Source organism: Pseudomonas triticifolii, from assembly GCF_014358015.1.
GTDB classification, from domain to species: domain Bacteria; phylum Pseudomonadota; class Gammaproteobacteria; order Pseudomonadales; family Pseudomonadaceae; genus Aquipseudomonas; species Aquipseudomonas triticifolii.
Genome location: NZ_JACONV010000001.1, coordinates 917,803 through 1,033,145, shown reverse-complemented (window position 1 = coordinate 1,033,145; position 115,343 = coordinate 917,803). Strand labels below are relative to the sequence as shown.

90 protein-coding genes and 2 pseudogenes (2 of these 92 only partly in view) are annotated in these 115,343 nt (G+C 59.2%); 60 read left to right on the top strand and 32 right to left on the bottom strand.

The features are described 5' to 3' along the window. From sucC to brnQ, 3 genes are all read left to right on the top strand, one after another. Positions 1–443: the 3' portion of an ADP-forming succinate--CoA ligase subunit beta gene (gene sucC / locus H8S56_RS04430; RefSeq protein WP_002552981.1), read on the top strand. Its footprint begins 724 nt before the window's first position; only the last 443 of its 1,167 coding nucleotides appear in the window; its start codon lies beyond the left edge, outside the window; the stop codon is at positions 441–443. Continuing rightward, positions 443–1,324, top strand: a complete 882-nt coding sequence (sucD, locus tag H8S56_RS04425; RefSeq protein ID WP_024688213.1) for a succinate--CoA ligase subunit alpha — start codon at positions 443–445, stop codon at positions 1,322–1,324. The genes sucC and sucD overlap by 1 nt, the downstream gene beginning before the upstream one ends. A gap of 528 nt (positions 1,325–1,852) precedes the next feature. Beyond that, positions 1,853–3,166 carry a branched-chain amino acid transport system II carrier protein gene (gene brnQ, locus H8S56_RS04420; RefSeq protein ID WP_187517967.1) on the top strand — a complete coding sequence of 438 codons (1,314 nt, stop codon included), beginning with the start codon at positions 1,853–1,855 and terminating at the stop codon, positions 3,164–3,166. A gap of 80 nt (positions 3,167–3,246) precedes the next feature. Here the strand turns inward: brnQ and H8S56_RS04415 are convergent, their stop codons facing one another. Then, on the bottom strand, positions 3,247–3,519 hold the full coding sequence (locus H8S56_RS04415; protein ID WP_024686109.1) for a hypothetical protein: 273 nt from the start codon (positions 3,517–3,519) through the stop codon (positions 3,247–3,249). 348 nt (positions 3,520–3,867) lie between these two features. On the opposite strand from H8S56_RS04415, the gene htpG reads away from it, so the two are divergent. Both htpG and H8S56_RS04405 read left to right on the top strand, forming a co-directional pair. Beyond that, positions 3,868–5,775, top strand: coding sequence for a molecular chaperone HtpG (gene htpG / locus H8S56_RS04410; protein ID WP_024694131.1), 1,908 nt, complete (start codon positions 3,868–3,870; stop codon positions 5,773–5,775). A 91-nt stretch (positions 5,776–5,866) separates the two neighbouring features. Then, positions 5,867–6,595, top strand: coding sequence for a dienelactone hydrolase family protein (locus H8S56_RS04405; protein WP_024686111.1), 729 nt, complete (start codon positions 5,867–5,869; stop codon positions 6,593–6,595). A gap of 13 nt (positions 6,596–6,608) precedes the next feature. Here the strand turns inward: H8S56_RS04405 and H8S56_RS04400 are convergent, their stop codons facing one another. The 4 genes from H8S56_RS04400 to H8S56_RS04385 form a co-directional block, all read right to left on the bottom strand. Continuing rightward, positions 6,609–7,460: a pirin family protein gene (locus H8S56_RS04400; RefSeq protein WP_187517966.1), complete on the bottom strand. Its 852-nt coding sequence runs from the start codon at positions 7,458–7,460 to the stop codon at positions 6,609–6,611. Positions 7,461–7,703: 243 nt separating this feature from the next. After that, on the bottom strand, positions 7,704–8,921 hold the full coding sequence (gene fabB, locus H8S56_RS04395) for a beta-ketoacyl-ACP synthase I (protein WP_187517965.1): 1,218 nt from the start codon (positions 8,919–8,921) through the stop codon (positions 7,704–7,706). A gap of 10 nt (positions 8,922–8,931) precedes the next feature. After that, entirely contained in the window at positions 8,932–9,447 is a 516-nt protein-coding gene (fabA, locus tag H8S56_RS04390; RefSeq protein WP_024686114.1) for a 3-hydroxyacyl-[acyl-carrier-protein] dehydratase FabA, read from the bottom strand. Between the two features lie 220 nt (positions 9,448–9,667). Beyond that, positions 9,668–11,593: a response regulator gene (locus H8S56_RS04385; protein ID WP_024686115.1), complete on the bottom strand. Its 1,926-nt coding sequence runs from the start codon at positions 11,591–11,593 to the stop codon at positions 9,668–9,670. 310 nt (positions 11,594–11,903) lie between these two features. On the opposite strand from H8S56_RS04385, the gene H8S56_RS04380 reads away from it, so the two are divergent. The 8 genes from H8S56_RS04380 to H8S56_RS04345 all read left to right on the top strand — a co-directional run bounded on the left by H8S56_RS04380 (position 11,904) and on the right by H8S56_RS04345 (position 18,158). Next, complete coding sequence (locus tag H8S56_RS04380; protein WP_024686117.1) at positions 11,904–12,929, top strand: NAD(P)H-dependent glycerol-3-phosphate dehydrogenase; 1,026 nt, start codon at positions 11,904–11,906, stop codon at positions 12,927–12,929. A gap of 25 nt (positions 12,930–12,954) precedes the next feature. Continuing rightward, complete coding sequence (locus H8S56_RS04375; protein ID WP_073169452.1) at positions 12,955–13,299, top strand: DUF4389 domain-containing protein; 345 nt, start codon at positions 12,955–12,957, stop codon at positions 13,297–13,299. Next, the gene (gene sixA / locus H8S56_RS04370; RefSeq protein WP_187517964.1) at positions 13,296–13,751 is read left to right on the top strand and encodes a phosphohistidine phosphatase SixA; all 456 of its coding nucleotides are present in this window, start codon (positions 13,296–13,298) and stop codon (positions 13,749–13,751) included. Before H8S56_RS04375 ends, sixA begins: the two co-directional genes overlap by 4 nt. A 70-nt stretch (positions 13,752–13,821) precedes the next feature. Further along, positions 13,822–14,265, top strand: coding sequence for a hotdog fold thioesterase (locus tag H8S56_RS04365; protein ID WP_187517963.1), 444 nt, complete (start codon positions 13,822–13,824; stop codon positions 14,263–14,265). 125 nt (positions 14,266–14,390) lie between these two features. Beyond that, entirely contained in the window at positions 14,391–15,212 is an 822-nt protein-coding gene (locus tag H8S56_RS04360) for an alpha/beta fold hydrolase (protein WP_024686121.1), read from the top strand. Then, complete coding sequence (locus H8S56_RS04355; RefSeq protein ID WP_187517962.1) at positions 15,209–16,063, top strand: alpha/beta hydrolase; 855 nt, start codon at positions 15,209–15,211, stop codon at positions 16,061–16,063. Before H8S56_RS04360 ends, H8S56_RS04355 begins: the two co-directional genes overlap by 4 nt. Positions 16,064–16,190: 127 nt before the next feature. Next, entirely contained in the window at positions 16,191–17,021 is an 831-nt protein-coding gene (locus H8S56_RS04350; protein ID WP_408003764.1) for a DUF4892 domain-containing protein, read from the top strand. A gap of 90 nt (positions 17,022–17,111) precedes the next feature. Next, positions 17,112–18,158 (top strand): AI-2E family transporter, encoded by a 1,047-nt coding sequence (locus H8S56_RS04345; RefSeq protein WP_187517960.1) that lies wholly within the window; start codon positions 17,112–17,114, stop codon positions 18,156–18,158. Between the two features lie 672 nt (positions 18,159–18,830). On the opposite strand, the gene xopAW is transcribed toward H8S56_RS04345, so the two are convergent. From xopAW to H8S56_RS04330, 3 genes are all read right to left on the bottom strand, one after another. After that, positions 18,831–19,592 carry a XopAW family type III secretion system calcium-binding effector gene (xopAW, locus tag H8S56_RS04340; protein ID WP_187517959.1) on the bottom strand — a complete coding sequence of 254 codons (762 nt, stop codon included), beginning with the start codon at positions 19,590–19,592 and terminating at the stop codon, positions 18,831–18,833. A 115-nt stretch (positions 19,593–19,707) separates the two neighbouring features. Then, on the bottom strand, positions 19,708–20,769 hold the full coding sequence (locus H8S56_RS04335; RefSeq protein ID WP_024686126.1) for a sensor histidine kinase: 1,062 nt from the start codon (positions 20,767–20,769) through the stop codon (positions 19,708–19,710). Beyond that, the gene (locus H8S56_RS04330; RefSeq protein ID WP_024686127.1) at positions 20,766–21,515 is read right to left on the bottom strand and encodes a response regulator; all 750 of its coding nucleotides are present in this window, start codon (positions 21,513–21,515) and stop codon (positions 20,766–20,768) included. The genes H8S56_RS04335 and H8S56_RS04330 overlap by 4 nt, the downstream gene beginning before the upstream one ends. 344 nt (positions 21,516–21,859) lie before the next feature. Here H8S56_RS04330 and H8S56_RS04325 point away from each other — a divergent pair, with 344 nt between their 5' ends. The 3 genes from H8S56_RS04325 (at position 21,860) to H8S56_RS04315 (ending at position 28,146) form a co-directional block, all read left to right on the top strand. Then, positions 21,860–23,842 carry a hypothetical protein gene (locus H8S56_RS04325; protein ID WP_187517958.1) on the top strand — a complete coding sequence of 661 codons (1,983 nt, stop codon included), beginning with the start codon at positions 21,860–21,862 and terminating at the stop codon, positions 23,840–23,842. Positions 23,843–24,206: 364 nt separating this feature from the next. Beyond that, positions 24,207–26,528 carry an autotransporter outer membrane beta-barrel domain-containing protein gene (locus H8S56_RS04320; protein ID WP_187517957.1) on the top strand — a complete coding sequence of 774 codons (2,322 nt, stop codon included), beginning with the start codon at positions 24,207–24,209 and terminating at the stop codon, positions 26,526–26,528. 178 nt (positions 26,529–26,706) lie between these two features. Next, entirely contained in the window at positions 26,707–28,146 is a 1,440-nt protein-coding gene (locus H8S56_RS04315) for a hypothetical protein (RefSeq protein WP_187517956.1), read from the top strand. A gap of 42 nt (positions 28,147–28,188) precedes the next feature. Here H8S56_RS04315 and H8S56_RS04310 read toward each other — a convergent pair whose 3' ends face one another. The 5 genes from H8S56_RS04310 to H8S56_RS04290 all read right to left on the bottom strand — a co-directional run bounded on the left by H8S56_RS04310 (position 28,189) and on the right by H8S56_RS04290 (position 38,910). Continuing rightward, a complete protein-coding gene (locus tag H8S56_RS04310) occupies positions 28,189–29,274 on the bottom strand; it encodes a fimbrial protein (RefSeq protein WP_408003773.1) in 1,086 nt (361 codons plus the stop codon). Between the two features lie 80 nt (positions 29,275–29,354). Next, positions 29,355–31,874 (bottom strand): fimbria/pilus outer membrane usher protein, encoded by a 2,520-nt coding sequence (locus tag H8S56_RS04305; protein WP_187517954.1) that lies wholly within the window; start codon positions 31,872–31,874, stop codon positions 29,355–29,357. A gap of 37 nt (positions 31,875–31,911) precedes the next feature. Further along, positions 31,912–32,667 (bottom strand): fimbrial biogenesis chaperone, encoded by a 756-nt coding sequence (locus H8S56_RS04300; RefSeq protein WP_235986733.1) that lies wholly within the window; start codon positions 32,665–32,667, stop codon positions 31,912–31,914. Between the two features lie 108 nt (positions 32,668–32,775). Next, positions 32,776–33,327, bottom strand: coding sequence for a fimbrial protein (locus H8S56_RS04295; protein WP_187517952.1), 552 nt, complete (start codon positions 33,325–33,327; stop codon positions 32,776–32,778). 414 nt (positions 33,328–33,741) lie between these two features. Then, complete coding sequence (locus tag H8S56_RS04290) at positions 33,742–38,910, bottom strand: RHS repeat domain-containing protein (protein ID WP_187517951.1); 5,169 nt, start codon at positions 38,908–38,910, stop codon at positions 33,742–33,744. 278 nt (positions 38,911–39,188) lie between these two features. Here H8S56_RS04290 and H8S56_RS04285 point away from each other — a divergent pair, with 278 nt between their 5' ends. From H8S56_RS04285 to H8S56_RS04260, 6 genes are all read left to right on the top strand, one after another. Continuing rightward, positions 39,189–40,988, top strand: coding sequence for a hypothetical protein (locus H8S56_RS04285; RefSeq protein WP_187517950.1), 1,800 nt, complete (start codon positions 39,189–39,191; stop codon positions 40,986–40,988). Between the two features lie 41 nt (positions 40,989–41,029). Continuing rightward, positions 41,030–43,900, top strand: a complete 2,871-nt coding sequence (locus H8S56_RS04280) for a hypothetical protein (RefSeq protein WP_187517949.1) — start codon at positions 41,030–41,032, stop codon at positions 43,898–43,900. Between the two features lie 210 nt (positions 43,901–44,110). Further along, positions 44,111–45,790 (top strand): hypothetical protein, encoded by a 1,680-nt coding sequence (locus H8S56_RS04275; RefSeq protein ID WP_187517948.1) that lies wholly within the window; start codon positions 44,111–44,113, stop codon positions 45,788–45,790. 88 nt (positions 45,791–45,878) lie between these two features. Then, positions 45,879–51,047, top strand: coding sequence for a hypothetical protein (locus H8S56_RS04270; protein ID WP_187517947.1), 5,169 nt, complete (start codon positions 45,879–45,881; stop codon positions 51,045–51,047). A 50-nt stretch (positions 51,048–51,097) separates the two neighbouring features. Then, positions 51,098–51,637 (top strand): hypothetical protein, encoded by a 540-nt coding sequence (locus tag H8S56_RS04265; RefSeq protein ID WP_235986732.1) that lies wholly within the window; start codon positions 51,098–51,100, stop codon positions 51,635–51,637. 39 nt (positions 51,638–51,676) lie between these two features. Continuing rightward, positions 51,677–55,690 carry an RHS repeat domain-containing protein gene (locus H8S56_RS04260; RefSeq protein WP_235986731.1) on the top strand — a complete coding sequence of 1,338 codons (4,014 nt, stop codon included), beginning with the start codon at positions 51,677–51,679 and terminating at the stop codon, positions 55,688–55,690. A 105-nt stretch (positions 55,691–55,795) separates the two neighbouring features. Here H8S56_RS04260 and H8S56_RS04255 read toward each other — a convergent pair whose 3' ends face one another. Continuing rightward, complete coding sequence (locus tag H8S56_RS04255) at positions 55,796–56,074, bottom strand: response regulator transcription factor (RefSeq protein WP_024686141.1); 279 nt, start codon at positions 56,072–56,074, stop codon at positions 55,796–55,798. Between the two features lie 225 nt (positions 56,075–56,299). On the opposite strand from H8S56_RS04255, the gene kdpF reads away from it, so the two are divergent. The 6 genes from kdpF (at position 56,300) to H8S56_RS04225 (ending at position 64,439) form a co-directional block, all read left to right on the top strand. Beyond that, entirely contained in the window at positions 56,300–56,389 is a 90-nt protein-coding gene (gene kdpF / locus H8S56_RS04250; RefSeq protein WP_004882540.1) for a K(+)-transporting ATPase subunit F, read from the top strand. An 8-nt stretch (positions 56,390–56,397) separates the two neighbouring features. Continuing rightward, positions 56,398–58,092 (top strand): potassium-transporting ATPase subunit KdpA, encoded by a 1,695-nt coding sequence (gene kdpA / locus H8S56_RS04245; RefSeq protein WP_187517946.1) that lies wholly within the window; start codon positions 56,398–56,400, stop codon positions 58,090–58,092. Between the two features lie 10 nt (positions 58,093–58,102). Further along, a complete protein-coding gene (gene kdpB / locus H8S56_RS04240) occupies positions 58,103–60,169 on the top strand; it encodes a potassium-transporting ATPase subunit KdpB (protein WP_024686143.1) in 2,067 nt (688 codons plus the stop codon). A 60-nt stretch (positions 60,170–60,229) separates the two neighbouring features. Continuing rightward, positions 60,230–60,802, top strand: coding sequence for a potassium-transporting ATPase subunit KdpC (gene kdpC / locus H8S56_RS04235; RefSeq protein WP_187517945.1), 573 nt, complete (start codon positions 60,230–60,232; stop codon positions 60,800–60,802). Between the two features lie 225 nt (positions 60,803–61,027). Then, on the top strand, positions 61,028–63,691 hold the full coding sequence (locus H8S56_RS04230) for a sensor histidine kinase (RefSeq protein WP_024686145.1): 2,664 nt from the start codon (positions 61,028–61,030) through the stop codon (positions 63,689–63,691). A 55-nt stretch (positions 63,692–63,746) separates the two neighbouring features. Then, on the top strand, positions 63,747–64,439 hold the full coding sequence (locus tag H8S56_RS04225; RefSeq protein ID WP_187517944.1) for a response regulator: 693 nt from the start codon (positions 63,747–63,749) through the stop codon (positions 64,437–64,439). A 457-nt stretch (positions 64,440–64,896) separates the two neighbouring features. Here the strand turns inward: H8S56_RS04225 and H8S56_RS04220 are convergent, their stop codons facing one another. From H8S56_RS04220 to H8S56_RS04210, 3 genes are all read right to left on the bottom strand, one after another. Further along, positions 64,897–66,516, bottom strand: a complete 1,620-nt coding sequence (locus tag H8S56_RS04220) for a methyl-accepting chemotaxis protein (RefSeq protein WP_187517943.1) — start codon at positions 66,514–66,516, stop codon at positions 64,897–64,899. Between the two features lie 248 nt (positions 66,517–66,764). Beyond that, positions 66,765–66,923 carry a hypothetical protein gene (locus tag H8S56_RS04215; RefSeq protein ID WP_187518014.1) on the bottom strand — a complete coding sequence of 53 codons (159 nt, stop codon included), beginning with the start codon at positions 66,921–66,923 and terminating at the stop codon, positions 66,765–66,767. A 102-nt stretch (positions 66,924–67,025) separates the two neighbouring features. Further along, positions 67,026–68,081 carry a patatin-like phospholipase family protein gene (locus tag H8S56_RS04210; protein WP_024687856.1) on the bottom strand — a complete coding sequence of 352 codons (1,056 nt, stop codon included), beginning with the start codon at positions 68,079–68,081 and terminating at the stop codon, positions 67,026–67,028. Between the two features lie 170 nt (positions 68,082–68,251). Here H8S56_RS04210 and H8S56_RS04205 point away from each other — a divergent pair, with 170 nt between their 5' ends. From H8S56_RS04205 to H8S56_RS04180, 6 genes are all read left to right on the top strand, one after another. Next, positions 68,252–68,530 (top strand): hypothetical protein, encoded by a 279-nt coding sequence (locus H8S56_RS04205; RefSeq protein ID WP_024687857.1) that lies wholly within the window; start codon positions 68,252–68,254, stop codon positions 68,528–68,530. Positions 68,531–68,704: 174 nt separating this feature from the next. Further along, on the top strand, positions 68,705–69,622 hold the full coding sequence (locus H8S56_RS04200; protein WP_024687858.1) for an AAA family ATPase: 918 nt from the start codon (positions 68,705–68,707) through the stop codon (positions 69,620–69,622). Next, positions 69,619–70,575, top strand: a complete 957-nt coding sequence (locus H8S56_RS04195; RefSeq protein WP_187517942.1) for a DUF58 domain-containing protein — start codon at positions 69,619–69,621, stop codon at positions 70,573–70,575. The genes H8S56_RS04200 and H8S56_RS04195 overlap by 4 nt, the downstream gene beginning before the upstream one ends. Beyond that, positions 70,572–72,575 carry a transglutaminase TgpA family protein gene (locus H8S56_RS04190; RefSeq protein ID WP_187517941.1) on the top strand — a complete coding sequence of 668 codons (2,004 nt, stop codon included), beginning with the start codon at positions 70,572–70,574 and terminating at the stop codon, positions 72,573–72,575. Before H8S56_RS04195 ends, H8S56_RS04190 begins: the two co-directional genes overlap by 4 nt. A gap of 30 nt (positions 72,576–72,605) precedes the next feature. Further along, the gene (locus H8S56_RS04185; RefSeq protein WP_032610719.1) at positions 72,606–73,358 is read left to right on the top strand and encodes a CHAD domain-containing protein; all 753 of its coding nucleotides are present in this window, start codon (positions 72,606–72,608) and stop codon (positions 73,356–73,358) included. Between the two features lie 136 nt (positions 73,359–73,494). Next, positions 73,495–74,292, top strand: coding sequence for an acyl-CoA thioesterase (locus tag H8S56_RS04180; protein ID WP_024687862.1), 798 nt, complete (start codon positions 73,495–73,497; stop codon positions 74,290–74,292). Here H8S56_RS04180 and H8S56_RS04175 read toward each other — a convergent pair. The 3 genes and pseudogenes from H8S56_RS04175 to H8S56_RS04165 all read right to left on the bottom strand — a co-directional run bounded on the left by H8S56_RS04175 (position 74,276) and on the right by H8S56_RS04165 (position 76,943). Continuing rightward, positions 74,276–74,608: pseudogene (locus H8S56_RS04175) on the bottom strand (terminase). The gene H8S56_RS04180 and the pseudogene H8S56_RS04175 overlap by 17 nt on opposite strands. A 109-nt stretch (positions 74,609–74,717) precedes the next feature. Then, complete coding sequence (locus H8S56_RS04170; RefSeq protein WP_187517940.1) at positions 74,718–76,022, bottom strand: methyl-accepting chemotaxis protein; 1,305 nt, start codon at positions 76,020–76,022, stop codon at positions 74,718–74,720. 84 nt (positions 76,023–76,106) lie between these two features. Next, on the bottom strand, positions 76,107–76,943 hold the full coding sequence (locus tag H8S56_RS04165) for a TatD family hydrolase (protein WP_187517939.1): 837 nt from the start codon (positions 76,941–76,943) through the stop codon (positions 76,107–76,109). Between the two features lie 175 nt (positions 76,944–77,118). Here H8S56_RS04165 and H8S56_RS04160 point away from each other — a divergent pair, with 175 nt between their 5' ends. From H8S56_RS04160 to greB, 8 genes are all read left to right on the top strand, one after another. Further along, a complete protein-coding gene (locus H8S56_RS04160) occupies positions 77,119–78,564 on the top strand; it encodes an MltF family protein (protein WP_024687866.1) in 1,446 nt (481 codons plus the stop codon). Between the two features lie 103 nt (positions 78,565–78,667). Further along, on the top strand, positions 78,668–79,102 hold the full coding sequence (locus H8S56_RS04155; RefSeq protein WP_187517938.1) for a DoxX family protein: 435 nt from the start codon (positions 78,668–78,670) through the stop codon (positions 79,100–79,102). Between the two features lie 242 nt (positions 79,103–79,344). Continuing rightward, on the top strand, positions 79,345–79,653 hold the full coding sequence (locus tag H8S56_RS04150; protein WP_024687868.1) for a hypothetical protein: 309 nt from the start codon (positions 79,345–79,347) through the stop codon (positions 79,651–79,653). A gap of 263 nt (positions 79,654–79,916) precedes the next feature. Continuing rightward, positions 79,917–82,208: a sigma 54-interacting transcriptional regulator gene (locus tag H8S56_RS04145; protein ID WP_187517937.1), complete on the top strand. Its 2,292-nt coding sequence runs from the start codon at positions 79,917–79,919 to the stop codon at positions 82,206–82,208. Positions 82,209–82,229: 21 nt separating this feature from the next. After that, positions 82,230–83,459, top strand: coding sequence for a DUF917 domain-containing protein (locus H8S56_RS04140; RefSeq protein WP_187517936.1), 1,230 nt, complete (start codon positions 82,230–82,232; stop codon positions 83,457–83,459). After that, positions 83,456–84,172 carry an aspartate/glutamate racemase family protein gene (locus H8S56_RS04135; RefSeq protein WP_187517935.1) on the top strand — a complete coding sequence of 239 codons (717 nt, stop codon included), beginning with the start codon at positions 83,456–83,458 and terminating at the stop codon, positions 84,170–84,172. Before H8S56_RS04140 ends, H8S56_RS04135 begins: the two co-directional genes overlap by 4 nt. Before the next feature lie 155 nt (positions 84,173–84,327). Next, on the top strand, positions 84,328–84,657 hold the full coding sequence (locus H8S56_RS04130) for a hypothetical protein (protein WP_024687872.1): 330 nt from the start codon (positions 84,328–84,330) through the stop codon (positions 84,655–84,657). 48 nt (positions 84,658–84,705) lie between these two features. Then, positions 84,706–85,179, top strand: a complete 474-nt coding sequence (gene greB, locus H8S56_RS04125; protein ID WP_024687873.1) for a transcription elongation factor GreB — start codon at positions 84,706–84,708, stop codon at positions 85,177–85,179. 132 nt (positions 85,180–85,311) lie between these two features. On the opposite strand, the gene H8S56_RS04120 is transcribed toward greB, so the two are convergent. Together H8S56_RS04120 and H8S56_RS04115 are read right to left on the bottom strand one after the other, a co-directional pair. Next, positions 85,312–87,828, bottom strand: coding sequence for an ABC transporter permease (locus H8S56_RS04120; protein ID WP_187517934.1), 2,517 nt, complete (start codon positions 87,826–87,828; stop codon positions 85,312–85,314). Further along, complete coding sequence (locus tag H8S56_RS04115) at positions 87,828–88,511, bottom strand: ABC transporter ATP-binding protein (RefSeq protein WP_024687875.1); 684 nt, start codon at positions 88,509–88,511, stop codon at positions 87,828–87,830. Before H8S56_RS04115 ends, H8S56_RS04120 begins: the two co-directional genes overlap by 1 nt. 10 nt (positions 88,512–88,521) lie before the next feature. Here H8S56_RS04115 and H8S56_RS04110 point away from each other — a divergent pair, with 10 nt between their 5' ends. Continuing rightward, on the top strand, positions 88,522–89,127 hold the full coding sequence (locus tag H8S56_RS04110; protein WP_187517933.1) for an arylesterase: 606 nt from the start codon (positions 88,522–88,524) through the stop codon (positions 89,125–89,127). Between the two features lie 217 nt (positions 89,128–89,344). Here the strand turns inward: H8S56_RS04110 and H8S56_RS04105 are convergent, their stop codons facing one another. Next, on the bottom strand, positions 89,345–89,563 hold the full coding sequence (locus H8S56_RS04105) for a hypothetical protein (protein WP_024695845.1): 219 nt from the start codon (positions 89,561–89,563) through the stop codon (positions 89,345–89,347). Between the two features lie 229 nt (positions 89,564–89,792). On the opposite strand from H8S56_RS04105, the pseudogene H8S56_RS04100 reads away from it, so the two are divergent. The 3 genes and pseudogenes from H8S56_RS04100 to H8S56_RS04090 form a co-directional block, all read left to right on the top strand. Further along, positions 89,793–89,927: pseudogene (locus H8S56_RS04100) on the top strand (arylesterase); the annotation flags it as partial. Positions 89,928–89,984: 57 nt separating this feature from the next. Further along, on the top strand, positions 89,985–90,266 hold the full coding sequence (locus H8S56_RS04095) for a hypothetical protein (protein ID WP_024687877.1): 282 nt from the start codon (positions 89,985–89,987) through the stop codon (positions 90,264–90,266). 103 nt (positions 90,267–90,369) lie between these two features. Next, positions 90,370–91,338 carry a L,D-transpeptidase family protein gene (locus H8S56_RS04090; RefSeq protein WP_024687878.1) on the top strand — a complete coding sequence of 323 codons (969 nt, stop codon included), beginning with the start codon at positions 90,370–90,372 and terminating at the stop codon, positions 91,336–91,338. Positions 91,339–91,483: 145 nt separating this feature from the next. On the opposite strand, the gene oprI is transcribed toward H8S56_RS04090, so the two are convergent. Continuing rightward, positions 91,484–91,735, bottom strand: coding sequence for an outer membrane lipoprotei OprI (gene oprI, locus H8S56_RS04085; protein WP_002553018.1), 252 nt, complete (start codon positions 91,733–91,735; stop codon positions 91,484–91,486). Between the two features lie 29 nt (positions 91,736–91,764). Next, positions 91,765–92,187, bottom strand: a complete 423-nt coding sequence (locus tag H8S56_RS04080; protein WP_187517932.1) for a hypothetical protein — start codon at positions 92,185–92,187, stop codon at positions 91,765–91,767. Positions 92,188–92,343: 156 nt separating this feature from the next. Here H8S56_RS04080 and H8S56_RS04075 point away from each other — a divergent pair, with 156 nt between their 5' ends. Then, positions 92,344–92,625 carry a GNAT family N-acetyltransferase gene (locus tag H8S56_RS04075; protein ID WP_024687879.1) on the top strand — a complete coding sequence of 94 codons (282 nt, stop codon included), beginning with the start codon at positions 92,344–92,346 and terminating at the stop codon, positions 92,623–92,625. A gap of 84 nt (positions 92,626–92,709) precedes the next feature. On the opposite strand, the gene H8S56_RS04070 is transcribed toward H8S56_RS04075, so the two are convergent. Then, positions 92,710–93,786: a 3-deoxy-7-phosphoheptulonate synthase gene (locus H8S56_RS04070; protein WP_024687880.1), complete on the bottom strand. Its 1,077-nt coding sequence runs from the start codon at positions 93,784–93,786 to the stop codon at positions 92,710–92,712. A gap of 234 nt (positions 93,787–94,020) precedes the next feature. Here H8S56_RS04070 and H8S56_RS04065 point away from each other — a divergent pair, with 234 nt between their 5' ends. The 4 genes from H8S56_RS04065 to cysB all read left to right on the top strand — a co-directional run bounded on the left by H8S56_RS04065 (position 94,021) and on the right by cysB (position 97,077). Then, the gene (locus tag H8S56_RS04065) at positions 94,021–94,356 is read left to right on the top strand and encodes a YbbN family protein (RefSeq protein WP_187517931.1); all 336 of its coding nucleotides are present in this window, start codon (positions 94,021–94,023) and stop codon (positions 94,354–94,356) included. A 27-nt stretch (positions 94,357–94,383) separates the two neighbouring features. Next, the gene (locus H8S56_RS04060; RefSeq protein ID WP_187517930.1) at positions 94,384–95,349 is read left to right on the top strand and encodes a putative 2-dehydropantoate 2-reductase; all 966 of its coding nucleotides are present in this window, start codon (positions 94,384–94,386) and stop codon (positions 95,347–95,349) included. A gap of 98 nt (positions 95,350–95,447) precedes the next feature. Then, the gene (locus H8S56_RS04055; RefSeq protein WP_187517929.1) at positions 95,448–95,942 is read left to right on the top strand and encodes a universal stress protein; all 495 of its coding nucleotides are present in this window, start codon (positions 95,448–95,450) and stop codon (positions 95,940–95,942) included. A gap of 160 nt (positions 95,943–96,102) precedes the next feature. After that, on the top strand, positions 96,103–97,077 hold the full coding sequence (gene cysB, locus H8S56_RS04050; RefSeq protein ID WP_187517928.1) for an HTH-type transcriptional regulator CysB: 975 nt from the start codon (positions 96,103–96,105) through the stop codon (positions 97,075–97,077). Between the two features lie 64 nt (positions 97,078–97,141). Here cysB and H8S56_RS04045 read toward each other — a convergent pair whose 3' ends face one another. Then, positions 97,142–97,876 (bottom strand): phosphoadenylyl-sulfate reductase, encoded by a 735-nt coding sequence (locus H8S56_RS04045; protein ID WP_187517927.1) that lies wholly within the window; start codon positions 97,874–97,876, stop codon positions 97,142–97,144. 173 nt (positions 97,877–98,049) lie between these two features. Here H8S56_RS04045 and thrH point away from each other — a divergent pair, with 173 nt between their 5' ends. After that, positions 98,050–98,667 (top strand): bifunctional phosphoserine phosphatase/homoserine phosphotransferase ThrH, encoded by a 618-nt coding sequence (gene thrH, locus H8S56_RS04040; protein ID WP_187517926.1) that lies wholly within the window; start codon positions 98,050–98,052, stop codon positions 98,665–98,667. A gap of 127 nt (positions 98,668–98,794) precedes the next feature. Here thrH and pabB read toward each other — a convergent pair whose 3' ends face one another. The 4 genes from pabB to rloA all read right to left on the bottom strand — a co-directional run bounded on the left by pabB (position 98,795) and on the right by rloA (position 103,293). Continuing rightward, positions 98,795–100,141 carry an aminodeoxychorismate synthase component I gene (gene pabB, locus H8S56_RS04035; protein WP_187517925.1) on the bottom strand — a complete coding sequence of 449 codons (1,347 nt, stop codon included), beginning with the start codon at positions 100,139–100,141 and terminating at the stop codon, positions 98,795–98,797. A gap of 95 nt (positions 100,142–100,236) precedes the next feature. Continuing rightward, positions 100,237–101,214 carry an alpha-L-glutamate ligase-like protein gene (locus H8S56_RS04030; protein WP_187518009.1) on the bottom strand — a complete coding sequence of 326 codons (978 nt, stop codon included), beginning with the start codon at positions 101,212–101,214 and terminating at the stop codon, positions 100,237–100,239. Then, positions 101,214–102,752 carry an osmotic stress tolerance membrane protein RloB gene (rloB, locus tag H8S56_RS04025; RefSeq protein WP_024685465.1) on the bottom strand — a complete coding sequence of 513 codons (1,539 nt, stop codon included), beginning with the start codon at positions 102,750–102,752 and terminating at the stop codon, positions 101,214–101,216. The genes H8S56_RS04030 and rloB overlap by 1 nt, the downstream gene beginning before the upstream one ends. Positions 102,753–102,756: 4 nt before the next feature. Further along, positions 102,757–103,293: a retropepsin-like aspartic peptidase RloA gene (rloA, locus tag H8S56_RS04020; protein ID WP_024685464.1), complete on the bottom strand. Its 537-nt coding sequence runs from the start codon at positions 103,291–103,293 to the stop codon at positions 102,757–102,759. A 296-nt stretch (positions 103,294–103,589) separates the two neighbouring features. Here rloA and H8S56_RS04015 point away from each other — a divergent pair, with 296 nt between their 5' ends. The 5 genes from H8S56_RS04015 to prpF all read left to right on the top strand — a co-directional run bounded on the left by H8S56_RS04015 (position 103,590) and on the right by prpF (position 110,480). Next, positions 103,590–104,297, top strand: coding sequence for a GntR family transcriptional regulator (locus H8S56_RS04015; protein ID WP_024685463.1), 708 nt, complete (start codon positions 103,590–103,592; stop codon positions 104,295–104,297). Further along, entirely contained in the window at positions 104,294–105,187 is an 894-nt protein-coding gene (gene prpB / locus H8S56_RS04010) for a methylisocitrate lyase (protein ID WP_024685462.1), read from the top strand. Before H8S56_RS04015 ends, prpB begins: the two co-directional genes overlap by 4 nt. Positions 105,188–105,243: 56 nt before the next feature. Continuing rightward, a complete protein-coding gene (gene prpC, locus H8S56_RS04005; RefSeq protein ID WP_187517924.1) occupies positions 105,244–106,371 on the top strand; it encodes a bifunctional 2-methylcitrate synthase/citrate synthase in 1,128 nt (375 codons plus the stop codon). 86 nt (positions 106,372–106,457) lie between these two features. Next, positions 106,458–109,046, top strand: a complete 2,589-nt coding sequence (gene acnD / locus H8S56_RS04000) for a Fe/S-dependent 2-methylisocitrate dehydratase AcnD (protein WP_187517923.1) — start codon at positions 106,458–106,460, stop codon at positions 109,044–109,046. A 243-nt stretch (positions 109,047–109,289) separates the two neighbouring features. Further along, positions 109,290–110,480 carry a 2-methylaconitate cis-trans isomerase PrpF gene (gene prpF / locus H8S56_RS03995; RefSeq protein ID WP_187517922.1) on the top strand — a complete coding sequence of 397 codons (1,191 nt, stop codon included), beginning with the start codon at positions 109,290–109,292 and terminating at the stop codon, positions 110,478–110,480. A 234-nt stretch (positions 110,481–110,714) separates the two neighbouring features. On the opposite strand, the gene ppsR is transcribed toward prpF, so the two are convergent. After that, the gene (gene ppsR, locus H8S56_RS03990) at positions 110,715–111,533 is read right to left on the bottom strand and encodes a posphoenolpyruvate synthetase regulatory kinase/phosphorylase PpsR (RefSeq protein ID WP_024688571.1); all 819 of its coding nucleotides are present in this window, start codon (positions 111,531–111,533) and stop codon (positions 110,715–110,717) included. A 192-nt stretch (positions 111,534–111,725) separates the two neighbouring features. Here ppsR and ppsA point away from each other — a divergent pair, with 192 nt between their 5' ends. From ppsA to rraA, 3 genes are all read left to right on the top strand, one after another. After that, a complete protein-coding gene (gene ppsA, locus H8S56_RS03985) occupies positions 111,726–114,101 on the top strand; it encodes a phosphoenolpyruvate synthase (protein WP_024688570.1) in 2,376 nt (791 codons plus the stop codon). Between the two features lie 170 nt (positions 114,102–114,271). Next, on the top strand, positions 114,272–115,261 hold the full coding sequence (locus H8S56_RS03980; protein ID WP_187517921.1) for an alpha/beta fold hydrolase: 990 nt from the start codon (positions 114,272–114,274) through the stop codon (positions 115,259–115,261). A gap of 80 nt (positions 115,262–115,341) precedes the next feature. Then, a protein-coding gene (rraA, locus tag H8S56_RS03975; protein WP_024695352.1) for a ribonuclease E activity regulator RraA crosses the window boundary here: on the top strand, positions 115,342–115,343 show a 2-nt sliver of it. Its footprint extends 487 nt past the window's final position; a 2-nt sliver of its 489-nt coding sequence is all that appears in the window; the start codon is cut by the window's right edge — 2 of its three bases fall inside, at positions 115,342–115,343; its stop codon lies off the right edge, out of view.

Below are 115,343 nucleotides of genomic sequence, written 5' to 3'. Positions count from 1 at the left end.
AAGCCCACGCTGCCAAGTTCGAACTGAACTACGTTGCGCTGGAAGGCAACATCGGCTGCATGGTCAACGGTGCTGGCCTGGCCATGGGTACCATGGACATCGTCAACCTGCATGGCGGCAAGCCTGCAAACTTCCTTGACGTGGGCGGTGGTGCTACCAAGGAACGTGTAACCGAAGCATTCAAGATCATCCTGTCCGACACCAATGTCGCTGCAGTACTGGTCAACATCTTCGGCGGTATCGTTCGTTGCGACATGATTGCCGAAGGCATCATCGGTGCAGTGAAAGAAGTCGGCGTGAAAATCCCGGTTGTTGTTCGTCTTGAAGGCAACAACGCTGAACTGGGCGCTAAAGTACTGGCAGAAAGCGGTTTGAACATCATCGCGGCAACAAGCCTGACCGACGCTGCTCAACAAGTCGTCAAAGCTGCGGAGGGCAAATAATGAGCGTCCTGATCAATAAAGACACCAAGGTTATCTGCCAGGGTTTCACTGGTTCGCAAGGTACCTTCCACTCCGAACAAGCCATTGCCTACGGCACTAAAATGGTTGGCGGCGTGACCCCAGGCAAGGGTGGCACTACGCACCTGAACCTGCCGGTGTTCAACACGGTTGCAGAAGCTGTCGCCACCACTGGCGCCGATGCTTCGGTTATCTACGTTCCGGCTCCTTTCTGCAAAGATTCGATCCTGGAAGCTGCATTCGCCGGCATCAAGCTGATCGTCTGCATCACCGAAGGTATCCCGACCATCGATATGCTGGAAGCCAAGGTCAAGTGTGACGAGCTGGGTGTGGTCCTGATCGGTCCTAACTGCCCAGGCGTCATCACTCCGGGCGAGTGCAAGATCGGCATCATGCCAGGTCACATTCACTTGCCAGGCAAGGTCGGTATCGTGTCGCGTTCCGGCACCCTGACCTACGAAGCGGTCAAGCAGACCACTGACGCCGGTTTCGGTCAGTCCACCTGCGTTGGTATCGGTGGTGACCCGATCCCGGGCTCCAACTTCATCGACATCCTGAAGCTGTTCCAGGAAGACCCGAAGACCGAAGCGATCGTCATGATCGGCGAGATCGGCGGTTCGGCTGAAGAAGAAGCGGCTGCCTACATCAAGGCACACGTGACCAAGCCGGTTGTTTCCTACATCGCAGGTGTGACTGCTCCTCCGGGCAAGCGCATGGGCCATGCGGGCGCAATCATCTCCGGCGGTAAAGGTACTGCAGACGAGAAATTCGCTGCACTGCAGGATGCGGGCGTGAAAACCGTTCGTTCCCTGGCAGACATCGGCAAGGCCCTGGCCGAGCTGACCGGTTGGCCGACCAAGTAAGCTTCGCTTACTTTTTCGAGCAATCAGCAAAGGCCACCTTCGGGTGGCCTTTGTGCATTCTGGTGATTGAGAAAAGCGCCCTCGAGCAAGCCATCTGTAAGCCACTGAAGAAGCGTGAATGTGTGGGAGCGGACGTGTCCGCGAAAAGGCCGGTAAATCCGATGAAGATGCAGTAGCAGAACTACTGCATTCGCGGACAAGTCCGCTCCCACGCAATGATTTTCTTCAGCGGGTTACAGGTGTTTGATAGGGGCGGACCGAGAGGTGCTGTTCCCAAGGCGCGGGGGTATATCTCGCGGACCTGTATTCGCTGTGATGCATGGATGCGCTTATTAAGGGCGTATATCGGAAGTTCGCCCTCCAACAGTGCATTTATTGCCTGAGTTCGCTACCCTGTGCCCCGTTTTTGCGTCGCCCTCACGAGGGGCACGTCGCAAGGTACTGCCACGTCTTACGCTGACGGGCTGCGTTCACCTCATTCATGGGTGGCGTCAATTCCCTTATCTCGATTTTGTGTGGTCCTTCGCAATGAAAGTGTTGAAAGGTCAGGACATCCTGGCACTTGGCTTTATGACGTTCGCTCTGTTTGTCGGGGCAGGCAATATTATCTTCCCGCCGATTGTCGGCCTTCAGGCCGGGCCGCATGTGTGGATCGCCGCGCTGGGCTTTCTGGTCACCGCGGTGGGCCTGCCAGTGGTGACAGTGATTGCCCTGGCCAGGGTCGGCGGCGCGATGGATGCGCTGAGCAGCCCGATCGGCAAAGTGGCGGGCGGCATTCTGGCCGCGGTGTGTTACCTGGCGGTCGGTCCATTGTTCGCCACCCCGCGTACGGCCACGGTGTCCTTCGAGGTTGGACTGGCCCCGCTGACAGGTGACAGCCCGATGGCGCTGGCACTGTATAGCCTGGTCTATTTTCTGGTGGTGTTCTGGGTATCGTTGTACCCGGGCCGTCTGCTCGACACGGTAGGGCGCTTTCTCGCACCGCTGAAGATCCTCGCGCTGGCGATCCTTGGCATCGCCGCCTTTGCCCTGCCAGCGGGCGATATCGGAACGGCTGAGCCTGCCTACGCGGCTGCACCGTTTTCCCAAGGCTTCATCAATGGTTACCTGACCATGGACACGCTGGGTGCGCTGGTTTTCGGCATCGTTATCGTCAACGCCATTCGGTCACGTGGTGTCGAGTCGCCACGGCTGATCACGCGCTACGCGATCATCGCCGGGCTGATTGCAGGCGTCGGATTGGCGCTGGTCTACATCAGCCTGTTCCGCCTCGGCTCCGGCAGCCATGCCGTGGCGGCTGGCGCGACCAATGGCGCGGCAGTGCTGCATGCTTATGTACAGCACACCTTTGGTTCGCTGGGCAGCGGTTTTCTTGCTGTCCTGATCTCGCTGGCGTGTCTCGTCACGGCAGTCGGTCTGACCTGCGCGTGTGCCGAGTATTTTGCCAAAGTGTTGCCGCTTTCCTACAAAACACTGGTCGTGCTTCTGGCCGCGTTCTCGCTGCTGGTCTCGAACCTGGGTCTGACCAATCTGATCCTGTTTTCGATTCCGGTCCTGACCGCGATCTACCCGCCTTGCATCGTTCTGGTCGCGCTGAGTTTCTGCAAAGGTTTCTGGCAGCGTCAGGGGCGGGTTGTGGCACCCGTCATGCTGGTCTCGTTGATCTTTGGCCTGATCGACGCAATCAAGGGTGCAGGCTTCACTCATTACTTGCCAGGTGCGCTGGCTAACTTGCCGCTGAGTGAACAAGGTCTGGCATGGTTAGTTCCGTCGGTTATAACGTTGGCAGGCGCTGTTGTTGTCGACAGAATTAAAGGCAAGCCCAGCGAAGCCCTGGCGTGATGTTGAAAATCTTTTAAAGCGCACACAATAAAGCCCGCCAAAGAGCGGGCTTTATTTATAGTTCTGCAAGCCGTGGGGCTTTACTTGGTCGCTGGCGCGGCTTCAGTCGCCGGGGCAGGTGCCTTGTTGGCGTTTTCTGTTGCGCGCTGCTGAGCCGCTTCTGCGTTTTTCTGAGCGGCTTCCTGGCTTTCCTTGGCAGCATCGTTCACTTTTTCCTGAGCCTTCTCCATCGACTCCTGGGATTGTTGAGCTGCTTTGTTGGCATCTTGCTGAGTGTTTTCAGACTTTTTATCACAGGCGGCAAGACCCAGAGTGGCAGAAAGCATCAAGGCATAGGCTAAAGATTTACGCATGGGGTATTTCTCCTTATTGATTATCTACGTGGCTAAGAGCACCCCCTCGGATATTAAGTTCCAACGCGTTGATAGATTGTTTCAGGCACCTGTTTTAGCGGCGTTACATTTTACTGATGCAACCCCGATGGGGCCGCCTGTTCCCGCTTTGATCGCCGCCCGGTAAACAGTCTTGCGAATGGAGCGCATCGCCCATCTCGCGGACGAGATGAGGGTGGGTCGTCGGTGATTGATCTTTTCTGCCCTTGAAATCCTCTGCCCAGCCCCCACTTTGATGACTACCCGCTGCCGCACAGGCTCATGCCTCACTGTGGCGGCTTATACCATCCAGATCGGAGTTTGATGACCATGAGTGTGGAAACTCAAAAGGAAACCCTGGGCTTCCAGACCGAGGTAAAGCAGCTGCTGCACCTCATGATCCATTCGCTGTATTCCAACAAGGAAATTTTCCTTCGCGAATTGATCTCGAACGCGTCTGACGCGGTCGACAAATTGCGTTTCGAAGCGCTGTCCAGGCCAGAGCTGCTCGAAGGTGGCGCTGACCTGAAGATTCGCGTGAGCTTTGACAAGGAAGCCAAGACCGTCACGCTCGAAGACAACGGCATTGGTATGAGCCGTGAAGATGTGATCACCCACCTGGGTACCATCGCCAAATCCGGCACTGCAGATTTCATGAAAAACCTGTCGGGCGACCAGAAGAAGGACTCGCACCTGATCGGTCAGTTCGGCGTCGGTTTCTACTCGGCGTTCATCGTCGCCAATCAGGTTGAAGTGTTCAGCCGTCGCGCTGGCGTGCCTGCAAGCGAAGGCGTGCACTGGTCGTCCAAAGGCGAAGGCGAGTTCGAAGTCGCGACCCTGGACAAAGCCGAGCGCGGTACGCGCATTGTCCTGCACCTCAAGGACGGCGAAGACGAGTTTGCCGACGGCTATCGTCTGCGCAACATTATCAAGAAATACTCCGACCACATCGCGCTGCCTATCGAGCTGCCTAAAGAGCAGGCTCCTGCGGCCGAAGGCGAAGAGGCTCCGGCGCTTGAGTGGGAAACCGTCAACCGCGCCAGCGCCCTGTGGACGCGTTCCCGTTCCGACGTGAAGGACGAGGAATATCAGGAGTTCTACAAGCACGTCGCCCACGACTACGAGAACCCGCTGAGCTGGAGCCACAACAAGGTTGAAGGCAAGCTGGAGTACACCTCGCTGTTGTACGTGCCAGCCCGTGCGCCGTTCGACCTGTATCAGCGCGAAGCCCCGCGTGGTCTGAAGCTGTACGTGCAGCGCGTGTTCGTCATGGATCAGGCCGAGTCGTTCCTGCCGCTGTACATGCGCTTCATCAAAGGCGTGGTCGATTCCAATGACCTGTCGTTGAACGTGTCTCGCGAAATCCTGCAGAAAGACCCGATCATCGACTCGATGAAGTCGGCGCTGACCAAGCGTGTGCTGGACATGCTGGAGAAACTGGCGAAGAACGAGCCCGAGCAGTACAAGGGCTTCTGGAAAAACTTCGGTCAGGTTCTCAAGGAAGGACCGGCTGAAGATTTCGCCAACAAAGAGAAGATCGCAGGCCTTCTGCGCTTCGCTTCAACGTCCGACGAAAGCGGCGAGCAGAGTGTATCGCTGGCCGAGTACCTGGCGCGCGCCAAGGAAGGTCAGGACAAGATCTACTACCTGACCGGCGAATCCTGGGCGCAGGTCAAAAACAGCCCGCACCTTGAAGTCTTCCGCAAGAAAGGCATCGAAGTGCTGCTGCTGACCGACCGCATCGACGAGTGGCTGATGAGCTACCTGAGCGACTTCGACGGCAAGGGCTTTGTCGACGTGGCGCGTGGTGATCTGGATCTGGGCAAGCTTGATTCCGAAGAGGACAAGAAGGCGCAGGAAGAGATTGCCAAGGACAAGGAAGGCCTGATCGAGCGTATCAAGGCCGCCTTGGGCGAGTCGGTAAGTGAAGTGCGTGTTTCGCACCGTCTTACTGATTCTCCAGCGATTCTGGCCATTGGCGAGCAGGACATGGGTCTGCAGATGCGTCAGATTCTGGAAGCCAGCGGTCAGAAGGTTCCGGATTCCAAGCCGATCTTCGAATTCAACCCGGCTCACCCGCTGATCGGCAAGCTGGACACCGAGCAGAGCGAAGAGCGCTTTGGTGACCTGTCGCACATCCTGTTCGATCAGGCCGCGCTGGCCGCTGGCGACAGCCTTAAGGATCCAGCCGCTTACGTTCGCCGTTTGAACAAGTTGCTGGTTGAACTGTCGGTTTGATGACCGAGTGACAGAAAACCCGCTTCGGCGGGTTTTTTGTTTGATCTTTCACGGCTGTATTTCTCACCTTTCAAATCATCAGGAGTCAGCGATGAGCAGCAAGATTACTGTACGTTCCGTAGCGCACCAGATTGATGGTCAGCCTTATGAGAGTCGTCTTGTGTATGACGCAAACGTGACCTCTTCCCGGCCGGGCCTGTTGATGGCTCCCAACTGGATGGGCGTCAGCGACGACGCTGAGAACATCGCCAAGGCTGTGGCCGAGCAGGGTTACGTAGTGCTGCTGGTCGACCTTTACGGCCAGAACATTCGCCCGGGCAACGGTGATGAGGCAGGCGAGGCGATGATGCCTCTGAAGAACGATCGTGCGTTGCTGCGCAAGCGCATGCAGGCAGGGCTGGATCTGTTGCTGAGTCAGGCGGGCGTCTCGCTGGATGCCAACCGCATCGCCACTTTTGGTTTCTGCTTCGGCGGTTGCTGCTCGCTGGAACTGGCGCGCAGCGGCGCTGACCTCAAGGCGGCCATTTCCTTCCACGGCACGCTGGATACGCCTAACCCTGCCGATGCCGGCAACATCAAAGGCTCGGTGCTGATTCTGAACGGTGCATCCGACCCTATGGTGCCTCAGGAGCAGTTGTCGGCGTTCGAGGCCGAGATGAATGCAGCGGGCGTCGATTGGCAATTGCATAACCACGGCGGTGCATTTCACTCGTTCACTGACCCGCATGCCAATGTGCCGGGCAAGATGATGTACGACGCGAAGGTAGCGAATCGTGCATTCAAGTCCATGCACGATCTGTTGAGCGAAGTGTTCAACTAAGCCGTTCTGACGTTCAAGGTAACTCGATCCGGCCGGGCTCTCCCGCAACGGTCGGCCAGTCGCCTGAGGCCCAGCGATTTCGCGCGTTTTCTATCAGCGCCGGGTCGCTGGCCACGAAGTTCCAGTTCATGCGGCGCGGCCCGTCCAGAGGGGCACCGCCTATGAGCACGGCGTGACATTCGCTCTCCGCGCACAGATTCACGATGACGCCCGGTTCCAGCACCACCAGTGTGCAGGGGGCAATCGGTATGCCGTCCAGTGACGCATCGCCCTTGAGAACGTAGACCGCGCGTTCCTGATGTTCTGTCGGAATCACCAGCGTTGTGGCGGTCTGCAGGCGTATTTCGGCGTACAGCGTGCCTGAGAGCACTTTTACGGGCGATTGCAGGCCAAAGCCTTCACCTGCAAGCATGCGGATGAAAATGCCCATGCTGTCGCTCTGCGGGAGGCTGTGTGCAGGGTGATGACTGTAATGGCCGGGGCCTTGTTCATGTGCTCGGGGTGACGCCAGCCAGACCTGCAGGCCGTGCAGGCGTGAGCCGCTGATTTTCAGGGGCTCGGGCGTACGCTCGATATGAGCTATGGCTGCGCCTGACGTCATCCAGCTCACGTCTCCTGCCTGAACGCGCTGATCACTGCCCAGGCTGTCCTTGTGCTGCAGTTCGCCTTCCAGCAGGTAGGTCAGCGTCGACAGGCCGATGTGCGGATGCTGGCGGATGTCCATGCCTGTGCCTGGCAAGTACTGCGTCTCAAGCATATGGTCGAAAAACACGAACGGCCCGACGCTGCGGCAGCGTGCCGAGGGCAGGGGGCGCAGGATTGGCTGGCCTTCCACCGTTTCAGCGCGTGGGACGATGGTCAGCATGATTCGGGTCTCCACGGTGGGTCAGGGAATGACTGGAATCATAGCGCGGGGAGGGCGAGGGATAAATGTCAGCAAACGAACGTAGGTGTGTCTTACGAAGGCAATGGTGCGCGTCATATAGGCGATGGCGTCAGCGCTTGCTCGTTCGCGAGCAAGCTCGCTCCCGCGACGCCCGGGTGTTTGAGGTTTAAAACAGAAAAGGCGCCTCGAAAGGCGCCTTTTCAGTCTTGCACACGCTTGTCGTTACGCCTGATAGCGCTTCAGAACCAGCGTCGCGTTGGTGCCGCCGAAGCCAAAGCTGTTACTCATGACCTGGTCGATCTTCGCGTTTTCCCGTGTCTCGAGCAGGATAGGCATGTCAGCGACTTTCGGGTCCAGCTCGTCGATATTGGCCGAGCCTGCGATGAAGTTGTTTTCCATCATCAGCAGGCAGTAGATCGCTTCATGCACGCCAGCGGCGCCCAGGGAGTGACCCGACAGACTCTTGGTGGAGCTGATCGCCGGTGCGTTGTCGCCGAAGACTGCACGCACGCCGTTCATTTCCATCTCATCGCCGACCGGGGTCGAGGTGCCGTGGGTGTTGAGGTAGTCGATAGGGCCTTCAACAGTGGACAAGGCCATCTGCATGCAGCGGATGGCGCCTTCGCCACTTGGCGCGACCATGTCGTAACCATCGGACGTCGCGCCGTAGCCGACGATTTCGGCGTAGATTTTGGCGCCACGGGCCAGAGCGTGTTCCAGCTCCTCGACCACTACCATGCCGCCGCCACCGGCGATGACGAAACCGTCACGCTTGGCATCGTAGGCACGGGAAGCCTTTTCAGGGGTATCGTTGTACTGGGTGGACAGCGCACCCATGGCGTCGAACAGGAACGACTGGCTCCAGTGCTCTTCTTCACCACCACCGGCGAACACGATGTCCTGCTTGCCCAGCTGGATCTGCTCGACAGCGTTGCCGATGCAGTGAGCGCTGGTGGCGCAGGCGGACGAGATGGAGTAGTTCACGCCCTTGATCTTGAACGGTGTGGCCAGGCATGCGGAAACGGTGCTGCCCATGGTCCGCGTAACGCGGTAAGGGCCTACGCGCTTGACGCCTTTTTCGCGCAGGATATCGAGCGCTTCCATCTGGTTCAGCGTCGAAGCGCCGCCGCTGCCAGCGATCAGGCCGGTACGCACGTTGGAAACCTGCTCGTCGGTCAGGCCGGCGTCTGCGATGGCGTCTTTCATGGCCAGATAGGCATAGGCTGCCGCATGGCCGACGAAGCGATAAATCTTGCGATCGATCAGTTCTTCCAGGTTGAGGTCGATGGAGCCGGCAACATGGCTGCGTAGACCCATTTCGGCATATTCGGGCTGGAAACGGATGCCAGGGCGGTTGGCACGCAGGTTAGCGGTGACGGTGTCTTTGTCATTGCCCAAGCAGGAAACAATACCCAGACCAGTGATAACGACGCGGCGCATGCGATTACCCTTAGAAATTTTCAGTGGAAGTGAACAGGCCGACGCGAAGACCTTCGGCACTGTAGATTTCGCGACCATCAACGCTCACGGTGCCGTCGGCGATTGCCAGGACCAGTTTGCCGCGCATGGTGCGTTTGATATGAATGTTATAGGTGACTTTCTTGGCGGTCGGGAGGACCTGGCCGAAAAACTTCACTTCGCCCGAACCCAATGCGCGTCCACGACCAGGGTTACCTTGCCAGCCTAGGTAAAACCCGACCAGTTGCCACATGGCATCAAGGCCCAGGCAGCCAGGCATCACCGGATCGCCTTCGAAATGGCAGGCAAAGAACCACAGGTCCGGGTTGATATCCAGTTCGGCGACCAACTCACCCTTGCCGAACTTGCCGCCTTCTTCGCTGATGTGCGTAATGCGATCAACCATCAGCATGTTGGGGGCGGGCAGTTGCGCGTTACCTGGGCCGAACAGCTCGCCACGACTGCAGCGCAGCAGGTCTTCCCGGGTAAAGGCGTGTTGTTTGGTCATGCGAGCTCCTCAATGATCTTGTGCGGCAGGTTGGGGCGCCACTGGCCCAAACGCCAGTCCTGGCGGACTAATTCGCCAGGACTCTGTCCGGCAGCCTACTCATAGACTGTTGCGTTGTGGTGAAAGTCACAGCACGGGCGAAATCAAAGTACACCTGTGCACTGAATTTTGCAGTTCGACCGGCTTTTCAGGTCGATCACGGCGTCAAGACTGCCGCAATTTAGCATTTATCGCCAGTCGCGGGTGCCCGAAAGAATAGCCAGCGTCGCAAAATCTGCTGTAAATCAGCATGTTTGAAGGGTTTGGCAAGGTAGTCATCCATGCCCGCCTGTAAACAGGCGTCTCGATCACCCTGCAAGGCATTGGCCGTCAGGGCGATGATGGGCACGCTGTCCAGTCCCGACAGTGCGCGAATCCGGCGAGTGGCTTCATAGCCGTCCATCACCGGCAGTCGGCAGTCCATGAGGATCAGCGCATAGCGCCTGATGCTGGCCATCGCCACCGCCTGGGCACCGTCAACCGCCACTTCCACCTCACAGCCCATGTTATGCAGCATGGCCTGGACCACCGTGCGGTTCACCGGATTATCTTCGACCAGCAATACGTTCAGTTCTTTGTCGGGGGCATCGACGGCGTATAGCGGTTGTCGAATATCGGCAGGCTGTTGCGGGGCGACGGGCAGCGGAATTTGCAATGTAAACAGCGAGCCCGTGCCTTCTTCACTCTGCGCCTGCAACGTTCCGCCCATGCGTTCGGCCAGCGTACGGGCAATGGGCAGACCCAGGCCGGTGCCGCCGTAGCGCCTGGAAATGGAGCTGTCGGCTTGATGGAAGGCGTCGAACATCGACTCCAGTTGGTCGGCATGAATGCCGATACCGCTGTCCTGAACTGTGCAGGTGAGCCGCAGGTGATCGGCGTCGAGCAGGACCCAGCCAGCCTCCACGCAGACACTGCCTTGTTCGGTGAATTTGAGGGCATTGCCGATCAGGTTCACCAGAATCTGGCGAATCCGGGTCGGGTCGCCCATTACGTTGAGCGACTCAAGGCCCGGCTGAATATAGAGATTGAGCGCCAGATTGCGTTGCTGCGCGTTGTGATTGAACGCGTGGGTGGATGCGTTGATCAGTTCTGCCAGATTGAAGGCAATGCCCTCCATCTGCAGTGCATCGCGCTCGATGCGAGAGAAATCCAGAATATCGTTAATGACCCGCAGCAAGTGCTCCGTGGACTCGGTGGCGAGCGCGGCATATTCGCTTTGCTCGTCGGTCATACGCGTGGTTTCCAGCAGTTGCAGCATGCCCAGTACGCCGTTCATGGGCGTGCGCAGTTCATGGCTCATCATCGCCAGAAAGTCGGACTTGGCGCGGTTGGCCTGCTCTGCCTCCTCGCGGGTCTGGATGAGCTGCGCCATGGATCGTTGCTGCTCCAGGCTGGCCTTGTCCAGGTTCTGGGCCAGGTTATTGATGTGCCTTGCGAGTGCGCCGAGTTCGGCGTCGTCACTGACCGGGAGCGGCGTCCTGTAGTCGCCTTTCTGGATCGCCTTGAGGGCTTCGCCCATGTCACTGATGGGGCGGGACAGGCTCAGGGCCAGGCGTCTGGCCAGCAGAAAGGTGAACAGCAGCGCACACAAGGCCAGGATTGCGGCCTTGAGCAGGATTTCCTGCTGACGACGGCTGAACGCCTCGCTGGACATGCCCACCAGCACTCGGCCCAGATAACGTGGCGATGCATCGTGCGGCGATGGTGTGGCGTCTGGCTGCGTGCTTCGGGTGATCATGTGCTGGGCGCGGACAGGCGCCTGGAACATTTCCATCTGCCGCGCGGTGTGCTCGTTTTCTCGAGGTTGATCGATGTAGACCAGCACAGTGTTCGAACTGTCCTGAATTTCGACATAGCGCACACCGGGCATCGACAGTGTGGCCCGAATGAGGCTTTTCAGGCCTTCGGTGTCGCCAATCGAAAGACCAGGCTCGGCAGCGGGCGCCAACTGGTTGGCGATCAGTTGCCCCGTGTGATTGAGCTCCTGACGCAGGTCCTGGATACGCACGAAGGTAAAGAAACCGATCAGCAGTACCGTCAGCAACAGGGCGGGGCCGAGACTGATGGCCTGGGTGCGGGTATTGATGTCCCAGTGACGAAACTTCATTGGCAGCCACTGGCAGCAGGGGCATGCCCCTGGCACTCGATCGATGCGTCCATGCCTGTACGTCCCTGATCCTTTTCAAAGCATCTGTGTGCGCCTGCGCCAAGGCGTCGGCCATCACGATAATGCATGCTGTGTACGTGTATGTTAACCGACATGGGCCGGGTTTCCAGACAACTTATTTGTGTGGGCAGGCTCTGGCGTGGGGCCTGGCCACGATGAAGGCAGGTCTGACGTGTTTGGCGCTGGCTGATGCCGTGGCGCTCCGTATAATGCCGACATCGCCAATCAGTGGCCCAGGATGGATTGATTTATGACCACGCAGCAGCCTGTAGCGGTTCTTGGAGGCGGCAGCTTTGGCACTGCCATCGCAAATCTTCTGGCCGAAAACGGCCATCAGGTTCGCCAATGGATGCGTGATCCCGAGCAGGCAGAGGCGATCCGCGTCAATCGTGAAAACCCGCGCTACCTCAAGGGCATCAAGGTCCGGCCGGAAGTCCAGCCGGTGACTGACCTTGCCGCAACACTGGAAGGCAGTGAGCTGATTTTTGTCGCCTTGCCGTCCAGTGCGTTGCGCAGCGTGCTGTCGCCGCATGTCGAATGCCTGAGCGGCAAGATGCTGGTGAGCCTGACCAAAGGCATCGAGGCGCAGACGTTCAAGCTGATGAGCCAGATCCTTGAGGAAATCGTGCCTCAGGCGCGCATCGGCGTGCTGTCCGGACCCAACCTGGCGCGGGAAATTGCCGAGCACGCACTGACTGCCACGGTGGTCGCCAGCGAAGACGAGGCATTGTGTCAGCAGGTGCAGGCGGTTTTGCATGGCCGCACCTTTCGCGTGTATGCCAGCGCCGACCGGTTTGGTGTCGAGCTGGGGGGCGCCTTGAAAAACGTCTACGCAATCATTGCCGGCATGGCGGTGGCGCTGGACATGGGCGAGAACACCAAAAGCATGCTGATCACACGTGCGCTGGCCGAGATGACCCGCTTCGCAGTGGCTCAGGGCGCCAACCCGATGACCTTCCTCGGGCTAGCAGGCGTGGGCGACCTGATCGTGACGTGTTCGTCCCCCAAAAGCCGCAACTATCAGGTCGGCTTTGCGCTGGGGCAGGGCCTGAGCCTGGACGAGGCGGTGACGCGCCTGGGCGAGGTCGCAGAAGGGGTGAACACCCTCAAGGTGCTGAAGGTCAAAGCGCAGGAAGCTCAGGTTTACATGCCATTGGTCGCGGGTCTGCATGCCATTCTTTTCGAAGGTCGTACGCTCAACCAGGTGATCGAAGCGCTGATGCGCGCCGAACCCAAGACGGACGTCGATTTCATCTCAATCACAGGCTTCAATTGAAACCACCTCATCCGGGAGAAGGGTCTTGAACGAGTCGAACACCCAGAAGAACGAATCCATCCTGCTGCGCATCCTCTGGATGCTGCTGTTCGTCATTGTCTGGCAGGTCGCTGAAGTGGTGCTGGCAGGCGTGGTGCTGGTGCAATTGGGCTACCGCCTGATCTACGGCGCGCCGAGTGGCACCCTGATGAACTTCGGTGACAGCCTGAGCCAGTTTCTGGCACAGATTGGTCGCTTCGGCACCTTCCACACGGACCAAAAGCCCTGGCCGTTCGCCGACTGGCCAACGCCACGTGCGCCGGACGGCGAAGCGGCGCATTACGTCGCGCCTGCACCGCATCCGGTGCGTGATGAGGAGCCGAAGCTATGAAGATCTGGGTGCTGCGTCATGGCGAAGCCCAATCCCGGGCGCGCAGCGATGCCGAACGCGAGCTGACTGCCCACGGCCGGGAGGAAGTGCTCAAGAGCGCTGTCCACCTGAGCGACAAGCCGCTGCAGAAACTGCTCGCCAGCCCTTACGTCCGTGCTCAGCAGACCGCCGAGCTGGTGCACAGATCGCTTGGCTTCGAGGAACCGACCGTGACCGTGCCCTGGCTGACGCCCGACAGCGACCCGCGCCAGGTATTGGCCCATCTGGAGGCGCTGGCCGTGGACGGAGTCCTGCTGGTCAGCCATCAACCGCTGGTCGGTGCGCTGATCGGGCTATTGGTTCACGGCAGCTATCAGCAGGCCGAACCGATGAGCACTGCCAGTCTTGCCGAGCTTGAAGGTGAGCACCTGGTCGCGGGCGGCATGCACCTCAACAGTATTCGCCACGTCTGAGCGGGCCCGCCCTGGCGGGCGCTTGACGTGTGAGCCACCAGCGTCACCCCACCATAAAAAAGGATTGAGCATGAGTGTATGGCGTGTAACACCTGATATAGACGCCCTGATGAAGGCGCAGAAGAACACCATCGGCGAAGTGCTGGATATCCGCTTCGAATCGTTCACCGAAGACTCCCTGACCGCCAGCATGGTGGTCGATCCGCGCACCCATCAACCGTTCGGGCTGCTGCACGGCGGGGCGTCGGTGGTGCTCGCCGAGTCGCTGGGTTCAATGGCCAGCTACCTGTTGATCGATTCAAGCAAATTCTTCTGCGTAGGGCTTGAGGTCAACGCTAACCACCTGCGTGGCGTGCGTTCAGGGCGTGTCACCGGAGTCGTGCGCCCTGTGCATATCGGTCGTACCACTCACGTCTGGGATATTCGGATCACGACTGATGAAGGCAAATTGAGTTGTATCTCGCGACTGACCGTCGCGGTGGTGCCGCATGGCCAGGAGCCGCCTGCTCGCTGAGTGAGGCCATGGCATTGTCGCTACGCGATGGCCGGAGTGACACCTTCGATGGCAGTTCCAATCATTGCCGTGGGTCTGGACCGGTGCGCACAATCGTTACTCGTCCAGCCTTTGAGTGTACCGGCATGCCCCAGCCCGTGTTCTTCGCCCACGCCAACGGCTTCCCCTCGGCCACCTACGGCAAGCTGTTCGCCGGGCTGGCGCCGGAATACGCAGTGGCGCATCTGGAACAGCATGCCCATGACCCGCGTTTTCCGGTGGACGACAACTGGCTGAATCTGGTCGATGAGCTGATTCACCATCTGCGCGAGCAGGATGGCCCTGTGTGGGGCGTAGGGCATTCGCTGGGTGGCGTGCTGCATTTGCATGCCGCGTTGCGTTGCCCTGAGCTGTACCGAGGCGTGGTGATGCTTGATTCACCGGTGCTCAGCCTGGCTGATCAGTTGTTCATTCGTGCGGCCAAGCGCCTTGGATTCATTGATCGTATTACGCCTGCCGGTCGAACGCTTGGACGTCGCGAGGCGTTTGCTGACCTTGAGTCGGCCCGTGCCTATTTCGCCAGCAAGACGCTGTTTCGCCGTTTCGATCCCGAGTGCCTGGATGCGTACCTGCAACACGGCCTGCAGGCGGATGGCGAGCAGTTGCGCCTGCGCTTCGATCCCGCGACCGAGATCAGCATCTACCGCAGTATTCCGCACACCAGTCCTTTGCCGTCGCGGCAGCTCAAGGTGCCGCTGGCGATGGTGCGTGGCAAGCAAAGCCGTGTGATCATGCCGCACCATGGCTATCTGGCCAGGCGCATGCGCGAAGGCGAATACCTGTCGATGCCGGGAGGGCACATGTTTCCACTGGAACGGCCGGATGAAACGGCGCAATTGCTCAAATCATTGTTCAGGCGCTGGGATGCCCGCAGCGCGACACGTCACGCAGAGAAAACCCCGGCATGAAGTGTCCGGTCGAGGAAGTGCGCCTGAGCCTTGGGCATATCGAGCTGGCGGCGCACCTGTTCGGCCCCGAGCATGGGACGCCGGTCATCGCGCTGCATGGCTGGCTGGATAACGCCAACAGTTTTGCGCGACTGGCTCCCCGACTGGAGGGGCTGCGCATCGTGGCGCTTGACCTGGCCGGGCATGGTCATTCCGATCATCGCCCGCCTGGCGCGTCCTACGCGTTGGCCGACTATGCCTACGACGTGCTGCGGGTCGCTGAACAACTGGGCTGGTCGCGATTCGCGCTGCTCGGTCATTCGCTGGGGGCGATCATTTCGGTCATGCTGGCAGGCGCGCTGCCCGAGCGGGTCACGCACCTGGCGTTGATCGACGGTCTGGCTCCACTGACGGGTGATGCCGATGCTGTCGCCGAACGCATGGGGGCTGCGTTGCAGGCGCAACTGGCATTGCCGAACAAGAAAAAACCGGTGTATCAGGATCAGGATCGGGCCATTCAGGCACGCATGAAAGGTGTGGTTGCGGTCAGCCGGGAAGCCGCCGAGTTACTGGCTCAGCGTGGGCTGATGCCCGTGCCTGGCGGGTACACCTGGCGCAGCGACAGCCGATTGACCTTGCCTTCGGCGACACGCCTGACTCATCAGCAGGCGATGGCATTCATCAATAATGTGCGTTGTCCGACACAACTGGTCATTGCTCGCGAGGGCATGCTGGCGAAAAAACACGACGTGATGGATACGCTGCCTTTCGCGATCGAGACCCTGCCAGGCGGGCACCATCTGCATCTGGATGACGAGGAGGGCGCGTGCGCTGTTGCACGCTGTTTCAATCGCTTCTTCGCTGCTCCTTGACTTGAGGTCGGCAACTGCCGACGCTGAGCAGGTTGAAACAGGAGCCAACCACGATGGACCAACCCAACCCCTTGCCTGATTGCCTTGTCGGCACTGCCACCCACGCCTTCTTTCTGTCTGTCTGCCAATGAGAGCACTCATGCGTGTATCCAGTGTTCCATTCGTTGCTCTCTGGGCGTCGATATTCAGCGCCATGGTCGGTGCCGCTGATCTGCCGGGTAGTCAGGATCTGCAGATCCTGCCGCGTCTGGCGGATACGGAAATCGTCGACTATCGCCCCCGCGCTGAACTCGAACGTGTCTACCCCTTGGGCTCGGTCCGCAAGATCAGTGGCCAGTTGCGCTTCGATGGCCAGGTCAGTGCGCGAGGCAATCTGACCTCGGTCACTTACCAGCTGCCTGCCGAGCACTCTGCCGACGACGCCTTTACTGCTGCGCGTGAAGCCCTGCAACAGCAAGGTGCCGAACTGCTGTTCTGGTGCCAGGCACGTGACTGTGGTGAAAGCAGCCTGTGGGCCAACGAGGTGTTCGGCAATGCCAAGCTGTATGGCGCTGACGACCGGCAGGCCTACCTGCTGTTACGCCTTGCCGAGCCCGACACCGACACGCTGGTTGCGCTCTACAGCATCACGCGTGGCAATCGTCGCGCCTATCTGCACGTCGAGCAATTCGAGTCCGTCGCACCGCTGGGCGATGTGCTCCCCACCTCGGCTACCTTGCTGCGTCAGCTCAAAAGCACCGGCAAGCTCGATCTGCCAAGGCTGGGCGGTGAACCTCAAGACGCCTGGGTAACGCTGATCTCGCGCGGTCTCAATCTGGACAGCACCTTGCGCACCACGGTGTCTGGTGCCAACGCGGCTGTCTGGCGTGATGCACTGATCGCCAAAGGCGTGCGTGCGGCACGGCTGGAAACCGTCAGTGCCGATAAAAAAGGCCTGTCCATCGAAGTGATTCGCTAGCGGTCTGTTTCCTGTCCATGGCGAATACGGCTGACGCCAGCCGTGTTCGTCTTTATGCTCGCCACTTCCGATCCTTTTTGCAGGTCCTTCATGTTCAACAACGATCGTCTACTGGTTCAGATCCTGCTGCTGGCCCTGTTCGGCGCTTGCCTGTGGGTGATGGCACCGTTCTGGTCAGCGCTGGTATGGGGCGCGGTGCTGGCCTTTGCCAGCTGGCCGTTGATGCGCCTGCTGACGCGCTGGTTCAAAGGGCGCGAGTCGCTGGCGGCGCTGGTCATGAGCCTGTGCTGGCTGTTGCTGGTGGCAGCGCCTTTGGTGTGGCTGGGTTTCAACCTGGCCGATCATGTGCGTGACGCGACGGCCTTCATCAGGGACGTCCAGGTCGATGGCCTGCCTGATCCGCCCACGTGGCTGGCGGGCATTCCGTTCGTGGGCGAGCGGCTGGTAGGGTTCTGGACCACCATCGATCAGCAGGGCGCTGCGTTCATGGCCACGGTCAAACCCTATCTGGGCGAAGTCGGCAACTGGCTGCTGGCGCGCAGTGCGCAGATCGGTGGCGGTATCCTCGAACTGACCCTGAGTATCGTTTTCGCATTTTTCTTCTACCGCGATGGCCCGCGTCTGGCAGCCTTCGTACTCAGCCTGCTGGAGCGTCTTATCGGGGATCGTGCGCAATATTATCTGGATCTGGTCGCCGGTACGGTGCAGCGTGTGGTCAACGGCGTGATCGGCACTGCTGCAGCCCAGGCGGTTCTGGCGCTGATCGGTTTCCTCATTGCGGGGATTCCTGGCGCGCTGGTGCTGGGTATTCTGACCTTCCTGTTCAGCCTGATCCCGATGGGCCCGCCACTGGTGTGGCTGCCCGCCACCGCCTGGCTGGTCTGGCAGGGCGAATATGGTATGGCCGTGTTCCTCGGCATCTGGGGCATGTTCATCATCAGTGGCGTGGACAACGTGCTCAAGCCATACCTGATCAGCCGCGGCGGCAACCTGCCTTTGGTGATCGTATTGCTGGGGGTTTTTGGCGGGTTGCTGGCGTTCGGGTTCATTGGCCTGTTCATCGGGCCGACGTTGCTGGCGGTGGCTTATAGCCTGTTGACAGATTGGGTGGGGCAGAGAAATCACCGCATGTCTTAATGAGTCAGGATAAGCAACGGTTGTTAGCATGTTTTTTGAAAAGAAGATTCATAAGGCCGATAGCGATGGGGCTGTCGGCCCATGAGCGTTGAAGTTTTTAATAGGTTAAGTATCCGTTCTGATTTTTTAATCTCTGTATGTCTGTGTTGTTCACCAGAATATTGTTCTCTCGCCATTGGTGGACTTGGCGGGTGTACCAGGAGTTAGGGTTTTCGTCTACGGTGCCCTGTATCGAGCAGGATGCTTTTACGTAGCATTGCTCTTCTGAAACATCAGCCATAAGCGGGGTTATACTTATGAGGTGGCAGGTCTTCGATGCGGTTGAGTTTTTGTATAATGTTTCAGAGCACGCCAAGCTCAGTCCACTTGCCGCTGTCAGGGGTAATGCACAAAAAACTATCCATGGTTTGATTTTCATTTCCATATTCCCTATGTACTAAAGTGTATAGGTGGTTCTACACGTACTACCTGAATTAATGGTAGTCGTTTAGGTGTGGGGGAATACCTGCATAGGATAAGCGGTTGTAGTATTTTTAACTAATAAGTTGCGTCGTAATACCTTGTTTTTATAGTTATAAAACTGAGTGTGCTGATGTCGGTATCCCCTCCATGTGTGGAGCTTGATGATGCTGGATCCCGTCGCGCGGTAAAGACCGGCGACGGTTTCGTTTCTTACGCCGCCGTATCGAGATACCGCCCGACCGGCTTACTGCCTTGCGTGTCATAGCGCTCACCCAGCGCGGCGATCATCTTGCTCAGGGCCTGGGCGGTGACTTGATTGGCCTGGGTCTGTTCGCTGTTGCTGTCGCTTTGCTTCAGTGCAGAGGCCAGTTCAGTGGCGCTGATGCTGTCGTCGCTGTCGGTGTCCAGCGCGCTGAACAGGGTGGCACTGTCGGTTGTGCTCGCGGCATTGACCTGCGCCGGTGGCGGGCCAGCAGGCGGTTGCTGTTGTTGCAGGCTGGCGGTCAGTTCATCGAGGCTGACGGTGCCGTCCTTGTTTGTGTCCAGCGCATCGAAGACTTCGCTGCTGCTCGCACTGCTGCCCGCGTTGGTCAGGCCGGTGGTCAGTTCTTCGCTGCTGATGGCGCCGTCGTCGTCACTGTCCAGAGAGCCGAGCAGGTCCTGCGCCAGGTCTTCGGTCGACGGCATGGCGGGTGGTGGAGGCGGTGTCATGGCGGCCAGTTCATCGGCATCCAGGCTGTCATCGTCGTTGCTGTCCAGGTCGCTGAACGCCTGGCTGAGGCTGACGGTGATGCCGTCCTTGCTGTTGCTCGACAGTGCTGTGCTTAACTCGTCTTTGCCGATGCTGCCGTCGCCGTCCGTGTCCAGTTTGGTCAACAGCTCTTCCTGAAACTTCTTGCTGGCGGTGCCCGATGTCGCGCTGCTCGTGATGCTATAGCTGGAAAAACTGCTGCTGCCGATCCCGTTGATCATTGCGCTCACTCCTCTGAGATGACGATGACCGGCAACGGTGTGCCGGTGCATGTAGCCTCAAGGCCGCTTTTGTCGAGGGGATGTGAGCTGTGTAACGAGGCCGATACACCGCGAGTCAATGACGAGGCAGATGCAGTACGGCCGTCAGGCCACCGCCGGGCGTCTGTTCAAGTGTCAGCTCGCCGCCGATTCGTCGTGCCGCTTCGCGGGCAATGGTCATGCCCATGCCGACGCCACCTGAGTTGCGATTGCGCGAGCCTTCCAGCCGGTAGAACGGCTCGAACACGCTCTCATGCAGTTCCGGCGCAATGCCGGGCCCGTGATCGACGACCGAAACCTTGACCCGATCAGCGCTGTCCTCGATCAAAATCCGGGCGCTGCCGGCATAGCGCAAGGCGTTATCGACCAGGTTCTGCAAGCACGAGCGCAGCGCCATGGGCTGGGTCTTCAGCGGTTTACACTGGCCTTCGTATTGCACATCGTCGCCGTTGTCCTGGGCGTTTTCGGCCTGTGACTCGATCAGCGCCTGTAAATCCAGCTGCTGAAGCAGTTCGGTCCTGCGGTGTTCATTGAGGTACGCCAGGGTCGCGTCGAGCATGCTGATCATGTCGTTGAGGTCTTGGGTCATCTGCCCGTGCAGCCTGGGTTCCTGGATCTGTTCGACGCGCAGTTTGAGCCGCGACAGGGGCGTGCGCAGGTCGTGGGAGACGGCTGCGAGCATGCGTCCGCGTTGCTGCATCTGCTCGCGCAGCTTGTGCTGCATCAGGTTGAAGGTCTGTGCGGCCTGGCGTGCTTCGCGCGGGCCGGAGATTTCCAGCGGCGGGCTGTCGAGGTTTTCGCTCAGGCGTTCGGCGGCGTCGCTCAAGCGCTGCACCGGGCGGCTGAGCGCTTTGGCACCGTACCAGGCGGCGATAATCAGGGTGATGAATTGAAAGACCAGCGGGACCACCGGGCCGCCCAATAATGGCGGTCTGGGTGGCGGCCTGCGTTGTTGGCCGTTCGAATCATCCGGTGGGCGGTGATCCTGCCCGGATGAGAATTCGGGCCTGGGCGGAGGCGGCATGGGGCGCATGCCGTAATTCATGAACCAGATGAACGCCAGCATATGCGCGAGCAGGATGGCCAGTAATGCCCCGCCGAACAGACGCGCAAAGAGCGTATCGAACCTGCGAATCACCCCATGTCCCTGGCGTCGAACAGATAGCCTTCGCCGCGTACGGTCTTGATCAGTTGCGGGTTCTTCGGGTCGTCGCCCAGCTTCTGGCGCAAGCGCGAGACCAGCAGATCGATGCTGCGGTCGAAGGCCTCGATCGAGCGACCGCGGGCGGCATCCAGCAACTGCTCGCGACTCAGCACGCGATGAGGGCGTTCGAGAAAGACCCGCAGCAGACGAAACTCTGCGTTCGACAGCGGCACGACAAGGCCGTCGGGCGCGATCAACTGGCGCAGCACGCTGTTCAGCCGCCAGGTGTTGAAACGAAGGGTGCTGCGTTGATCGCTGCGCTCATCGCGCACCCGGCGCAGGACGGTCTGGATACGGGCAACCAGTTCGCGAGGTTCGAAGGGTTTGGCCATATAGTCATCGGCACCCAGTTCCAGGCCGATGATACGGTCGGTCGGTTCGCAGCGCGCCGTCAGCATCAGGATCGGGATGTCCGAAGTGCTGCGCAACCAGCGGCACAGGGACAAACCGTCTTCGCCGGGCAGCATCAGGTCCAGCACCACCACGTCGAAGGTCTGGTCGCTCAGGGCCTGACGCATCTGCGCACCGTCGGTCACGCCCTGTGCCTGAATGTTGAAGCGCGTCAGGTAATCGCACAGCAGTTCACGGATCGCTACGTCGTCATCGACGATCAGGGCGCGCACGGCCCAGCGCTGCTCGGTCAAGCTCGTTTCGGAGGTGCTGTCGGGAAATGCCTGCATGGTACGTCTGCCGCCTGATGATGCCGCCATCACTGGCTGCTGTTGAAGGTCAAGCCTCCGGGCATGCTACTTCGCCGGGAGGCGCGGCGAAAGGGTGCTGGGCTTGAATGTCCCTGGCATGTCGTGAATGTATCGGTATTGATACATGACCTCTTGACTGCGACTGAGCCTAGCAGTTCTGGCAGTATCGGCCGCAGCGATCCCCCACGTTAAATAGTGTTTGCACGGACGCACAACTGCCACGTTGCTCGCGACCGGACGCCTGATCGGCCATGCACACGTCCGTTCAGGCCCACGTGTTATGGCACATCGTTCCGGTGGGCCACCGTCAGGGAGACGCATTGATGACTACATCCAGATCCACCCTTAGTGCCGCCGAGCAAACCCGGCAGGCCTTTCGAAAAGCACGACTTGAGCGTGCCCGCCAAGGCCCGGATCCGACGCCGGAAGCGCTTGAGCTAAACGGCGCGCTCGGACCTATTCCTGGCGATGACAGAAACCTGTGGCCCAAAACTCAATGGGGGAAAGACTTGACGGTCAGGGTTCCGAATTCCTTGCTTCTGTATCCGTACGAAGTAATTTATTTCGTAATGGATGGTGACGAGCTGGAACGGCGGGTACTGCCCGATCCGGTGGGGCCTGAAGATCGCGAATATGTGATAGAGGCCGACAAAATCAAGGATGAAGGGGTTTATGTATTTGAATACAAGCACACCAACCAGGATGGTAATACAAACCCTTCTTTCTCTCGCTTACTCAGCGTCGATCATCTAGTGCCAAACGGCAACGTTGCCGGTTCAAGCCCCGAGTTGCCGCAGGACATCATTGATAACGGCTTGACGCTGGCTTATCTCGACGCAAACGCGACAGTAGACGTCACGATTCCTCGTTCCAGTGATATCACGGCGGGTGATGAGATTCTGTTGTACTGGGGCCCGGTTGGTCCCAAACAGGGGCCGGATCCGGTGGACCCCGTTGCACGCTTGACCGTGACAGAGGCCGCAGCCCTGCCGGGAGCCGACCGCCCGGTCGTGAGCCTTGACTCTGACGTAATCAAGACGCTCAAGGATGGTTTGATTGCCGTGCTGTATCGTTATGTGGATCGAACCGGCAACCTCGGACAGCCCTCGCGCTGGCAAGAGGTCTATGTCGATCTTTCTCCGCTGGCGGAAAACCTGGTAACCCCGACGGTGCCCTTGGCGGCTGACGGTCTGATAGACCGTGCTGATGCGCGGCTGGGCGTGGAGCTGGAAATTCCATCGCCCGGCTATGACAATCAGCAGCCTGGTGACCTTATCGAGGTCAACTGGGAAAGCACTACGGTGCCTGCGGTGCCGCTCTCGAGTTTCCCAATGTCGATCTTCGTTGACTGGCCCACGTTGTCGGCAGGCGGAGCCCTGGATGCACGCGCCTTCAAAGTGAGCTACAGCGTAGTGCGAGGACCTGCGAAGACGAAATCTCCAGAGATCGATATCGAGGTGGATTTCGCGGTGGCAGGCATTGATCCCGATCCTGATCCGGATCCTGAAGGGCCTGATCCGATCAACGACAAGCTGCCGCGGGTAGTCATCAAGAGCCGGGAAAGCCCGTCAGTGGATAACGTCTTGGGGCAAGCGGACAAGGATCAGGACGCACGGGTGGAATTAACGCCCAATCCGGTAGTGGACGGGCAATTTCTGCGGTTGTATTGGGGCGCGCTGCCATCTTATGTTGACGAAGTGACGGTCACGAGTACGCCAATCGATCCTGTTGTCTTTACAGTGCCTTGGGACAAAATCCAGGACGGGGGTTACAGCGAAAAACTGCCTGTCTATTACACGACCTGGAACGGGACCAACGAGCAAGAGTCGGTCCGCACCGAAGTGGATGTACGGATTGTCGAGACGATAGGGCTGGCGGATGTGGAGTTTCCGGACCGGTATCCCGGCAACCCGACGACTCCCATCATCAATTGCTGTTCGAAGCCATGGGAGGGCATAAAGGCCCAGGTTCCGGGTGATCCGGTCAACTTTGCGGCCGGTGATTCAGTGACGGTCAGCTGGCGGGCTTATGAGGACGCACAAGGCAACACGGCGATCGATGGAACCGACTACACGTTTCCCGTTATTACGCTGGATGACGACAAGGTCAACAATGGCTTTCTGGTCACGGTGCCTTATGACGATCATGTCGAGCCCATCGTGACGCGTGGCAGTGGGCGCGTGACGTACGTATTGACCAAAGCGTCCGGTCAGACCGGTGCTCATTCAACGCTGGTCATCGTGACGCGAGTGTTTGGCGCCGGCCCGTCTCTTTGTACTCCGCAATTTCCCGGAGATTGCTCCTGACGCTAAGTGTGTGTCACTCAGTGTCTTCGAGCAGGGCAATGCCTGATGCCTGTCTGGTGAAGGCATTGCCTGTTCTTGTCTCGAAGGGCGCCTGTATCAAATAAGCCGGTTCCACTATGTTTGCTCACGAAATTCAACCAGGCAGACGAGTTTATAGTGCCAATCAATCTATCGCGTCCAACTCAGGGTTTTACACTTAAACGCGATCGGCTTTATGTGGGAATCATCCTACAAAAACATCGGACCTGTCCTGCATAAGTGTGGGGTGCAAGTCTGTAGTCTGCGCGGCCGCTCACTTATGACGGGCACGACTGGAAGTGCGTGACACATTTCTGGTCCGCCCCTGGCCCAAGGATGTTTATCCATGTCGATTTTCGATCCGTTTATGCTTCGCCCTTTATCGCTCGCAATCAGTTTGACATCACTTCTGCCTGCCGTCCTGTTCAGCCATACCGCACTGGGTGCCGCTGTCCCGGTGAAAGGTGTCCTGAACATCAATGAGTTCTCCGCTGCCAAAGACTACATCGTGACCGATGGGGGAACGTTGAACGTGCAAGGCGGCACCCAGCACGGTTCGGTAGACGTACGGGCGTCCACCCTGACGATGGCCGCAGGTTCTGCAATCGAGTTTGCGGATCTGTCGCTCGGTGCGTCGCTGACCATGGCAGGTTCAACGGTCAGAAAAGGCCTGACGTTCAATGAAAGTCAGGGAACGATCGTCGGCAGTACACTGGTCAACAACACGGGCAGCGGTCTGTCGGTCGTCAGGCGCCCACAAGATACCTTCGGGTCGTCGGTGTCCCTCACTGACAGCACCAGCACCGGCATCACCAGCGGTGCCTTGGTGACGCACTTCAGCCAGCTTGATCTGCAGAACTCGCATCTGGTGGGGAACGGTGCCAACGGCCTGGGTCTGCGACTCGTTGCCGGGGTGGCCAAGGCCAGCGGCGGTAGCAGTTTAACCGGTACCGTCAATGGTGTACTGATCGTCGGGGAGCAGGTTTACCAGGAAGCCTCATTGACCCTCGACGACAGTAATGTGACGGGGGAGAAAGGGGCCGCCATACGCGTCGCGCCATCGAGCCCGACCAGCTCGTTGCCCATCGCTGTGATCAATGTGAATAACGGCTCCACCCTGACCGGCGGCAACGGCAATATCCTGGAAAGCGCTGGCGGGGCTGACGCCACCCTTAATGTCAATGCCAGCTATCTGACCGGTAATGTGCAGGTTGACGCGAGCAGCACAGCCACTCTTAATCTGAGTCAGAGCAGCCTCACCGGCGATGTGGTTGCCGAGTCCGGCGGTACGGCCAGCGTGCAACTGGACAACGGCTCTCTGCTGATAGGTCGGCTTGAGAACACACGCAGTGTGGCCATCAACGACGGCTCTCAATGGACGATGGTCGACCACGCCAGTGTCGAGAACCTCACGATGAACGGCGGCTTCGTCCAGCTTGGAGATCCAGCCGCGTTTTACACCTTGTCGGTCGCCAACCTGTCTGGCAATGGCACCTTCAAGATGGACGTGGACTTCGGCGCAGTGCAAACCGATTACATCGACATCACTGGCAGTGCGACAGGCAGCCATCAGTTGTTGATCGGCAGCACCGGCAGCGACCCGACCACCGACACCAGCCTGCATGTGGTGCACGCTGAAGCCGGTGACGCGAGCTTCTCGCTGGTGGGCGGGCGAGTGGACCTGGGCACCTGGTCCTATGATCTGATCAAGAAAGATGAGAACGACTGGTATCTGGATGCTACCACCCGCACCATCGGCCCTGCGCCGCAGACAATCCTGGCCCTGTTCAACGCCGCGCCCACCGTCTGGTACGGCGAGTTGAGCAGCCTGCGTACGCGCATGGGTGAGTTGCGCGTCAATGGTGGTCGCTCGGGTGTCTGGATGCGGACTTACGGCAATAAATTCAACGTGGCCAATGCCTCCGGCTTCGGCTACAAACAGGTGCAGCAGGGTACCGCCCTCGGCGCAGACGGAAACATACCGGCTGCAAGCGGGCAGTGGCTGGCAGGCGTAATGGCGGGGCAGAGCACGTCCGATCTGAGTCTGGATCGGGGGGCCAACGGCAAGGTCGACAGCTATTACTTGGGTGCCTACAGCACCTGGCTGGACAGCGAGAGCGGCTACTACCTGGACGGCGTGGTCAAGCTCAACCGCTTTCAGAACAAGGCCCGGGTCAATCTCAGTGATGGCACGCGCACCAAGGGTGACTACAGCAATTCAGGTGTGGGTGCGTCGGTCGAGTTCGGGCGTCATATCAAGCTGGATAACAGCTATTACGTCGAGCCTTATGCCCAACTGATCGGGGCGTACATCGAAGGGAAGGATTACACGCTGGACAACGGTATGCGTGCCGAGGGTGATCCTACACGCTCGCTGCTGGGCAAGGTCGGTGTCACGAGCGGACGCAATTTCGACTTGGGTCAGGGCCGGACGGTGCAGCCTTACGTGCGGGTCGCGCTGGCGCATGAGTTCGTCAAGCACAACGAAGTGAAGATCAATGACAACCGCTTCGACAACAACGTGTCTGGCGCTCGTGGTGAAGTGGGTACTGGTGTCGCGGTTGCCTTTTCCGATCGGCTGGAGGCGCATGTAGACTTCGAATACAGCAACGGCAGCAGGATCGAACAACCCTGGGGTGCCAACGTAGGGCTCAGGTACAACTGGTGATTTGAGCAGAAACATCAGTCGTTTCTAAGGGGAAGGCCAGGCGGTCTTCCCCTTTTTCATTGGCAGGCCCTAGCAGATTTGCCAGTTTCAAGGCAGAGCATCCGTGGTGTAAATCAGGACATCCAGCAACTGATTTCGGTTTCGTCACGTGATGAAACCAAGCCGAGAGACCAGGAAAATGAATGATTCCACTACCAAGAAAGTCCTTGAACCACCGCTGGTCAACGTATTGATGGATGACGATGATCGCTGGGATGAAACCGGTCTGCTGCCTGCTGACCGGTTGAGCTCGCCGCTGAGCGTGGAAGTGCCCCCCTGGGAGCACACGCCGACTCCAGGCCAGGAGATTTATCTGGAGGTATTCTGGGATAACGTGCAGACCTACACTAAAACATGGAGCAGCGATATTCCTTCCATTCCTGTGCGAGATCTGATTTTCGAGGTGCCCGTAAGCAAACTGATTCATGGCGTGCACACGTTGCGTTACACCGTGAGTAATTCAGACGGCAACACTAATACATCTTTGGATCAAGAGGTTACTGTGGACATGGTCTCTCCTTCACTGGGCGCCAATCGTGGCCAACTCCAGTTCGATACTGTCAATGTGACGGATCGGTATCTGTCCGAACACGACCACAAGCTCATCGGCGTAATGCCCGCTTACAACGGTGGCAAGGCAGGGGACGTGGTGAAGTGGTACTGGAGTGAAGACCCCATCAACTTCTTCGACAGCGATGTGGTGTCGACGATGACCCTGCAGCGGGAAAGTGCGGGCAAGTCCATGGATCTGGTTTTTGACGAAGCTATGATCCTGGAGCGCAGGGACGGCAAGCGTTATGCCTTTTACACCGTCTTTGATCGAGCCGGTAACCCGAGCCAGTATTCTCAGCCTGTGGAACTGCTGGTGGCGGCTCAACCTGCTCCTCGTGTGCTGCCGCCGCCGACAGTGAAGGAAGCCGAGGGTTCTTCAAGCTCCAGTACGCTCAACCCGAAGAATGCCATGGATGGCGTCACGGTGCAGGTGCCCGCTGACGCTGTCATTAAACCGGGCGAGATGCTCTGCGTACAATGGGGTGAGCCTGATAGCGTGGGTGCCTACCGCAGTGAAAAAATAACGGAGGCGAAAGAGTTCAAGGTTCCGAACACATACATCGCCCAGCATTTCGGCAAGTCGATACCTGTGTACTACGACGTATTCGAAATCGGAGTTGATACCCCTCACAGTTCAACCAGCCACACGCTAACTGTTTTGAAAGTCACCGGATTTCCTACCGTGCAATGTGACAAGGTCTCGGGCGGGTTGCTAAAGCTTGGGAGCATTGCCAGCGGAGGCAAGGCCAGTTTCACAATCGATAAGTGGTTCCTCATGGCGACTGACCAGTTCATCGACATCGAAGTTCTAGGCGCGGACGACGCCGGTAAAGAGGTGAAAGTCCCGGTATTGGAGGCGTACAAGGTGCCGAAAGTGGATGCGACTATTGATGTCGGCCACATTACCAAGGTCAATCTGCAGCGCTTTAGGATCGGGGCGGAGATTGAGGTCAGGGTGTATGTCAGCTTTGATGAGATGGCCAGTTGGCAACGGTTTCCTTCTTTGCGACCGAGGCTGGAAAGCTGATCATGACCCCGTTTGCGCAGACAGTTTGTCTGCGTAACGGTGCTATTTGTAGGTCATCGTGAAGCTGAGGGCTCCCTTTGCCCGCCCCGGCCGGATGGCACTGCTGGGCCCCGTCTGGTAGAACCGGGCGTTGAAGTTCAACACGGTGTTGCCTGGCGTGATAGCTGCCAGGGGGACTTCGGTCTGCAGTTCCATGGGGGTTACAGCGTCGGCCTTGAGAATCTGGATGCCCAGTCCCTGGGCATCCGAATCGCTGGTCAGGCTGAACACTCCACTTTGTGGCGGTCCTACCGGCGTCGAACCGTTGACCCCGTCGAGCTGGATATGGGCCGTGGCCACAAACCCTGCACTGGTGTCCGTTTCGCAGTGGCTCAGTGAAATACTGAAGGGCACCGGGGGAGTGGTGAAGCCTTGCCCGGTAAAGTCTGTTGTATCCCAGTCACCCAGCTTTACTGGATCGGCACTGACCGGATTTGCGCCGACGCTGCACTGGGCTTGAATCACGGTGCCAACCACCCCGTACCGCATGATCCTGCCAAGCGTCGTCACACTCCCGGACCACAGCTCGCTGCCATTCAGCACTTGGGGGCCGCTGGGAATAGGCCCGGTCTTGATCAACGTAACGCGGTTATTCAAATACGTTATCGGAAGCGAGGTGAGCATTTTCTGGTGATCGTTGATCCCGAGGTAGGGCACGGTAGGGTTGCCGTCCACCGGTACGAAGCAATTGGCACATACCGCTGGGGCCATGTACGGATAGCCCAGTTTGACCCTGATTCCGACGCCTGGAATATTGGTCTGTATGATCTTGCCGGTCACGTCTTCGCCATTGATCGGGTCCACGATGCCCGGAAAGATGGGCGCGGTCGCGACCGCGTTAAACTCCAGCAGAGCGGTTCCGTCATTGGAACAGGCGGCTTCAAGCCCGGCCAGATCCGTACTGCGTGCGTTCACGTCGGCGGTGCCGATAACGCTGCCGATCCGGGCGTCCCTGGCGACGTACAGCGTGCCGATATCGCGACGAAACTCCTTGATGCCAGGGCTGGAAATCCAGAAGCAGTCATTGGGCGGGGTAGGCGCCTTCATCGCTGCCAGGGCGGTCGCGCTCTGGCTGGCGGCGAGGGCCATAAGGCCTGAAGCCAGGACATTTGTTACGTTTTTCATGCGGTTTTCTCTGAGTGGGCGGCGCGCGTGCGCCGCACCTGCTTTCATTGGCTGCACACCAGCGACTGCACTCGATACCCCTTGTTCAGAGGCATGACTGCAGGGTCGATGTGCAGACGGCACTGAGGCTCGATCTCCTGGCCCCAGCGTATGTCTAGGATTTGCGGTTGCATGTCGGTCGAGAGCACGATCTGTCCGCCCTGACCGCTGATCCCCATCAGGTTGCCCTGCGCGTCGCTGACCTGGGCACCGAAGGGCAGTGGCTGACCGTCGCGGGTACGTGCATGGATGATCAGTCGTGTGACCTTGCGCGCTGCAAAGGTGGCTTTGACCACTGCGCCTCGGGCGGGAAGTACTTGAGTGCTGCCGTTATCTATCTCCACTTCCGGACCCAGGTCGTTGGTCTGCAGGGCGATCTGGTTGTACCGATAAGGACGCAGATAAGGCACCAGTGCATAACCGCGGCGGTCTGTCTTGACGCCCGTCGCATTCATGATGCCGACGTCTGATGTCTCGGGTACTTGCACCAGCGCGATGGTATCGCCAAGGTTCGGACCCAGCTCAATACCGTCGCCATGCAGCAGTACGGCCCCATTGGCAGTGACCGACGCGCTTCGGTAATCGGTGCCTTGCGTCAGTCCTGCGCCGATACCGCCGAATGCCGTCTGGTAACCGATCGCAACCCCCGCGCTTTGTTGCTGGCCGTTATCGTTGCTCAGGCTGGTGCGATAACTCAGCCGGTTGTCGTCCAGGCTGCCGCTCAGGCTGGCACGCTGGCTTTGGCGGTTGCCGCTGTTCTGCACGTCGAACGTGACATTGCTTGAATGCCCCAGGTCAAGGGGCATGGACACGCTGAGTCCGACCTGCCGACTGTTGTCGCGGCTGCGGCCATCGCTCAGTGATTGTGAGGCGTAGAGGTTGTAGGTAATGCCTGCATGCTGAGTATTGACGTTGAATTGAAACTGCCGCTGCTCGCGGTTGCTGTTCCAGTAATCCTGCTGTGACAGCGTCAGGCTGACGCTGCTGCGCGTACCGACCCGCTGATGAATGGAGGCTTCCAGACGGCTTCGGCGACTGCCTTTGAACATACTGTCGTCGCTGCGCTGGCGCACGGCTTCATCGAAATCCCGGTAGCCTTCGGTGGAGTAGCGATAACCGGCGAAACGCAGGTTGGTGTTGGTCGCGAATGCCTTGCCGTACTTGATGGCATGACTCAGGCCCTGCACGCTCCGTTGCCCGGGCTTGTCGATATCTGCGCTCGAGTGCGTCAGGTCGAAGGCCACCGCGCCCAGAGAGCCCATGTCCCTGGACACACCCAGCGCTGTAGCCCGGTAGAAATCGCTCGCCATCAGGCCTGTGTAAAGCGTTGAGTTCCATGCAGTGCCCAAGGCCAGCGTGCCCTGCCACAACCAGGGTTGTTCGGCAGTATCGAGCCCGTTGTAACGGCCCAGTGCGGCGCTGTATTTCCAGACGCCTTCACGCAACAGATTGTTGATGGTGGCGTAGGCCTGGGTGAAGCGTCGGACCTGACCATCGGCCTCGGTCAGCACGATTTCGAGTTCGCCATTGCCCGCAGTGGTCAGGTCATCGATCTCATAGGGGCCTGCGCTGACGTACGTGGAATAGATCGGGTAGCCGTTCTGCAACACTTCGAGTTTGGCACGGCTCTGCGCGACGCCACGCACCACAGGAGCGTAGCCTTGCAAGGTGTCGGGGAGCATTTCCTGATCGGTCCTGATCAGCGCACCCTTGATCGGCAGACTGCGGAAAACATCCCCGCTGGTATAGGTTTCGCCTACGGTGAGGTTCGCATGAGTGCCGGGGATATCGCGTTGTGCATAGGCATAGGCTCTGGTCCACTCGCGGCGGCCTTCTTCGTCGTGACGAATGCTCTGGTTGCTGCGCAGCCGCCACGCTCCCAGGTTGATACCGGTGTTGAGGTACAGGTCTGCACTGTTACGTCTGCCCGCCGCACGACCGGTGCTTTGTTGGGCCGAGGCCTGGTAGCTGAGGAAGGCCGCGTTGATGCCGTAATCCCAAAGCGCTGGATCTATACGACCTATTGCATCACGGCGCATGGCGATTTGCGGAATCGAAATCGCCAGATGCAGTTTGCTGCCATCAAACTCGATCTGAGAGCCAGGCACTGTCTGCATCAGATCAACGCAGCGTTTCTGCAGCCCGGATCCGTCGGCGAGGCTCTCGGTGCGCAGGCCCATTTGTTCCAGCAGTTCTCTGGACAGGCAGGGCAGTAGACGTTTGTGTTGCGGGTCGAAGTCAAAACGGATATTTCGTTGGCCGAAGTAACGCATATTGATCTGGATCTCGACCCAGTGATCGCCTGGAGCAAGGTCTTCGGCACTGGACAGCATATCCAGCGCTTTGGCCGCGGCATCGTCCGAAAAGGCAGATCCCTGGCGCAGAAAGCCGGATTGAAAGGCGGTGGGTGGTGTGGCCATGGCCGGGTTGCTTTTCAGAATCAGGGCACCGCTGCTGCAAACGATCAATAAATGCATGAAACGCAGGCGCACAGGTATGAGCCCGGGTTCGGGTAATAGGGGCATGTTCAATGTCCTGAGAAAGGATCCGGTCGAGGCTTTTTTAAGGTGCCAGCGTGGCCCGGGCGGTCAACGCGGTGCTGTAGCCGCCGTAATCGTTGATGGCGGAAAACACAACCTGCAGATCCGTTGTGGCTTTCATGTCGCTCAGGTCATAGGTCTGAGAGGTGAACGGACCCAGCATCGCGGCTTGTTGGAGTTTTTCAGTCTTGCCATTGCCCATGACCTCAAGGCGAATGAAAGAGACATGAAAGGGTCCAGGATTTGTTGCTACAAGTTGCGCCTTGCCGGCAACTTGCCTCACCGTCCATTGCAGGTCCTTGAGGCGTGACATGGGGTTGTCTTTCAGCCCGGCGGGACGATAGAACAGTTTCAGGCGGGTACGCAGCGCAATGTTCAGCACGTTGCTTTGCGTGCTGTCTGCCTGGGGAATTTCCTGAACATTGAAAAAGAACAACGATTCCCGATCATCCGGCAAATCATTGGGCAAGCCGTTGATCTGTACCTGTTGTTCCTTGCCGGGATTGAGGCGAAACAACGGTGGCGAGGACGCGAAAGGCACCAGGCTGGTGGTGTCGTCTACCACCGTGTTGACCCAGGTCTGGACCGCGAACGTTCGGTCGCTGGGGTTGGATATGATGACTGAGGCATTGCGTTTGTCGCTGTTGAACACTATGCGGGTCATATTGACGGTCAATGCGGCCTGTGCAGTGGGTACAGCGGTGGCGAGCATGAGTAGGGCCATTCCGGTACCCAGTGCATGCCTGATAGAGAAGGGTTGGCGGGTTGCGCTGATCATGAGGGTCTTACCTTGTGCACCCGGCCCTTGGCAAAGGGCCGGGTGCATGTAGACGCTTACAGTGAGTGGCGCGTGGACCATTGCACTTAAAGCGGGGGAATGGACGTGTCAGTTGACGGCGACGACAAACTGCACGTCTGCCGATGCAACGCCTGCAGTGACTGAGGCTGCCGTCGAGCGGTAATAAGCGGCGAATGCCATATCGGTGATGCCGTTCTCGATCAGCGGATAAGGTGCAGATGAGCCGCCCGGCTCGATGGATGCACCTGTATGGTCCTTGATGACGATCGAAACGCCCGTGGCGCCATCTGCCGTTGGCGTTACAGCGAAGTAATCTCCAGACGCGTCGGCCGCCCCGTTGAAGGTGACAGTGGCCACGTCATTGGTGCCGGTAAGGCCGCAGGTGCCGGTATCGTTCAAGCGCAAGGCAAACCGCTTGCCGCTGTACTCCTGACCGACCTGGGTAAAGCGGCTCGCTTCGATGCTGCCCATTTTTACCAGGTTGCCGACGGAGCCGTCCCCGGGGTTAACCACTTCGATGGGGCAGGTGCTGCTGGTGATTTGTCCTTCGAAATTGATGGTGCCGGTGTTGGCGAAGGCGGAGGTGCCTGTCAGCGCGGCAGCCAGGGCCAGTGCGAATGCAGGTAGAGTTGTTTTCAAAGTAAGACCTTAATAAGTTTTGGTTACAAAATTTATGAATTGCGAAATATATAGATGAATCTTTATTTCGTCGTTTGAAGGGTATGCGCTGTTGTCATGACGGGCCGAAGTTTAAATGTAGGTTTCGTCTCTAACATAGGGTTAGTCCGAGTTTTTTGGCGACGCGGTCTGTAGGAAAAGTCCTATTTAAACTAAGGGTGTGCAAATGGCTGGCAGTGAAGAATTGATACTGCTTTATGGATGCGTGTTGAAATGTCTTTGGACATGAGCTGTTACATGAATCGGCCTGTCTCAAGCGTCAGTTGCTCAGCCAGGCGTTGTATTGCATACCTGCACTTTTACAAAGGCACGCCATGAGGTGCTTGCGCCGAAAAAACACTTTTCCTGTCGGCGCAAGTCAACCTGTTCACTGCTCTACGATTTTATCCAAGCGCGTACTTCCCAGCCGCCTTTCTTGATTTTTGACGGTCTTAGTATAACGCCGGTCAGCCGTGCGTTCGTGCTGTTGAAACCGCTAGGTCCGGAAGCGCTTTGGGTCACAGGCGCACTGGCGTTGGGGGCGCTCTGCAGGGCTGGCGTAGGGGGCACCTCGCTGGCGCTGGCACTGGCACGCCTGGCTGCCAAGGCGGCACGGTTGAGTGGCGCGGAGCTTCTGGCCGATATTGATGAGGGAGTCAATGCGACTCTGGGTAGTGTTGTGGATGCTCCGACGGTCCGGTTTACGGTTATGAACGGGTCGTCACCCACATCGGATAACCCCGATGCCAGTGACGCAACGCTCGCTCTTGTGCTCGCAGACGCCGACGCCTTGGCAGCAGACTGAATCGACCTTAAAAACGATCCAGCGCCAAAGTCCAGAGGCAGGGCTGCGAGGCCGGCGTAGAATGAAATCTGCTGAGCGGTCTGGTCGTTCGCAATAACGCCGTAGGCTTGAGCGCCCGTCGCAACGACGCTTACACTTGCGCCTACAACCATCGCGGTGGTGGCAACGGTTGCGAGTGTTGTTGCTGTAGACGCTGACATCGTAATACCCGCGAGGGTCATTGGGCCGGTGATCGGGACGGAAGCACCATACGTTGCCACGGTAGAGTAGACGCCTAACACCGTGAAGAACACGCTTACCCCGAGCATCAGCCATGGTTCCCAGCCGGAGCCTCCCGGTTCGACCGGGAACTGATCCTCATCCGGCCGCCGCAACCGGCCGCTCTGGCTGCTGGCGTCGTGGCCCGTGGGATCGCGCAGGGCAATCGGATTGCCCAGGCAGTAGGCGTAGGGGTTGACTCCACCGGAGCCGAAGGGGCTGAGAAAGTCAGGGGAATGGAAGCGCATCAAGCATGGGTTGTAGGCTCGATACCCTCTGCCCAGCAGATACCAGCCGCTGTCTGACTCGCGCGCTTCGCCGTTGAATCCAAGCGTGCACAGCAGCGGCTCATCAGCGTGTTGTTCGCCATAGGCGTTGTAGACTGCTGTTCGAAGTTTGTCGCGCTGAAACTCGCCGGCTACGCTTCTGCTGGCGTCGGTCAGCAGCAGTACACATTCATCGTCATTACCCTCGGTTTGCTGACCCAGCGGCTCATCACCGACATACAGGTATCGAGTGTATGCTCCATTTCTGACACTCGAACTCAGCTGATTTCCCTCATAGAAACGCAGCGTCTCGTCGTCGCCATAACGGGATGCGACCAGATTATTGTGGCTATCATAACGATACGCACTGAGTGGCTGACCTGCGGTGGGTGTGACACTCAGCAGGCGGTTCTGACTGTCGTAGTCCAGTTGTTGCCCACGTTCATCAATGAGCATGTTGCCGTTCGCATCGTAGGTAAACGTTGGAGCGGGGGTGGCTCTGGGCGGGTTGTAGATGATACTCGACAGTTGACATGGGTTGTCGCTGGCGTAGCGGAAAATTGCGCGTTCGCTTGAATCGTCGTGAAAGCGGGTGATGGCAAGCGTGATGTTGTCCAGCGCGTCGAAGGTGAATAACTGACTGGCGATTTGCCGTCCCAAGGCGTCGCGCGGCAGCGTGCTGCCTGAACACTTGTGTTGCGTCAGGCGACCACGGGTGTCGTACGTGAACTGTTCTAGCAGCAGGGTGGTATCGGCTTGTTTCAAGTGCCGGCTTTCCAGCAGTCCGTCCGCTTGCCATACCTGTTCAAGGGTACGTTGGGGCTGCTGATTCATGGACTGGGTTCGCAGAACTTCCCGTCCCTGGCTGTCGTATTCGAGCGACGTGGTCAGGGCAGTATTTGCTGCACGGTCTTGCGCGGTCACACGGTGTATCTGGCTCAGGCCGTTGTATTCGAAGGACGCCTGGAGGTTGCCCTGCTGAATCCGTTCAACCCGGCCTTTTGCGTCATACTCAAACACCGTATCCAGCGTTGGCTGATTGTTCTGCGGGTGCTCGGTGCGTTTAAGCTGGCGACCCTGCAGCGATACCTGATGAGACGTTTTCCAGGCCTTGCCCTGATGATCTGTCCAGGTTTCTTCACGCAACCGATTGAGCACGTCGTAATCATAAGCTCGCGTGCCCTGAGCGTTTTTGGCACGTGTCAGGCGAGCGCTGACAACGTCATAATCGAACTCGGTATTTTCGTCAGCAGCGGTGCTGACGCTGGCTACAATCTGGTCTGTAAGCGCCAGGTTGTAGCTGTACGTAATGGTCTCTCCATTGGGCATCGTCAGCGTGCTGGCCTGCTTCTTGCCCCCATCGTAGGTGTACTGCTCTGCGCGCGGCCCGACGCGTGTTTCGGTCATTCTCTCCAGCCCGTCGAACGCTTGCGTACCTGCCAGGGTTTTTGTGTTGCCGTCGGGGTGCGCCACTTCCAGGGAGACCGGCAGTTCCGCGTTGCTGTGGAGCGCATAGTCACGGCGTACCACGCTGCTGTCAGGCAGCGTGGTCGTGATCATCCGTGACCAGGCGTCGTAACTGAATTGCGTAATGTGCTGAAGCTCGTCGGTCTGCTGCGTGCAGCGGCCCAGCCCGTCGTATAGAAAGCTGCGCGTGCCCAGCGTCTTGTCGGCCGCGTCCAGGCTGATGATCCGATCGGGCTTGTTGAACACGTTCAGCCAGGTTTCACTGCGGCCGCCGACGACGGGAGTGGTTTCGCCGCTTTCAATCCAGCTGCGCTGAACAGGATTGTTGTGTTCTTCGTTGCCGATGGGGTCGACGATCAGGTAACTCTGCACACCGTCTTCACCGGTGATGCAGTAGCGCTGGTTCCAGTCGTCGTAAGCAAAGCTGCGCTTCAGGGCAAGCGGCGGCAGGTCATCGCCCATCCAGTCATAGGTGATCTCTTGTTCAAGGTTGTTCCATGTGCTGTACGTTGCAGCGAAGATTTGTTGCATGGCGAACATGTCGCTGCTTTTCAGGTGACTCTGCTCCTCATAGACCGCGCGTCCCAGCCCATCCAGCCGCGTACGGGTCAATACGCCGCGGGCGTTGGTCAGCACCTGTTCAGCCTGCTCTCCTTCATTGGCACACAGCAGGTACTGGTACTGACGACGGGCTTCGAAGGGGGTGCCCGGCGCTGCTATTTCAAGGGTAAGCCGGTTGAGTGTGTCATAGACCCTGCGAGTCTCGACCCCCTCTTCACGCAACAGCAGCTCGTGGGAAGTCAATGTAGACAGCTGGCGCAGAACGGTCTTGCTGACATCGTCAAACCCGGAGCTCACGTGTTCGATGACCTCTTGCACCGGTACGTTCAGTTCCGGGCTGATGAGCTTGCGGTAGGTATACGCAGTGACGATGGATTGTCCGCCCAACGTCTGGGTGCGCGATTGGACTTGCCCGTGCTGAACGCGGTCGCTCGGTTGATTGAAATACTTGAATTGAATCTGCTGCAGCACCTGCTCGCTGTCGACACCGTCGGCGGCCATCTGCACCAGTGTCTCGCTTTCAGGCACGATCCAGTCAGGCATCTGTAAATCATCCCCACTCTGTTTCGTGAGCGCCGGCAACGCCGTGTAGCGATAGCGCGCGCACACGGTCTGGGCTGTGTCCTGCTGCGAAACCGCGGGTGTGGTGGTCTTGTCTTTCAGTTTGTCAACAAAACCCTCCGGGCTCGCAGGGCAGCCGTCGTCGCCTTCTGCGGGGTACCAGGTGCTGGTCTCCCGGATACCGTCAGCACGGATATGGACCAGCAGGTTGCCGTATATGTCATAGGTTTTGCTGGAGGTTTCACTGCGACTGCGGGACGAGTTCAGTTCTGTCCAGGTCGTCGTGACGTCTTTGGGCAACAGGCAGTAGTTGACTTGCCTGTCGTACGGTACGCGCGGCTCAATGTAGTAAGTCGTCTCCACAGTCTTGCTGTTGTTGTTCTGAGTGGTGACTTCCAGCGTCTGCAAATGAAAGCGATTGAACGTTCGTTCGATGCTGCGCACAGCCGTTTGGGCAACCCACAGGCTTTCGGTGCAGACATAGTCATAGTCATCCAGGTGCTTGAACAGGTTGTCCAGCCCGTTATCTTCCCAGTTGATGTTCAAACCAGCGCCCAAAAAGTTGCGTGAGCGCTGCTGGCGATCCTTGTAGGTGTAGCGCACGTCGATCGTTGGTTGAGAGAAGCCCGGCGTAGTCATGTGTCGGGTCACTCTCGGTATCGCACTACGCCTGGCGCTGGCTGGAAACTCATGACCCGAGTCATCGTAGTAAATGTCTTCAATGGCGCCCGTCGGGGTCCGTACGCGTTTGATGCACAAATAGTCAGCGTTTTCAAAACCGTATTCGAACTGCCATGAGGCGTTGTTTTCAGTGGGCAACGTGATGCGACTGACACGCTTGTCGCTGTTCGTCAGCGACAGGATGAACTTGGCCGACAGACTGCTTTCGGTCATTGGCAGGAGCGCCACTTCGACCGAGGTGGTGCTGCGTTCGATCGACAGCAGTGTCTGACCCTCATCATCGCTGATGGATTCGAGCATGAATCGCGAGCTGTTGAACGGCGTGTGCTTGAGTTTGATGCTGTGGCCTGAGGGCGCGAAGATCTGCACCGGCCAGGCTACACGTCGTGTGCCGCTGCTGTACGCCTGGAGGATTTCCACCAGCCCGGATTTGTGGACGATGCGGAAAGAGGTCTCGCTCTGTTTATAGAAGTGAAACGTGTCCAGCTTCTTTTCCGACATCGTGAGCGAGATATCGCCGGCGGTGGCGATGCTGTCGATGTAACGGGTGTAGCGCGTGCGTTTGGAGTAACGGGTGCTCTTGGTATAGCGGCTTTTGCGGGTACGTTTGGTATGCCGCGTACGTTTGGTATGGCGAGTGCTGCGGGTGCTGCGGGTTCGCATTAGGGTGTCGGCACTGCCCGTGCCGTCAATGCAGAAGGTTTCGCCCGTGCTCAGCGACAGTATGTGATTGTTCAGATCGTAGTTGGACAACTGCAGGCTCCAGCCCAGGCCATAGCCGCTATCCAGCGTATTGAGCTGGCTGTAGGCAAGGCCCAGTCCGACGCCAGGGCCACGCAACTCATTGCTTTGCACTTCGGGCATATTGATCGAAATACTGTACAGCCCGGTTCGCGGGTCAACACCGCTTTTCAGGCAACTCATAAAGTTGAGTGCGTTGGAGCTTACTGACGTGGACGTAGTCATGGGGCGTACCTCGCTGATGGGGAACGAGACAGCGCACCGATGTTGATGATTGTGCAATCCATGCGCCGGGTCATCGAGACCCTTCATACCGCGCCACGACAGGCGCCTTCAGGGCAGAGGGTCCAGGCCAACTCTAACAGCCAGCAGCCGCCTGCAAACCTATCAGGTGTAGGAGTAGGCAGACGAATCGACCTGACGTAAAAACGTTTTATCGGCAGTCCTGATTCTTGCTGTCAAGACAAGCACTTCAAACGTGAAGCGTCGCAGGAGCGATCGTTATGGCCAGAGTTTTACCACCACCCAAGGTTCCGGATTTGAAGCAGCCGCAGAACTACATTGACCTTGACCTGTTAGGTGCAAATCCGCTGGTGACCTATGTCCCGGATCTCCAGGAAGGCGACGCTTTCTACCCCAATTGGCGCGGCTGCGCGACCAACGGCGACGTGGTGGATTTCTTTGACGACCTGATTGATGCCGGCAAACCTCCACCCGAAGGCGTGAAGGTGGAGATTAAAAATGACCTGCTCCGCAAGCTCGACCAGGGCTGGGTGTTTTATTCCTACCGCCTGTTGGACGACAGCCAGCCGGACGGCTTACAGGAGTCATTGCGCGTTTTCTTTTTTGTGGGCAAACGCCCGATTGCAAAACAAGGTCTGGCTGTGCCGCAGTGCAAGGAATCTCAGGGCCTTTTTATTGACGCGATGATGCTGGACGTCCCTCAGATTCTGATTGTGACATTGCCCTATCAGGCCATGCGCGCAGGAGACAAGGTGACGCTGACCCTGGACCGCTATTTTGGGCCGGATGACCCGTTTGATTCCCTGGTACGGTCTCAAGTCGTGTCGGAGAAACAGGTGGGCACGCCCCTGGAATGGAGCATCGGGTCCAACGAGTTGCAGATAATCGATAAAGGTTTCGTCGAGATAAGCTACCGCATCGAATACGCCGCCCCCTCGTTAACGCCCTCGACACAGTCGCCTGTTCAGAAGTTCGACATCGACAGTTCCTCGACGCCTCTGTTGCCTGCGCTGACTATCAAGGATTTCAATGGGGGTTCACTGGACCCAGGTGCCTATCCGCAGGGTATCAGGCTGTTGGTAGCACCATACCCAGGTCTTCAGGCCAATGATGACATTGTGGTGTACGCCACCAGTGAAAACCGGGTGGTGAAGTCGCTGCATGCTGACCTTTCCACGCTCGACAGCGGTGTGCTGGAGTTCAGGCTCGCCTACGAATGGCTGATGGACAATAACGGCAAGGAAATCGAGCTGATGTATCAGTACGCTCGACCTGGTGCTGCCGGCAGCTCATTGCCTCGTGCGCTCGTGTTGCGCAGGCCCCTCAATCTGCCACCTCCCGAGATTGATGGGGCCTCCTTCGACGGTGCTGTCGGAGACAACGTTCAGGGGCACATCTTTGCTGAGACGCTGGCTGGAGGTATCACTGTCCGGATTCCGGACACTGCGGTCATTGGTGCTGATGATCAGGTGCAAATGCACTGGGATGGCCATGGCAGTACCGGTAGCTTTATCGCCGAACCCTCTGATAGCGATCCCAAACAGTTTTTCATTCCAGCTGCCGCTGTGCCCGCCAATATGGGTAAACGTGTGGACGTGTATTACAAGGTCACCCCCGCCGGGGAGTTGCCTGGGACATCAAGGGTTTATGACCTTGAGGTCAGGGGCATCAAAACCGGCTGGCCGACGATTCAGATCATGCGTCCAAAGGTCACGGATGGGAAAATATCGCTTGCCAGGGTGCCGGAAGAGGGGGCAGGGCTGGACCTGGCGGCATGGATTTACATGGCAAAGGGGCAACGTGTACGGATCAGGGCAAGTGGCTTTGTCAATGGCCAGACTCAACGGTTCGATCTGCGCACAGGTGCCGCAGAGCCTGTTACCGCAGCGGAGCTCACAGCCAGAATAGTGCCTGTGATCTTTCCAAAAGTGTTTCTGGCACAGTTGGACAAACTGAGCGAGAGCAGCCCGTCAGTCAACGAAGTGACCGTGGAAGTGAGCTTCGATGATGGGACAAGTTATGTGGTATTTCCGCGTATCAACTTCGACGTCCTTGACTGATTCGATCAATTTTATCTGTTTAAAGAGAAGGAGCGTTTGCCATGGATGGCAATTCACTGGAAAGCCTGCTGGCCTGGATGAAGGATGGGCAGAACGACGTCATGCACGGATGGGGCGCTATCGCGATTCTGAGCAGAAAACAGGTCAATGACCTGTTGGCTCAGCATTGTATTGCCCGTCTTACCGAGAGCGCCTGGCTACCCCCTGTTGGCGGTGCAGTGGACACCATTGCAGGCAAACAACGAGACGCCATTCACGGCTTCCTGCTGGATGCTCCGCGGCTGTCGTTCGAAAGCGCCGATTCGGACACTGATCAGGCGACGTTGAGTTGCAGCGTCGTGGGCGGAACCTGGATGACCCTGACGCTCAACTCGGGCAACTGGCAGGTCCGCACTATCAAGGAGGTCAATCCTTTGCTGGGTCCAAGGTTAGTGCTGGATGTGGACCTGACCAAGGCACCCGGACAGGTGGATGTCGATGGGCGCATCATGCTTGATCTGCAGAACAGTAATGATTTCAAGCTCACCCATGCAGGAACAGAAGACGAGCAACGGCTGATAGGGGATATCTTCAAGAAAGCGTTCACCGATCTGCCGGAGGAGCAACGGGTTTTCGTGTTGGGCAGGATTGAAGCGGATGAGGGCGAAACCACCGGCCTGATGAAGCCGCAAGCCTTTACTCTTCAGGCCCTGGTCGCCCCTGGGTCAAGCCATTCAGCGGCCGATGATGGGGCCATTCTGGCCTGCATCAGCATGCAGGGGGAGGGAGTCGGCAGCACAATCCCCGCAGGCTACCCGTATTTCATTCCCGATGATGCCGGCAAGAACTACTCGGCTACCGTGCTGTTTGATGGTCAGATTATGCCGAAGGCACTGCTGATGCAGATCGGCAGGGGCTTCGGCAGCCCTCCGTTTTACTTCCGTTACGATGGAGCGGGAGCCATATCGCAAGCGACGCTGATGTCCGGAAAACTGACCGTACCGCAACTGATAATTGAAGAAACGGACCTTGAGACAGGTGAAATCACCGTCATCACCGTTCATGAAATGGCGCTCATGCCCGATGCGGAACACCGCTTCGTATTCAGTGTTGCCACTCAGAAAGTGCTGATCAATTGGGCTGTCAGGTCGCCCGTTAACGTGAGTTATAAGCTCGATGAAGGTGACCTCACCTTTCCGTTTGAATTGGGCCTTGCATTGGAGGCTACTTATGAACTCATCGATATGGAGTGGCACAGAACCGCTTATACGATCGAAAAAACGTACTTTGATGTTGCTCAAGGCTCCGGTGAAAAAACCGATTGGAGTGATGTGATCCAATTCCTCATCGAGACCATCATCATGGCGATTACGGTGACGTACCAAAATATGATGCTGGGCCATGTCAGCGGTAGTCTCGATCCTGTGCTTGACGAGACATTGTCCGCCTCCCAAGGCACTGAAGACTTTCTGGATAAAAATATCAAGCTGGGCTTTGACCAGATCATCGAAAGCGACAGCCTTCATTCTCCTCGTGATGTGGCCGTGTTTGGCCGTATCCACCCCGCCCTGACTCATTTTTTAGTCAGTCCGCTGCAAACGGTTATCGCCCCTGGCAGCAGCCAGCAGTTCAGCGTCACGCCAAGCGTGCAGGGTCTGGTCTGGTCGCTGGATAGCTTGAACGGCAGCGCAGAGGGCATCGGAAGTATCAACAAAAGTTCCGGTCTGTATCAGGCGCCTTCAGTCGGCTCGATCAGTGGCACAGGTGTGCGCGTTCGAGTGGTTGCCACGCACAGCGCAACCGGTCACGTCAGTGCTGCGCTGGTGACTGTGGTGGTCAGTCAGCTCAGCATCAGCCCCGTTATTCAACTCTGCGAAGTGAATGGAACTGTCGAGCTGGCCGCACAGGCCCTGGGCGATAAACCCTTGCAATGGTCGGTGCGCCCTACTGTGCCAGGGCAGGGTGGCACGCTCAAACCCAGCACATTACCCGATGGCGATCATACGTACGTCGCACGCCCTGAGGCAGTCGACGCCACCTACGTGCTGGACGAAGTGAACATTACCAATGCACTTGGCAGCCGCTCGGCATGGGTCCTGGTGGTCAACCACCCGCCAGCTCTGACAGTCAAGCCATTGGCGAGTCCCGAGGTATCTGCAGGGCGGATCCAGTTGCAGGCTGTTTTCAACGGCATTGTGGTGAAAGCAGACTGGACGCTACCGGTGGGCGGCACAGGCTCCATTGACGACGACGGTCTTTATACCGAGCCTGAGGTTTTCCAAGAGTCCTTTGCGCTGGTCTTTGCCACGCTGCCTGACGACATTTTCGGCAACCTTGAAGGGCATATCATCCTGCCGCTGCCGTTACAGCAGTTCCCGCAAGAGCTGGCGCTCATGGCGGCTCCTGCAAGCCGTCGATACCTTCCACCCTCAGGCACGCCGGCAGCGGCAGCAAGCGCACCCGTGGTGTCTGCAGGCAACTCGGTGGCAAACATCCTCGACTGGATGAAGGACGCCAGCAACAACGTGATGTGGGGCTGGGGGGCTATTGCAGCCCTCGCACGGGGCAAACTCAATGCCTTGCTGATGCAGGAGTATATCCATCGCTTTTCGTTGAATAGTTATCTGCCACCGATAAGCGGCGAGGTCCCGATCGCTGGAGATCTGTGGAAGGAAGTCCTTGATAACTTCATTCTTGACGCACCCCGTCTGGCCTTTACTAATGATGATTTAGGCAATTCACACGCGACATTGACGTGTGCGATGCTGGGTGGAACTCAACTCACGCTGAGCAAGGACGTCGACATTTGGAGCGTTGAAAGGCTGATCTGTATCGATCCCCTTCAAGGACCCAGGCTGACACTTGACTTGAGCCTGGACGAGGTCCCTGGCATCGTCGACGTCGATGGCCGAGTGCGACTTGATTTGAGGTAAAGCGATAATTTCATTCTCACATTCGCCAACACAGAACGTGAACGAAAACTGGGCGGTGATTTTTTCAAGGATCTTTTCAACGCGCTCCCGGATGATAAGCGCATCTGGACGCTGGGCGTCATCCGGGCGGGCAGTGAAGATTCACTGCGCGCTCAATCGTTCAGGATGCGGACGCAGGCGGACCCTCAGGCTCCGCGCGATTCGCGTGAGGTGAACTACGGTGACGGCGCCGTGCTGGTTTTCATTCGCCTGGAAGGTAGTGAGGAAGGCGGAGACGTGCCCGCCGAATACCGGTATCTGATCCCGGACAACCCGTACAAGAACTACTCGGCCGCGGTGTTGTTCGAGCACGAGCAGACGTATAAGGCGCTGCCGTTGATCGAGATGCTAGTGACGGAGTTTTCTTCAATTATTGAACGTGGAGGGTTTACGTACACCAAGGATGCCTACGGCAGGATCACCAAAGCCGTTGCGACCCAAGGTACCGTCAACATTGCGACTGCTACTAAATATATGCCTTCGAAAGTGATCAACGGCGTAGAGATAAAGCCCAAAGTTAATAGGTCGGGTGTCAACTTTGAGGTCGATGGCCCGAATGCTCTGACGATAACGCGGACAAGCGCCAACAGTGCTGTTGCGACCTGGAAGGGCAAGAAAAAGGAGGGGGCTTTCATTGACCTGGAAAATGCTAATTACCCGACAATTATTGGGCTACAAGAGGTTCAGTTCGAGGTGACCTGCACCTACCAGTTGGTGGAAGAAAAAAATGACCTGGTCATCAAGCCGACGTTTAATGTCAGCTACACACACGGAGAGTTGGAATTTCCGGACGGGTTGCCGCCGGGCGGCAACCACTTACTTCCGGTGATACTACCACTAGGTGTGAGTATTAGCTTTTGGGATCGAGACCGGGTCGGGCCACGGCTAGAGGCACTGCTGCACCAAGAACTCAGTGCCGGCGTTTCGTTGGGCTCATTTATTCGCGAAAATATCAGCCTGAATTTCGGCCAGACCATTGTGCCTGATGCGTTGCATGCACCCCGTGACATAGCCGCGTTTGGGGTGGTCAGTCGAGTCACGACTCATTTTGCGATCAGTCCGCTTGAAATAGTGATTGGGGTCGATACCTATCATGAGTTTGACATCGATCCGTCAGAGCAATCGGTGGACTGGAGCATCGAAAACCTGCCTGGCGACGGCGACTCCGGGGATCGCGGTTCTATCAGCACGTATGGGAAGTACTTCGCCCCGAAGGCAGGTTCATTTGCCGAAGCGTTCATTCGAGTCAGAGTCACGGCCACTGGGCGGTTGTCCGGCTACCGCAGCTCGGCGCTGGTCACCGTAATGGCCCATCCGTTGACTATTAATCCGTTGATCCAGGTCTGCGATAACGGGGAGTCAGTGGAACTGGCTGGCGGTGGATTACAAGATGTACACCTGGGATGGTGGATCAACAAGCCGGTGTTTGGTCAGAGTGGCACGCTGAAACCCAGCTCGCTGCCTGACGGCGACCAGACCTACCAGGCCAGGGTGATCGTAGACCCCAAAAAAACCTATGTACTGGACGAAATATTAGCCTTCAGTACCTTTTACGAAGCCTTCGCATCGGCGTGGGTGCTGGTCCGGATGAAACCACCAGCGGTGGTTATCACCACCGTCGGCTCTGCGTCGTCGGGCCAGGTTCAACTGCAGGCTCTGATCAACAGCAAACCCTATCCGGTCGCCTGGTCGATCGCACTGAACGGTCCCGGTGCTATCGATGGCAACGGTCTTTACACCGTCAAGTCGCCAACAGCGCAGCGCTTCGTATTGATTTTCGCGGCATACGTGCACCCACAACTCGGGACGATGGAGGGGCATATCATTTTGCCGTTGCCCCTCGCTACATAGCCTGCGACAGGGCAGGTTGAAGCAAGCGGATCAAAATAACCTGAACGCAAGTCAGGTTGAATATATCGGTATCACAGGAGGTGATGTCATGGCTGGTTACTCGGCAGAAAGTCTGCTGGCATGGATGAAGAATACGACCCGCATGAGAGGCTGGGACGCGTTGGTCGCGCTGGACGGCGACACGGTCAACACGCTGATGGAGGAGGCGCATACGCTGGGTATAAGCCAGGGTCAGGCACAGCCAGTACCCGACGCCAGCTTTACCATTCCCGATACGAACGTTTCCCATTTTTTCTCGGGTTTCGTGCTTGGCGCGCCCGCGTTGACATTTGAACACAGCTCGCTTGAAAGCCCGCCGCTGGCATTGGCGCTGGGCGTAATGGGGGGAACTCACGCGGTCATGGAGACGGTTCAAAACCAGAATTACATCCTCAGAATGGCCGCCCACGGCCCTTCCGACGCGCTTCGACTCAAGCTCGATCTGGAGCTGGGCAGCAGGGATATGCAATTGGTGGTAGACCCTGCTCAGGGCGAAAACTTCTTGCTGGAGTTCCCCGGTACATTGACCGAGCAACGAAAGGCGGGTGAGGTTTTTCAGCAAGCATTGCAGGGGGCTGGCAGTGCAGCTCCGACGATCCAGCTGGGCGTGTTCTCCGATGACAGCAACCCGTTGTTCAGAGTGCGCAGAATTGATGTGCGGGCCCAGCTCGAGAGTCCCGAGGCCCAGGGCGATCAGACGAATTCGGCGTCAAGAAAAGGTGCCTTGCTGTTGTTCACGACGCTGGAGCACGGCGCGACCGGTGGTTTTCCGGACGCCAGTGCAGATTTCCGTTACCTGATCCCCAATGACGCGGACGCTCAGTATTCAGCGACCACTGTGATCTCGACCCATGCACTTCATCGTGCCGCGTTTGGTCATGCTGTCATGGAAATGTTCAAAACGTCTCAATTTGAATTCATTGTTCCGGCCGAGAAGCCGCTGGCACAGATGGTTGCTAAGGCGGGTACTTTCGAGGTCGCCGCCAGCCGTTATCAGACAGAGGATCTGGAGTTTGAAGCAGACAGGTTCAGCGTCCCGGCTGTCAGCGCACGGCAGCCCCTGACCATCGATTTCGATTACTTACAAGCCACGCAAAACTGGCATTTCCCGTGCACGCTGGCTTTTCGTTACCGAGCGCTGGGCGGCACTGAGTGGCAGGCAGAGACGGCCACCTTCGATGTCAATCTCAAGCATGAGTTTTATCTGGCCTCTGCAGGCTCTGATGGGCAGGGCCTGGAAGGGCAACTTTACGCACCCTATCTTCATGACGATGAGGTCAGCCCTGCAGTCGGCCAGTTGGCAAACGTTCCGGCTGAAGTCGCACAACAAGCGAGTGGTTTTGTGGCCTACACCGTCAAGCGCGCCTTGCTTGAGGGGCTGAGCCGGACACTGCAGTCCAAAGGCTACGAACGTTTTCTGACTCATCTCAACCTGGGCAGCCGCCAAAACCTGCAGCTTCAGCTCAGAGCATTACCCCATGACCTGGCCGTGTTCGGTCAGGTCGGCCCTGGCGCGTCAGCATTCGTCATCGCAGAACAGCAGTCGTTGGTCATGGCCGGTGCCAGTGTCCAGATGACCACCGAGCCCGCTCGTGCAGACCTTGTGTGGAGCGTTGCGAATGCGCCAGGCAGTGGTGACAGCAGCCCGGGGTCTGTCAGCGCACAGGGTGTTTACAAGGCACCCGACTCGCAGGCAATGGCTCAGGATTATCAGCGCGTGCTGATCACCGCCAGTGACCCTCTGAGTGGGCAGAACAGCACCGCGTTGATAACGGTGCAAGCCACTCAAATCAGCGTCAACCCGCTGATCGAGGTGTGCAGCTACGGTGCGCAAGTGAAGCTTTCGGCGGGCAGTGTGACCGCAAGTGCTCTGGAGTGGACGATCAAGGACGGGCCAGGAAGCGGAAGCCTGAAGCCTGATCCCGACTCCGAACACGGCATGATCTACGTCGCAGGGCCGAAAGTACCGAACCAGACGTACGTGCTCGACAGGATCACGGTAAGCGATGGCCAGAGCACCGGGTTTATTTGGGTGCTGGTCCGTCAGCAAGCGGCACTGCTGACGGTCGGTATCGTCGACGATGACTTGCCTCAAGGACAAGTCCGTCTGCAGGCCGTGGTCAACGGAAATGTCCTTCCCGGGGTCGAGTGGAGTTTGCCGGATGCAATGCCGGGCAAGGTCGACGCCAACGGCATCTACACCAGCAGCCCGGACACTCATGAGCGTCTGGTGGTGATCTTTGCACGATTTTACGACGATATTTTCGAAACCTGGTTCGAAGGTCATATCATTCTGCCGCTGCCTCTGGCGAGCTCCTCTGCCATGCTCCAGGCACTGAAAACGACGGTCAGGCCCTATTCCAGGGCTCAGCTTGTCTCACGCATGAGCGAAAGCCCCCTCACCGAAGGCTGGGGCGCGGTCGCTGCGATCAGCCGGGCTGACATCAATCGTCAGATCGAACAGCAATATGTCGAGCGCCACCAGAACCTTACGTTCCTGCCACTGTTCACCGGTGATGTGCCTCTGGATGATCGTAACGTCGACAGCGTGCGGCTGAAGCAGGCCGTGCTGGGTGTACCCAGCGTGGCTTTTATCGGGACTGGCCCTGAGGTGACGGTGCAGATGAACATCGTGGCAGGGCGTTACAGCGCCATGCACAAGCCTCGGGGCGGCGTGCCGACGGTGTCGGGCACCTTCAAAATCACCGAGCCAATGGGGGTTGTCGTGCAGATGAAGGTAAGGCTGCTCGAAAGCAACGGTTACGTCACGTTGAATCTGGCAAAAGCGTCTGATTTTACCTGCAACCTTGGTGGGAATGATGAGGCGGCAAACAAGCGTTTCGCTGGGTTTTTCGAGGCAGAATTCAAGTCCATTCCCGTGCATCGTGGGGTCTTTTTACTGACAGGGCTGGACCTGCGTGGTGGCCACGCTCAGTCTCCTGTCAGCTTCCGGGTCTTCACCCAAAGCGCGCCCGGTGCGCAGATCAAAGGTGCCGGCAACTATGGTGACGGGGCGTTGGTGTTGTTCATCAGGCTGCGTGGCGACCGTACCGAAGGACGTTTTCCGCCGTCTGATGATTTCCCCTACCTGATTCCCGATGACCTGCGCCCCAACCTTCGGGAAAAGTCAGCAGTGACTCTGGTGCTTTCCCCGGATGCGCTGCCTGCTGACGCACAGGATCGTCTGGCGCTGCCCGACAGCTTTCGTACCGCCGGCTTCTACGCATTCTGTGCGAGCGAAGAGCACAGGGTGGGTGATCTTGCAGTCTTCGGCACACTTCGCTCAGAGCAGCCTTCCGTCACGCCGTTGTTCTCGACGATCAAAGCGGGACAGACTCAGCGTTTTGCCCTGCACGACAGCCTGGGCCAGGAAATCCCGGCACTGAGCTGGGAGGCGCAAAGCCTGCAAAGTCACACCTCAGCCGGGCATGGCAGCATCGATGCCAGTGGCCTTTACACCGCAGTGAGCCCGGCACTCATTGGGCGCGATTCCTTGCGTGTGGTGGTCACCGCAAGCTATGAGGACGCAGGCAACACGCTGGCTGTTTCGGCATTGCTGAATGTTGTGCCCCTGAGCATGGAGGTGGCACCGCAGATGACGGTGGTCGCTGGCGACACTCAGTTGCAGCCTGTGCTATTGAAAGGCTCCACGCTGGACGGCAGTACGGTGAGCTGGGCGCTGCGTGGGGAACTCTATGGCGAACTAAGCGACAGCGGGCAGGGAACAGTGTTCGCGCCTGATGCGCGGTCTGGCAACAGAGCGCTTGTCGCACAACAGATAGAGGCCCAGGGCAGCGAGAAAAAGCGGGTGACCGTGTTAGTTGCCAACGGCCAGCAAATGCTGCGTATCGAGCGTGATCAGGTGTCCTGGACCGCTGGAAATGTGCCGGTACAACTGCGTGAGGATGTTTCGCTGCTGCCTGACCTTCCAAGGCGCTGGACGGTCTGCAGCGGCCCTGGCAGCGTGGATGCTCAAGGATTATTTACCCCCCCCACGCAAGATTGGGTTGGCTCCACCAGTGTCGTGACCTGCGAGATCGTCAATAACGGCATCGTTCTGGCGTCTGGCTACAGCGTTATTGAATTGATCGAAGGTCCTGAAGCACCTGTATGGACGGAGCTGTCGCTCTTTACCGTCACCGTGCCGGGCGGCGCCGACGACGAGCGCAAGGGTGAGATGTACCGAAACGGCTATCAACAACTAGCGTTTAAAATCAAGACCTTGACCATGCCAGTCAATGAGGAGGGTACCTCAATTAGCGCCGAAGAAGAGGCAAGGATGCGACTGGTGGACGAGGAATCCGGTCAGGATGTCCCATTCCTGAGCCCTGAGTTTGAGGGCCTGCCTGAGGACGATGCCCAGCTATGGCGCGTCCCAAAGAGTAGAAATCGGTTCGAGCTGGCGCAAGCGGCGACACCCTCAGAGACTGAGACGTTGGCGGAGTCCCAGATCAAAACCCAGGATTTCTATTTAATCACTCGGGACGAGGCAGGGGTAGTCACCCCGTTCTACGCCCGCTTCGCCGATCACATCGATACGGATAGAACCTCGCTTCAGCTTGGAGACCTGAACAGCAGGATAACCATCACACCTCGATCCTTGCCTGCTTTCGACAACGAACACTACTCGTTCACCGTCAAACGCATTGACGGGGGGCCGGCAGACCCATCGCCCTTACCGCCCGCGGATGAGACCCAGGACGACCCGTTCGATTTCCATTTGCACACGATCGATTACTGGGGTTTGGGTGTCAAATACCCTTTGACTGGCAAGGTGGCCTATATGGAGAGGCTGACGTTTTTGCCCACGTTAGAAGATACCGTAAATACCTCAATGATTCTTTGGGAAAGTGAACAACTGGCTGAACGGATGTTCAGTTGGACCGGCCATATATTCGAGCCGGACAGCGCGGAGAGTATGAGTCAGAAAAAAATCCGTTTTGATGAGAACCTCAAGGGCGTGCTGGAGGGGGTGGAGTCTTTGGACATTCCCATTAAAAACGAGTACCCGGTCGCGCCCGGTACTCTGTACATCAGCCTGCATCGTTCGGACGTTGTGCCGTATAAAGCGCCCCTCGACCCCGCGCGTGAAAAACTCCCCGCTTTCATCAGGGTCTTGTTGATCGACACGCTAGGCAATCCTCATAAACTGATGATCAGTTTTCTCGCAGAGTCCATCATGGGCCGGCGAAACCGGCTGATGGTCACTCGGCTCTAGCGTGCCCGACTCACGACGTACATCAGGAATTGAATGACAGGAGTCTCAAAATGAATGCGTTGACAAAAACACTCGCCTGCCTGGGCTTTGCCGGCCTTACAGGCGTTGAGATACTTCATGCTTCCGAGGCGGTGAATGCCCCCAGTGGCGCGCCCGTCCGCAATATACATTTGGCCGAGACAAATACGGGGGGCGGCAGCAGTTGCTCGTTTCCCGCTGACGCACAGGATGTCTACCTGAATAAAGGTAACCATGACTGTGAAAATGACGAAATGAGGTTTTTCAAACTGGACAATGTTCGCTCGGCCATGCTCATCGTGTTTGAAAGCCGGGATTGTGATGAAGAGGGGGGGTGGGTCTTCAAAATAAGAACCTATATTGACCCGCTGACCACCCCGTGGCTGAGCATTGACGCGCTCAGAAATGAGCAGGACGGGGCTATTTACAGTCGTGGTGTGCTGGTCGAAAGCATTAGACCCGACGGGGACGACACCCCGGGGAAGTTGTCGTGCGTACGAGTCATACCGTCTGGGTTGCCGCCGCTCGACGCGGGAGGTACGGAGGGTAAACAACGCCCTCCCGTGAACTGAACGGCTCTGAATGTCTAACCGTTGAAAAGGACTTTAACGATGGCCACATCAACTTCCGTGCACTCCAATGCTTTCAATTTCATGAGTTTCCTGACGGGCGGCGTCGACCCGCGGACCGGGCAGTACACGATCTCCATTACGTTGCCCGATGTCAAAACCAATGGGCTGCGCGGCCCCGGACTGCCGCTGGTCCTCAATTACAACCCGCTCAACACTCAGGACAGTGGCTTTGGCCTGGGCTGGAATCTTCACTTGTCCCAGTACACGTCCGGCAACCAGGTCATTTCTCTGAGCAGTGGCGAAACCTTCAAGGTCGACGGTACCTCAGGCGACGAGTTGTTGATGTCGGAGAAGAAAATCGACAGCTTCCATTTCTACAGACAGGACAGTGACCACTTCCGGGTGGTTCACAAGTCGGGCCTCGTCGAGGAGCTTGAAATGCAGGGCAGCACCGGTAACAGGGTCGCATTGCCCAGACGCGTGGTTGCGCCCGAAGGTCATGGCCTGACCCTGAATTACGCGACATTCGGGGTTTACCCACGACTCAGTAAGGTCACAGATGATTCAGGGCAGACCCTGCTCGACATCGAGCGTAACGACACATCGGTCCGTTTCCGTCTGTACGCGGCGCAAGGTGCAGATGCCGAGTTCGTCATGATACTGGAGGGCTCGGAGCACGATGTCAGACGCATTGAATTGCCCACCGACAACGCGGCGTCCTGGCGTTTTGGATACAGCCGGATCCGTGATCACATGTGCATCGTCAGTGTAGACACGCCGGCGGGCGGGCATGAAGACGTCTTTTATCAGGACAGCGGTCATGTCTTTCCGGTCAAGGCCGGGCGTAACGCGCTGCCCAGGGTCACTCGCCACCTTGCGGATCCGGGGGCGGGTCAGCCCCAGGTGGATGTTCAATACACGTACAGCGATGGCCAGGGGCGAAACCATAATTTCCTGGGTGCAGGCCTCGACATCGCCTGGGAAGACAACGGCCTCGACAATCTTTACCGCTATCTGGGCGCTGACGGTTATGACTATGTCAGCACAGAGGCACTGCACGTCTTTGGCTCGACTGTGCGCACCATCCAGCGCGTCTTCAATCAGTTCCATCTGCTCACCAGCGAAACGACGACTCAGAACGGTGCGGTCAAACGAGTGGAAACCGTTTATCCCATCCAGCCAGACGTACCCTTTGACAGGCAGCCTAACCAGTGCCAGTTGCCCAGCGAGGTCATCACCACCTGGCTGGGCGCGGAAGATGCAAGGGGCGTGAGGGCGCAGCGCAGCGAGTCGGTCAAGAGTACCTATGACATCCACGGAAATCTGATTGCGCAGACCTTGGCCAACGGCGTAACCGAAAGCCGCGAGTGGTATTCCGCCAGCGGCGAGGACGGTTGCCCACCCGACCCTGAAGGGTTTGTCCGCAGCCTCAAGCTGCATACCGTCACCCCTGCAATTTCCGCTTACGGGCAGGCGCCAACGCTCAGCACACGCTATCGCTACACAACGCTGCCGGCCATCGCAGGCAGTCAGAGCAAAGACTGGCTGGTCTTGCAGAGCGAAACCCTGACGCAGATCCCCCTCGCTGACGTGCCTGCGTTCGAGTACGAAGTGCGCGCGTTCATCGATCTTTTGCTGATGCCGGCGTCAGGCAGTTTGAACGCGCTGCGCCAGGCTGCTAGCGAACGGGTCGGCACACTGATAAAACAGCTTCCTGACAGCGAACGCAGATCACGGAGCATGCTGAACGACTTGCTGCGCGTGCTGCTGAAGGGCGCGAACGGCACCCGTCGAGATGTGCACCTTATTGCAGACGAGCTCAGCGCCATTCTGGACAAGCGGATTCAAAGCACCCGACAGGAGTTGCACGCCACGGACTACGAGCACATAAACACCCCCGACGATGCGTTTCAGCACGGCCGTGTTCGTCAGGAAACGCTGGTCATGGGCGGCCTGAGCACGACCACAGACTACGTCTACAGCGTAGAGGTCAGCCCGATCTTCGGTGAGAGTGTGCAGCGCACGGTGCAGACCGTCACTGGTTTCGACAACGCTCGCAAAGTGGTCACCCTGGAGCATTCGTTGCTCAATGGCGAACCGCTTCTCAACCGGGACGACAACGATGTCGAAATCCGTTACACCTATGATCGGCTGCGGCGTGTCCTGAGTGAAACCGTGGCGCCAGGCACCGACTTCGAGGCCGCCCGCCGTTATGAGTACTCGTTGTGTGCCAACATTGGCGAGCACGCCGAGCAGGTCATGTTCGACGTCAAGGACGTGAAGACTCTCAGCCGTCTGGACGGTCTGCAGCGTGTGGTTTATGAGGAGCGTGACGATGCGGATAACCCCATTGCCGAGCGGGCCGCGCTGCCGCGTCAGACCTACAAGGCCCTTTACGACCCTTGGGGGCAACTGGTCGAGGAAACCGAATACGACTGGTTGGCAGAGGATATGTGGCCGCTGACCCGCACCTATGAATACGACGATTGGGGAGAGCAACGTTGCTTCGTCGGCCCGGATGGTGTGCGCAGCGTTGAGGTCACCGACCCGATCGGCACCGCGCAGTCCATGGGGCGCATCCAGCTCAGCTGGACTGAAGGCAATGGCGTCAAGAGCGGAGAGAGCGAAACCTGGCTGAATCTGTTCGACAAGCCGACCCGCCAGGTACGACGTGATCAGGCTGGGGAGGTCGTCAGCCAAAGCCAGTTTCATTACGACGGGCTGGGCCGCAGCGCTGAAGAGATTGTCGGCTTTGCGGACCGGGAACGGCTCACGTTGTTCGCCTACGACGCTTTCGACCGGCTCATCGAAACCACCCTGCCGGACGGCGCCATCGTGCGCCGCAGTTTTGCCAGTCACAGCACGCAAGACCTGCCGACGCAAATCAGTGTTGAACACAACGGTAAACTCTCGATCCTCGGCGAGCAGGTGTTCGACGGCCTGGATCGCAAGATCAAGACCGTTACCGGCGGACGTGAGCGTTCCATGACCTACGACCCGGGCCAGTTGCAACCCAGGTCAGTCATGACGCCCAGCGGGCAGGCCATCAGCTACGAATACCGTCTGCAGTTGTGCAGTGAGCCGTTGCAGCGCACGTTGCCTGGAACCACTGCCAGCTATGAGTACGATCCGCGCAACGCGCGTCTGAGGCACTCGCTGGAAGAGGGCGAGCAACTGGATCGCGAGTACTACAGCACGGGTGAGCTGAAAAGCGAACAGCGCGTGTCCAACGGTCTTGAATACAGCATGCAATACAGTCACAGCCGACTCGGTCGCCTGCTGGCCTACACCGATGTACTGAACCAGGAGCAGGCCTACAGGTACAACGCTGCCGGACAACTGGAGTCGACTGAGCTGGGAACCACGTCTGCGACGTTCACCTATGATGCCCTTGGGCGCACCGCCAGCATCACCACAACGGACAGTGCCGCCGGCCAGCGGGTTGTTACACGCCTTGAGTACGACGATATGGGGCGCGAAATTCTCCGCAGTTTTGACCTGGATGGCGTTGAACAGCATCTGGAGCAGGTGTATGGCGATGACGATGACATGATCGAACGCAGGCTGTATGAAGGGGCACTCCTGCTACGCGAGGAACTCTATGATTATGACTTGCGCGGCCGTCTGACCCAGTACGATTGCAGTGGGCCACAATGCCCGACAGACCCGTATGGCAAAGTCATCACCCGACAGCTTTTCAGTTTCGATGGGTTGGACAACCTGACCCTGGTCATGACCTACTTTGACGGCGGTTTTAATCGGGCCCGCTATTTTTACGAAGGCATTGATCCGGTGCAGTTGAGCCGCGTTACAAACACCCATGCAGATTATCCGCCCGAGATCAGACTGGAATACGACGCGGACGGCAATCTGATTCTTGATGAGGCCAGCCGTACCCTGGAGTATGACGCGTTGGGTCGTCTGGTCCAGATCAGCGCCGAGTCCTTTGGTGCGCAACCTGATAATGATCCGCCAGACAGTGTGACGGGTCAGACCCTGACGGATGATGATTCGCTTGGGCAGTCGTTGGAGAAAAACGGAGCCAGCGATTGAACCGAGCGTTGACGCGCTTTCAGGCCGGGCATGAATACTCACATTCATGCCCGGTCTGATCAGTCTTGACAAGCGATGCTGCAAAACCGCCTTAGCCGTCAACGGTCACCTCGAAAATACGCCTCCCTGGTCCAGCGCCATCACGAGCGCCGCGCGCATCGAGCTGACTCCGAACTTGCGGCGAATGTTGCAAGCATGAAAATTCACGACCGCTTCGCTGCGGCCTTGAATCCGGGAAATCTCCCAGGCGGATTTACCCAGTGCAATCCAGTGCATGACTTCCTGCTCCTTGGGAGTCAGAACTACCCGGGTCGCTGTTGTTTTCAGCGGCGAAGGACTCACAGCTTCGGCTGCGTCGTTCCGACTGTAGTTTTGATGTTTCATCGCGGACTTCTCCTTGTCCAGTTTCGTACATCGCCACCATAACGCCTCGCTCACAGTCTGAAACCTGTCAGAAATCGCAGTCCGGATTGAGAAAATACGCGATCTTTACGGCTTTTTTACGCCACAGAGCAGGCCTCGCTCTCGTTCCTTTACGCCCATGATCCTGACAATGCCATTACGCGGCCATCTCGGTAATCGACGTGGCCTGATCATGGGGAAATTGCAATGAGCGTTATGGATGGTATCTCTCTATTAATGGGAGTCGGGCTGTTCATCTATCTGTTGGTGGCGCTGCTGCGCGCCGACCAGAACTAGGAGCGGCCATGCACAGTTATGACTATCTGTTGATCCTGGCCTTTCTGGTGCTGTTGCTGTTGCCTGCACCCTGGCTTGGACGATTCTACTATCGGGTGATGGAAGGCGAGCGAACCTGGCTCAGCCCGGTACTGGGGCCTGTGGAACGGGCCTGCTACCGGATATCCGGCGTCGATCCGCTTGTGGAACAGTCCTGGAAACAGTACGCCTGGGCCTTGCTGGCGTTCAATCTGGCAGGCTTTGTTGTGCTGTTCGCGATCCTGCTGTTACAGGGCGTGCTGCCACTCAACCCGCAGCAATTGCCGGGCATGGAGTGGTCGCTGGCGTTCAACACCACCATGAGTTTTGTCACCAACACCAACTGGCAGGCCTACAGTGGCGAAGCGTCACTCAGCTACCTGAGCCAGATGGTGGGTCTGACTGTGCAGAATTTCGTCAGCGCCGCCACTGGCCTGGCCGTGCTGGTCGCGTTGTGCCGAGGCATCAGCCGTCGTTCTTCCAACAGCCTGGGCAACTTCTGGGCCGACATGACCCGCGCCACCCTGTACGGCCTGCTGCCGATCAGCATCGTGCTGGCGGTATTTCTGGTCTGGCAGGGCGTGCCGCAAAGCTTCGCGCATTACATCGACGCGTTGACGTTGCAAGGCGCCGACCAGAGCTTGCCGATGGGACCTGCTGCGAGTCAGATCGCAATCAAACAGTTGGGCACTAACGGCGGCGGCTTCTTCGGTGTCAACTCGGCGCACCCGTTCGAAAACCCGACCGCCTGGAGCAACCTGTTTGAACTGGTCTCGATCCTGCTGATCCCGGCTGCGCTGGTGTTCACCTTCGGTCATTACGTCAAGGACATGCGCCAGAGCCGCGCGATTCTCGGTTGCATGCTGGCGTTGCTGTTGATCGGCGGCGCAGTCTCGCTGTGGGCCGAGTACCAGCCCAACCCGGCGCTGAACCTGGCAGGTGTAGAACAGACCGCGCCGCTTGAGGGCAAGGAAACCCGCTTCGGCACCACGGGTACCGTGGTCTGGTCGGTGGCGACCACGGCGGCGTCCAATGGCTCGGTCAACGGCATGCATGACAGCCTCAACCCGCTGTCGGGCATGGTCGCGCTGGTCAACATGATGGTCGGCGAAGTGATCTTCGGCGGCGTCGGTGTGGGCCTCAACGGCATGCTGCTGAACGTGCTGATCGCCGTGTTTCTGGCAGGTCTGATGATCGGGCGTACGCCGGAATACCTGGGCAAGAAGCTGCAGGCTCAGGAAGTGCGGCTGCTGGTCGCGACGCTTCTGGTAATGCCGGTCGGCGTGCTGGTACTGGGTGCCATCGCGGCCAGCCTGCCGGGTCCTGCGGGTGCTATCAGCAACCCCGGCCCGCACGGCTTCAGTCAGTTGATCTACGCCTATACCTCGGCCACGGCCAACAACGGCTCGGCGTTCGGTGGTTTCAGCGCCAACACCACGTTCCATAACCTGATGCTCAGCGTGGGGCTCTTCATCGGCCGTTTTGGCTACATTCTGCCGGTCCTTGCCCTGGCGGGCAGCCTGGCGATGAAGAAGAGCGTGCCGCAGGGCCAGAACAGCTTCCCGACCCACGGCCTGCTGTTTGTCACCCTGCTGACTGTGACCATTCTGCTGGTCGGTGGCCTGACCTTTCTGCCAACCCTGGCACTGGGTCCGATTGCCGAACACTTGAGCCTGGGTTTCTGAGGAACCGAACATGAATATGCCTATTTCTTCTGCCAAACAGGCGGAATCCCAAGCCGCTCAAACCACCGCCAAAACGGGGCTCTCGGCCTTATGGCGTCCGGCGCTGGTGCAGGCGTTCGTCAAGCTGGACCCGCGTCTGCTCAAGCGTTCGCCGGTCATGCTGGTGGTGGAACTGACGGCCATCCTGACCACGGTGCTGTGCTTTATTCCCGACCCGCAGGTATCGACCTCGGTCGCGGTACAGATCGCGCTATGGCTTTGGTTCACCGTGCTGTTCGCCAACTTCGCCGAAGCGCTGGCCGAAGGCCGTGGCAAGGCGCGGGCCGACAGCCTCAAGGCCGGCAGCGAAGGGCTCAAGGCGCGCATCCGCGACGAAAACGGCAGCCTGCGCACGATCAACGCCAGCGAGTTGCGCAAGGGCGATGTGGTGCGCGTCGAAGCCGGCGAGATGATTCCCGGCGACGGTGAGGTCATTGAAGGCATCGCAGCGGTCAACGAGGCGGCGATTACCGGTGAGTCCGCACCCGTGATTCGCGAGTCCGGCGGCGACCGTTCGGCTGTCACCGGCAACACGCGACTGGTGTCCGACTGGCTGCTGGTGCGCATCAGCGCCAACCCTGGCGAGTCGACCCTGGACCGCATGATTGCGCTGGTGGAAGGTGCCAAGCGTCAGAAAACCCCGAACGAAGTGGCGCTGGATATCCTGCTGATCGGCCTGACCCTGATCTTCCTGCTGGTGGTCATCACCCTGCAGCCGTTCGCCCACTTCGCCGGTGGCAGCCTGCCGCTGGTGTTTCTGGTCGCGCTGCTGGTGACGCTGATTCCGACCACCATCGGTGGCCTGTTGTCGGCTATCGGTATCGCCGGTATGGACCGGCTGGTGCGCCTCAACGTGATCGCCAAGTCCGGTCGCGCTGTGGAAGCGGCCGGTGACGTGCACGTGTTGCTGCTCGACAAGACCGGCACCATTACCTTTGGCAACCGTCGTTGCGCTGCTGTTTACGCAGCTCCCGGCGTGACACCCAAAGAGTTGGGCGAGGGCGCTTTGCTGGCTTCGTTGGCCGACGACACCGCCGAAGGCAAATCCATCGTCGAGTTCCTGCGCAACCTGCACCCGATGAACGAGCCGACACTGGGTTCGGTGACTGCCGTGCCGTTCAGCGCCGACACCCGCTTGTCCGGCGTCGACTATCAAGGCCATGTGTACCGCAAGGGCGCGGTGGACTCGCTGCTGGCGTTCATCAACCTGCAACGCAGCGATTTGCCTGCCCCCTTGGCTCGTGAAGTCGACAAGATCGCCAAGACCGGCGGTACGCCGCTGCTGGTGTGCGCCAATGGTCGCCTGCTGGGCGCGATTCACCTCAAGGACGTGGTCAAGCCGGGTATTCGCGAGCGTTTCGAAGAACTGCGCAAGCTGGGTATCCGCACGGTGATGGTGACGGGCGACAACCCGTTGACGGCGGCGGCGATTGCAGCAGAGGCGGGCGTGGATGACGTGCTGGCTGAAGCCACACCCGAGAAGAAACTGGAGCGGATTCGTCAGGAGCAGGGCGAAGGTCGTCTGGTCGCCATGTGCGGCGATGGCGCCAACGATGCTCCGGCACTGGCGCAGGCTGACGTCGGTATGGCGATGAACGACGGCACGCAGGCCGCTCGTGAAGCGGCCAACATGGTTGATCTGGACAGCGACCCCACCAAGCTGTTGGACGTGGTGCACATCGGCAAACAGTTGCTGGTGACACGCGGTGCGCTGACCACGTTCTCGATCGCCAATGACGTGGCCAAATACTTCGCCGTACTGCCCGCATTGTTCGCTGCGATCTACCCGCAACTGGGCGTGCTCAACGTCATGCAACTGGCCAGCCCGCAGAGCGCGATTCTGTCGGCGATCATCTTCAACGCCCTGATCATCGTGGTGCTGATTCCGCTGGCCCTGCGTGGCGTGCGTGTGCAGGCGGCCAGTGCTGCGCACCTGCTGCGTCGCAACCTGCTGATCTATGGCGTGGGCGGCATCTTCGTGCCGTTCGTGGGGATCAAGGCGATTGACATGCTGCTGGTCGTGCTTGGCCTGGTTTGAGTTGAGCCCTGAGCTGCACGCCGGTCGGTGTGCAGCTTCACCTGATTGAGGATGTGCAAGATGTCGAATGTATTGCGTCCGGCCCTGAGCCTGATCGTATTGATGAGCCTGATCACCGGTGTGGCCTATCCGCTGGTCGTGACCGGTGTCGCGCAAGTGGCCTTCCCGGCGCAGGCCAATGGCAGCCTGCTGTATGACAAGGACGGCAAGGTGCGCGGATCGGAACTGATCGCCCAGGCGTTTACCGGCGATGAGTGGTTCCAGCCGCGTCCTTCGGCCGGTGCTTTCGCGACCGTTGCCAGTGGTGCCAGCAACTTTGCGCCCAGCAACCCGGCGCTGGTGACCCGTGTTACCGAAGATGCCGCCAAACTGGCGATAGCTGGCCAAGGACCCGTGCCACTGGCGTTGCTGACCACCTCCGGCAGCGGTCTTGATCCGCACCTGTCGCCCGAAGCCGCAGCCTGGCAGGCCGCGCGCGTGGCTAGCGCACGGCAGTTGCCGTTGGGTAAGGTTCAGGCGTTGATCGATGCCAACACACAGCGTCCGTTGATCGGCCCGCCTGTGGTCAACGTATTGACCTTGAATATGGGCCTGAATCAGTTACCGTCTGCACAAAACAGCGCGCAGCTGTAACATTCGCTGACATAATGCGCGCCGCGTACTGTGGGAGGCGGCTTGCCGGCGATGAGCGATGACACGGTTCGTCTGACTCACCATGCCGGCTTGATCGCCGGAAAGCCGCTTCCCACGGTCATGTGTCTACTGTTAAGCCGCGCGGTGTCAGAGAGAACGACATTTTTCCGGCCGTCATGATAGTCCGCGGCGCCCTGGCCACACCGAAAGAGAGTGATACCCAACGTGAGTGATTCCGGTCGAGCAGACGCATTACTGGCTCAATTGCCCCGCGACGGCCGAGGGCGGCTGAAGGTTTTTCTGGGCGCAGCGCCGGGTGTGGGCAAGACCTACGCCATGCTGCAGGCCGGTCACAAGCAGTTGCGCCAGGGCGTGAACGTCATGGCGGGCGTTGTGGAAACTCACGGCCGCGCGGAAACCGAAGCGTTGCTCAACGGCTTGCCGCAACAGCCGCTGTTGCGCAGTGAGTACCGTGGCATGACGCTGGAAGAAATGGACCTGGACGCCTTGCTCAAGGCCGCGCCGAGTCTGGTGCTGGTCGATGAGCTGGCGCACAGCAACGCGCCCGGCAGTCGTCACGCCAAGCGCTGGCAGGACATTCAGGAGTTGCTGGCTGCGGGTATCGACGTCTACACCACCGTCAACGTTCAGCACCTGGAAAGCCTCAATGATCAGGTGCGCGGCATCACCGGCGTGCAGGTGCGCGAAACGCTGCCGGACTGGGTGTTGCAGGAAGCCTTCGACCTGATCCTGATCGACCTGCCGCCCCGCGAACTGCTGGAGCGGCTGCGCGAGGGCAAGGTCTACGTGCCGGAACAGGCACGTGCGGCCATCGATGCGTTCTTCACCCCCACCAACCTCAGTGCGCTGCGCGAGCTGGCCATGCAGACCGCTGCGACTCAGGTCGATAACGATCTGGCGCAGGGTTATCGGCAACTGGGGCAGGCCGCTCCGGCGGTGCGCGGTCGTCTGCTGGTAGGCATCGACGGGGATGTGCAGGCCGAGCGTCTGGTGCGTCATGCCAGCCGGGTCGCACAGCGTCGCCACCTGCCGTGGAGCGCCGTGCATGTCGATGACGGGCAGACGCTGGACGAACAGTCGCGCGCGCGGTTGCAAGCGGCCCAGCAACTGGCTGAGCGGCTGGGCGGTGAAGTGGTTTCCCTGCGCGCCGGAGAAGTGGCCAGGACCCTGATCCAGCATGCGGTGGAGCGTCGGGCCAACGTGGTGCTGGTCGGCCAGTCGCACCGGCATTGGCATCGGCGTCTGTTCGGGGGCGGTGTCGCCGCCAGGCTGCTGCGCGAAGGTCACGGTCTGGAAGTCTGCGTGCTGGATGACAGCGAACAGCAGCCTGATCAGCCCCCACGCGCCCGGCCGCTGCGCGAGGTGGTGTGGTTCGACTACGGCCTGGCGCTGATCGCGACCGTACTGGCCAGTCTGGTGGCGTGGGGTGTCTCGGGCGTGCTGGCGTTGCCCAATATTTCATTGATCTTTCTCGCGGCAGTGCTGTTGGTGGCAGTACGCAGCAGCATGGGGCCGGCCTTGGCCTGCGCCGGGTTGTCGTTTCTGGCTTACGACTTTCTGTTCATTCCGCCCAGTTTCTCGCTAAGCATTCAGCGCAATGAAGACGTGTTGACCCTGATGTTTTTTCTGCTGATGTCGGCACTGACCGGCAAACTGGCGGCACGTCAGCGTCGGCAGTTGCAGGCATTGCGCGATACCCAGGAACAGACCAGCGAGTTGCTGGACCTGTCCCGCAAGATGACGGCCGCCACTGACAGCAAGGCCGTATTCCACGCGGCAGAACAGCATTTCAGTGGCTGGAAAGAATTGAAGCTCTGCCTGCTGGACCGCGACGCGCAGGGCGGCTGGACCGTCGAAACCGGCGGGCCGCTGACCTTCACCGAGGCCGAACGCGCCGCCGCCGACTGGGCCTGGCAGCACGAGCAACCGGCGGGCAGTGGCACCGGCACCTTGCCGTCAGGCCAATGGTGGTGGTGGCCGATCACCGCTGAAGAAGGACCGCTGGCGCTGCTCGGCGTCACAGCGCGCAAAGGTCAGTCGTTCACGGCGCAGCATCGCCGCTTGCTGGCGGCGCTGACCCAGCCGTTGGCCCAGGCGCTGGCGCGAGCGCAACTGGCCGAGGAGCTGGAGGCCGCTCGCCTGCACGGCGAAACCGAACAACTGCGCAGTGCCTTGCTGGCCTCGGTTTCCCACGACCTGCGCACGCCGCTGACGTCCATGCGCGGCAGCATCGACAGCCTGCTGGCGCTGGGCGAGGCCATCCCGCTGCAGGACCGCCGTGAGCTGCTTGAGGGCACGCGCGATGAGGCCGAGCGTCTGGACCGCTATATCCAGAACCTGCTGGACATGACCCGTCTGGGGCACGGCGCATTGAAACTGGCCCGTGACTGGGTGTCGCCGGCCGACATTGTCGGCAGCGCCCTCAACCGTTTGCGTGCGGTCATGACGCCGTTGCAGGTCAGTGTTCAGGTCGCCGATGCGCTTCCGCTGCTGTACGTGCATGCCGCGCTGATCGAGCAGGCGCTGGTCAATGTGCTGGAAAACGCCGCGCGCTTCTCGCCGCTCGGTGGTCGTTTGCGCGTGGCGGCGGGCGTGATCGACAGCGAGCTGTTTTTCTCGGTCAGCGATGAAGGCCCGGGGATTCCCGAGGACGAGCGCGCCAAGATTTTCGACATGTTCTACACCGCAGCACGTGGCGACCGGGGCGGGCAGGGCACCGGCCTTGGGCTGGCGATCTGCCAAGGCATGGTCGGCGCACATGGCGGGCGTTTGAGCGTCGGCGAAGGCATCGATGGCCTCGGCACGTGCATCACCTTGTTCCTGCCGTTGCAGACCCAGCCGGATGCTGAAGTGGAGGAGCCGGCTTGAGTCGATCCCGGGTTATGCTTGTGCTCCATCCCCGCATCGCGACGGCAGTGCACTCATGAGTCAGACGGCAACCATTCTGGTGATCGACGACGAGCCGCAGATTCGCAAGTTTTTGCGCATCAGCCTCGTGTCTCAAGGCTACAAGGTGCTGGAGGCGGCCACCGGCACGGATGGACTGACCCAGGCGGCGTTGAACAAACCGGACCTGGTGGTGCTCGACCTGGGCTTGCCGGACATGGACGGCCAGCAGGTGCTGAGCGAGTTTCGTGAATGGTCGGCAGTGCCGGTGCTGGTGCTGTCGGTGCGCGCCAGTGAAGCGCAGAAGGTTCAGGCGCTGGATGCAGGCGCGAATGATTACGTGACCAAGCCATTCGGGATTCAGGAGTTTCTGGCCAGAATCAGGTCGTTGCTGCGCCAGGTGGCAGGCAGCGAAAAGCCTGAATCTGCGCTGATCTTCGGCCCGCTGACCGTGGACCTGGCCTACCGTCGCGTGCTGCTGGACGGCAACGAAGTCAGCCTGACCCGCAAGGAATATGCGGTGCTGGCGCAACTGGCGCGTCATCCCGGACGCGTCATCACCCAGCAGCAACTGCTCAAGGACATCTGGGGCCCGACCCACACCGAAGACAGCCACTACCTGCGCATCGTTGTCGGGCACCTGCGCCAGAAACTGGGCGACGATCCCACTGCGCCGAGGTTCATCCTGACTGAAGCGGGCGTGGGGTATCGGTTGCTGGGCAGGGACTGAGCACTATCGTGGCCCGGTCGGACGAGCGACTGGCTGAAACCGGTGCTAAATCTGCAGGCGTGGACGCGTCCACGAAGACTGACTTCCAGACGCAACCCTTCGACTGAATACACCGGACCCTTCGCGGACGAGTCCGCTCCCACTGGTTGAAGCCGGTTTTCAGCCTGTAGGCGTGGACGTGTCCACGAAGACTGACGTTCAGGCGCAACCCTTTGACTGAATACACCGGCCCCTTCGCGGACGAGTCCGCTCCCACTGGCTGAAACCGGTTTTCAGTCTTTAGGCGTGGACGTGTCCACGAAGACTGACGTTCAGGCGCAACCCTTTGACTGAATACACCGGACTCTTCGCGGACTGTTGCGCTCCCATTGCTTGCAGTATGCAGGGTGGGCGCTGATTTCAATCAGCGCCAGCACCTATACCTTGGCTTTGGCAGTGGATCTTCGGGTCATATTCCTTAAAGCGAGAACCTTGCAACCAGTTTACTCATGTCCACTGCAAGACGGGACAGCTCGGAGCTCGCCGCAGCGGTCTGGTTAGCTCCTGTCGCGCTTTGGATGGATAGATCGCGAATACTCATCAGGTTGCCGTCGACCGAGCGCGCGACCTCTGCCTGCTGCTCCGATGCGGTGGCGATCATCAGGTTCATTTCGGTGATTTCATTGATTGCCTTGGCGATCAACGTCAAGGCAACGCCTGCTTCATGAGCGATACTCAGAGTGCCTTCGGCCTGCTCGCAACTTTCGCTCATGGCTTTTGTGGCTTGCTCGGTTCCCTTGAGAATGCCTCCAATCATTTGCTCAATTTCCTGAGTGGAGGTTTGGGTTCGATGCGCCAGCGCCCTGACCTCATCGGCAACTACCGCAAACCCACGTCCTTGCTCACCGGCCCGCGCCGCTTCGATTGCTGCGTTCAATGCCAATAGATTGGTTTGCTCAGCAATAGTCCGGATCACTTCCAGCACCTTGCTGATGTCCTTGGATTGGGACGCGAGATGCTCTACGTCGACACTGGTGTTCTGTACTGTCTTGCTGAGTTTTTCGATTGCGCTGACGGTCCTGGTCACGCGGTCAGATCCGGTACGCGTGGATTGATCTGATGCCTGTGCAGCATCTGACGCTGATGCGGCATTACGCGCTACTTCATCAACAGCAGCGGTCATTTCGTTGACTGCAGTGGCCGCCTGATCAATTTCGTTGTTCTGTCGCAGCAACCCTCGGCTGGACTCTTCGGTTATCGCATTCATTTCTTCAGCAGCGGATGCCAATTGGGTTGATGAATCCCCAATCAGTTTGATGGTGTCGCGCAGATTGTTTTGCATGATCTGCGTAGAGCGCATCAGGTCAGAAAACTCATCCTTGCCCGTGATTGTGATCACGCTACGCAAGTCGCCTTTAGCAATCGTGTCATTGACCCGCAGCATTTCGCGCAATGGGACGACGATGCTTTTGGTAAACAGGACTGCCAGCACAATGGTTGCAATTGCCGCCGCCAGGATAATAAAAATAATAAACATCAAACCGCTTTGATAGGACGCCTCGGACGCTTTGCCTGCATTCCCAGCTTCATCAATATTCAGTTTGACGAGCGCGGCAAGGGCTTCTTCAAGAGGGCGGTTAGCAAGGGGACCGTTAGTGTTCGTATAGACCAGCGCTTCGGCTAATGCATTGCGGTTGACCAATACCAACACTTGATCAAGCACGGCGATCATTTTGTCACCATTATCCGAAACGGCTTTGAACAGCAGTCCTTCTTTTTCGCTCGCAACAAAAGGCGCGTAGAGCTGAACCTCGCGTTTGAACTCATCGCGAGTGACGTTTATCGCTTTGATTGTGGCGGCGATTTCTACCGGGTCGGTCTGGTACAACAAACGACGGTTGTCGAGTCTTAAGCGCAACATCAACGCATTGATGCGGTCTGCAATGACAATGCTTGCCATTGAGTTTTTTTCCAAATCATTGGCGGTATCGCGGATTTCTCCCATTTTTCTGACCGAAATGCCGCCTAGTGCGACGAGAAGCAAAGCGATGAACATAAAACTCAGTGCCGCGCGCATCGAGACTTTCAGGTTTCTCATCGCCGTTGATCTCCAGATCAGATTTATTTGTATCCTGCGTTAAACGCCATCGGCTAATTGAAGCTGAACTTTAGCGCCTTTATGGTGGCGATCCAATATCAGGTTATCGGTGTGAGAGTTCTCCTGATTTCACGTTGTCAGCTAAGGAGAAAGCGCAGGTGCTGAGGGATTCGGAAGCCGTCATGTACCAGCGCTTTCATGCGATTGGCGCGGCGGTTGGCGAACAGACAAGCACAGTGCGCCTGCGCCTACGCCGCACCGAACACCGCAATCACCCTGGCTAGCGCCGTTTCGGTGCCTGCGCGCATATCCATCGGCTCTGTGGCGAGCCAGATGGAGTCGATGCGAATCATCGCAGGAGGGCTCGAAGACAGGTCGTGCAGGCGCAACCCTTTGACTAAATACACCGGCCCCTTCGCGGACGAGTCCGCTCCCACTGGTTGAGACCGGTTTTTAGCCTGATCTGCCCTCAAAATGTCGTGCATTGCCCATTGCTGCAAGCTGATGGGTCAGCGCTGATCACGCTCGTACCGGTCCAGCGTATCGCTGGCGATCTCGCGACCCAGGGCGATGAGTTCCGGGGCCTTGTAGAATTCGAAGAAACGGCACACCCGTTTCGGGACGTTGATCAGGATGTCCGGCGGGTAGCCCGCGATCTTGTACTGCGCCAGTGACGTCTGCATCACTTCGAAGCTCTGGTTGATCAAATCCAGCAAGGACGCAGGTCCGACGTTGTCGATGATCACCGAGCCGCTCGCCGATTTCGGCGCGCCTTCAGCCTGTGGCGCAGCCGCCGGTTGCTGGCCTTGCGGGTCGGCGCTGACTTCGCCAAGCCAGGGGCTGGGCACGCGGGCGGCCGCCGGTTTGAGGCTGCTGGTTTCAGCGGCTATCGAGGCTGTGTCCGTGGTTTCCAGTTTGCGGCGGAACGGCAGGCGCGAGCCCAGCGAGTTGATCAGCAGGTCGAAGCGCTTTTTCACCGCTGGCGGGCGCTCGATGATCGGCAACTGATAATGCTGCTGATGCGTCGAGTTGAGGTTGACCGCCACGATCAGGTCACAGTGGCTCGACACCACCGGCACGATGGGCAGCGGGTTCAGCAGTCCGCCATCGACCAGCATCCGGCCACCTTGCATGACGGGTGTGAACAGGCTGGGAATCGCCGCCGAGGCGCGCATTGCCTGATGCAGACAACCTTCCTGAAACCAGATTTCCTGCTGATTGGTCAGGTCGGTGGCCACCGCCGTGTAAGGAATGCGCAGGTCCTCAATGTTGATCTCGCCGACAATCTCGCGAATCTGGCCAAAGACCTTTTCACCCCGTATCGCGCCCAGCCGGAAACTCACGTCGACCAGGCGCAGGACGTCCAGATAATCGAGGCTTTCGATCCACTCGCGGTACTGATCAAGCTTGCCTGCCGCGTAGATTCCCCCCACCACGGCACCCATCGAGCAGCCTGCGATACAGGCGATCTCATAACCGCGTCGTTCCAGTTCCTGAATCACGCCGATATGGGCGTAACCCCGGGCGCCACCCGAACCTAGCACCAGTGCAATGCGTTTTTTCATCCATGCGCTCCTGAGTATCGCCTTACCTTACCTGCAACCTCCGGCGTTGCGTGATGAAACCTACGTCATTGATTGAAAAGAGTTACGCTTGCGCCCTTGTGCAACGGCACTTTCGGCCTGCTTCGCCGTCCAACCCGCACATTCCACTTCTACTCTTGAGGTAACACCCCATGAAAGCCTGGATCTGTCTGCCATTGTTCATCGTGGTTCTTGCAGGTTGTGCTGGCAAGACCGGGTATCGCGACAGCTGCGCCACTCAGCTCGATGCTGCCTGGCATGAGCTCGATCTTGCCAAGGCCGAAGGCTTCGCCGGGACCGTAAGCTACTCCAAGGCCCTGTCGCTGTTGACCGGCGCCAAGACCCAGCAACAATTCGAAGCGTTCGAAGGTTGCACCGAGAAGTCGGAAAAGGCCCGTTTCTACATTCGTGAGTCGCGCGCCGGTCGTTGATCGATTGCCACGGGCAGGCACGTCCAGTGTGCTTGCCCGTCTCTGTTTTACATCCTCTTAAGCAAATCCCTACTACCTCTGGCGAAACGTCCTACGCTAACCGTAAAGTGTCGGAATAGTTGGCGGGCCCTGTTGTGTCTGGACGGGTAGTAAGCAGTTGCCGGGGAGGCGTTAATGGGCACAAGACTCGATGCATGCCTGAGCGCCATCAATGAAGTGGTGCTGGGCAAGGAAGCACAGGTGCGTCTGGCGATGACCTGTTTGATCGGTGGTGGGCATCTGCTGATCGAAGACCTGCCTGGAATGGGCAAAACCACACTCAGCCATGCGCTGGCGAAAATTCTCGGCCTGAGTTATCAGCGCATTCAGTTCACCTCCGACCTGCTGCCGGGCGATATTCTGGGCACCTCGGTGTTCGATCGTGATACCGGGCAATTCACCTTTCATCCGGGGCCGATCTTCGCCGAACTGGTGCTGGCGGACGAAATCAATCGCGCCACCCCAAAAAGCCAGAGTGCGCTGCTGGAAGCGATGGAAGAGGGGCAGGTGTCCATTGAGGGCGCGACCCGCCTGTTGCCTGATCCGTTCTTCGTGATCGCCACTCAGAACCCGTTCAGCTCCGGTGGCACCTTTGCGTTACCCGAATCGCAACTGGACCGGTTCCTGATGCGCATTTCCATGGGCTATCCGGCCAGGGCTGCCGAGAGGGCGCTGCTGCTGGGTGAATCGCGTCGTGAGCTGTTGCCACGCTTGCAACCGATTCTGGATCACCACCAGCTCGGTCAGTTGCAGGCCCAGGCGCGTCAGGTGCGGGTCAGCGATGCGCTGGTCGACTATGTGCTGCGCCTGGCGGATGCGACCCGCAGCCAGCCGCAGTTCGCGTATGGGCTGTCGCCACGGGCCAGTCTGGCGATCCTGGCAGCGGCGCGGGCCTGGGCCATGCTGGCGGGGCGCGATTATGTGATTCCCGAAGACGTGCAGTCGGTGCTGCCGTCAGTGGTGGGCCATCGTCTGCGTGAACGCACCGATCCGACCGGTCATGGCGGCGGTGCGCTGGTGCAGTGGCTGCTGCGTGAGGTGCCTGTGCTTTGATTGCGCCGCTCAAACCGCTCTGGCAACGCTGGCTGGCAAGGCGCATTCCTGCCGCGTCGCGCATTGTGCTCGATCACCGGCGTATTTTTATTTTGCCGACGCGCACGGGCGTGACCTTCTTTGTCGTGTTGATCCTGATGCTGCTGGTCGCCATCAACTATCAGAACAGCCTGGCGTATGGCCTGACCTTTCTGTTGATGTCGGTGGGGGTGCTGGCGATTCTGCACACCTATCGCAACCTCAGCGGGCTGATCCTCAGCGCAGGGCCATCGCGCTCGGTGTTCGTCGGTGAGCCGGTGCAACTGCGGCTGCGCCTTGAAAGCGCAGGCCACGCTCATCAGGCACTCGGGCTGGGCTGGGCGGCAGACCGCCTGCAAAACGGCGATGTCAGCGCTCAGGGCCTGACCGAGGTCGAGCTGACACTGCCCGCAGAGCGCCGTGGCTGGTTGCGCGCACCGCGGTTGCGGGTTGAGAGTGTCTTCCCGTTGGGTCTCTTTCGTGCGTGGACCTGGCTGGATCTGGGACAGACCGCACTCATTTACCCCCGTCCGCTGTCCGGCACAATGCCCTTGCTCACCGGTGTGCAACCCCACGCCGAAGACGACGGCCAGGCGACTCAAGGGGCGGGTGTCGATGACTATCAAGGATTACGCAGCTATCAGCCGGGCGATAACCGTGGCCGGTTGCACTGGAAAGCCTATTCCCGAGGACAGGGGCTGCTGGTCAAGGACTTCACCGACCTGAGCGGGCACGAGCTGTGTCTGGATTTTCTGGCACTGGGTGGCGACATCGAGCAACGCCTTTCACGCTTGTGCTACTGGGTGCTGGAGCTGTCGCAGCGGCACCAGCCTTTTGCGTTACGCCTGCCTGGGTTCCTGTCCAGCGTTGACAGTGGCGACGCGCATCGGGAAGCCTGCCTGCGGGCGCTGGCGTTGTATGGACAGCGTCCATGACCTCGAAGACGGTGGTGAGTCAGCCAATTCCCCGCGTCAGCCTGACCTGGCTGTTGCTCGCCCAGGCCTTGGTCGTGGTGCCGTTTGCAGTACACGTCCCGGTTTCAATCATGGTCCTGTGGCTGGGCTGCACGATCTGGCGCGTGCAGGCATTTCGCATGCGTGTGCGCCTGCCGGGTACGTGGGTCAAATCCGGGTTGCTGGTGGGCACGGCCGCAGGCGTTTATCTGGCGCGAGGCAGCCTGGTGGGACTGGACGCGGGCGCAGCGCTGCTGGTGGCGGCATTTGTGCTGAAAATGCTGGAAATGAATACGCGCCGGGATGCGCGCGTACTGATCTTCCTCGGCTTTTTCTGCGTGGTGGTCGGCTACCTGTTCGAGGACAGCCTGCTGTGGGCGCTGTTCAGTCTGTTGCCGATCGGCGCGTTGCTGGCGGCCTTGATCGGCTTGCAGCAATCGGACCTGGCCAGCAAGCCTGCGGGCACTCTCAAGCTGGCGTTCAAGCTGATGGCGCAGGCCGTGCCACTGATGCTGTTGCTGTTTGTGTTCTTTCCGCGTCTGGACCCGCTCTGGTCGCTGCCGCAGCCAAGTAACAAGGGGGTGACCGGGCTTTCCGACAACATGGCACCCGGCGACATGGCCGAGCTGAGCCGTTCACCGGCGCTGGTGTTTCGCGCCAGTTTCGAAGGGTCCATGCCGGCACGCAATCAGTTGTACTGGCGCAGCCTGACCCTGGAGCAATTTGATGGCCGTCGCTGGTCACAGTCGGCGCGTGCCCAGACCGTGCAGGTGCCGCAGTGGGACAAGCGTGGCGATTCAGTGGCCTACAGCATTGTCATGGAGGCCAGCGGTCGGCCCTGGCTGCCGAGTCTGGATGTGGGTGAAACCCCATTGCCCGAGGTGAGGCAGATGAGTGACTTCCGCCTGCAGCGCAGGCGACCGGTCGAGCAATCGTTGCTGTATAGCGTCAGGTCCTGGCCGCAAAGCGTACGCGACTCGCAACTCAGCGAGCAGATTCAGCGTCAGGACCTGCAACTTCCTGCCAAAGGCAATCCTCAGGCCCGCCAGTGGGCCGACGAGCTTCGTCGTCGCAACGCCAGGCCCGATGCCCTGGTACAGGCCATGCTGGGTTACTTCGCTGACCAGCCGTTCCATTACACCCTCAAGCCCGAACTGCTGGGCAATGACAGCATCGACGAATTCCTGTTTGCCAGCCGCCGTGGCTTCTGCGCTCACTACGCCGGGGCGATGACCTTTGTGCTCAGAGCGGCGGGCATTCCGGCGCGCGTGGTGGCCGGGTATCAGGGCGGCGAACTCAACCCCGATGGCCAGTACCTGACCGTGCGCCAGTTCGACGCCCACGCGTGGGTCGAGTACTGGCAGCCGGGTGTCGGCTGGCGCAGTGTCGATCCGACCGCCGCTGTCGCCCCTCAGCGTATCGAGCAGGGACTGGAGCAGGCGCTGGCAGCCGACGAAGATTTTTTGCAGGACTCGCCGATGTCCGCGCTGCGATATCGCCACATACCGTGGATCAATGACCTGCGCCTGAGCTGGGACAACCTCAATTACGGCTGGCAGCGCTGGGTGCTGGGGTATCAGGGGCAACAGCAATTGCAGGTGCTCGGCCGTTGGTTCTCGGGGTTCGAGGCTCCGGTGTTTGTCGCGGGGATCGCGCTTTCTCTGGGGTTGGTAGCCTTGTGGCTGTTCAAACCCTGGCAGCGCGAAAGCGACTCTCAGTTGAGAGTGTTCAATGCCTTTGAACGGATCCTGTCTCGCCATGGTCTGCGTCGTATGCCTGGTGAAGGTGCCGAAGCGTTTGGCAGGCGTGCCGTGATGTTGTTGCCACTGCAAGCCGAGTCCATCAAGGCGTTTGTCGACGAGTTTCAGGCACAGCGTTATGCCGGACATCCAGGCTCCGTGGGCCGCCTGCGAGCGCGTCTCAAAACGCTGCGCCGTGGTTTGCCATGGCGGCTGTCGTCGGCCCGCAAGCATCATTCATAGAACGTCTTACAGGGGAATTGCATGTCTTCAATGGTGGATCATCTGGTCGCTGAAATGCTGGCGCTGGACGTCAAACTGCTTGCCTGTCAGGCACGCCTCGCCGTCTCGACCGACAGCGAAGCGCTGCATGATCTGCGCACCACTGTGCGCCGTCTGCGCAGCGTGTTGCGCCCTCTGCGCGAGTTTTCCGGTGCTACGCAACTGGAAGACGCTGCCAAGGCTGTCGGCCAACTGACCACGCCATTGCGTGACATGCAGGTGCTGGCCGCGTTCCTCGATGAGCAAGGCCTGAGCGAGGCAGCCCGCAAGCGTCATGATCATCTGAGCAGCGCCTGTCCCCGTGTGGCCAAATCCAGCGAGTTGACCCGGCTGCTGACCCTGATCGACCAGTTTCCGACCCTGTTGCGTATGCAGCAGCGTAAAGGCCTGCTGCGCGGTCTGCGCAAAACCATCGAAAAACGCATGGACAAACAGTGGCGCACGCTGCGCACGGCGATTGCCGAGCCGGGTCATGATCGCCATGACCTGCGTCTGCTGATCAAACGCGTGCGCTACGCTGCCGAGGCCTACCCGGAACTGAGCCATCAGCCGAAGAACATGCAGGCGCGGCTCAAGTCGGCGCAAAGCGAACTGGGCGACTGGCATGATCATCTGCAATGGCTGGCACAGGCAGGTGAGCAGCCCGATCTGGCACCGTGCATTGCAGGCTGGCAGATCGCAATCGTGCGCGCCGAACGCAAAGCCGAGGCATCGCTCAAGCGTCTGGCGAAGGCCTGTTTCTAGCGCGTTGCTTTGGAAAAGATAATTCCTACGACAAACATGTCATTCAGGCCGCACTAATGGCCGATATGTGGCATGCCACGCGAGGATGGGATGAGTACCATCCTTCCTATTCGTATCGAACCCTGCAGGCAGACCCATGACCTTTTCCGAACTGATCGACGCCGTACGAGATAACCCAGGCAGTGTCACCATTCCAGCCGAATGGTCCCAGGGCCGGGCCTGTTTCGGCGGGTTGATGGCGGCGCTGAACTTCGAGTCCATGCGGGCGCAGGTCCCTCAGGACCGGCCCGTACGTTCGCTGGCGATCACCTTTGTCGGCCCTGCCGAGCCGGGTGTGCCGATTGCCTTCGAAGTCGAGATTCTGCGTCACGGCAAGGCAGTGAGCCAGGTGCTCGGGCGCGCTGTCCAGAACGGTCAGGTCATGACCCTGATGCAGGGCAGCTTCGGTGCGCCGCGTGAGTCGATGATTTCGGTCCAGGCAGAACCGGCACCTCATCTCAAGTCTGTCGATGAATGCCCCGAACTGCCCTTTGTCAGCGGCCTGATGCCGGAGTACCTGCGGTTCATGGAGATCCGTTGGGCGCTGGGCGGCATGCCGTTCAGCAACACACCGTCGCCTGCCATTGGTGGTTACGCCCGGTTTCGCGACACCTCACAGTCTCAGCCCATGAGCGAGGCGCATATTCTGGCATTGGTCGATACCTGGCCGCCCGCGGTACTGCCGCACCTGAACAGGCCCGCACCCGGCAGTTCGCTGACCTGGACCATCGAATTCGTGCAACCCCAGCCTGTGCTCGACACCTTGCAATGGTGCAGCTACCGCGCCGTGATCGAACACGCGCGTGATGGGTACGGGCACACGGCTGCGGCGTTGTGGACGCCTGAGGGTGAGTTGATTGCGATCAGCCGTCAGACCGTCACGGTGTTTGGCTAAGCACAAAGCCAGGAATGTTCACGCGTTGCTCGTCCAGCAAACGTTTGACGGCATCGCCACGCTCGCTGAACGGGTCAGGTTACTGCTGTTCCAGCGTGTGCCCATGGCGCTGAAAGGCCAGCGCTGCGGCCAGCCCGATCACGCCAATGGCAATCGAAGCAACGCTCAGTGAAAACAGCCCGTCGACAATCAGCAGTGCGGCCACGATGAACAGGGGAGCCGCGATCAGGTGCAGCGCCAGATTTATCGGGTGCCGGTGATTGTCGGTGTAACCACGCCACTGCCATGTGTGGAGATCGGGAAGTCGCTTGTCCATACTGCAGTCCTCTTCAGTGCATTGCAGTCAATGCGTCATTCAATGCCTGAAGAATAGGCCTGACCCCGATCCGTCGCGAATCAAGCCTGACTATCGGCGCGATAGTCGCCTACAGCTTGAGTTGTCCGATAGCCATGTTCAGTTCGCCCGCCAGTACGGCAAGTTCGCCGCTGGTGTTGGCCGAGTCTACGGTCTGGATGACCGTGCGCTCGGTCACGTCACGAATGCTGACCACCGCCCGGTTCATTTCTTCGGCCACCTGGCTCTGTTGCTGGGCGGCGACGGCGATCTGGGTATTGCTTTCGCGCATCTGCGCCACCGCTCCGGCAATGGCCGCCAAGGCCTCTCCGGCTTCGCGTGCCTGTTGCACGCATTCATCGGCCTTGTACGAACTGTCCTGCATGAAGTGCACTGCGTCGCTCGTGCCGGCTTGCAAGGCAGACACCATGGTGGTGATTTCGTCGGTGGAGCTTTGTACGCGTTTGGCAAGGTTGCGCACTTCATCGGCGACCACGGCAAAGCCACGGCCCATTTCACCGGCGCGTGCCGCTTCGATGGCGGCATTGAGCGCCAGCAGGTTGGTCTGTTCGGCGATGCTGTGAATCACATTCACCACGCCGTTGATCTTCTGGCTGTCCGCAGCCATGCGCTGAATCATCTCGGCGGTCTGTTGCACGCCGCTGGACAAGCCGGCAATCGACACCTGCACCCGATCCACCACCGCTTTGCCACTGCCTGCAAGGGTGTCAGCTGTCTGTGACTGGTCGCGGGTCGTCGTGGCGTGCTGGGCGATGTGGTGCACCGTCGCGGTCATCTCATTGATCGCCGTGGCGACCTGATCGGTTTCGCTCTGTTGGCCAAGCATGCCGTGGCGAACCTCGGTCATCCCCGAGGCCAGGTGCGCTGCACCCTGGTCAAGCCTAATGGCGGTCTGCGAGACCGTTGCGACCACGCGCTGATACCCGGCCTGCAGCGCGTTGAATGCCTTGGCCATCTGCCCGACTTCGTCCTCACTGCCGTTCGGCACGCGGGCGGACAGGTCTCCGCTGCGTTCCACGTGCAGCATCACGTCTTTGAGCGTGTTGAGCTGACTGAGCAGGAAGCGGATCAGCAACTGTGAAGCCCCCAGCATCACGATCATCAGGACGAAGACGGCTATCGCGTAGTGCGCGAAATGCTGTGTCAGTACGTCGGTGAAGGACGGGGCCTGCATGAGCAGTGCGGCACTGGCTGGAAGCGGCTGTGTGGGGGGCCATTGCTCGATCAGGCGTGCGGCCTGTTGAGCGGATGCCTGACGCGATTGCTGCTCCAGCTGTACGGCGTATAGCACCAGCAGCAGGGTGGTGATGAACGCCACGGCGTTCACCGCCCAGAACTTGTACTTGAGTGACAGATTACTTAGCCATGAGCCCATGAGTGGTCTTCTATGATGATCGGTAGTGATAGCAGCAAGGTGCCATCACTGTATTCCGGCCATCAAAGCCACCGTTGACGCGGATCAAGAAAACGGTGGATTTACTTCCGGTGCCCGCTCAACCACAGGCAAGTCAAAAAACGCACGGGCGCACGCGGTGCTGTGGCGCGCCAGGTCTTCTTCGGTTTCGCCTCGGTGCAGCGCCACCTCACGCAGCACGTGCGGCAGATAGGCTGGCTCATTGCGGCCATTTTTCGGCTTTGGACGCAGGCTGCGTGGCAGCAGGTAAGGCGCATCGCTTTCCAGCATCAGGCGACCGCGAGGGATGTTGCCGACCAAAGGATGCAGGTGGGTGCCACGGCGCTCGTCGCAGATCCAGCCCGTGATACCGATGTGCAGGTCAAGGTCCAGATAGCTGAACAGTGCGGCTCGTTCGCCGGTGAAACAGTGGACCACAGCCGCCGGCAGGCGGTCACGGTAATCGCGCAGGATCTCCAGCAGACGCTGGTTGGCGTCGCGCTCATGCAGGAACACGGGCAGTTGCCGTTCCACGGCGATGGCCAGATGCGCTTCCAGGACTTTTTCCTGTTGCGCACGAGGTGAAAAGTCGCGCTTGAAATCCAGTCCGCATTCGCCCACGGCGCGCACGCGATTTTCCTTCAGCAGGGCATGCAACTGTTTCTCGGTGTCGCCGGTCCAATCGCTCGCTGAGTGAGGGTGAATACCTGCCGTGCAGAACAGTCTTTGAGCGCTTTCGTCCAGTTCCAGGCAGAGCTGCAAAGCCTGTTCGCTGCCTTCGACGCTGGTGCCGGTGACGACCAGTTGATCCACGCCTGCGGCGTAGGCACGGTCGAGTACCGCCTGTCGCTGCGAAGCGAAGCTGGCGTTAGTCAGATTGACGCCAATGTCGATGAGTTGCATGGTGCTACCTCCAGCGCAAGGCTGCCGAGCATATCAGAGCTTCGGTAAAAACAAGAAAACGCTGGCTATTCAACCGGTTGAGCTTCAAGTCTCGACGTATTCCTTCGATGTTGATGCTGCTGCGTGACTTCCAGAGTTCCTTTTTCCTGTTTCCGGCGATGCCCTTGGGGAATGAATGATCCGATCCGCGCTCGTGTCCATTATCTGTCTGTTACCGCTGTCATTGACATTATCGGTTGAAGTCCTCGCACGCCCTGTCGTGCCTGCCGGGCCTGTCGTCGCGGTGCAGCACGCGACACAGGTGCGTGACCTGCCGGCGATTCGCAGCAGCAAGGTACTGCGCGTGCTGGTCAATCAGAGCCGCAACAGCTCGGGCGACGTCAAAGGGCAGGAGATCGGTGTCGAATACCACCGCCTGCAAGCCTTCGAACGTTACCTCAATAGCCATGCGCGCAATGGCCAGAAGGTCACGTTCAAGGTTATTCCCAAAGCCAAAAATCAATTGCTCGGTGCCCTGCAGCGTGGCGAAGGTGACCTGATCGCGCCCGGCGAGCTGCTGGATGTCAGTGACGACAGGGGCATCCAGGCCAGTAACCCGATCATTCACGATGTGCCCCTGGTGCTGGTCGGCCTGCGTGGCGACCGTCCGCTGCGCCGTGTAGAGCAATTGTCCGGTCGTACGCTGAGCCTGCCCACCGGCAGCGCCGCTGACGAAGCGTTGCATCAGGTCAATCGGCAACTGGAACTGCGCAAGTTGCCGCCGGTGAAGATTGAGTGGGTCGATCCCAGCCTTGCTGTTGAGGACGTGCTTGAAATGGTGCAGGCGGGGATCTACCCGTTGACGCTGGTCGAGCAGCCGATTGCCGAACGCTGGGTCGCGGTGATGCCGAAGCTGCGCCTGGACCGTGGGCTGTCGTTGAAAACCCATGGAGATGTCAGTTGGTTCGTGCGCGACAAGGCAACCCTGCTGCGCGCCAGCATTGATGACTTCCTCAAGGACTATAAGCCTTCCAGCACCCAGGATATTGCCTTCGAAAAAGCCTACAAGAACATGTACCGGGTCAATAATCCGCTGGTGCGCAGCAATATCCAGCGGCTGGAGCAGTTACGTCCGATGTTGCAACGCCATGCCGATGCGCAGGGCATGGACTGGCTGGACCTGGCAGCGCTGGCGTTCAAGGAATCCAAGCTCGATCCGTCAGCCAAGGGCAGTGGCGGGGCGACAGGGCTGTTGCAGATCACACCATCTGCGGCCAGGAGTGTCGGGGTTTCCAATATTCAGAATGCTGATGACAATGTGCGTGCGGGATCGCGTTACATGGCGTCGATCAAACGCAAGTATTTTTCCAGCCCCAGGGTCAATGAGCGCGAGCGCATGGCATTCACCATGGCTGCCTACAATATGGGGCCTGAGCGGGTGCAGGGCATGCGCGACGAAGCCAGAAGGCGCGGCCTGAACCCCAACCAGTGGTTTTTTCAGACCGAGCGTATTGCCATGGAGCAGGGCGGGGCCAACGTGGTGACCTTCGTCAACAGCGTCAACAAGTACTACCTGGCCTTCGATCGTCAACGCGATGCGCTGGAAAAAGACGCGGCTGGAAAGCCGACGATCAGGCGTTGATCGATTAATTAGATGGGTATGCTCCATTTATTGCGGTTTTAACATTGATCCATTCGATTATGATGGCGCCACTCCCACTTAATCAGCGATGGAACCTACCCGCATGAACAGCCTGATCAAATCCGTACTCACCACCCGCGCCGGTTACGGCCTGACCGTTCTGCGCGTCATCGTCGGGATCGCCTTCATCGCTCACGGCAGCCAGAAACTGTTCGGTGCCTTTGGCGGTTACGGTCTTGAAGGCACCGCGCAGTACATGGAAAGCATTGGCCTGACACCAGGCTACCTGATGGCGTTGCTGTCCGGTGGTGCCGAGTTCTTTGGCGGTCTGGGTCTGTTGCTGGGCCTGCTGGCCCGTCCGGCGGCTGCGCTGGTGACGGTATTGTTGCTGGTGGCGATCTTTACGGTGCACATCGGCAACGGCTTCTTCATGGCCAACAATGGCTATGAATATGCGCTCGCGCTGCTGGGCGGCGCTCTGGCGGTATTGATCGAAGGCGCAGGCAGGCTGTCGCTGGACCGGTTGATCGCTCGATAATCGATGCGTCGTGTTGCCTGAAGGCCCACAGAGTGTGGGCCTTTCTCGTTGGACGAGATTGTAGGGCAAGGTAATTGACAACGAAGGGCGTGCTTCTCTAGGATGCGTGCTCAAGCGCCGATTTAACAACTACTTGCGGGGCGCCTGACAAGGCTCATGTCTTGTCGAAATACCGCTAAAACGTTGGTTCGGTGTTGCCTCTCACCGCTGCCCAGCGGAGCTTCTGAGGCAGAGAAAAAACCATGAACAACCTGCGCCCCCTTCTTCGTTTGTCGCCCATCAGCACCGTGCTGACCCGCAAAAGCCCGAAAATCCTGCTCGCCGGTGCCCACCAGCCTACGCTGCTGCGCTATCTGGACGGTTGGCCACGTCGTCGTGGCGGCTCATGTGCCTTTCTGATTCAGTTTGTCGATGCACGTCAGCCACTCAGTCATTTTGCCAACGATCATTTCGACCTTGCTGTCATTCAGTCGCCGGATCCGGCCGACATCGAGCAGGCAATTGGCGATCTGGTACGCATTGCCCGTCAGGGTTTGATCACGTTGGGTTAACCCGCCACCACAGTATTTACTGGGTCATTGTGTATCAGTGCTTGCATTTTGATATCACTGGGGATGATGATCATGCGCGCCGAGTCGGCCCTGAATTGACTGGGGTTTCCCCATCCCTTTCACATCGGTCATTTGAGTGCTTGTCAGGATCAGCGGGTGCCTGATTTATTCAGGCGGTCCTGCTGCTGAAAACGTCTTTATCGCTTACGCATTGCTCGATTCAACACCTCGGACGCTATCGGTTTTTCCTGGGAGTAGGCGCTGTGAGTAGTCATGAGCTGGTCGTTGGGCCCTCGCAGCCTGATACGCGCATTGTCGCGGCGTCGCCATCGTTTCTCAGCGTCATTCACCAGGTGGGTCGGATCGCAGCCGCCCGACATCCAGTGCTGATCTGCGGGCCATCGCAAGCGGGCCATAAGATTATCGCCCAACGTCTTCATCGTCTGGGGCCTGGCGTCGGCAAGCCGTTTATCGATCTCGACTGTGCCGCCTTGTCTGCCAACCTCGTAGAAACTGAGTTGTCCGCTCATCATCCGGTTGGCTTCACCCCAGGCACGAGCAGCGACCTTGGCCCATTCGAGTCAGTTGGCAGCGGGACATTATTTCTCGACGAAATCGATGAGCTTCCCCTGGCGCTGCAGTCTGCGCTGTTACGCGTCCTGGAAACAGGCAGCTTTCGTCCATTTGGCAGCAGTGAAGAGCAGCGTTTTCAGGGCCGGATTGTCGCGGCTACGCATCGCACTCTTCGAGAGCTGGTCAACCAGGGATTGTTCCGAGAGGATCTTTATTGCCGGCTCGCCGTGTTCGAAATCGAGCTGCCGGGTCTGGATAAAAGGCCTGAAGATGTCGTGGTGCTGGCGCGCTACTTCGCCAGCCTCCAGTCTCGCCCCCTGAGCTTCACGTCGGACGCCAATGCGTTGTTGATGCGCCAGCGTTGGCCTGGGCATGCCCGTCAATTGCGCACGCTGATAGAGCGGCTGGGCGCTGTGGTCGACGATCCGCTCGTCAGTGCGGCCGTTCTCAAGCCTTTTCTGTGTGAAGATCGCTCGCTGAAACGCCTGGTGCCGCCGAGCGACGTCACCGACATGCTCATGCGTTTGCCCGGCAAGAATAAGCTGGCGGCAGCCGAACAGTTGTTGGTGGAACACGCGCTCAAGCTCAGTCGTGGTGACACGTGTGCTGCGGCGCAGATGCTGGGGGTGCATCGTCAGGTCATTGAGCGGCGGCTCAAACTGCGCGAGCAGTACGAGCCGGATCTGCAGTCGGCTTTGAACCTGGCATTCATGGCAACGACCAATTCCCGGTTTCAGTCGGCCATTCGCGTGCTGCGGCCGCTGTTGGATTCAAGTGAAAGCCAGTCTTACACCCCCGCGGTCGGTCGTCAGCTTGTGGAGGGTTGGCGTCTTCTGGGGGTTTGCTATCGAGGATTACAGGGCTGGATGAGTCCCGATGCGCGAGCCAGTGACCGTGCGGCCCTGAGGATCGGCACAGACCTTTGCGAGCCCACCGAGTTGGCGGCGTTGCAGTTCGGTATCTGGAGCAGTCAGTTGATGGCGCTTGACCTGCGCCAGGCACGCAGCACGGCGCAGGAGATGCTGCGCCGAGGCTATGCCGGTGGTACTGCGCAGATGCTGGATGAGGCGCACATTGCTCTGGCCAACACCTTGTACTGGCTGGGTGACACGCAGGAATGCCTGTCGATACTGGCTCAATCGCGACTGACAGACCGCGCCTCGCGGAGGCAAGTGGGCGCGCAGGGGCTGGACTTTGTTGCCCTGGCATTGACGCTGGAAGGCTTGTCGGCGTTTCACAGCGGCTTTTTCTCCCGTGCCAGAACAGCCCTGGAACGCCTGAAAGCCCTTGGCGACGAGCATCATTGCGCGTTCGGCGAGGCCGTTATCCTGCAGGGCGCTGCCTGGCTATCCTGCCTCTTCGAGGACGCCGAGGCCGTCGAAGTCTACGCTCGAAGGCTGGTGCTGGTATCGCGTGACAATGGTTTCACGTTTTACCAGGGCGTGGGCCTGATCTTTCAGGGTTGGCACATGGCGCAGGGTGGGGCGCTCGAAGCCGGACTGGCGATGATTGTCGACGGCTATGAAAATCACGTGCTGCGCCATGGCGGGCATCTTTTTTATTCATTTCAGATCTGGAAACGTGCCGAGCTGCTGTTGCACGCGGGCCGAGCGCTGGAATCTTCCACACTGATCCTGCAGGCCATTGATCGCGCCGATACGTATCAGGAAAAGGTTTATCTCTGTGACCTGATGGTCGTCAGGGCCCGGTCATTTCAGGCGCTCGACCACCCTGAATCCGAAGACATGCTGCGCACGGCGTTGTCCACGGCCTATGCGCTGGGCTCGCTACCCGCTCGAATTTCAGCCGCCACTCACCTGGCGGCGCTACTCGCCGACAGCGCACGCCACGACAAGGCGCTCCATACGCTGGAGCGCGCAATGACGGGTGTTTCGATGCAACAGTCGCCGCCCTCTCTTTCTCACGCCCACTCTGTTCTGGTAGCGCTTCAACCGGCACGGAGCCTCATTCACCACAACTGAAATACACGGATGGAGACTGCTATGACGTTCGAACTGGATGGCCAGGATCTCGCAGCACTTGCGTTAGGGGGCTGTTTTTTCGGCAGCGGTGGTGGCGGTACGCTCTCATCTGCCAAGGGATTGCTGGAGCATTTTCGTGAGGGTTCCTATTACCCGAGCGACAAGGTCCAGGTGGTCTCGGTCGAAGAAGCGTGCCGCAGCGCAGAGGGCGATACGGTGATGGTCGCCTACATGGGATCGCCCCAGGCCATCAATGGCTCCGCCTATCCTCTGGGACCGGTCGGCGCGACAGAGTACGTGAGAGACCGCCTGGCGAAAGAAGGGCGCAAGCTCGCCTACATTGTGCCGCCGGAAAGCGGGGCGCTGGGGTTTGTCGTCGCGTGCCTGGTGGCTGCGCGGCTTGGCCTTAAAGTCATCGATGCCGATGGAGCGGGTCGGGCTGTGCCTTCCCTGCCGATGCTGACCTACGCCGCCGCCGGAATTTCCCCGCGCCCGGCGGTTCTGGTCAGTCAGGAAGGTCTGCAGGTCGAACTGGACGTTACCCCGCGTGAAGGTGAGAACGGCAGCCCCCAGCATCAGGAAGATGTGGCCAGTATCGTCGAGAACATGATGCGCCCGATTGTTGCCGCCGCGCAGTTCAAGGAATTTGGCGGGCTGGCCATGTGGGTCATGGCGCCGGAGCAGCTCGACGCCGCCTTGCCCATACGCGCAACGCTGTCCCGTGCGCTCACCACTGGCCGTGCGATCAGCGCAGGCCAACTGGATACCGCGCAAAAGCTGCAGGCGTTTCTGAAGCAAGAGTTCGGGCTGCTGGCTCACGCGATCTTCACCGGGCAGTTCAAGGCAGTCGAGGTCAGCACGGCAGGTGGTTTTGATCTCGGCAAAATGCACATCGAATCGGCAGAGGCGACCTGCACGGTGGTGTATCAGAATGAATCGATGCTGGCCTGGGACAGCCGTGGGGCTGCACCCCTGGCGACAGCGCCCGACAGTATTGCCTACTTTGTTTCAGGCGCAGGCCAGAGCGTGTTCTCTAACGGCGATGCCGTAGGTGCCGACGGCTCGCTCAATCCTGTATTGAGCAACCAGACAGTGACCGTACTGGCCTGGCAGGCGCAGGCGCCGTTGCGGGTCGCCAACGGCCAGATTCTCGCCAGCTTCATGAGCCTGCTTGCCGACATGGGGTATCTGGGACCGTACGTCAGCGTGGATGCGTCGCAGCCACACCTGTCAAAGGAAGTCACGCAATGAGTACCTTTCGGATCTGCATCCTGGCCCCTGTCAACACTGACGCCTACAACGAGCGCTTGCTTGAATCGGTCAACGGAGTGCTCCCTGCCGACATCACGGTGGAAATACGTAACCTGCCTGCCGGCACGCCCTGCATCGAAAATCGGGGCAACTTGCTGGAAAACGGGCGCTATGTGGTTGAGCAGGCCGCATTGATCGAGAAAGAGGGCTTTGACGGCATCTGGTTGAGTGATTTCGACATGTGCGGCGTGGAAGCGGCCCGGGAAGTCATCGACATCCCGATCATCGGAGGTTTTCCCCCGTCTGCGTTTACGGCGCTGGCCTTGAGTCAGCGCTTCTCGATCGTCACGATTCTGCAAAGCACGCTGGCCATGCAGCGCGGCCACATACTCACGTATGGCTTGAGCGAATCGTTCTCTTCGATCCGGGACATTGACTGCCCTGTTGATCAATTGGCGAACGTCGACATAGTGGTTGCCAAGACGGTCGAGCAGGCGTTGCTGGCTGTGCGAGAGGACGGCGCGCAGTCGATTCTGCTGGGCTGTACCGGTTTCGTTGGCGTGGCCGCTCGGGTCACCGAGGTGTTGCAGGAAACCCTGGGGGCTTATGTGCCGGTCATTGATCCGAACCAGGCCGGGTTCAGCTTTCTGGTATCGCTGGTACGCATGCGGTTGCGCCCGGGCAGGCTGTGCTACAGCAAGGTCAGCCCATAACGCTGCCCTTCCTGCGTCGTACACCGGAATGACGCTGGCGTCGTTCCGGTCATCGCCCTCGTCCAGCGCTTGCCCAAGAAGGCATTATGCTGGCCCCCGACCTTTCGCGTGATAGGCAAAATCGCCGCCTTATCAAAGGATTAGGTGGTGTCTGCATGCGATTGGTTTATTGTGCTCTGGCGTGCCTGACGCTGTCGGGTATTGCGGTATCGGCCCAGGCTCGAAACGCGACTGAAAGTGAGCGCTACCTCTGTCGCTGGGGCTCGACCATTGCCGGTGGCGCGCAAGCGTCCAAGCTGTCCGGCGTTACCCGCTACGGCGCGCGACAGAAGCTTCAGGCGCGCAAGTTCACCAAACAGTGGATGCGCCCGATGGCGCTGGGCATTACCGAGCAGACCTACGACAGCGACTCGCGTCTCAAGCCTGACAGCGTGAAGCAGATTTACTACGACGGTTGCATCCGCCACGAGGTGACGCGTCGGTAGTTCGTCATCTCCCTGTCGCGCTGATTTTTGTGTTTTCGGAGGACCGTCTTGAGTACAAAAATTATCACCCGGCAGGGGCACGATGCCCTCAAGAAAGAGCTCGATTACCTGTGGCGCGAGCATCGCCCGGACATCACCCAGAAGGTGGCGTGGGCGGCTTCGCTTGGGGATCGCAGCGAAAATGCGGATTACCAGTACAACAAGAAACTGCTGCGCGAGATCGACCGGCGCGTGCGCTACCTGCGCAAGCGCCTGGAAGACATGCGCGTGGTGCAGTATTCGCCCGAGCAGGAAGGGCGGGTGTTTTTCGGTGCCTGGGTCGAGATTGAGAACGAAGACGGCGACTTGAAGAAATTCCGCATCGTGGGGTACGACGAGATTTACGGTCGCAACGACTACATCTCCATCGACTCACCCATGGCGCGGGCGCTGCTGAAAAAAGAAGAGGGCGATGAAGTCATCGTCAACACGCCCGAGGGCGAGAAGCTGTGGTTCGTGAACAGCATTGTTTATGAGCAGTGAGTGCATGCAACATCCCGGTTCTCGCAGATGCAGCGAGGATGTCTTCAGGCAACGCACGTCTGTCTGAAAAAATACGATGCGTGGGAAGCGGCTGGCCGCCTCCCACGGTGTTTACTGCGCTCACACGGGTAATCAACCCTCCCGCAGCACCGTCAACGGGCTGGCATTCAGCGCGCGACGCGTGCCAAACACACCGGCACCACCCACCAGCAGCGCGCCGATCACCGGCAGCAACAACAGCCACGGATGCGGGCTCCATTCCAGCGAGAACGCATAGCGGTACAGCACAAAACTCACCAGCTCACAGCCCAGCGCCGCCAACAGCCCGCTCGCAGCGCCCAGCAGCCCGAATTCGATCCGGCGCGACTTGATCAGCAGCGCCCGCTCCGCACCCAGCGCGCGCAACAGTGCGCCCTGACGGATACGTTCGTCCAGCGTCGCCTGCAGGCCCGAAAACAGCACGGCAACACCTGCGGCCAACACGAACAGCAGCACGAACTGCACCGCCAGCGTGACCTGGTCGAGAATGCTGCGCACCTGCTCCAGCAACGCCTCCACGCCCAGAATGCTGATGGCCGGGAACGCTCGCGACAGCTCGACGATCTGCCTGTCCTGGCCCTTGGGCAGGTAGAAACTGGTCAGGTAGGTGGTCGGCAGATCGGCCAGTGTGCCGGGCTGGAAGATCATGAAGAAGTTGGGCTGAAAGGTATCCCAGTTAACGTCTCGCAGGCTGGTGACGACCGCCTCGCGGGTCAGGCCGCCGACGATGAAACTCAGGCGATCCCCCAGCTTGATCTGCAGGCTTTCGGCCAGTCTGGTTTCGATTGAAACACCCGGTGTGGCATCGGCCTGACCGGTTGCAGGCAGGTCTTTCCACCATTGCCCGGCGGTCAGCGTGTTGCCTTCGGGCATGTCGGCCGCCCAGGTCAGGCTCAGGTCGCGTCGTGTGGCGTTCTCGCCGCGAGAGTCCTTGGTGACGAAATTGCCGACCGGCTCGCCGTTGATACTGGTCAGTCGCCCCGGCACCACCGGATACAGCGGGGCCGAATGAGTGGACAGCTTGCTCATGGCCTGAGCGAAGTTCTCTTTCTCCGAAGGCAGCACGTTGAGCACGAAATAGTTAGGCGCATCCTTGGGCAGCTGGTTCTGCCAGGTGTCGAGCAGTTCACCGCGCAGCAAGGCGATCAAGCCCATCGACAGCAGAATCAGGCCGAACGCCAGCGATTGCCCTGCGGCGGCCAGCGGGTAGCGCAGGAGCTGGCCAAGGCCCAGGCGCCACGGCAGTGGTGCGCCGGACAACAGGCGGCGCAGGCTCTTGAGCGCCAGCAGCAACAGACTGCCCAGCACCAGCGCAGCAACAATCCCGCCGCCCAGCAAGGCGAAGGTCAGCACCAGATCAAGGCTCAGACGCCACATGATCAGGCCCAATGCCAGCAGCGCTGCGCCGTACACCAGCCACGAGCTCGCGGGAATCGGCAGCATGTCCCGGCGCAATACGCGCAGAGGCGGCACGCGACCCAGCGCTGCCAGCGGAGGCAATGCGAAGCCGGCCAGGGCGACCAGGCCCGTGCCCATGCCCGCGAGGGCGGGCAGCAGACCGCCCGGCGGAACCGTAGCCGGCAACAGGTTTTGCAGCAATGCAAACAGGCCCAGTTGCGCGAGCCAGCCCAGGACCGCGCCGCTCAGACTGGCCAGCAGGCCGATGATCGCCAGTTGCAGGCTGAACAGCGCCATCGCTTCGCCTCGCGACAGCCCCAGGCAGCGCAACAGGGCGCTGGCGTCGAAGCGGCGTGCTGCGAAGCGCGAAGCCGATAAGGCGACCGCCACGCCTGCCAGCAGCACGGCGACCAGGCTGGCCATATTCAAATAGCGTTCGGCCTTGCCCAATGCGCCGCCAATCTGTTGGCTGCCGTCGCGCGCGTCCTTGATCTCCTGATGCGGCTCCAGACCCCCCTCGATGGTCTTGCGATAGGTCGCCAGCGTCGCAGCCGGACCGCTCCACATTTCCCGATAACTGACCCGGCTTCCCGGCTGTACCACGCCGGTGGCGGCCAGGTCCTGCAGGTTGATCATCACGCGTGGCGTGAGGCTGTAAAAATTGCCGGCGCGGTCCGGTTCATAGGTCAGCACGCGGGTCAGCTTCAGGGTCTTTGAGCCGACATCGATGTTGTCGCCGATCTTCAGGTTGACGGCAGGGAACAGTCGCGCTTCGGCCCAGGCTTCGCCTGGTTTAGGTCCGCTGCCTGGCGTTTCGGTCTGGTACAGGTCAGGGGCGCTTTTCAGTTCGCCGCGCAACGGATAGGCGTCATCCACCGCCTTGATGCTCGACAGCTGGATGCCATCGTCCGTTGCGATGACACTGGAGAAAATCACGATCTGCGCATGCTTGAGTTGCAGGCGCTCACCCTCCTGAACCTGCTCCGGGCGAGCAGGGCTTGAGCCCTCAAGGATCAGGTCGGCGCCCAGGAACTCGGTCGCGCGCATCAGCATCGCCCCGTTCAGGCGCGCACCGAAATAGCCGATGGCGGTACTGGCAGCCACTGCGACCAGCAAGGCAAAGAACAGCACACGCAATTCGCCAGCGCGGGCATCGCGCAGCAGTTGGCGGGCAGCAAGGCTCAGCAGACGAGCAAAAGGCAGGCGTGCCATCAAGGCTCCAGCGGGGCGACCAGGCGACCCCCTTCAAGACGGATCAGGCGTCGGCAGCGATGGGCCAGGCGCTCGTCGTGGGTGACCAGCACCAGGGTTGTATTGCGCTCCTGATTCAGTTCGAACAGCAGGTCGCTGATGCGTTGGCCGGTGTGGCTGTCCAGGTTGCCGGTGGGTTCGTCGGCAAAAAGCACGTCCGGGTGGGCGGCGAACGCACGCGCAATGGCGACACGCTGCTGCTCGCCACCCGAAAGCTGGCGTGGGGTGTGGGTCAGGCGCTGGCCGAGGCCGACACGCTCCAGCAGGTTGCGGGCCTGGTCGCGTGCATCGCGACGACCTTCCAGTTCCATGGGCAGCATGACGTTCTCCAGCGCGTTGAGGCTGTCGAGCAACTGGAACGACTGGAAGACAAAGCCGACATGCTCGGCGCGCACCCTGGCGCGCTGGTCTTCATCCAGCTCGCTCAGGTTGCGACCCGAGAGGGTGACCGAACCCGAGCTGGGCAGGTCAAGCCCGGCCAGCAGACCCAGCAGGGTGGATTTCCCCGAACCCGAGGAGCCTACGATGGCCAGTGTGTCGCCCTTGTTTAGTTCCAGGGAGAGTTCGTGCAGGATAGTCAGGTCACCTTCGGTGCTGGGGACTACTTTGCTGAGGCTTTGGGCACTGAGAATACTTTCACTCATGGAGAATCCGATGCGTGCGTGGTTTTTAAGTGCTGGCCTGGGGTTGCTGCTGCTGTCACAGGGGGCAGTGGCGGGCACGGTTTTGATTGTTGGGGATAGTATCAGCGCGGCTTTCGGGCTGGATACCCGCGTGGGATGGGTCAGCCTGCTTGAGCAGCGCCTCAAGGCGCAGGGTTTCGACGATAAGGTGATCAATGCTTCCATCAGCGGTGACACCAGTGCAGGAGGTCAGGCGCGGCTGCCTGCGCTGCTTGCAGAGCATAAACCGGAGCTGGTTATTCTCGAATTGGGGGGCAACGACGGCTTGCGCGGACAGCAGCCTGCGCAATTGCAACAAAACCTTACGAGCATGGTTCGGCTGTCTCAGGAAGCTGGCGCGAAGGTGCTGCTTTTGGGGATGAGAATTCCGCCTAACTACGGTGTTCGTTACACGACAGCATTCGCTGAGGTGTACCCAAAAGTTGCCCAAGAGACCAATGTCCCACTGGTGCCCTTCATGCTGGAAGGTGTAGGCGGCGTGGCTTCCATGGTTCAAGGCGATGGTATTCACCCGAACGCTGAAGCTCAGCCGACCTTGCTTGAGAATGTGTGGCCGATGCTCAAACCGTTGCTCTAACTGCGATCCCTGAAGAGGTCAGGAAGGGCGATCCTAAGGGCACCTCAAAGGGCCTGTAAAGCGGTTTGTTACAGCGTTGGCCCATCGTTGTGACAGGCTGCAAGGCCCTCATCCAGAGGCGCACACAGGCACGCGCAAAGGACCCTCACAGTCCAGCACTCATACAGGTTCAAACAGAGTGTAAAGGGACGCGCGCTAGCCATACAGCCGCTTAGAGTCATTTATCAGAGAGTCTCTCAAGCTCACCTTGGAAGCATTGCGTGAAGTGGTGTTCATCCAGAGCCGAACCGAAGACGTCAAGAGCCACAGCACGCTCATAGAGCAGTTCACCGATCCCCTTTAAGACGTCTTCGGGATCATCATACCTTGCAAGCCCTTGCCTGTAGGCGTCTTGAGCCATGGCCTTGGCGATTGCCTCGTTTTCACTGCGCGTCATCTAAAGACCTCTTTGAGAGTCAGAGAGAAACTCTAGAGGGTATCAATCAGCCATCCCACATCGTTACCGACAGAACTGGCAGGAATCTTCTTACTTTTTTGTCACCGGCGACTAGCAGGAGCTTGATGACCTCTGCGAGGGCCTTTACGGGAACATCAGAACCGTAGTTGTCGTAAACGATGGTCTTAGTCGAGTGCCCAAGGATCGCTTGGCCGAGGAGAAAAAGGTCCCGTTTGTGCCATTCTTCCTGGAAGGGATTGGCGGGGTGCCCGAGTTGATGCAGGCCGATGGTCTTCATCCTGCGGCGGCGGCTCAGGGGAAATTGCTGGAAAATGTCTGGCCGACCCTGAAACCGCTGCTTTGAGGCTTTTCCAGGCGAGAGCTTTCGGCTAATGTGGCGCCCCCCTATCTGGAGCCCCCCATGCCGCGTCCCGCCTGGTCCCTATATGCCTATCAAATGCTTGAGCCCGACGAGCAGCTCGATCTGTTCGCGTGCCAGGAAGTGCGGGTGCATCTGATTGCTCGTCAACTGGAGCTGGGTGGCTCGATTGATCGCACGTTGTGCGGCACCTTGCTGCCTGCACAGCCGCATCTGCGCGCTGTTGAACTGGATGCGCTGCGCGATGAACGGCTTTGCCCGCTGTGCAAGGCAATTCTCGATGCCCAGCGGCGAGGCATGAACCCGATCTGGCCTGAACTGTAACTGTCAGCGCTGCATGCAACGGTGTAGATCTCCCCGATTCACCGGGCGCAGGTGTACACTTCAAATCTTTCCCATATCGCTGTTACCCGAAGGATCTTTCCGGATGTTGTCGCGCATTCCAGCCGTTACCCGCTGTCTGTCACTTGCTGCTCTCTGCGCGGCGAGCTCTGTTCATGCACTGGAGTTTCCATTGCCGCCACCCGGCGAGGACATCGTCGGCCAGGTTCAGGTGATCAAGGCCAAATACGAAGATACCTTTGCTGACCTCGGCACCCGATACGATCTGGGTTATCTGGAAATGATTGCGGCCAACCCCGGCGTAGATCCCTGGTTGCCGGGCGCCGGCAAGGACATCGTGCTGCCAACCCGCTTCATCCTGCCACCGGGTCCGCGTGAAGGGATCGTCATCAACCTGGCCGAATACCGCATGTACTACTACCCGAAAGGGCAGAACGTGGTGCATACCTATCCCTTGGGTGTCGGGCGTGAAGGCTGGGGCTCGCCCATCGGCGTGACCAAGGTAACGGCCAAGACGCCGAATCCGACCTGGACGCCGCCTGCGTCGATCAAGGCTGAACACGCAGCCGATGGCGATCCACTGCCCAACGTCGTCCCTGCCGGCCCTGACAATCCTCTGGGGCCTTTCAAGTTCGGCCTGGGGATGTCCGGCTACCTGATCCACGGTTCGAACAAGAAGTTCGGCATTGGCATGCGCACTAGCCACGGCTGCTTCCGCATGTACAACAACAACGTGCTGGAGCTGGCGGAAATGGCCCCGGTCGGCACCACCGTGCGCATTATCAGCGAGCCCTACAAGTTCGGTCTGAGCGGCGGCAAGGTGTATCTGGAAGCGCACACGCCAGTGGACGATCTGGGCAACCCGTCTGTGGTGGACAAGCACACTGCAGTCATCAACGCGCTGCTCAAGCGCGAGGATCTGTCCAGCAACCTGCGCATGAACTGGGACCTGGTGCGTGACGTGGTTGCGGCCGAAGACGGCATGCCGGTGGAAATCGCGGTGCCGGGGGCGGCTTCTGCTGCGGCGGCTGAGGCGCCGGTTATTTTTCAGTGATCAGCGATGACAGCGCTGGCGGTGTCGAGATGCATTCCCGTCTATCGGGAATCATCTCTCGCAGCGTCGGGATGATCCTGGTCATCAGCCAATAAAAAAGCCGACCCGTTTCCGGGTCGGCTTTTCAACAATCCCGAGGGGACTATTACTTGCGGCTAGCCTTGTCCAACATGCGCAGAGCGCGCTCGTTGGCTTCGTCAGCAGTTTGCTGAGCTTTTTGAGCTGCAGCCAGTGCTTCGTCAGCCTTGCGGTAGGCTTCGTCGGCACGTGCTTGCGAACGAGCAGCTGCGTCTTCGGTAGCTGTCAGACGAGCTTCGGTTTCTTTGGATACGCTGCTGCAACCGGTGGCCAGAACTGCTGCCAGAGCCAGAGCAGAGAATTTCAGAACGTTGTTCATCGTGTTCCCCTTCAAGGACTTATTTCAATTTAGTCATCTCTCGAAAGTGAGAAAATGACCGGCGTACATAGTACCCATTGTTTGTAGTAAGTAAACTGACGAAGCGCAAGAAGCGCATAAATTTCTTGGCTTTGAAAGTGTTCCGCGTTACTTCTCATGCAGTCTGTGTGAAAACTATCCACCTTGCTGTGACTGCCGAGTGCCGCCGTGGTAACTGTCGCAGAGGCTCGATGGCAATCAGGCGCAACGGCAAGTGGGTCGTGCAATGTGGCTTCATATCGGCCATCGTGTGCCCGATGTACCTTGCCATCATTGCGTTTGCCGTAGTGCGCGTTGTATATCGCGAGTGCTGTTGCGTTCACGCTTGCACAGGGCGTGCTGGCCGTTTCAGGTGAGGCGTTGTCAGTACGGTGGTTGTTTCGTGCTTTTTTATAAGCATCACGCTTGAGCATATTCGGCAATGACGCCTACTATTTACAGGTGCTCTTTGTTGAGATCGGCCAGGCTCTGCTCGGTGTCAAAACAGGCACAGGGTGGCGTAGATGTTCCTTCGCCGGAAAAAGATCGGTAAGGTAGGGGTCAAATTCCAAGACCCGCAAGGAGTAGCGATGAGCGAGGCGTTGTCCATCCACCATGATCAGACCGGCCATCAGTTCGAAATCAATATCGACGGCCATCGTGCCTACCTGACCTATATGGACCTGGGTAAGCAGACGCTGGATTTCTATCGGACTTTCGTGCCGGATGCATTGCGCGGCAGGGGGATTGCGGCTGCGCTGACCGAGGAGGCACTCAACTACGCCGACAGCCTGGGCTACACCGTGATCGCGTCCTGCTCCTATGTAGAGCGTTATATGGAGCGTCATCACCGGCAGGCCGCGAAGATCTGATCTGCTCCACCTGCGATCATCCTTGCACGCAAGACCATGAAAAACGCCGAGCAATTGCTCGGCGTTTTCGTGTCTGCCGGAAGTTTACGTGCGCTTACGCGCTGGCAGTACGTCCTTGAGCTTGGCGTGCATGCCGCGCAGGGTTTTTTCGGTGCTTTCCCAGTCGATGCAGGCATCGGTGATGGATACGCCGTACTGCAATTCCGACAGGTCCTTGGGAATTGCCTGACAACCCCAGTTCAAGTGGCTTTCGACCATCAGGCCAATGATCGACTCGTTGCCTTCCAGAATCTGGTTGGCGACGTTTTCCATGACCAGCGGTTGCAGGGCAGGGTCCTTGTTAGAGTTGGCGTGGCTGCAGTCGACCATGATGTTGGGCCGGATACCGGCCTTGTTCAGGGCCTGCTCACAGAGCGCGACGCTCACCGAGTCGTAATTGGGCTTGCCATTGCCGCCACGCAGCACCACGTGGCCATAGGCATTGCCCTTGGTGGTGACGATGGACACGCCGCCTTCTTGGTTGATCCCCAGAAAGCGATGCGGGCTGGAAACCGATTGCAACGCATTGATGGCGACCGTCAGGCCACCGTCTGTGCCGTTCTTGAAACCTACCGCGGAGGACAGACCGGAGGCCATTTCGCGGTGGGTCTGGGATTCGGTGGTGCGCGCGCCAATGGCCGACCAGCTGATCAGATCCTGCAGATACTGCGGGGAAATCGGGTCCAGCGCTTCGGTTGCGGTCGGCAGGCCCATTTCAGCCAGGTCCAGCAGCAACTGGCGACCGATGTGCAGGCCGTCCTGGATCTTGAACGAGTCATCCAGGTACGGATCGTTGATCAGGCCTTTCCAGCCCACCGTGGTGCGCGGCTTTTCGAAGTAGACGCGCATGACCAGATACAGGGTGTCCGACACTTCTGCCGCCAGCGTCTTGAGGCGCTCGGCGTATTCCTTGGCCGCTTTGAGGTCATGGATCGAGCAAGGCCCGATCACAATGAACAGGCGGTGGTCATTGCCGTCGAGAATGTTGCGGATCACTTCACGACCCTGGCTGACGGTATGCAGGGCAGCGTCGGTCAGGGGGATTTCGCGCTTGAGCTGATCCGGCGTGATCAGAGTCTCGTTGGATGCAACGTTGAGGTCGTCAATCGGTAAATCAGCCATCGTGTTACTCATCAGGTCGCGGGTACTGGCCGCCTGCGGTTCCCGGTGCGGCGGTGCCCAGCAGGTTTGAGCGCAGCGGGGAGCGGAACCTTAGCGCGTTATCGCGTTGTTCGACAATGGGTAAAGCACGGGTTTGCGCCGCTTTGCCGCGACTTTAAGACGTCTGTGCATCTGTCATTTGCAACCACTGGCGCTGCAACCGATAGTGTACGGCCAGAGGTGAGGGCTATTTCGTTGAATCAACTGCAACTGAGTGACTTCGACATCGATCATCAATTACTCGAGCTTGCGGGAACGTCGCTGGTGATCTTTACCAGCGCAGGCTGTTCCGCCTGTCGCTGGGCCAGGCAGCAATTGCCCGCCATGGCCTTGGCTGTCGACCGGCTGTGCTGGGTCGATGCTCAGGATAACGGCGGCGCTGTGCAGCGCTATGAGGTCTTTCATCTGCCAGCGCTGTTCGTGGTGCGCGACGGCATGTTTCAAGGCCCGCTTCGTGCGCCACTGACCCTTGAGGGGCTTTCGACAGCGCTGGACGAGGCCATGCATCGTTCCCCCGACGAATTGCCCTGAAACACACAGTCAGCAAGAGAAAACAGTATGAGCAATGAGACGAAACGTCCCCGGATCGGGATCATCGGCACCGGCGCCATCGGTGGTTTTTACGGTTTGATGCTGGCGCGGGCAGGAATGGATGTGCATTTTCTGCTGCGCAGCGAGTTTGAAGCGGTGGTGCGCGACGGCCTGCACGTCGACAGCGCCGTTCATGGCGATCTGCAATTGCGCCCTGTACACGCCTATAACTCGGCAGCCGACATGCCGGCCTGTGACTGGCTGCTGGTGGGAACCAAGAGCACCGGTAATGCGGACCTGGGGCCGATCATCACTCAGGTCGCAGCCGAGGGGGCCAGGGTTGTGCTGTTGCAGAACGGTCTGGCGGTCGAGGATCAACTGCGGGCCGTGATTCCCGACAGTCTGCATGTGTTGGGCGGTCTGTGTTTCATCTGCGTTCATCGCGCGGCACCAGGTGTCGTTACACATCAGGCATTCGGCGCGGTGAGCGTGGGCTATCACAGTGGCCCTTCGACCGACCAGGCCAGCCGCCTGGCCATTGTCGATGCCTGCGCGGCATTGTTCAGTGAGTCCGGGGTCGAGGCGCACGCAATGGCCGACCTGCAGCAGGCGCGCTGGCAGAAGCTGGTGTGGAACGTGCCGTATAACGGCTTATCGGTGCTACTGCGCGCAGGCACTTCCGGGTTGATGAGCGATCCGGCCAGTCGCGAGCTGGTGCGGGCGCTGATGGACGAGGTGGTGGACGGCGCTCAGGCGTGCGGTTACGCCTTGCCGGCGGGCTTTGCCTCCAGGCTGTTCTCCGTGACCGAGACCATGCCTGACTACAAGCCCAGCATGTACCACGATCACGTCGAGAAGCGGCCGCTGGAGCTGGAAGCCATCTATGCCAGGCCACTGGCCGCCGCGCTCGCCGCCGGTTTCGATATGCCACGTGTACGCATGCTGTATCAAGCGCTGACCTTTATTGATCGAGGCAATCGCCAGCCCGATTGAGTCGCGAGCGGACAGAGCGCCGGTTTACAGGCGTCGTAGACTTTGGCGCACTGCTAAGCTCTATCAATCTCCGCCATTCTGGCTGTTCGGGAGGTTGTATGGTTCGTTCGATGCTGTATGCCACAGACCTTGGTCTGTATGCGCCTTATGTGACACAGCATGCGCTGGCGCTGGCCCGAACGTTCAATGCTGAACTTAACGTTGTCCATGTCGTAGAACCCATGGGGCTGTTCGCCGAATCGGTGCTGCAGAGCTATCTGGGCGAGGATGCGTTAAGGGAACTGCACAGCAAGGGTGTGAGTGCGTTCATGGATGGAATTGAGCAACGGATGCTCGATGGGTTTCGTGAAGAACTGGGTGAAGGTCACAAAGACCTGTCTCTTATTCGCACAGTGCGCGTTGTTCAGGGAGAGCCGTCCAGCATGATCCTTGAGCAGGCGCAAAAACTGGAAGTGGATTTGCTTGTTGTGGGCAGCCACAGCCGCTGGGCGGAAGAGGGCGCGTCGGTAGGCCGTACGGCTGCCAGGATTTTACGGCTTTGCGCAGTACCGGTTTACATGGTGCCCATGATGCAGAACAGAGGGCGAGGGTAGAGCGAAGGTTCAAGAAGGTTTAATTGGCGGTTTAAGTGAAATCGAGCGTGCCATCGCCCTGCAAAGGTGATAAAAAGTTCTAGCTTTATTCGCCTGACCATTAATCCAGTTATATACCGTCGCTGATGCCCCTAGGGTTTATCTGCTTTGAGGGATACATATGAAGCTCCAACAACTGCGCTACATTTGGGAAGTGGCGCACCACGACCTCAACGTTTCCGCGACGGCACAGAGTCTTTACACGTCACAGCCCGGCATCAGCAAGCAGATTCGCCTGCTTGAGGACGAACTGGGGGTCGAGGTGTTTGCGCGCAGCGGCAAGCACTTGACGCGTGTCACGCCGGCAGGCGAGCGCATTATCACCACGGCAGGTGAGATTTTGCGCAAGGTCGAAAGCATCAAACAGATCGCTCAGGAATTCTCCAACGAGAAGAAGGGCACACTGTCGATTGCGACCACTCACACTCAGGCGCGCTATGCTCTCCCGCCTGTCATCAGCAATTTCATCAAGCAGTACCCGGACGTTGCCTTGCACATGCATCAAGGGTCACCGACCCAGATCGCCGAAATGGCGGCTGACGGTACCGTGGATTTTGCCATCGCCACTGAAGCGCTCGAGCAGTTCAGTGACTTGGTGATGATGCCGTGCTATCGCTGGAACCGATGTGTCGTAGTGCCTCAGGGCCACCCGCTGACCAAAGTGCCGAAATTGACCCTGGAGTTGCTGGCCGAATACCCGATCGTGACCTACGTATTCGGTTTCACCGGTCGCTCCAAGCTGGACGAAGCCTTCAGCCATCGTGGTCTGGTGCCCAAAGTCGTGTTCACAGCGGCAGATGCCGACGTGATCAAGACGTACGTGCGGTTGAATCTGGGTGTTGGTATCGTCGCCAGGATGGCGGTTAACGAGGAGCTGGACAGCGATCTGGTGATTCTGGATGCCAGCGATCTGTTCGAGTCCAGCGTCACCAAGATTGCGTTCCGTCGCGGCACGTTCCTGCGTGGCTTCATGTGCGACTTCATCGAGAAATTCGCCCCGCACCTGACGCGCGAAGTCATGGCCAAGGCGATCACCTGCCATAACAAACAAGAGATGGAAGAGCTATTCGCCAACGTCGAACTGCCCGTTCATTGATCGGGTGTCGCTGAAACAGCGTCATTGCGGGCAAGAGGTGCCCGCAATGACGTGAGCGTGATGCCTACACCTTGGCGATCAGGTTGCCAGCGTGCAGGCCGCACTCTTTCTGAGTGGCTTCTTCCCACCACCACCGACCTTCACGCTCGTGCTGGTTCGGCAAGACAGGACGCGTGCAGGGTTCGCAGCCAATGCTGATGAAGCCACGCTCGTGCAGACTGTTGTAAGGCAGCTCCAGCATGCGGATATAGCCCCAGATTTCTTCGCTGCTCATTTGTGCCAACGGGTTGAACTTGTACAACGTGCGCTCGGGGGTCGAGAAGGCGGTGTCGATTTCCATCGCCGCCACGGCGCTGCGTGTGCCCGGGCTCTGGTCACGTCGCTGACCGGTAGCCCATGCCTTGACGCTGGAGAGCTTGCGACGCAGTGGCTCGATCTTGCGCACACCACAGCATTCGCCATGGCCGTCACGGTAGAAGCTGAACAGCCCTTTTTCCTTGACGAAAGGTTCGAGCTTGCTCTGATCCGGCGACATGATCTCGATGTCGATCTTGTAATGCTCGCGCACTTGCTCGATGAATCGGTAGGTCTCAGGGTGCAGGCGACCCGTATCGAGGCTGAACACCTTAACGTTCTTGTTCAGCTTCCAGGCCATGTCCACCAGCACCACATCCTCGGCGCCGCTGAAGGAAATCCACAGCTCGTCACCAAAATGCTCGAAGGCCAGTTTCAGAATGTCCTGCGCGGATTTGTTTGCATAAGTCGTCGCCAGCGCGGCGACGTCGAAGGGGTGGCTCATCAGGCGGCTTCCTGGGTAAAGGTTGGCGCTTAAGCGCTCGTGATGGCCGTAATGGTAACAAAATCCATCGTCACGTGGCCGTTGCGCACGCACGGACGGCGCGTTGCGTCGTGTGGTACGAGCGGCTAGAGTGCCGCTTCCCGTTATCGTGAAGTGTCCTTGAGGAGTGTCCTGTGGAAATTGCCTGTCTCGATCTGGAAGGTGTGCTGGTCCCGGAAATCTGGATTGCCTTTGCCGAGAAAACCGGTATCGAAGCGCTGCGCGCCACCACGCGGGACATTCCCGACTACGACGTGCTGATGAAGCAGCGCCTGCGCATTCTCGATGAGCATGGCCTGAAGTTGTCGGACATCCAGGCAGTGATCGCTACCCTCAAGCCGCTGGACGGCGCGGTGGAATTCGTCAACTGGCTGCGCGAGCGTTTTCAGGTGGTGATTCTGTCGGACACCTTCTACGAGTTCTCCCAGCCCTTGATGCGCCAGTTGGGCTTTCCGACCCTGCTTTGCCATCGCCTGATCACTGATGAGACAGACCGGGTCGTCAGCTATCAATTGCGCCAGAAAGACCCCAAACGTCAATCGGTGCTGGCTTTCAAGAGCCTGTATTACCGCATCATCGCCGCAGGCGACTCCTATAATGACACCACCATGCTGGGCGAGGCTGACGCTGGCATCCTGTTCCATGCGCCTGAAAACGTGATCCGCGAGTTCCCGCAATTTCCGGCGGTGCACACGTTTGAAGACCTGAAGAAGGCATTCATCACGGCATCGAATCGGGAGTTGGCGCTCTGAACGTATCTGACTGAATGCGTACCTTGTGGGAGGCGGCTTGCCGGCGATGGCGGCAGCTCAGTCACTGATAGGTCGCTTCAGGAAAAGCATCGCCGGCAAGCCGCCTCCCACAGTCCGTTGGGCACGATCAGGTCAGCGCATTCAAGGTCTCAAGCAGCACGCGCACCTTGGTGAAGGTCTCCTGATATTCCGCGTCGCAATCGGAATCTGCGACGATGCCGCCGCCGCCCCAGCACGATACGTGTCCATCCTTGACCAGCACGCTGCGGATGGCGATGGAGCTGTCCATTTGCCCCCGCACGTCCAGATACATCAACGAGCCGCAGTAGAGGCTGCGTCGGGTGGGCTCCAGTTCATCGATGATCTGCATCGCACGGATCTTCGGCGCGCCGGTAATCGAGCCACCGGGGAAGCTGCCCGCAATCAGGTCCAGTGCATCATGGTCGGCCGCCAGTTCGCCCGTCACACTGCTGACCAGGTGATGCACGTTGGGGTAGCTTTCCAGACTGAACAGTTCCGGGACCTTTACCGAACCGATCCTGCAACTGCGGCCGAGGTCATTGCGCAGCAGATCGACGATCATCAGATTCTCGGCACGATCCTTTTCACTGCCAAGCAGTTGCCCGGCCAGTTCCTCATCCTGTATCGGGTCGGTGCCACGTGGGCGCGTGCCCTTGATCGGACGGGTTTCGACCTGTCGGTCGCTGACCTTGACGAAACGTTCGGGCGACAGACTCAGGATGGCGTCATCGCCGGACAGCGCCATGAAGCCTGCAAACGGCGTCGGGCAGGCCGCACGAAGCGCCTGATAGGCGTGCCAGGGATCGCCCGCGCAAGGTGCCTGAAACCGCTGGGTAAGATTGACCTGATAGCAGTCGCCTGCCTGGATGTACTGCTGGATGCGCTCGAAGGCGTTTCGGTAATCGCTGGCGCTGATGCTCGCCGCAAAAGGTTGTTGCAGCGAGAACGGCGAGGCAGATGCTGCGGGGCTGTCAGTGAACAGCTCGATCAGTCGGGTGCGCTCGGCTTCTGCCAGGGTCGGGTGAAAGATCAACTGACTGGTCTGCGCCTGATGGTCACTGATCAAGGCCCAGTCATAGAGCCCCAGACGCGCATCGGGCAGGTGCAGGTCGTCAATGGCCTGGTTGGGCAGCGGTTCCAGTCGCCGGCCGAAATCGTAGCTCAGGTAACCGATCAGGCCGCCCGCGAAGGGCAGCGCACAGCCTTCCGGCAGGCTGGCGGTGCCCAGCGACGTCAAGCTTGTGCGCAGACGATGGATGAAGGCGTTGCCGGTTTCTTTGGTCTCGACTGCAAGGTTCTGACGTGGCCAGGCGCTGAGCAGGTCAAAGCGGCCTCGTTGGGCCACCGGTCGGCCACTGTCGAGCAGTACCGCGCCCGGAGCCCGGCGAATCCGTGAAAAATACACGCTCGGGTCGGCACTGTAGGGCAGAGGGTGTAGCGAGCAGGTCGGCATGTCGTGACGTCAGTATCAAAGCGCGGCCGGGGATTGTAGTCCTAAGGCCGGTCGCCTCCTAGAGGCATGTCGGGATTGGGCAGTGCCACAGCGCTTCAGACGCTGGGCACGTGGCCAAACAGCGCCTGCACGAACTCGACGCGTTCCTGCGGCGTTTCCTGCCTGCCTTCCTGCGTCAGTTGTTCGATGCGAGCCTCCACCGCCTGGGTGCGATGCGTGAGGCCGCTGTCGTTGGCGATCTGGATGTTCAGGCCGGGGCGGGCATTGAGCTCCAGGATCAGAGGGCCTTTGTCCTGATCGAGCACCATGTCGACGCCGATGTAGCCCAGTCCGCACAGCTCGTAGCATTCGGCCGACAGCTTCATGAAGCCATCCCAGTTAGGCAGTTGCACTCCGTCCACCGAGTTGGTGGTGTCGGGGTGCTTGCTGATAATGCTATTAAGCCAGGTGCCCTGCAGGGTGATGCCGGTGGCCAGGTCCACACCGACGCCGATAGCGCCCTGATGCAGATTGGCCTTGCCGCCTGACTGGCGAGTGGGCAGGCGCAGCATGGCCATGACCGGATAACCCATCAGCACGATGATGCGAATGTCGGGCACGCCTTCATAGCTGATGCTTTTGAAGATCGGGTCAGGTGTGACACGGTATTCGATCAGTGCCCGGTCGCGGTGTCCGCCCAGCGAATACAGACCGGTGAGAATGCTGGAAACCTGATGTTCGATTTCCGAATGGCTGATGATGCGCCCCGACACGGTTCGATAACGATCCTCGAAACGGTCGGCGATCACCAGAATGCCGTCTCCGCCTGCACCCTGGGCAGGCTTGATCACAAAATCGCTGCGCCCGCCGATGATTTCATCAAGCTGGTCGATTTCTTTTTCGGTCGAAATCACGCCATACATTTCAGGCACATGAATGCCTGCCTGAATGGCGCGTTCCTTGGTGATGATCTTGTCATCTACGATCGGGTACAGGCTGCGCTTGTTGTACTTGAGCACGTAATCGGCATTGCGCCGGTTGATGCCCATGATGCCGCGGGCTTCCAGCGCCTTCCAGGTCTTCCACCAGCCGATCACTTGGCCTGATCCTCTTTAAGGAACGCCTTGAAGCGCATCAGTTCGGTCAGGCGATAGCCACGGTATCTGCCCATCGCCAGCATGAAGCCGACCAGCACCAGCAATACGGCCGGGAAGGTAAACACGAAGTAAGTCAGTTCCGGCACGCTCATGATCAGGTGCGCCAGCGAGGCCGCGAACAGCGTGCCGATGGCGACCTTCATCGCATGGCTCGCGCCGCGCTCTTCCCAGGTGATGGACAGGCGTTCGATGGTCATGGTCAGGATCACCATCGGGAACAGCGCCACCGACAGGCCACGCTCAAGCCCCAGCTTGTGGCTGAACAGGCTGATGGCGGCGATCAATACCACCACGAAGGTCAGCACCACTGACAGGCGCGGCAGCATCTGCAGTTTCAAATGTTCCAGATAGGAGCGCAGCGACAGTCCCAGTGCCGTGATGACGGTAAACAGCGCGATGCCGAAACCCAGCTGGGTTTCACGGAAGGCGAGGGCAATCAGCACCGGCGTGAATGTGCCCAGCGTCTGCAGGCCGATCAGGTTACGCAGAATCAGGATGACCAGCACGCCAATCGGGATCATGACCATGATCATGAAGGTCTGTTGGGTCTGCAGCGGCAGGCCGTACAGGGAGTAGGCGAGGAAGTCCGAATCGGTGCTGGCGTCGGTCAGTTTGGCCAGACGCATGGCATTCATTTCACTGTTGTTCAGGCTGAAGGTGACCTGCACCTTCTTGCCGCCTTCGACGGTGACGAGGTTTTCATCTCCGGTCCACCACAGCAGGCGGTCGTCCGGCAAGCCGGCTTCACCAGTGTCCGGGTTGAAGTACAGCCACTCCTTGCCATTGAAGCTGCGCAGCCACAGTTCGGGCGTCTGCGGTTGGTCGGCTTCCAGGCGGATGGTGTGGGCTTTTTCCATAGGAACGTGGGCGATGGACAGCAGCAGTTCGGTGACCTGGGCTTTCTTGCTGGCCGACGTGTCGCCCGCCAGCAGCAGCTTGACGTTGTCATCGTTCAGGTTATTGACGCGTTTGATGGCCTCGGTGATGAACGTCTCGACATCCGCCGAGTGCTGGCGAATCGGCGCCAGCAAGGCTTCTGCAGCGATTTTTTCAGGGCCTTCCACAGGCAGGCTGTCGCGGAAGATCGGGCCTTTGACCTTGGGTTTTTCGCCGCTGTAGCGCTTGGTCAGAACCAGGCGGTAATACAGCGTCTGGTTGCCGGTCGCGCGGCGGGTCGACCAGGTCACACGGCGGTTGCCGTCGCCACGGTTGACGCTGACCCCGTAATTGTTGGAGATAAAGCTTTCATTGAGGCTGATGTAATCATGCGCCAGAGGCGGCACGAACATCTGGATCTTGACCGAGTCTTTCGGGTTGGCGACAAATTCCACCTTGGCGTCGATGTTCCACAGGTCGTCGGTTTCGTCTTCGGTCACCGGGATGCCGAGCGCCAGAATCTGATAGGCCGTGATCGCAATGCCCAGGGTCACCAGGACAGTGATCAGGATCTTCAGGTGGAGCGTGAGAGAGCGCATGTATTTACTCTGCGTTTTGAGCGACGGAAGCGCAGCCAGGCTTCCCTGCCGCATATTTAAGACTTGGATCGACCAGCGCATCAAAGCGTTTCAAGGCTTCGGAGCCAATCAAAAGCGGATATTGGAAAGCACTTCGGTCGGTCAAGTTCACTTCTATGGTGCGTAAAACTTCACCCATGCAGACCGTCAGGCTGATCACCGGGCGGGCCGTGTATTTTTTCTCGTCATCCGGATCGCGGTCATCAGCGCGGCGCTTGATCTTGCTGACCCGCGCCAGAGGCCTTTCGATGGGGTGGGCGTGGCTGTCGTCGATGGCCAGGTAGAAGCGCACCCAGCTTTCGCCATTGCGCTTGAAATGCTTGATCTCACGGGCGCTCAACGAGGCCGTTTTGGCGCCGGTGTCGAGCTTGGCCGCGACTTCCAGGTCGATGTCGGTTAGCCGCGCGTACTCGTTGAGGCCATAAACGGTCTTGTTGGCCGCAACGCAAAAAGTGGGCAAAAGCAAAAGGCAGAGCAGTGTAGTGAAGGTATCGAGTCTCATAAATCCTGGCGCGATGAGCGAAAAACTTCAGGGTCAGGGCGCAAACGGGACGGGCCTGATTGATGGGAAGTCGGGGGTTGCAGGCTGTGAGCCGGGACCGGGCAGCGCTGTGCAAATGTGGCGCGCATTCTAGCATGAAGCCTTGAGGCTGCCAGTTTTACGGCGGCATTCAGTCATTGCCGGGGTGGGCGAAATAAAACGGTGTATTAGACGATTGTCGACAATTGTGTGTTTTTCTTTGACTGATCTAGCGCCAATGTCTAGATTTGGCTGTATTGAACAGCGAGGTGTCGACAATGCTGGGTGCGCTTGAAGAAGTCACGAAATTGACAGACGACTCTGAAACCCTTTCCGAGCACGTCTTTCGACGTATTCAGGCCGCCATCGTTAAAGGCGAGATCGCTCCCGGCAGCAAAATCTCCGAGCCCGAACTGGCCCGCACTTATGGCATCAGCCGTGGGCCGTTGCGTGAAGCGATTCATCGTCTCGAAGGGCAGCGGCTCGTGGTTCGCATCCCTCATGTGGGCGCTCGTGTCGTTTCGCTGAGCCACGCCGAGATGATCGAGCTGTACGAAATCCGCGAATCCCTTGAAGGCATGGCCTGCCGACTGGCAGCCGAACGCATGACCACCGAGCAGATCGACGAGCTGCGCCAGGTGCTGGATACCCACGAGCGCGACGCCGCGTTTCAGGCGGGTGTCGGCTATTACCAGCAGGAAGGCGATTTCGACTTTCATTACCGCATCATTCAGGGCAGCGGCAATCGCACGCTCAGTCAGATGCTCTGCGGCGAGCTGTACCAACTGGTGCGCATGTACCGCATCCAGTTTTCCACCACACCCAACCGACCCCGCCAGGCCTTTGCCGAACACCATCGGATTCTCGACGCGATCGCCGAGCGCGACGGCGAGCTGGCTGAATTATTGATGCGCCGTCATATCGGTGCGTCCAGACGCAATATCGAGCGCCATTACCAGGCGGCTACCGAACGAGGTGAACCATGAGTCGCGACACCACAACTCCCGGACAGCGTTTTCGTGACGCCGTCGCCAGCGAACAGCCATTGCAGGTGGTCGGCGCAATCAATGCCAATCACGCCTTGCTGGCCAAGCGAGCCGGGTTCAAGGCTATTTATCTGTCCGGCGGCGGTGTGGCCGCAGGGTCGCTGGGTATTCCGGACCTGGGCATCACCGGGCTTGAGGATGTCTTGATCGACGTGCGGCGCATCACCGACGTCTGTGATCTGCCCTTGCTGGTCGATGTCGACACCGGGTTTGGGTCGTCTGCGTTCAATGTGGCGCGCACTGTGCGCTCGATGATCAAGGCCGGAGCGGCCGCGATTCACATTGAAGACCAGGTTGGCGCCAAGCGTTGCGGGCATCGTCCGAACAAAGAAATCGTGTCGCAGCAGGAAATGGTCGACCGCATCAAGGCGGCTGTCGATGCGCGCACCGATGACAGCTTCGTGATCATGGCGCGTACCGACGCGCTGGCGGTCGAAGGGCTGGAGTCGGCACTGGAACGTGCGGCAGCCTGCATCGAAGCGGGTGCGGACATGATCTTCCCTGAAGCGATCACCGAACTGGCCATGTACAAGCAGTTCGCCAATCGCGCCGGTGTGCCGATTCTGGCCAACATCACCGAGTTCGGTGCCACACCTCTGTTTACCGTCGACCAGCTGCGCGAGTCTGACGTCTCGCTGGTGCTCTATCCTTTATCGGCATTCCGCGCCATGAACAAGGCGGCGGAAAACGTCTACGGCGCGATCCGCCGCGACGGTACCCAGCAACACGTGATCGACACCATGCAGACCCGCATGGAGCTGTACGACGCCATCGACTACCACACCTTCGAGCAGAAGCTCGATGCGCTGTTTGCGCAGAAGAGGGGTTAGCCGAATCGGTATCAAGAATCGCCAATTCCCGACAATTTCAAGAACTGGAGAATGCAATGGCTGAAGCAAAAGTATTGAGCGGCGCAGGTCTGCGGGGTCAGGTTGCCGGACAGACAGCCCTGTCCACCGTCGGCATGGCAGGCGCTGGCCTGACATATCGTGGCTACGACGTGCGCGAGCTGGCTGCCGAAGCGCGCTTCGAAGAAGTCGCCTACCTGCTGCTCTATGGCGAGCTGCCGACCCAGACCCAACTGACCGCTTATCTGCAGCGCCTCAAAGCGTTGCGCGAACTGCCGCAGGCGTTGAAGGAAGTGCTTGAACGCATTCCGGCCGACACTCACCCGATGGACGTGATGCGCACTGGCGCGTCGATGCTGGGCACCCTTGAGCCGGAGCGCAGCTTCGAGCAGCAGCGCGACTCGACGGACCGCCTGCTCGCGGCCTTTCCGGCGATCATGTGCTACTGGTATCGCTTCAGCCACGAAGGCAAGCGCATCGACTGTGTGACTGACGAAGACTCCATCGGCGGGCACTTCCTGCACCTGTTGCTGGACAAGACGCCCAGTGAGCTGCACCGCAAGGTCATGGATGTGTCGCTGATCCTGTACGCCGAACACGAATTCAATGCCTCGACCTTTACCGCACGGGTCTGCGCTTCAACCCTGTCGGACTTGTATTCCTGCGTCACGGCAGCCATCGGGACATTGCGTGGTCCGCTGCACGGCGGGGCCAACGAAGCGGCAATGGACATGATTCAGCGCTTCGGCTCGGCCGAAGAGGCGACCCAAGGCACGCTGGGCATGCTGGAGCGCAAGGAAAAGATCATGGGCTTCGGGCACGCGATTTACAAAGAGTCAGATCCGCGTAACGAGGTGATTAAAGGCTGGTCGAAAAAACTCGCCGATGAGGTGGGTGATACCGTGCTGTTCCCGGTGTCCGAGGCCATCGACAAAGTCATGTGGGAGCAGAAGAAGCTGTTCCCCAACGCCGACTTCTACCACGCCTCGGCTTACCATTTCATGGGCATTCCGACCAAGCTGTTCACGCCGATCTTCGTCTGCTCGCGCCTGACTGGCTGGGCAGCCCATGTGTTCGAGCAGCGCAGCAACAATCGCATCATTCGTCCGAGCGCCGAGTACACAGGCGTCGCGCAGCGCAGCTTTGTGCCCATCCCGAGCCGCTGAGCCAGACGGGCAGGGGAGCCGCCTATGAGCTTCCCGCCCGCTTTTCGAAACCCTCCTGATGTCGCCAGCAATGAACCGAGCCCGCAATGAACAGTGAATTTCGCAAACCGCTTCCCGGTACCCGGCTGGACTATTTCGATGCCCACGCGGCCATCGAATCCATCAAGCCTGGCGCTTACGCCACCTTGCCCTATACCTCACGCGTACTGGCTGAAAACCTGGTGCGTCGTTGCGATCCGGCGACCCTGAACGCATCGCTGACCCAACTGATCGAGCGCCGCCGCGACCTGGATTTCCCGTGGTTTCCGGCGCGTGTGGTGTGTCACGACATCCTTGGCCAGACCGCGCTGGTTGATCTGGCAGGCTTGCGCGATGCCATTGCCTCTCAAGGGGGTGATCCTGCGCTGGTCAACCCGGTAGTGCCGGTACAACTGATCGTTGATCACTCGCTGGCGGTGGAATGGGGAGGCAACGATCCGCAGGCGTTCGAGAAGAACCGCGCCATCGAGGACCGTCGCAACGAAGACCGCTTCCACTTCATCGACTGGACCAAGCAGGCGTTCAAGAACGTCGAAGTGATCCCGCCGGGTAACGGCATCATGCACCAGATCAATCTGGAAAAAATGTCGCCGGTGGTTCAGGTGCTCGACGGCGTTGCCTTTCCTGACACGCTGGTCGGCACTGACAGTCACACCCCGCACGTCGATGCGCTGGGTGTGATCGCCATTGGCGTCGGCGGCCTGGAGGCTGAAAACGTGATGCTTGGCCGTGCGTCCTGGATGCGTCTACCGGACATCATCGGTGTCGAACTGACCGGTCGCCGCCAGCCCGGTATCACGGCAACCGACGTGGTGTTGGCCCTGACCGAATACCTGCGCCAGCAGAAAGTGGTGGGCGCGTACCTGGAGTTCTATGGCGAAGGCGCAGCCAGCCTGACCCTGGGCGACCGGGCGACGATTTCCAACATGGCACCGGAATACGGCGCTACGGCGGCGATGTTCTCCATCGACTCGCAAACCATCGATTACCTGCGTCTGACCGGGCGTGAGGATGAGCAGGTCAAGCTGGTCGAGCTGTACGCCAGGCACACGGGGTTGTGGTCGGACAGCCTGCAACAGGTTGAATACGAGCGGGTGCTGAGCTTCGACCTGTCCAGTGTGGTACGCAACATGGCCGGTCCGTCGAACCCGCATGCGCGTGTCGCGACCTCCGATCTCGCCGCCAGAGGCATCGCCGGGCAATGGGACGACGTGCCGGGGCAGATGCCCGATGGCGCTGTGATCATCGCGGCAATCACCAGTTGCACCAACACCAGCAATCCGCGAAACGTGATTGCCGCAGGCTTGCTGGCGCGCAATGCGAATCGCCTGGGGCTGACGCGCAAGCCTTGGGTCAAGTCGTCACTGGCGCCCGGCTCGAAAACCGTGGCGCTGTACCTGGATGCCGCCGGACTGACCACTGAGCTTGAGCAGTTGGGTTTCGGCGTGGTGGCGTTTGCCTGCACGACCTGCAACGGCATGTCTGGCGCGCTGGATCCCGTCATCCAGCAGGAAATCATCGACCGCGACCTGTACGCCACGGCGGTGTTGTCCGGTAACCGCAACTTCGACGGACGCATCCATCCGTACGCCAAACAGGCGTTTCTCGCCTCGCCGCCGCTGGTGGTCGCTTACGCAATCGCGGGCACGATCCGGTTCGATATCGAAAACGACGTGCTGGGCGTTGTCGATGGCAAGGCGATTCGTCTGATGGACATCTGGCCCGCGGATGAAGAGATCGACGCCGTGGTGCAGGCGTCGGTCAAGCCGGAGCAGTTCCGGCAGGTCTATATCCCGATGTTCGCCATCGAAGAGCACACCGGGCCGAAAGTCGAGCCGCTGTATGACTGGCGTGCCATGAGCACCTACATCCGTCGTCCGCCTTACTGGGAAGGCGCGCTGGCCGGGGAGCGCACGCTCAAGGGCATGCGTGCGCTGGCGGTGCTGCCGGACAACATCACCACTGATCACCTGTCGCCCTCCAACGCGATCATGCTCGACAGCGCCGCAGGCGAGTATCTGGCGAAAATGGGCGTGCCTGAGGAAGACTTCAACTCTTACGCGACCCACCGTGGCGATCACCTGACCGCTCAGCGAGCCACCTTCGCCAACCCGCAACTGGTCAACGAAATGGCCGTGGTGGAGGGCAAGGTCAAGAAGGGTTCGCTGACCCGCATCGAGCCAGAAGGGCAGGTCATGCGCATGTGGGAAGCCATCGAAACCTACATGGCGCGCAAGCAGCCGTTGATCATTATCGCCGGTGCCGATTACGGTCAGGGCTCATCCCGGGACTGGGCGGCCAAGGGCGTGCGGTTGGCGGGTGTCGAGGCGATTGCCGCCGAAGGCTTCGAACGTATCCACCGCACCAATCTGGTGGGCATGGGTGTATTGCCGCTGGAGTTCAAGCCGGGCACCAGCCGTCTGACACTGGGCATTGACGGTAGCGAAACCTACGATGTGGTGGGTCAGCGCACCCCGCGCGCGACCCTGACCCTGGTGATCAATCGCAAGAACGGTGAGCGCCTGGAGGTGCCGGTGACGTGCCGTCTGGACACCGGTGAAGAACTCTCCATCTACGAGGCGGGTGGCGTGTTGCAGCGTTTCGCCCAGGATTTCCTCGAAGCGACTGTGTCTTGAAAACAGCAGCACTGATCGTGCCCACGCAGAACGCGGGCGCGATCAAAATGAAAGCGTCTGACTGAATGCATACCCCGTGGGAGGCGGCTTGCCGGCGATGGCGTCAGTTCAGTCACTGGTGTGTTGCTTCAGAAAAAGCATCGCCGGCAAACCGCCTCCCACAGCTCGCTGGTTGCCGCGAGACGTTCATATAACGATGAGCGCGGAGCATGGCAACGATCAATGACCGGGACAGGAACAGACATGACTCATTTACCGCAAATCAGAATTCCCGCCACCTACATGCGTGGGGGCACGAGCAAGGGTGTGTTTTTCAACCTGCTTGACCTGCCTGAAGCTGCGCAGGTCCCGGGTCCGGCCAGAGATGCTTTATTGCTGCGTGTGATCGGCAGTCCCGATCCTTATGAAAAGCAGATTGATGGCATGGGTGGGGCAACGTCCAGCACCAGCAAGACCGTGATTCTGTCGCGCTCCGGCAAGGCCGATCACGACGTCGATTACCTGTTCGGTCAGGTGTCCATCGACAAGCCTTTCGTGGACTGGAGCGGCAACTGCGGCAACCTGTCGGCAGCGGTCGGTTCGTTCGCGATTCTCAGCGGTCTGGTCGATGCCAGCCGCATTCCACAGGACGGCATCGCTACTGTGCGTATCTGGCAGGCCAATATTGGCAAGACCATCATCGCTCACGTGCCTATAAGCAAGGGTGCGGTGCAGGAAACCGGTGATTTCGAGCTTGATGGCGTCACTTTTCCTGCCGCCGAGGTTCAGTTGGAGTTTATCGATCCGGCAGCGGATGAAGAGGGTGCCGCAGGTTCGATGTTCCCCACGGGGCATCTGGTCGATGACCTGGACGTGCCAGGTGTCGGTACGCTGAAAGCGACGATGATCAATGCAGGCATCCCGACCATCTTCATCAATGCCGCCGATATCGGTTACACCGGCAGCGAGCTGCAGGGTGATATCAACGGCAGTCCCGACGCGTTGGCGAAGCTGGAGACCATTCGAGCGCATGGTGCCGTGCGTATGGGGCTGATCGGTCATATAGACGAAGCCGCACGTCGGCAGCACACGCCAAAGGTTGCCTTTGTCGCTCCGCCGTCGGGCTACGTGTCGTCGAGTGGCAAAGCGGTTGCCGCGCAGGACATTGATCTGCTGGTGCGCGCCGTGTCCATGGGCAAGCTGCACCACGCCATGATGGGCACGGCGGCAGTTGCCATCGGCACGGCCGCCGCTATTCCGGGCACGCTGGTCAATCTGGCGGCCGGTGGCGAAACGCGTGTTGCGGTGCGGTTCGGTCACCCGTCCGGCACCTTGCGAGTGGGGGCTGAAGCGCATCAGCAGGATGGCGAGTGGAAAGTGACCAAAGCCATCATGAGTCGCAGTGCCCGGGTGCTGATGGAGGGCTGGGTGCGGGTGCCGCAATCTGAAAGATGAAAATATGCGGATTGATCGTGCCAATGCTCAGCTTTGGCCCCGATCCCGATGAAGAAACGCACCACTCGTGGGAGGCGGCTTGCCGGCGATGGCGTCAGTTCAGTCACTGATGTGTTGCTTCAGAAAAAAAGCATCGCCGGCAAGCCGCCTCCCACAATAAGTCGTTTTCATTCAATGAGTTATGCGCTTGGATGAGGCTAGCTTGCGCTGTTCGGCAATCCGGCGAAATGGCCCTTACTTGAACCGCCGCTCCACCCCTTTCTCAACCAGCACCTTGGCGGAGATTTCTTCTACCGAAAAGTGGGTTGAATTGATGTTCGGGATGTTCTCCCGACGAAACAGGCTCTCCACCTCTCGCACTTCGAATTCGCACTGCGCAAAGCTTGAATAACGGCTGTTGGGTTTGCGTTCGTGACGAATGGCGGTCAGGCGGTCAGGGTCGATGGTCAGGCCGAACAGCTTTTCGCGATGCTGCTTGAGCGCGGCGGGCAGTTGCAGGCGTTCCATGTCGTCTTCGGTCAGCGGGTAGTTGGCTGCGCGGATGCCGAACTGCATGGCCATGTACAGACAGGTCGGGGTCTTTCCGCAGCGTGAGACGCCAACCAGAATGATGTCGGCCTTGTCGTAATAATGCGTGCGTGCACCGTCGTCATTGTCCAGCGCGAAATTGACGGCCTCGATGCGCTCCATGTAGTTGGAGTTGTGACCGATGGAGTGCGATTTGCCCACCGAATACGAGGAGTGTGAACTAAGCTCCTGTTCCAGCGGGGCCAGAAAGGTCGAGAAAATATCGATCATGAAGCCGTTGGAGGTGGCCAGGATCTCCCGAATGTCCTGATTGACGATGGTGTCGAAAATGATCGGCCGGACATCGTCCTTTTCCGCGGCGTTGTTGATTTGTTGTACCATCGCCCGCGCTTTCTCGATGCTGTCGATATAGGGCCTGGTGAACTTGTTGAACGTGATGTTTTCAAATTGCGCTAACAGGCTTTGACCTAGGGTCTCGGCCGTGATCCCGGTCCCGTCTGAGATGAAGAAAGCGGATCGTTTCATTTGCGTTCCTGGCCTTAAGCAGTTGACGATTCTTGGATATCATAGGCGCGCTTGCGGGCCCTGAGGGTCTGCATTCTCACCTATTTTGAAGGTTCAGGCTTATGCCCGACCCGAAACGCCTGCGGTCACGTGACAGTGGCTGGGGTGAATGAGCTTTTCCCAACAACAAACACAGTTAGTGGAGAGATCACCTTGGTAGAGTACGTAGTTTCCCTCGATAAGCTCGGCGTCCATGATGTGGAGCACGTGGGAGGCAAGAACGCATCCCTCGGCGAAATGATCAGCAACCTCGCAGGTGCTGGCGTTTCAGTACCTGGTGGCTTCGCGACTACGGCCCAGGCCTACCGTGATTTCCTTGAGCTCAGCGGCCTGAACGATCAGATCCACGCAGCCCTGGATGCGCTTGATGTCGACGACGTCAACGCTCTGGCCCGCACCGGCGCGCAGATTCGTCAGTGGATCATGGAAGCCGAGTTCCCCGAGAAGCTCAACGCAGAGATTCGCACGGCCTTTGCCGCGCTGTCGGCAGGCAACCCGAATCTGGCCGTTGCCGTGCGTTCTTCCGCCACCGCCGAAGACCTGCCTGACGCCTCCTTCGCAGGCCAGCAGGAAACCTTCCTGAACATCCGCGGCGTCGAAAACGTCATTCGTGCGGCCAAGGAAGTATTCGCCTCGTTGTTCAACGACCGTGCCATTTCCTACCGGGTGCATCAGGGCTTCGACCACAAGCTGGTAGCACTTTCTGCAGGCGTGCAGCGCATGGTGCGTTCCGAAACCGGTACCGCAGGCGTGATGTTCACTCTGGATACAGAGTCCGGCTTCCGCGACGTGGTGTTCATCACCGGTGCCTATGGCCTGGGTGAAACGGTTGTGCAGGGTGCGGTGAACCCCGACGAATTCTACGTACACAAGGACACCCTGGCGGCTGGCCGTCCTGCGATACTGCGTCGCAACCTGGGCAGCAAAGCCATCAAGATGATCTACGGCGACGAAGCCAAGGCCGGTCGTTCGGTCAAGGTGATCGACGTCGAGCCCGCCGACCGTGCGCGTTTCTGCCTGAGCGATGCTGAAGTGTCCGAGCTGGCCAAGCAGGCGATGATCATCGAAAAACACTACAAATGCCCGATGGACATTGAATGGGCCAAGGATGGTGATGACGGCAAGCTCTACATCGTTCAGGCGCGTCCTGAAACCGTGAAGAGCCGTGCCTCGGCCAACGTCATGGAGCGCTACCTGCTCAAGGAGACCGGCAAGGTGCTGGTCGAAGGGCGTGCCATCGGCCAGCGCATTGGTGCCGGCAAGGTGAGGATCATCAAGGACGTGTCCGAGATGGACAAGGTCCAGGCCGGTGATGTGCTGGTCTCCGACATGACCGACCCGGACTGGGAGCCGGTCATGAAGCGTGCGAGCGCCATCGTTACCAACCGTGGCGGTCGTACCTGCCACGCGGCGATCATCGCCCGTGAGCTGGGTATTCCGGCTGTCGTCGGTTGTGGCAACGCCACTCAGTTGCTGCAGGACGGCCAGGGCGTGACGGTTTCCTGCGCCGAGGGCGACACCGGCTACATCTTCGAAGGCGAATTGGGCTTCGATATCAAGACCAACTCGGTCGATGCCATGCCTGAATTGCCGTTCAAGATCATGATGAACGTCGGCAATCCAGACCGCGCTTTTGATTTTGCCCAGTTGCCCAATGCCGGTGTCGGCCTGGCGCGTCTGGAGTTCATCATCAACCGCATGATCGGCGTGCACCCCAAGGCACTGCTCAACTACTCGCTGCTGCCCCCTGAAATCAAGGACAGCGTCGACAAACGCATCGCCGGTTATGACGATCCGGTGGGTTTCTACGTCGAGAAGCTGGTCGAGGGCATCAGTACCCTGGCCGCCGCCTTCACGCCCAAGAAAGTCATCGTGCGTTTGTCGGACTTCAAGTCCAACGAGTACGCCAACCTGATCGGCGGCAAGCTCTACGAGCCGGAAGAAGAAAACCCGATGCTGGGCTTCCGTGGTGCGTCGCGCTACATCAGCGAAAACTTCCGCGATTGCTTCGAGCTGGAGTGCCGCGCGCTCAAGCGTGTACGCGAAGACATGGGCCTGACCAACGTCGAGATCATGGTGCCGTTCGTGCGCACCCTGGGCGAGGCGAGCCAGGTGATCGACCTGTTGGCGGCCAATGGCCTGAAGCGTGGCGAAAACGGTCTGCGCATCATCATGATGTGCGAATTGCCGTCCAACGCGATTCTGGCGGAAGAATTCCTCGAGTATTTCGACGGCTTCTCCATCGGCTCCAACGACCTGACTCAGTTGACCCTGGGCCTGGACCGCGATTCCGGTGTCATCGCGCACCTGTTCGACGAGCGCAACCCGGCGGTCAAGAAGCTGCTGTCCAACGCCATCCAGGCCTGTAACAAGGCCGGCAAGTACATCGGCATCTGCGGTCAGGGACCTTCCGATCACCCGGATCTGGCTCGCTGGCTGATGGATCAGGGTATCGAGAGTGTATCGCTCAACCCCGATTCGGTACTGGAAACCTGGTTCTTCCTGGCCGAGGCGCAAGCACCGGTCTGATGTGACGCGAAAAAGCCCTTGGCCGTCTTGATGGTTCAGGGTTTCAGCAAAAAGAGGCGGTTTTTTCGGAAACCGCCTTTTTTATGCAGCGTGGCAAAGCGTTCCTGTGCGCAGTTTCATCCAGTCTGTCAGAGGCGACCCGATGCCTTTGAATTTCCGAAAAGAGCAATATGCAAAGCAGCAGCCATCTATTTCCCGTTGCCTTGATCAGTGCCGAACGTCGTGGCGATCTGGTCGAGGACGTTTATCGCCTCAAACCTGCCAACAGTCCCGATCCAAGCGTCGAGCTGGCCGTGACCCGGCTGGGCATGGTCGACCAGGCTCATGGGCGGGGCGTGCCGGTCATTCTGGTGCACGGCAGTTTTTCCAACCGCAGGTTCTGGTACTCGCCCAAGGGCATCGGGCTGGGGCCGTTTCTGGCGCGTGCCGGTTACGACGTGTGGATACCCGAAATGCGTGGGCACGGGCTGTCGGCGCGCAACCAGAGCTATCGCGCCAACTGTGTGGCCGATTACGCTCGCTACGACCTGCCGTCGATCGCGGCGTTTGTGCAGGAGCAGAGCGGGCAAGTGCCACACTGGATCGGTCATTCGCTCGGTGGCACGACATTGGCGGCGGCGCTGGGCGGCGAGTACCTGGGCGTTGCGAGTGCGGCGTCGGTGGCGCTGTTCGGCAGCCAGGTCAGTCGCACTTACTGGCCGCTCAAGATACCGCCGCTGCAATGGTCCGGTCGATTGTTGCTGAAACGTTTCGAACACGTATCAGGCCCACGTTTCAAGCGCGGGCCGGAAGACGAGCCCATGGGCGTTTTGCTGGAGAGCATGCGCTGGCATGGTTTGTTCGGGCGCTTTGGTGATCGTCACAGCGATTGGTGGGCGGGTCTGAAGGGTGTACAGGTGCCTGTGCTGGCTGTGGCAGCGGTCGGTGATCATCAGGACCCGGTATGGGCCTGTCGCGCGCTGTTCGAACAGATCGGGTCGGACCGCAAGCAGTTTCTCTGTCTGGGGCGTGAGCACGGGTTCAATGAAGATTTCGGGCATGTGCAGATGCTGGTCAGCAAAGGTGCGCAGCAACAGGTCTGGCCGCGAGTGATCGATTGGTTGCGTGAACAGTCTGTTCCTGAAAAGACTGCGGAGTTTCAGGTGGCGGTAGGCAGTTAGCGGTTAAATTCACTATGCTGCGCGGTACGCTTGATCTGCATTCTTCTTGCGCCCATGCCTCAATGACAGGAGTTCACCTCAT

Excerpts from the sequence above, each read along its gene's own strand:
- sucD (WP_024688213.1), top strand. The coding sequence starts at position 443 with ATGAGCGTCCTGATCAATAAAGACACCAAGGTTATCTGCCAGGGTTTC.
- brnQ (WP_187517967.1), top strand. The coding sequence starts at position 1,853 with ATGAAAGTGTTGAAAGGTCAGGACATCCTGGCACTTGGCTTTATGACG.
- H8S56_RS04415 (WP_024686109.1), bottom strand. The coding sequence starts at position 3,519 with ATGCGTAAATCTTTAGCCTATGCCTTGATGCTTTCTGCCACTCTGGGT.
- htpG (WP_024694131.1), top strand. The coding sequence starts at position 3,868 with ATGAGTGTGGAAACTCAAAAGGAAACCCTGGGCTTCCAGACCGAGGTA.
- H8S56_RS04405 (WP_024686111.1), top strand. The coding sequence starts at position 5,867 with ATGAGCAGCAAGATTACTGTACGTTCCGTAGCGCACCAGATTGATGGT.
- H8S56_RS04400 (WP_187517966.1), bottom strand. The coding sequence starts at position 7,460 with ATGCTGACCATCGTCCCACGCGCTGAAACGGTGGAAGGCCAGCCAATC.
- fabB (WP_187517965.1), bottom strand. The coding sequence starts at position 8,921 with ATGCGCCGCGTCGTTATCACTGGTCTGGGTATTGTTTCCTGCTTGGGC.
- fabA (WP_024686114.1), bottom strand. The coding sequence starts at position 9,447 with ATGACCAAACAACACGCCTTTACCCGGGAAGACCTGCTGCGCTGCAGT.
- H8S56_RS04385 (WP_024686115.1), bottom strand. The coding sequence starts at position 11,593 with ATGAAGTTTCGTCACTGGGACATCAATACCCGCACCCAGGCCATCAGT.
- H8S56_RS04380 (WP_024686117.1), top strand. The coding sequence starts at position 11,904 with ATGACCACGCAGCAGCCTGTAGCGGTTCTTGGAGGCGGCAGCTTTGGC.
- sixA (WP_187517964.1), top strand. The coding sequence starts at position 13,296 with ATGAAGATCTGGGTGCTGCGTCATGGCGAAGCCCAATCCCGGGCGCGC.
- H8S56_RS04365 (WP_187517963.1), top strand. The coding sequence starts at position 13,822 with ATGAGTGTATGGCGTGTAACACCTGATATAGACGCCCTGATGAAGGCG.
- H8S56_RS04360 (WP_024686121.1), top strand. The coding sequence starts at position 14,391 with ATGCCCCAGCCCGTGTTCTTCGCCCACGCCAACGGCTTCCCCTCGGCC.
- H8S56_RS04355 (WP_187517962.1), top strand. The coding sequence starts at position 15,209 with ATGAAGTGTCCGGTCGAGGAAGTGCGCCTGAGCCTTGGGCATATCGAG.
- H8S56_RS04350 (WP_408003764.1), top strand. The coding sequence starts at position 16,191 with ATGAGAGCACTCATGCGTGTATCCAGTGTTCCATTCGTTGCTCTCTGG.
- H8S56_RS04345 (WP_187517960.1), top strand. The coding sequence starts at position 17,112 with ATGTTCAACAACGATCGTCTACTGGTTCAGATCCTGCTGCTGGCCCTG.
- xopAW (WP_187517959.1), bottom strand. The coding sequence starts at position 19,592 with ATGATCAACGGGATCGGCAGCAGCAGTTTTTCCAGCTATAGCATCACG.
- H8S56_RS04330 (WP_024686127.1), bottom strand. The coding sequence starts at position 21,515 with ATGCAGGCATTTCCCGACAGCACCTCCGAAACGAGCTTGACCGAGCAG.
- H8S56_RS04325 (WP_187517958.1), top strand. The coding sequence starts at position 21,860 with ATGACTACATCCAGATCCACCCTTAGTGCCGCCGAGCAAACCCGGCAG.
- H8S56_RS04320 (WP_187517957.1), top strand. The coding sequence starts at position 24,207 with ATGTCGATTTTCGATCCGTTTATGCTTCGCCCTTTATCGCTCGCAATC.
- H8S56_RS04315 (WP_187517956.1), top strand. The coding sequence starts at position 26,707 with ATGAATGATTCCACTACCAAGAAAGTCCTTGAACCACCGCTGGTCAAC.
- H8S56_RS04310 (WP_408003773.1), bottom strand. The coding sequence starts at position 29,274 with ATGGCCCTCGCCGCCAGCCAGAGCGCGACCGCCCTGGCAGCGATGAAG.
- H8S56_RS04305 (WP_187517954.1), bottom strand. The coding sequence starts at position 31,874 with ATGCCCCTATTACCCGAACCCGGGCTCATACCTGTGCGCCTGCGTTTC.
- H8S56_RS04300 (WP_235986733.1), bottom strand. The coding sequence starts at position 32,667 with ATGATCAGCGCAACCCGCCAACCCTTCTCTATCAGGCATGCACTGGGT.
- H8S56_RS04290 (WP_187517951.1), bottom strand. The coding sequence starts at position 38,910 with ATGACTACGTCCACGTCAGTAAGCTCCAACGCACTCAACTTTATGAGT.
- H8S56_RS04285 (WP_187517950.1), top strand. The coding sequence starts at position 39,189 with ATGGCCAGAGTTTTACCACCACCCAAGGTTCCGGATTTGAAGCAGCCG.
- H8S56_RS04280 (WP_187517949.1), top strand. The coding sequence starts at position 41,030 with ATGGATGGCAATTCACTGGAAAGCCTGCTGGCCTGGATGAAGGATGGG.
- H8S56_RS04270 (WP_187517947.1), top strand. The coding sequence starts at position 45,879 with ATGGCTGGTTACTCGGCAGAAAGTCTGCTGGCATGGATGAAGAATACG.
- H8S56_RS04265 (WP_235986732.1), top strand. The coding sequence starts at position 51,098 with ATGAATGCGTTGACAAAAACACTCGCCTGCCTGGGCTTTGCCGGCCTT.
- H8S56_RS04260 (WP_235986731.1), top strand. The coding sequence starts at position 51,677 with ATGGCCACATCAACTTCCGTGCACTCCAATGCTTTCAATTTCATGAGT.
- H8S56_RS04255 (WP_024686141.1), bottom strand. The coding sequence starts at position 56,074 with ATGAAACATCAAAACTACAGTCGGAACGACGCAGCCGAAGCTGTGAGT.
- kdpF (WP_004882540.1), top strand. The coding sequence starts at position 56,300 with ATGAGCGTTATGGATGGTATCTCTCTATTAATGGGAGTCGGGCTGTTC.
- kdpA (WP_187517946.1), top strand. The coding sequence starts at position 56,398 with ATGCACAGTTATGACTATCTGTTGATCCTGGCCTTTCTGGTGCTGTTG.
- kdpB (WP_024686143.1), top strand. The coding sequence starts at position 58,103 with ATGAATATGCCTATTTCTTCTGCCAAACAGGCGGAATCCCAAGCCGCT.
- kdpC (WP_187517945.1), top strand. The coding sequence starts at position 60,230 with ATGTCGAATGTATTGCGTCCGGCCCTGAGCCTGATCGTATTGATGAGC.
- H8S56_RS04225 (WP_187517944.1), top strand. The coding sequence starts at position 63,747 with ATGAGTCAGACGGCAACCATTCTGGTGATCGACGACGAGCCGCAGATT.
- H8S56_RS04220 (WP_187517943.1), bottom strand. The coding sequence starts at position 66,516 with ATGAGAAACCTGAAAGTCTCGATGCGCGCGGCACTGAGTTTTATGTTC.
- H8S56_RS04210 (WP_024687856.1), bottom strand. The coding sequence starts at position 68,081 with ATGAAAAAACGCATTGCACTGGTGCTAGGTTCGGGTGGCGCCCGGGGT.
- H8S56_RS04205 (WP_024687857.1), top strand. The coding sequence starts at position 68,252 with ATGAAAGCCTGGATCTGTCTGCCATTGTTCATCGTGGTTCTTGCAGGT.
- H8S56_RS04200 (WP_024687858.1), top strand. The coding sequence starts at position 68,705 with ATGGGCACAAGACTCGATGCATGCCTGAGCGCCATCAATGAAGTGGTG.
- H8S56_RS04190 (WP_187517941.1), top strand. The coding sequence starts at position 70,572 with ATGACCTCGAAGACGGTGGTGAGTCAGCCAATTCCCCGCGTCAGCCTG.
- H8S56_RS04185 (WP_032610719.1), top strand. The coding sequence starts at position 72,606 with ATGGTGGATCATCTGGTCGCTGAAATGCTGGCGCTGGACGTCAAACTG.
- H8S56_RS04180 (WP_024687862.1), top strand. The coding sequence starts at position 73,495 with ATGACCTTTTCCGAACTGATCGACGCCGTACGAGATAACCCAGGCAGT.
- H8S56_RS04170 (WP_187517940.1), bottom strand. The coding sequence starts at position 76,022 with ATGGGCTCATGGCTAAGTAATCTGTCACTCAAGTACAAGTTCTGGGCG.
- H8S56_RS04165 (WP_187517939.1), bottom strand. The coding sequence starts at position 76,943 with ATGCAACTCATCGACATTGGCGTCAATCTGACTAACGCCAGCTTCGCT.
- H8S56_RS04160 (WP_024687866.1), top strand. The coding sequence starts at position 77,119 with ATGATCCGATCCGCGCTCGTGTCCATTATCTGTCTGTTACCGCTGTCA.
- H8S56_RS04155 (WP_187517938.1), top strand. The coding sequence starts at position 78,668 with ATGAACAGCCTGATCAAATCCGTACTCACCACCCGCGCCGGTTACGGC.
- H8S56_RS04150 (WP_024687868.1), top strand. The coding sequence starts at position 79,345 with ATGAACAACCTGCGCCCCCTTCTTCGTTTGTCGCCCATCAGCACCGTG.
- H8S56_RS04140 (WP_187517936.1), top strand. The coding sequence starts at position 82,230 with ATGACGTTCGAACTGGATGGCCAGGATCTCGCAGCACTTGCGTTAGGG.
- H8S56_RS04135 (WP_187517935.1), top strand. The coding sequence starts at position 83,456 with ATGAGTACCTTTCGGATCTGCATCCTGGCCCCTGTCAACACTGACGCC.
- H8S56_RS04130 (WP_024687872.1), top strand. The coding sequence starts at position 84,328 with ATGCGATTGGTTTATTGTGCTCTGGCGTGCCTGACGCTGTCGGGTATT.
- H8S56_RS04120 (WP_187517934.1), bottom strand. The coding sequence starts at position 87,828 with ATGGCACGCCTGCCTTTTGCTCGTCTGCTGAGCCTTGCTGCCCGCCAA.
- H8S56_RS04115 (WP_024687875.1), bottom strand. The coding sequence starts at position 88,511 with ATGAGTGAAAGTATTCTCAGTGCCCAAAGCCTCAGCAAAGTAGTCCCC.
- H8S56_RS04110 (WP_187517933.1), top strand. The coding sequence starts at position 88,522 with ATGCGTGCGTGGTTTTTAAGTGCTGGCCTGGGGTTGCTGCTGCTGTCA.
- H8S56_RS04105 (WP_024695845.1), bottom strand. The coding sequence starts at position 89,563 with ATGACGCGCAGTGAAAACGAGGCAATCGCCAAGGCCATGGCTCAAGAC.
- H8S56_RS04095 (WP_024687877.1), top strand. The coding sequence starts at position 89,985 with ATGCCGCGTCCCGCCTGGTCCCTATATGCCTATCAAATGCTTGAGCCC.
- H8S56_RS04090 (WP_024687878.1), top strand. The coding sequence starts at position 90,370 with ATGTTGTCGCGCATTCCAGCCGTTACCCGCTGTCTGTCACTTGCTGCT.
- oprI (WP_002553018.1), bottom strand. The coding sequence starts at position 91,735 with ATGAACAACGTTCTGAAATTCTCTGCTCTGGCTCTGGCAGCAGTTCTG.
- H8S56_RS04080 (WP_187517932.1), bottom strand. The coding sequence starts at position 92,187 with ATGCTCAAGCGTGATGCTTATAAAAAAGCACGAAACAACCACCGTACT.
- H8S56_RS04075 (WP_024687879.1), top strand. The coding sequence starts at position 92,344 with ATGAGCGAGGCGTTGTCCATCCACCATGATCAGACCGGCCATCAGTTC.
- H8S56_RS04070 (WP_024687880.1), bottom strand. The coding sequence starts at position 93,786 with ATGGCTGATTTACCGATTGACGACCTCAACGTTGCATCCAACGAGACT.
- H8S56_RS04060 (WP_187517930.1), top strand. The coding sequence starts at position 94,384 with ATGAGCAATGAGACGAAACGTCCCCGGATCGGGATCATCGGCACCGGC.
- H8S56_RS04055 (WP_187517929.1), top strand. The coding sequence starts at position 95,448 with ATGGTTCGTTCGATGCTGTATGCCACAGACCTTGGTCTGTATGCGCCT.
- cysB (WP_187517928.1), top strand. The coding sequence starts at position 96,103 with ATGAAGCTCCAACAACTGCGCTACATTTGGGAAGTGGCGCACCACGAC.
- H8S56_RS04045 (WP_187517927.1), bottom strand. The coding sequence starts at position 97,876 with ATGAGCCACCCCTTCGACGTCGCCGCGCTGGCGACGACTTATGCAAAC.
- pabB (WP_187517925.1), bottom strand. The coding sequence starts at position 100,141 with ATGCCGACCTGCTCGCTACACCCTCTGCCCTACAGTGCCGACCCGAGC.
- rloB (WP_024685465.1), bottom strand. The coding sequence starts at position 102,752 with ATGCGCTCTCTCACGCTCCACCTGAAGATCCTGATCACTGTCCTGGTG.
- rloA (WP_024685464.1), bottom strand. The coding sequence starts at position 103,293 with ATGAGACTCGATACCTTCACTACACTGCTCTGCCTTTTGCTTTTGCCC.
- H8S56_RS04015 (WP_024685463.1), top strand. The coding sequence starts at position 103,590 with ATGCTGGGTGCGCTTGAAGAAGTCACGAAATTGACAGACGACTCTGAA.
- prpB (WP_024685462.1), top strand. The coding sequence starts at position 104,294 with ATGAGTCGCGACACCACAACTCCCGGACAGCGTTTTCGTGACGCCGTC.
- prpC (WP_187517924.1), top strand. The coding sequence starts at position 105,244 with ATGGCTGAAGCAAAAGTATTGAGCGGCGCAGGTCTGCGGGGTCAGGTT.
- acnD (WP_187517923.1), top strand. The coding sequence starts at position 106,458 with ATGAACAGTGAATTTCGCAAACCGCTTCCCGGTACCCGGCTGGACTAT.
- prpF (WP_187517922.1), top strand. The coding sequence starts at position 109,290 with ATGACTCATTTACCGCAAATCAGAATTCCCGCCACCTACATGCGTGGG.
- ppsR (WP_024688571.1), bottom strand. The coding sequence starts at position 111,533 with ATGAAACGATCCGCTTTCTTCATCTCAGACGGGACCGGGATCACGGCC.
- H8S56_RS03980 (WP_187517921.1), top strand. The coding sequence starts at position 114,272 with ATGCAAAGCAGCAGCCATCTATTTCCCGTTGCCTTGATCAGTGCCGAA.